This is a genomic window from Bacteroides sp. BFG-606 (assembly GCF_024788145.1).
Lineage (GTDB): Bacteria > Bacteroidota > Bacteroidia > Bacteroidales > Bacteroidaceae > Bacteroides > Bacteroides vicugnae.
In genome coordinates this window covers 1,904,114-2,019,456 of sequence record NZ_JANUIL010000001.1, presented here as the reverse complement: position 1 = coordinate 2,019,456, position 115,343 = coordinate 1,904,114, and the positions used below count along the sequence as shown (strand labels likewise).

Annotated in this window: 74 protein-coding genes, 1 tRNA gene and 6 pseudogenes (2 of these 81 running past the window's edge); 60 read left to right on the top strand and 21 right to left on the bottom strand. The window is 41.8% G+C overall.

Annotation, left to right across the window (positions count from 1 at the left end):
- Both NXV01_RS07145 and NXV01_RS07140 read right to left on the bottom strand, forming a co-directional pair.
- Positions 1-710, bottom strand: the 5' portion of a protein-coding gene (locus tag NXV01_RS07145) for a DUF2264 domain-containing protein (protein WP_259022075.1). Its footprint begins 547 nt before the window's first position; only the first 710 of its 1,257 coding nucleotides appear in the window; it begins with the start codon at positions 708-710; the stop codon falls past the left edge of the window.
- A 296-nt stretch (positions 711-1,006) separates the two neighbouring features.
- Positions 1,007-2,563, bottom strand: a complete 1,557-nt coding sequence (locus NXV01_RS07140; protein WP_148363992.1) for an ATP-binding protein — start codon at positions 2,561-2,563, stop codon at positions 1,007-1,009.
- A 175-nt stretch (positions 2,564-2,738) separates the two neighbouring features.
- Here NXV01_RS07140 and NXV01_RS26005 point away from each other — a divergent pair.
- Positions 2,739-5,331, top strand: a pseudogene (locus NXV01_RS26005) (helix-turn-helix domain-containing protein).
- An 81-nt stretch (positions 5,332-5,412) separates the two neighbouring features.
- Positions 5,413-7,893, top strand: coding sequence for a glycoside hydrolase family 31 protein (locus tag NXV01_RS07125; protein ID WP_409012919.1), 2,481 nt, complete (start codon positions 5,413-5,415; stop codon positions 7,891-7,893).
- 688 nt (positions 7,894-8,581) lie between these two features.
- Here NXV01_RS07125 and NXV01_RS07120 read toward each other — a convergent pair.
- From NXV01_RS07120 to folP, 7 genes and pseudogenes are all read right to left on the bottom strand, one after another.
- Complete coding sequence (locus NXV01_RS07120) at positions 8,582-9,727, bottom strand: ATP-binding protein (protein WP_074556753.1); 1,146 nt, start codon at positions 9,725-9,727, stop codon at positions 8,582-8,584.
- Between the two features lie 96 nt (positions 9,728-9,823).
- Entirely contained in the window at positions 9,824-11,794 is a 1,971-nt protein-coding gene (locus NXV01_RS07115; protein WP_259022071.1) for a glycoside hydrolase family 97 protein, read from the bottom strand.
- A 35-nt stretch (positions 11,795-11,829) separates the two neighbouring features.
- A complete protein-coding gene (locus tag NXV01_RS07110; protein ID WP_259022070.1) occupies positions 11,830-14,304 on the bottom strand; it encodes an alpha-L-arabinofuranosidase C-terminal domain-containing protein in 2,475 nt (824 codons plus the stop codon).
- A 36-nt stretch (positions 14,305-14,340) separates the two neighbouring features.
- Positions 14,341-15,318: a glycoside hydrolase family 43 protein gene (locus NXV01_RS07105; protein ID WP_074556686.1), complete on the bottom strand. Its 978-nt coding sequence runs from the start codon at positions 15,316-15,318 to the stop codon at positions 14,341-14,343.
- Between the two features lie 45 nt (positions 15,319-15,363).
- Positions 15,364-17,699: pseudogene (locus NXV01_RS07100) on the bottom strand (beta-galactosidase).
- Positions 17,700-17,896: 197 nt separating this feature from the next.
- The gene (cdaA, locus tag NXV01_RS07095; protein ID WP_148363998.1) at positions 17,897-18,661 is read right to left on the bottom strand and encodes a diadenylate cyclase CdaA; all 765 of its coding nucleotides are present in this window, start codon (positions 18,659-18,661) and stop codon (positions 17,897-17,899) included.
- A gap of 11 nt (positions 18,662-18,672) precedes the next feature.
- A complete protein-coding gene (folP, locus tag NXV01_RS07090) occupies positions 18,673-19,539 on the bottom strand; it encodes a dihydropteroate synthase (protein WP_195650099.1) in 867 nt (288 codons plus the stop codon).
- Between the two features lie 117 nt (positions 19,540-19,656).
- On the opposite strand from folP, the gene NXV01_RS07085 reads away from it, so the two are divergent.
- Positions 19,657-21,672, top strand: a complete 2,016-nt coding sequence (locus NXV01_RS07085; protein WP_148363999.1) for a HAMP domain-containing sensor histidine kinase — start codon at positions 19,657-19,659, stop codon at positions 21,670-21,672.
- A gap of 77 nt (positions 21,673-21,749) precedes the next feature.
- Positions 21,750-23,045, top strand: a complete 1,296-nt coding sequence (murF, locus tag NXV01_RS07080) for a UDP-N-acetylmuramoyl-tripeptide--D-alanyl-D-alanine ligase (RefSeq protein ID WP_259022069.1) — start codon at positions 21,750-21,752, stop codon at positions 23,043-23,045.
- Between the two features lie 118 nt (positions 23,046-23,163).
- Here the strand turns inward: murF and NXV01_RS07075 are convergent, their stop codons facing one another.
- Positions 23,164-23,556, bottom strand: a complete 393-nt coding sequence (locus tag NXV01_RS07075; protein WP_148364001.1) for a VanZ family protein — start codon at positions 23,554-23,556, stop codon at positions 23,164-23,166.
- Positions 23,557-23,658: 102 nt separating this feature from the next.
- On the opposite strand from NXV01_RS07075, the gene NXV01_RS07070 reads away from it, so the two are divergent.
- Entirely contained in the window at positions 23,659-25,029 is a 1,371-nt protein-coding gene (locus tag NXV01_RS07070; RefSeq protein ID WP_195650101.1) for a sodium-dependent transporter, read from the top strand.
- Positions 25,029-25,940 (top strand): helix-hairpin-helix domain-containing protein, encoded by a 912-nt coding sequence (locus NXV01_RS07065; protein ID WP_259022068.1) that lies wholly within the window; start codon positions 25,029-25,031, stop codon positions 25,938-25,940. Before NXV01_RS07070 ends, NXV01_RS07065 begins: the two co-directional genes overlap by 1 nt.
- A 182-nt stretch (positions 25,941-26,122) precedes the next feature.
- On the opposite strand, the gene NXV01_RS07060 is transcribed toward NXV01_RS07065, so the two are convergent.
- From NXV01_RS07060 to NXV01_RS07050, 3 genes and pseudogenes are all read right to left on the bottom strand, one after another.
- Positions 26,123-26,779, bottom strand: a complete 657-nt coding sequence (locus NXV01_RS07060) for an ABC transporter ATP-binding protein (RefSeq protein ID WP_148364243.1) — start codon at positions 26,777-26,779, stop codon at positions 26,123-26,125.
- A gap of 7 nt (positions 26,780-26,786) precedes the next feature.
- Complete coding sequence (locus tag NXV01_RS07055) at positions 26,787-27,521, bottom strand: ThiF family adenylyltransferase (protein ID WP_234132554.1); 735 nt, start codon at positions 27,519-27,521, stop codon at positions 26,787-26,789.
- A pseudogene (locus NXV01_RS07050) lies at positions 27,503-29,637 on the bottom strand (cation:proton antiporter). Before NXV01_RS07050 ends, NXV01_RS07055 begins: the two are co-directional and overlap by 19 nt.
- A gap of 488 nt (positions 29,638-30,125) precedes the next feature.
- Here NXV01_RS07050 and NXV01_RS07045 point away from each other — a divergent pair.
- From NXV01_RS07045 to NXV01_RS26000, 22 genes and pseudogenes are all read left to right on the top strand, one after another.
- Entirely contained in the window at positions 30,126-31,133 is a 1,008-nt protein-coding gene (locus NXV01_RS07045; protein WP_004299708.1) for an aspartate-semialdehyde dehydrogenase, read from the top strand.
- Positions 31,134-31,373: 240 nt separating this feature from the next.
- The gene (locus NXV01_RS07040; protein WP_259022067.1) at positions 31,374-34,211 is read left to right on the top strand and encodes a TonB-dependent receptor; all 2,838 of its coding nucleotides are present in this window, start codon (positions 31,374-31,376) and stop codon (positions 34,209-34,211) included.
- Between the two features lie 4 nt (positions 34,212-34,215).
- On the top strand, positions 34,216-35,448 hold the full coding sequence (locus NXV01_RS07035; protein ID WP_259022066.1) for a DUF4876 domain-containing protein: 1,233 nt from the start codon (positions 34,216-34,218) through the stop codon (positions 35,446-35,448).
- On the top strand, positions 35,441-36,952 hold the full coding sequence (locus NXV01_RS07030) for a DUF6850 family outer membrane beta-barrel protein (protein ID WP_259022065.1): 1,512 nt from the start codon (positions 35,441-35,443) through the stop codon (positions 36,950-36,952). The genes NXV01_RS07035 and NXV01_RS07030 overlap by 8 nt, the downstream gene beginning before the upstream one ends.
- Before the next feature lie 37 nt (positions 36,953-36,989).
- Positions 36,990-38,606, top strand: coding sequence for a fimbrillin family protein (locus NXV01_RS07025; RefSeq protein WP_259022064.1), 1,617 nt, complete (start codon positions 36,990-36,992; stop codon positions 38,604-38,606).
- A gap of 203 nt (positions 38,607-38,809) precedes the next feature.
- Positions 38,810-39,397, top strand: a complete 588-nt coding sequence (locus NXV01_RS07020) for a hypothetical protein (protein ID WP_004322225.1) — start codon at positions 38,810-38,812, stop codon at positions 39,395-39,397.
- Positions 39,384-39,950, top strand: coding sequence for a PepSY-associated TM helix domain-containing protein (locus NXV01_RS07015; RefSeq protein ID WP_195648819.1), 567 nt, complete (start codon positions 39,384-39,386; stop codon positions 39,948-39,950). The genes NXV01_RS07020 and NXV01_RS07015 overlap by 14 nt, the downstream gene beginning before the upstream one ends.
- Before the next feature lie 22 nt (positions 39,951-39,972).
- Positions 39,973-40,860 (top strand): ABC transporter ATP-binding protein, encoded by an 888-nt coding sequence (locus tag NXV01_RS07010; RefSeq protein ID WP_195648820.1) that lies wholly within the window; start codon positions 39,973-39,975, stop codon positions 40,858-40,860.
- A 24-nt stretch (positions 40,861-40,884) separates the two neighbouring features.
- The gene (locus NXV01_RS07005; RefSeq protein WP_004305102.1) at positions 40,885-41,553 is read left to right on the top strand and encodes a hypothetical protein; all 669 of its coding nucleotides are present in this window, start codon (positions 40,885-40,887) and stop codon (positions 41,551-41,553) included.
- 42 nt (positions 41,554-41,595) lie between these two features.
- Positions 41,596-42,630, top strand: coding sequence for a DUF4857 domain-containing protein (locus tag NXV01_RS07000; RefSeq protein ID WP_217721851.1), 1,035 nt, complete (start codon positions 41,596-41,598; stop codon positions 42,628-42,630).
- Positions 42,631-42,889: 259 nt separating this feature from the next.
- Entirely contained in the window at positions 42,890-44,164 is a 1,275-nt protein-coding gene (locus tag NXV01_RS06995) for a lamin tail domain-containing protein (protein ID WP_148364244.1), read from the top strand.
- A 282-nt stretch (positions 44,165-44,446) separates the two neighbouring features.
- On the top strand, positions 44,447-45,847 hold the full coding sequence (locus NXV01_RS06990; protein WP_148364013.1) for an Mfa1 family fimbria major subunit: 1,401 nt from the start codon (positions 44,447-44,449) through the stop codon (positions 45,845-45,847).
- A gap of 24 nt (positions 45,848-45,871) precedes the next feature.
- Positions 45,872-46,864 carry a FimB/Mfa2 family fimbrial subunit gene (locus NXV01_RS06985; protein WP_409012859.1) on the top strand — a complete coding sequence of 331 codons (993 nt, stop codon included), beginning with the start codon at positions 45,872-45,874 and terminating at the stop codon, positions 46,862-46,864.
- A gap of 23 nt (positions 46,865-46,887) precedes the next feature.
- Positions 46,888-48,693, top strand: coding sequence for a FimB/Mfa2 family fimbrial subunit (locus tag NXV01_RS06980; protein ID WP_234132565.1), 1,806 nt, complete (start codon positions 46,888-46,890; stop codon positions 48,691-48,693).
- Positions 48,694-48,705: 12 nt separating this feature from the next.
- Positions 48,706-49,647, top strand: a complete 942-nt coding sequence (locus tag NXV01_RS06975; RefSeq protein ID WP_148364016.1) for a hypothetical protein — start codon at positions 48,706-48,708, stop codon at positions 49,645-49,647.
- A 215-nt stretch (positions 49,648-49,862) separates the two neighbouring features.
- Complete coding sequence (locus tag NXV01_RS06970) at positions 49,863-51,335, top strand: sodium:solute symporter (RefSeq protein ID WP_258979332.1); 1,473 nt, start codon at positions 49,863-49,865, stop codon at positions 51,333-51,335.
- 13 nt (positions 51,336-51,348) lie between these two features.
- Positions 51,349-53,799, top strand: coding sequence for a DUF4922 domain-containing protein (locus NXV01_RS06965; protein ID WP_259022063.1), 2,451 nt, complete (start codon positions 51,349-51,351; stop codon positions 53,797-53,799).
- 12 nt (positions 53,800-53,811) lie between these two features.
- Positions 53,812-55,143: a SpoIID/LytB domain-containing protein gene (locus NXV01_RS06960; RefSeq protein WP_259022062.1), complete on the top strand. Its 1,332-nt coding sequence runs from the start codon at positions 53,812-53,814 to the stop codon at positions 55,141-55,143.
- 15 nt (positions 55,144-55,158) lie between these two features.
- A pseudogene (locus tag NXV01_RS06955) lies at positions 55,159-56,443 on the top strand (MFS transporter).
- Between the two features lie 46 nt (positions 56,444-56,489).
- Positions 56,490-57,341 (top strand): ATPase, encoded by an 852-nt coding sequence (locus tag NXV01_RS06950; protein ID WP_259022061.1) that lies wholly within the window; start codon positions 56,490-56,492, stop codon positions 57,339-57,341.
- Between the two features lie 31 nt (positions 57,342-57,372).
- A complete protein-coding gene (murQ, locus tag NXV01_RS06945; RefSeq protein WP_234132576.1) occupies positions 57,373-58,182 on the top strand; it encodes an N-acetylmuramic acid 6-phosphate etherase in 810 nt (269 codons plus the stop codon).
- Between the two features lie 90 nt (positions 58,183-58,272).
- A pseudogene (locus NXV01_RS26000) lies at positions 58,273-58,762 on the top strand (ATP-binding protein).
- 65 nt (positions 58,763-58,827) lie between these two features.
- Here NXV01_RS26000 and NXV01_RS06930 read toward each other — a convergent pair.
- The 4 genes from NXV01_RS06930 to NXV01_RS06915 are packed head-to-tail and all read right to left on the bottom strand — an operon-like array spanning position 58,828 to position 63,048.
- Complete coding sequence (locus NXV01_RS06930; RefSeq protein WP_148364039.1) at positions 58,828-59,844, bottom strand: zinc-binding alcohol dehydrogenase family protein; 1,017 nt, start codon at positions 59,842-59,844, stop codon at positions 58,828-58,830.
- A gap of 25 nt (positions 59,845-59,869) precedes the next feature.
- Positions 59,870-61,138, bottom strand: a complete 1,269-nt coding sequence (gene fucP, locus NXV01_RS06925) for an L-fucose:H+ symporter permease (RefSeq protein WP_148364040.1) — start codon at positions 61,136-61,138, stop codon at positions 59,870-59,872.
- Positions 61,139-61,176: 38 nt separating this feature from the next.
- Complete coding sequence (locus tag NXV01_RS06920) at positions 61,177-62,100, bottom strand: amidohydrolase (protein ID WP_217721816.1); 924 nt, start codon at positions 62,098-62,100, stop codon at positions 61,177-61,179.
- Between the two features lie 15 nt (positions 62,101-62,115).
- Positions 62,116-63,048, bottom strand: a complete 933-nt coding sequence (locus NXV01_RS06915) for an aldo/keto reductase (protein WP_259022054.1) — start codon at positions 63,046-63,048, stop codon at positions 62,116-62,118.
- A gap of 180 nt (positions 63,049-63,228) precedes the next feature.
- On the opposite strand from NXV01_RS06915, the gene NXV01_RS06910 reads away from it, so the two are divergent.
- Entirely contained in the window at positions 63,229-64,242 is a 1,014-nt protein-coding gene (locus NXV01_RS06910) for a LacI family DNA-binding transcriptional regulator (protein WP_234132580.1), read from the top strand.
- Between the two features lie 125 nt (positions 64,243-64,367).
- On the opposite strand, the gene NXV01_RS06905 is transcribed toward NXV01_RS06910, so the two are convergent.
- The 3 genes from NXV01_RS06905 to NXV01_RS06895 all read right to left on the bottom strand — a co-directional run bounded on the left by NXV01_RS06905 (position 64,368) and on the right by NXV01_RS06895 (position 67,091).
- Positions 64,368-64,928 (bottom strand): FKBP-type peptidyl-prolyl cis-trans isomerase, encoded by a 561-nt coding sequence (locus tag NXV01_RS06905; protein WP_148364044.1) that lies wholly within the window; start codon positions 64,926-64,928, stop codon positions 64,368-64,370.
- A gap of 11 nt (positions 64,929-64,939) precedes the next feature.
- A complete protein-coding gene (locus tag NXV01_RS06900) occupies positions 64,940-66,481 on the bottom strand; it encodes a glycine--tRNA ligase (RefSeq protein ID WP_087317094.1) in 1,542 nt (513 codons plus the stop codon).
- 103 nt (positions 66,482-66,584) lie between these two features.
- Complete coding sequence (locus NXV01_RS06895) at positions 66,585-67,091, bottom strand: HU family DNA-binding protein (RefSeq protein WP_148364045.1); 507 nt, start codon at positions 67,089-67,091, stop codon at positions 66,585-66,587.
- A 232-nt stretch (positions 67,092-67,323) separates the two neighbouring features.
- Here NXV01_RS06895 and NXV01_RS06890 point away from each other — a divergent pair, with 232 nt between their 5' ends.
- From NXV01_RS06890 to NXV01_RS06810, 17 genes are all read left to right on the top strand, one after another.
- The gene (locus NXV01_RS06890) at positions 67,324-68,469 is read left to right on the top strand and encodes a DNA-binding transcriptional regulator (RefSeq protein ID WP_148364046.1); all 1,146 of its coding nucleotides are present in this window, start codon (positions 67,324-67,326) and stop codon (positions 68,467-68,469) included.
- Positions 68,470-68,635: 166 nt separating this feature from the next.
- Complete coding sequence (locus NXV01_RS06885; RefSeq protein ID WP_259022050.1) at positions 68,636-69,859, top strand: S9 family peptidase; 1,224 nt, start codon at positions 68,636-68,638, stop codon at positions 69,857-69,859.
- 30 nt (positions 69,860-69,889) lie between these two features.
- Positions 69,890-71,536, top strand: coding sequence for a hypothetical protein (locus NXV01_RS06880; RefSeq protein ID WP_259022048.1), 1,647 nt, complete (start codon positions 69,890-69,892; stop codon positions 71,534-71,536).
- Positions 71,537-71,660: 124 nt separating this feature from the next.
- Positions 71,661-74,738, top strand: a complete 3,078-nt coding sequence (locus NXV01_RS06875; RefSeq protein ID WP_259022047.1) for a TonB-dependent receptor — start codon at positions 71,661-71,663, stop codon at positions 74,736-74,738.
- Between the two features lie 13 nt (positions 74,739-74,751).
- Positions 74,752-76,248: a RagB/SusD family nutrient uptake outer membrane protein gene (locus tag NXV01_RS06870; RefSeq protein WP_195470167.1), complete on the top strand. Its 1,497-nt coding sequence runs from the start codon at positions 74,752-74,754 to the stop codon at positions 76,246-76,248.
- Positions 76,249-76,275: 27 nt separating this feature from the next.
- Positions 76,276-78,789 (top strand): hypothetical protein, encoded by a 2,514-nt coding sequence (locus tag NXV01_RS06865; RefSeq protein ID WP_259022046.1) that lies wholly within the window; start codon positions 76,276-76,278, stop codon positions 78,787-78,789.
- A gap of 90 nt (positions 78,790-78,879) precedes the next feature.
- On the top strand, positions 78,880-80,484 hold the full coding sequence (locus NXV01_RS06860) for a beta-N-acetylhexosaminidase (protein ID WP_148364051.1): 1,605 nt from the start codon (positions 78,880-78,882) through the stop codon (positions 80,482-80,484).
- Positions 80,485-80,502: 18 nt separating this feature from the next.
- Positions 80,503-82,152, top strand: coding sequence for a glycoside hydrolase family 32 protein (locus NXV01_RS06855; RefSeq protein WP_148364052.1), 1,650 nt, complete (start codon positions 80,503-80,505; stop codon positions 82,150-82,152).
- A 111-nt stretch (positions 82,153-82,263) separates the two neighbouring features.
- Entirely contained in the window at positions 82,264-83,580 is a 1,317-nt protein-coding gene (locus NXV01_RS06850) for a sugar MFS transporter (protein WP_148364053.1), read from the top strand.
- Between the two features lie 32 nt (positions 83,581-83,612).
- Positions 83,613-84,800 (top strand): N-acetylglucosamine-6-phosphate deacetylase, encoded by a 1,188-nt coding sequence (gene nagA / locus NXV01_RS06845; protein ID WP_148364054.1) that lies wholly within the window; start codon positions 83,613-83,615, stop codon positions 84,798-84,800.
- On the top strand, positions 84,781-85,572 hold the full coding sequence (locus tag NXV01_RS06840; RefSeq protein WP_148364055.1) for a glucosamine-6-phosphate deaminase: 792 nt from the start codon (positions 84,781-84,783) through the stop codon (positions 85,570-85,572). The genes nagA and NXV01_RS06840 overlap by 20 nt, the downstream gene beginning before the upstream one ends.
- Positions 85,573-85,578: 6 nt before the next feature.
- On the top strand, positions 85,579-86,589 hold the full coding sequence (locus tag NXV01_RS06835) for a Gfo/Idh/MocA family protein (protein WP_148364056.1): 1,011 nt from the start codon (positions 85,579-85,581) through the stop codon (positions 86,587-86,589).
- Between the two features lie 4 nt (positions 86,590-86,593).
- Positions 86,594-88,000: a putative oxidoreductase C-terminal domain-containing protein gene (locus NXV01_RS06830; protein ID WP_148364057.1), complete on the top strand. Its 1,407-nt coding sequence runs from the start codon at positions 86,594-86,596 to the stop codon at positions 87,998-88,000.
- A gap of 51 nt (positions 88,001-88,051) precedes the next feature.
- Positions 88,052-88,822, top strand: coding sequence for an FAD:protein FMN transferase (locus NXV01_RS06825; protein WP_148364247.1), 771 nt, complete (start codon positions 88,052-88,054; stop codon positions 88,820-88,822).
- A gap of 1 nt (position 88,823) precedes the next feature.
- A complete protein-coding gene (locus NXV01_RS06820) occupies positions 88,824-90,149 on the top strand; it encodes a Gfo/Idh/MocA family protein (protein ID WP_148364058.1) in 1,326 nt (441 codons plus the stop codon).
- 3 nt (positions 90,150-90,152) lie between these two features.
- Positions 90,153-90,392, top strand: coding sequence for a hypothetical protein (locus tag NXV01_RS06815; protein ID WP_148364059.1), 240 nt, complete (start codon positions 90,153-90,155; stop codon positions 90,390-90,392).
- Positions 90,393-90,479: 87 nt separating this feature from the next.
- The gene (locus NXV01_RS06810; RefSeq protein ID WP_022199333.1) at positions 90,480-91,823 is read left to right on the top strand and encodes a Gfo/Idh/MocA family oxidoreductase; all 1,344 of its coding nucleotides are present in this window, start codon (positions 90,480-90,482) and stop codon (positions 91,821-91,823) included.
- Between the two features lie 109 nt (positions 91,824-91,932).
- Here NXV01_RS06810 and NXV01_RS06805 read toward each other — a convergent pair whose 3' ends face one another.
- Positions 91,933-92,520 carry an RNA polymerase sigma-70 factor gene (locus tag NXV01_RS06805; RefSeq protein WP_148364060.1) on the bottom strand — a complete coding sequence of 196 codons (588 nt, stop codon included), beginning with the start codon at positions 92,518-92,520 and terminating at the stop codon, positions 91,933-91,935.
- Positions 92,521-92,821: 301 nt separating this feature from the next.
- Between NXV01_RS06805 and NXV01_RS06800 the strand changes: the two genes are divergently transcribed.
- The 14 genes and pseudogenes from NXV01_RS06800 to NXV01_RS06735 all read left to right on the top strand — a co-directional run.
- Positions 92,822-96,166: a PL29 family lyase N-terminal domain-containing protein gene (locus NXV01_RS06800; protein ID WP_022198910.1), complete on the top strand. Its 3,345-nt coding sequence runs from the start codon at positions 92,822-92,824 to the stop codon at positions 96,164-96,166.
- A 30-nt stretch (positions 96,167-96,196) separates the two neighbouring features.
- Positions 96,197-98,617 (top strand): PL29 family lyase N-terminal domain-containing protein, encoded by a 2,421-nt coding sequence (locus tag NXV01_RS06795; RefSeq protein ID WP_259022042.1) that lies wholly within the window; start codon positions 96,197-96,199, stop codon positions 98,615-98,617.
- A gap of 12 nt (positions 98,618-98,629) precedes the next feature.
- Positions 98,630-99,511: a PL29 family lyase N-terminal domain-containing protein gene (locus tag NXV01_RS06790; RefSeq protein ID WP_259022041.1), complete on the top strand. Its 882-nt coding sequence runs from the start codon at positions 98,630-98,632 to the stop codon at positions 99,509-99,511.
- A 13-nt stretch (positions 99,512-99,524) separates the two neighbouring features.
- The gene (locus tag NXV01_RS06785; protein ID WP_148364063.1) at positions 99,525-100,463 is read left to right on the top strand and encodes a glycerophosphodiester phosphodiesterase family protein; all 939 of its coding nucleotides are present in this window, start codon (positions 99,525-99,527) and stop codon (positions 100,461-100,463) included.
- A 224-nt stretch (positions 100,464-100,687) separates the two neighbouring features.
- Positions 100,688-101,674, top strand: a complete 987-nt coding sequence (locus NXV01_RS06780; RefSeq protein ID WP_122137926.1) for a FecR family protein — start codon at positions 100,688-100,690, stop codon at positions 101,672-101,674.
- A 23-nt stretch (positions 101,675-101,697) separates the two neighbouring features.
- Positions 101,698-105,240: a TonB-dependent receptor gene (locus NXV01_RS06775; RefSeq protein WP_148364064.1), complete on the top strand. Its 3,543-nt coding sequence runs from the start codon at positions 101,698-101,700 to the stop codon at positions 105,238-105,240.
- Positions 105,241-105,262: 22 nt separating this feature from the next.
- Positions 105,263-107,014: a RagB/SusD family nutrient uptake outer membrane protein gene (locus NXV01_RS06770; RefSeq protein WP_148364065.1), complete on the top strand. Its 1,752-nt coding sequence runs from the start codon at positions 105,263-105,265 to the stop codon at positions 107,012-107,014.
- 101 nt (positions 107,015-107,115) lie between these two features.
- Positions 107,116-108,444 (top strand): MFS transporter, encoded by a 1,329-nt coding sequence (locus NXV01_RS06765; RefSeq protein WP_259022040.1) that lies wholly within the window; start codon positions 107,116-107,118, stop codon positions 108,442-108,444.
- Between the two features lie 135 nt (positions 108,445-108,579).
- Positions 108,580-111,225, top strand: a complete 2,646-nt coding sequence (locus NXV01_RS06760; protein ID WP_195648833.1) for a DNA gyrase/topoisomerase IV subunit A — start codon at positions 108,580-108,582, stop codon at positions 111,223-111,225.
- Positions 111,225-112,086 (top strand): annotated as a pseudogene (locus NXV01_RS06755) (DUF3316 domain-containing protein). The gene NXV01_RS06760 and the pseudogene NXV01_RS06755 overlap by 1 nt, the downstream one beginning before the upstream one ends.
- A gap of 45 nt (positions 112,087-112,131) precedes the next feature.
- On the top strand, positions 112,132-113,166 hold the full coding sequence (locus NXV01_RS06750; RefSeq protein WP_008649432.1) for a S41 family peptidase: 1,035 nt from the start codon (positions 112,132-112,134) through the stop codon (positions 113,164-113,166).
- A 73-nt stretch (positions 113,167-113,239) separates the two neighbouring features.
- Positions 113,240-113,324: transfer RNA gene (locus tag NXV01_RS06745), tRNA-Leu, on the top strand.
- 56 nt (positions 113,325-113,380) lie between these two features.
- The gene (locus NXV01_RS06740; RefSeq protein WP_234132594.1) at positions 113,381-114,271 is read left to right on the top strand and encodes a PfkB family carbohydrate kinase; all 891 of its coding nucleotides are present in this window, start codon (positions 113,381-113,383) and stop codon (positions 114,269-114,271) included.
- Positions 114,272-114,452: 181 nt separating this feature from the next.
- Positions 114,453-115,343, top strand: partial view of a TonB-dependent receptor gene (locus tag NXV01_RS06735; protein ID WP_259022039.1) — the 5' portion only. It continues 2,175 nt past the right edge of the window; 891 of the gene's 3,066 nt are visible here — the first part of the coding sequence; its start codon is at positions 114,453-114,455; its stop codon lies off the right edge, out of view.

Here is a 115,343-nt window from a genome sequence, read left to right as displayed (position 1 = left end):
TAGTCAAAAGCAAAATCCGGACCGTCCGAATACCAGCCATCTCCCACATACCATTCTTCCACTTTACGTAGAGCCGAAGCAATGCGATAAGTATCACTCGGTGCACCAGCCTTACGCAGGAAAGATTCCACTGTGGCAGAGAATAACAACCAGTTAGTATAAGGAGGGTCTACCCGGCGAAGTTGTGTAAATTCGGTAATATAACGTTGTTTTGTCACACTGTCCAGCGGAACCCACAAGGCATCATATCCTCTTATGAAACTTTCTGCAATATAGGCTGCATCCACCAACGTCTGTCCCTCTTTTCTCCACAACAAATAATCGGGACTTTCCGGATCTACAGCCTGCGCATAACTCTTTAACGCCCATTCGCGCAACTGTTTACGCTGAACACCTTCTGCCGTATCATCATCCGGCAATGAAATCCAGGGAGCCAGTCCTGCCATCAAACGCCCGAAGCACTCCATATAAGTGACATTCTTATTTCGTCCATCCCATGTCGGACTCAACTCTACCAACATGTTCTGTTGCAACTTGCCCTCACTCATATTACTAAGCACGGGTTCAGCCATTCGATATAATACTCCCGCCCACAGTTCGCGGTCGTTCGGTTCTTTTACTTGTTTTTTCTTTTTCGCAGACAGATCCTGTGCAGGGATCAACAACATTGCTATCAGCAACAGTAGTAAGTAATGTCTATTCAAATTCATGATATTATTTTAGGTTTTTCGTCTACAAAGGTACTCCATACTTAGATAAATAGAGTCCAATTTTACGTCAAAAAGGGATACAAAAAGACCATTATTCGTATGAAAAGCTTTTATAAGGCCATCTTTTCGCAAATGAGTCTCATTGCCATTATATATAATACGACATTACTCCACTTTCCACCTATCCATTATTCCATATTTCAATGACCAACTATACTGTTTGCATGATATTGATATTGGTTGTTTTTGGGAAGATATATTAATCCCTAAGGCCGCTACATAACTTTCACAATGCACTATGCATCAGCATCAGGGATTATTTTCCACTCCTTAATGCCGCGTGTCTCGGAAGAGAAGTCAACACCTATCTTATATAATTTGCGGGAATCTTTGGCAAAAGGCAAAGCATAGTCCTTCTCCTCTATCTGACGCAAAGCATCGTCGGCAGTACCATCAAGTTTCAGTTCCATCACGTAAATATAGTCTTTGGTTTTCAACACAATGTCTATACGCCCATTACTAGTGGTACGTTCTACGTCGGTATAAAAGCCCAACATTTTGAACACCAGATACATTGCATTTTGAAAATAAAGTTCCATCTTCCCCGTTATCTTGTAGTCAGTATCGGCAAACATGGATTGCATTCGCTGCATAAAACTTTCGGGATCTCCACGTTCAATGTCCATGATAAAGTTAGTAATGAAAAATCCGGTTTTTTCCTCTTCTACCGGTGTATAAAAAGGTATCAAATATTTAATGAAACCATTCTCCACTTCCTTATTCGGAAAACCCAACTGATAGTTGCCGAAACGTTCGTCATATCCCTTTATCGTGAGATATCCGCTCTGATAAATGACAGGAATAGGATTGCGTGACATGGAGTCAATGCTATTCAAAAAGTCACCGGGAACTTGCTCTTCGGTTAGTTTATCTAATTGGTAATTCGAATTCTTCATCAGATAAACAAGGAATGAAGGTGTACCTGTTTCAAACCAATAATCGGCAAACTTCATTTTTGCTAAAGTATTGAGGATACTGAAAGGATTATAGAGTCCTTCGGTTTTGTAGTCAAAATGATAACCATCGTACTGTTCCTTCAGTTTAGTGTAACATTCCTCCTTTGTCAACCCATTTCTTTCACCTAACAGTACCACATCATTATCAAAATATTCGTGAAGTTCTCCGTCTGTGATACCGCAAATATTGATGTAACGGCCGTCCATAGAGATATCATTCAGGTTATTCAAATCACTGAACACGCTCACCTTGCCGAATTTCGTCACACCTGTCAGGAAAGCAAGTTTGATATAGCGGTCCTGCGTTTTGAGTACAGAGTAGAAAGCTTTCAGCGTGCTGCGATATTCAGCCTGCAACACCTCGTTGCCAATAGCTTGCAGCATAGGCTTGTCATATTCATCCACAAGAATAACTACGCGATGACCGGTCTTTTCGTAAGCACGTTCTACAATTCCTTTAAAGCGCAGGGCGAAGGTTACTTCTGTAGGAAAGGTGCCATATATCTCTTCCCATTTTTTGAGACTGTCATCAAGAACATGATTCAAGCTATCCATCGCGTCATATTTGGCGGTGTTCAAGTCAAGATGAAGAATAGGATGTTCCTCCCATTTATGTTCCAGCTTCTCGATGGCAAGCCCTCTGAAAAGTTCCTTTTTCCCACTCAGATAAGCTTCCAGCGTAGAAAGAAGCAAGCTCTTCCCAAAACGTCGGGGACGGCTAAGAAAATAATAACGTCCGGTAGTAGCCATTTGATAGACTAACGCCGTCTTGTCCACATACACATAACCGTCATTTATCAGACTCTCAAAGTTCTGTATTCCTATGGGGTAAATCATAATGGGATGATATTTAAGTATTCACTACGCAAAGATAAACGATTTCCTCGCGTAGACAAAGTGAAGGGTGTTAAAAGATTAGGAATGATATCGCAAGAATGATTATATCATAATTATTCCCCCTATCCTCTTTATTTCCGAAAGAAACAATTACCTTTGTAATATTGAAATAACCATGATTACCAATAGTTTGAGAAATATACGGATTCTACTCTGCTTATTTTTCTGTTTCAGGATGACACCGTTCATATATGCCGGTGAATTCCTGTTCACCACCATCAATGCGTCGCAAGGATTGAGTGATAACCAAATACGTTATATCCTCCAGTTGCCCGACGGAAGAATGGTATTCACCACCAGCGGTAATGTAAATTTATACGACGGTGTACATTTTAGCTATCTTCACCGCACCACGGAATACGTATATCCATTAAACCAATATAACGGGCATTACCGCATTTACCAGAGTGAGGATTCTCTTTTATGGATTAAAGATACTCACAAACTGATGTGCATTGACCTGTACAGAGAGGAATACATTCCTGATTTAGACGCTTACTTTAAGAACAGAAAGATACAAGCCCCCGTAGAAGACCTTTTTGTAGACGATTCTGGCCACATCTGGCTACTCATAGCTAACGAATTACTGGAATTAAACAACAAGACCCGTATAACCTTGCCCGGCAAGTATTCCGGAAAATTGCAGGACCTAAATGCCGACAGTACCTCCCTATATTTATTCTATGACACAGGCGAAGTGTCCTGTTACCACATAGCCGACCAAAAAACTGTATACAATATAGCCGCTTATCCTGCATCCGAACAGGCTGAATATCAAAATACTTCTCTCGTCGTCAAAAGCGCAGACGGCTTCTATCAACTACGCAACGGGCGTAAAGGCGGTTTATTCTATTTCAATAGCCACAAGCGCACATGGAAAAAACTCTTCGAACAGAACTATACTCTCAATACCCTTATCATTACCCCTAATGGTGAGAAAGCCTATATCAGTTGCGTTCACGGGTTTTGGATGATTGACCTCCACACAGGAACACAAAAATACATCCCCCCTATTGGAAACCGGAAACAGACAGATTGTCTCTACCGAAATCAGCACTGTCTTTCAAGACCGGCAAGGAGGGTTATGGCTCGGAACTTTCAATCGGGGATTATTATATCATCACCCGTCCATGCATAAACTGACTCATATAGGTCGCAATGCATTTCCCGTCTCCCCGGAAGAAGAAATCAATATTGAATCTTTCGCCGAAAATAAAGATGGAAATATCTATCTAAAAGCTCATTCCCGAGTTTATCGACTGACAGTCAATGAGCAGAAATCCCATGTATTGAAATCGGCAGCTATCCCTACAATTTCTCCTGAAATCCTGAACCGGTTGAACACCCCAAGGAACTGTTATTTCAGAAACAAAGTATATCATACATTATATACCGACACACGCGGCTGGACATGGGCAGGAACTCCTGACGGACTGGAACTTTTCACCAGCGAAAACGACTCTATCCCACGTATCTTCTATCGTGAAAACGGATTGAGCAATAACTTTATCCAGGGTATCATTGAGGACAAATATCGAGACATCTGGGTAACGACCAGTAACGGTGTCACACGCATCCACATAAATCCGGAGAATAAGAACATCAGTTTCACCCGGTTCAATCAGTTGGACGGTGCTTTGGACGGCGAATACATAAAAGATGCCGTATTCAGTTCTTCCGACGGCACTCTCTATTTGGGTGGTATTGATGGCTTTAACATATTCCATCCCGACAAGGACTCCATTCATCCGATGCTTCCTGATCCGCCGGTTTTCACAGCCTTACGCTTGTATGGAGAAAAGGTGAATACTGGAAAAGAATATGGCAACCGCATCATCCTGTCCAAGGCTGCTCCTTATACAACCGAAATCGAACTGGACTATAACCAAAACTTCCTGACTTTCGAATTTTCGGCATTGAATTATATCAATCATGAACGCACATACTACCGTTATCAACTGGAAGGTATCGACCCGCAATGGATGAGTACATTTGCAGGAAGACAGGGAAATGCGACTGTGGGGAAAGGTCTTCTTCAAGCTGTTTACACCAATTTACCACCGAGAGATTATACATTCAAAGTCATGGCTTCGGACAATCCTCTTCAGTGGAACGGCAAAGTGACAGCAATAAAATTAACCATCCATGCACCGTGGTGGAAAACAACCACGGCTTATATCCTGTATGCAATCATTTTATTACTGATTGCTTTCACCGGTATCCGATTGTATATCTATTGGAGCAGAAAGGAAATGGAACGCAAGCATAAAGAAGAGATTCTATTACTCCGTATACGCAACCTGATCGAACAAAATAATTCTCTAACCTGTAGCATAGAAGAAACGTCTCCCGACCATCAGCAACAGGACACGGAAGAATCTGCATTTCTGGCACAAGCCATCAAACTGGTGGAACAGAATCTGCACGTTAATGGCTATTCGGTGGAGCAACTAAGCCGCGACCTCTGTATGGAGCGAACGGGATTATACCGCAAACTGGTGACTATGCTCGATCAGTCTCCCAGCCTCTTTATCCGCAACATTCGTCTGCAACGGGCAGCACAACTGATAACAGAGGGCAAGCTAAGTATTACAGAAATTGCGGAACACACAGGTTTTAGCAGTTCCAGTTATTTAAGCAAATGTTTTCAGGAAATGTACGGATGCCGCCCGTCAGAATATGCCGAAAAAGCGAAGAAATCAACGTGATTACTGTTTGTTTCAACCTGATTGTTGTCCGTTTTACTTGCCTCTGCCCTACTTTTGCTGCATCATAAAGCACTAAAAACCATGAAAATGAATCTTATTAGAAAAGCCGGTTTCTTGTTGGTATGTGCAACAATGGTTGCAGCAGGCAATGGTACAGCACAAAATGTACAACGTACCTCACAAGGCATCAAGTGTGCCACACAGGGGATGGATGTCAACATAGAGTTTTATTCACCCTCCATTGTCAGGGTTTATAAGACGCCCAGTCAGAAATCTTGCAATAAAGAAAGTCTGGTCATTGTCAAAACGCCTGAGACAACTCCTGTTTCTTTCGGTGAAAAGGGGAAAAATGTGACATTAAGCAGTCGTCTTATCCAAGTGGAAGTGAACCCGAAGACTGGGGGTATCCATTTTTTCGATTCGTCCGGCCAATGTCTGTTGACGGACAAAGATTACGGAACGCAATTCACTCCTTTCAATGATGCAGGTGTTCCGTCTTTCAATGTCCGCCAGGCTTTTTTGCTGGATAAAGACGAAGTAATCTACGGATTGGGACAGCAGCAGACGGGTAAAGTGAACCAACGTAACCAGAAACTACTCCTCCGCAATCAGAATATGAGTATCTGTATTCCGTTTATTCATTCCGTCAAAGGATATGCCCTTTATTGGGATAATTATTCTCCCACTACTTTCCTCGACAATCCGCAAGAGATGTCATTCGACTCGGAAGTAGGCGACTGCGCTGATTATTATTTCATTTATGGCGGTAATGCGGACGGTGTAATAGCCGGAGTGCGCGAACTGACCGGTCAGGCTCCGCTCTATCCGCTCTGGACACTGGGATTCTGGCAATGCCGCGAACGCTATAAAAGTCCGGACGAACTCTGCGAAGTAGTAGACAAGTACCGTGAACTGAAAGTACCTCTGGACGGTATCATCCAGGACTGGCAATACTGGGGATGCAATGAAAACTGGAACTCGATGAAATTCCAAAACCCACGCTATATCAACAAAATGGGTGATCCGGAATACATGAAATTCCTCCCGAACGGAGAAGACAGAAATGCTAATTATGGAACGCCACGCATCAAAAGTCCGAAAGAAATGATCGACTATGTACATAAACAGAATGCACATATCATGATTTCAGTATGGGCCTCGTTCGGTCCGTGGACAGAGATGTACCAGAAAATGGATAGCCTGAAAGCATTGCTTCACTTCGAGACATGGCCTCCCAAAGCTGGAGTAAAACCTTACGATCCGTTCAATCCGACAGCACGCGATATGTATTGGGCAGAAATGAAAAAGAACATCTTCGATCTCGGAATGGATGGCTGGTGGCTCGACTCTACCGAGCCGGATCATCTGGAAATCAAGGATAAAGATTTCGATACCCCCACTTATCTAGGTTCATTCCGCAGAGTGCACAACGCTTTTCCTTTGATGTCCAACAAGGGTGTATACGAACATCAACGTGCCACCACTTCCGACAAGCGGGTATTCCTGCTCACACGTTCGTCTTTCTTGGGACAACAACGTTATGCGTCACATTCATGGAGCGGCGATGTAGTCTCTACCTGGGAAGTGATGAAGAAACAACTGGCGGCAGGACTAAATTACTCACTATGCGGCATACCATACTGGAATACCGACCTAGGCGGCTTCTTCGCATGGAAATATAACAATAATGTACACAATATCGCTTATCATGAATTGCACGTGCGCTGGTATCAGTGGGGAGCATTCCAGCCGATCATGCGTTCACACAATTCCAGTCCGGTAGCTGTGGAAATATACCAGTTCGGCAAGAAAGGAGACTGGGCTTATGACGCACTCGAAAAATATACTCACCTGCGCTATCGCCTTTTGCCCTATCTCTACAGCACTTCATGGGAAGTTACCAACAAAGCGGGCAGCATCATCCGACCACTCATGATGGATTTTCCTAAAGATAAGAAAGTACTTGAGATGGATACAGAGTATATGTTTGGCCGTAATTTCCTTGTCCGCCCCGTAACTGATTCGCTTTATACATGGCAGGACAACAAACAGAACGGCTATCAGAAGAATATGAATAAGATAGGAAAGACAGATGTTTATCTACCCGCAGGTGCCCAATGGGTTGATTTCTGGACCGGAAAAAGCCTGAAAGGCGGACAAACCATCCAGCGTGAAGTGCCTATCGACATCATGCCTGTCTATGTCCGTGCAGGTTCTATCCTACCTTGGGGACCGGCTGTACAATATTCCACCGAAAAGAAATGGGATAATCTGACACTTCGCATTTATCCGGGCGCCGACGCTGAATTTACTCTTTACGAAGATGAGTTCGACAACTACAATTACGAAAAGGGAGCATACACTACCATTGCCATGAAATGGAATGATAAAGACCGCACCCTGACGATTAACGACCGCCAAGGTAATTACAAAGGAATGCTGAAAAATCGTAAATTCAATATTATCATTGTAGAACCGGGAAAAGGTTGTGGTGACGGTGATGCTACGACGTTCGATCAATCAGTTTCTTATAAGGGAAAGAGAGTTGGCTTAAAATTATAAAGTTTCAACTTTATTCCCACCATCTCACACTGGGGAAATAAACAGTAACCAATCGGTAGATTTCCCCCTAACACCTATTTTTTAATTTCACAAATACAGCCTTCACCTTTCACAATGCCCTATTCATCGGCATTTGCGGGTGAAGGTTACTCTTTCATCCGCCTTTCACCCTCCGTTTTCTTAACCCTGCATAATTCTTCTCCACCTGTTACTTCTAAAGACATATCTAACCTGTTTCCTACTCATTACTAACTAACTTCTTTTTCATTAACAACAAACTTTCTTTTGATTACTGGTAAACTTCTTATTACCAGTATGTAAACTTGCTTTTCATTAAATGCAATCTATAATTGCAAGTTGCGTTTATAAAAACAAAAGCTTTGATTATACAAATGAAAGTTTCATTTATATAATCAAAGCTTGCATTTATAGTTTTCTTATAAGGCAAAGAAAGTTTGGTTCCTATACAAAGGAAGTTTATCCTTTATAGAAAAGAAGTTTTCCTATAATAGTCCGGAAGCTATCTGCTAACACTTCTTCTGCCAACTATAGATGAAGGATTTAGCAAACTGGACAATCTGTGAAAGTCAGGGTAGAAAGGTGAAAGGAAAGTGAAAGCCTGCCCTTCACCCGCTAATACCGATGAATAGGGCATTGTGAAAGGTGAAGGGTATTTTCTTGAATATGATTATTTTAGTATACCAGCGTAAGGTAATGTCTGCAACCACAATTCCATAAAACGGTCGTATACACAATATCCCTCTTCCGCCTTAAATACATATTCTTTATTAATCAGGAATTTAAGGGCTGCATTAATACTACTCGAACCTTTCAATCCATATTTCTTAATAAATATAGAACTATTAATAGCCGTTACGAATTGCTCCCGGGCGATAGCGCGCAACAAAGTTGACTGATTTTCGGTCAACATACCATATAAACGCTGGTATTCATCCACCTCGGAACGAACTATATCTGCCAAACATTTCTCAAATATGGTTTCATTCAAGACGGGCTCCTTTTGTTCATAAAGTCGGTTCAGCACATACTGTACATACCATGTATGCCCATTAAAACGTCGATAAATCATCTGAAAGAGTTCATCACTCAATTCCTTTCCTCCGGCCTGCATCCAACGTATGGCAAAAAGAGAATAATGCTCTAAAGGGATGGATGCCAGATTCATCTTTTCCGTACTCCGGTAAAAAGGACGTTTCGCTGAACCAAACATTTCTGCCATCAGATGTTGTTTACTTCCTGAAAAAATAAAATGTACATGAGGTAAAAATTGAATGTAAGAACGCAACAAGCCTTCTACTCCTTTTTCCGGATATTCAGTGATCTGCTGAAATTCATCAATAGCGATATAACATTCTTTTCCCGAATGTTCCAGGTAATCAAAAATCTCTTTTAATGTTGCCTGTGCCTGGGAAGGTTGAAAATCAAGAGTTGCTTGTGGCACTCCCGTTAAGACATCGGGGGAAAACACTAAACGACAACTTCTAAAAAAGCCACTGATTGTCGCCAGCGTCTTCTGCGATAAATTATCTAATTTACCAATCACAGTCTGCCCGAACTGAATGATAAAATCATCCAGACATGTCGTAGAAAAAATATCCATGTAAAAACAAGCTGCCTCCGGATACTCCCGTCGTATCTGATGAAAGACGTTCTGTATTAATCCGGTCTTACCCATACGGCGAGGACTCATTAAGGTCACATTTCTTCCATTCCGTAAAGCGGAAATCAAATGTTCCGTTTCTTCTATCCGATCACAGAAATACTTAGGACCAGCATATGCATAAATCAAAAAAGGATTATTTACGTCATTCATATTCAAGCAATTATTTATAGCGTAATTATTGTAGTACTTTTTATGCTACACAAATTACGCTATAAATAATGATTCTACCAAACTTTTGCCGAACAATCATTTCCCATATGATCCCGCCACGCTTCTATTCACCAATAGAACACCTCCCTGTGGAAGGATTTCCAGTTGCACTTTTCCGTTTTCTTTCACTTTCAACGGCAGAAGCTGCGGTTCTCCTTTTTTATCATCCTTATACAGAGAAACAGTTTTTCCGGCAAACATATCTAAATCCAGTTTCAACTTTACGATTTCTTTCCCGGCATTCACTGCTGCCAGATACCAGGTGTCACCGTGGCGACGCGCCAAAACTACATATTTCCCCGGATATCCGTCAATAAAACGTGTCTCATCCCATGTGGTAGGAACCGTTTTCATATAGTCCATACAAACAGGGGAAACATCTTTCAGGTTGTTGGGAGCAAGCGCAAAATTCTGTATCGGATTCTGGAATAATACGGTAGTGGCTAATTGAAATATATCAGTAGTACGGCGGGTAGTTCCTCCGTCATTGTTGCGATTCAGCCGTTTGTTCAGAAAACAACCACCGAATTCCATGCAACCCACCGCATTGCGGATAAACGGATGCAGACAGGCATTGAAAGCCTCTTCATCACAGAAGTGCTGGCCGAAAACCATATTTTCGGAGGCCAGTACAGCCTCGCTGCCTACATAGTTCGGGTACATACGTTCCCATCCTCGAGGGATGGTGCAACCGTGGAAGATTACCATCAGACCGTGGTCGTCAGCATCACTCAAAATATCTTCATACAGGCGCATCGTTTCCTGCTTGTCGCCACCAAAGAAATCAACTTTGATTCCTTTCACTCCAAGGCTTTGCAACCATTTCATTTCACGTTTGCGGATAATGGCATTGTCCATGTGATTCACCGGCCCCTGCTCAATATCATTCCAATAGCCGGAAGAGCTATACCATAAGAAGAGTTCCACTCCTTTGCTTCGTGCGTATTCTATCAAAGATTTCATACGGTCACGGCCGATGTTCGTATCCCACCAGTTATCGATCAAGGCATACTCATACCCCATTGCAGCTGCAAAATCAATATAGCGCACCTGATCGTCACAGTTGATACTACCATCCTGCCAGAGAATCCAGCTCCATGTGCCGCGTCCGAAACGGTAGTCATGCTTCGTTTCATAAAGAGGACGTACGACATCCCAGATAACGGTTGTTTCCACAATCGGTTTCAAGGTTTCGCCAACAGTTATGGTACGCCAGGGAGTAGCACCGGGAAGGGCAAATGCCGGAGCAGAAGTTCCGTTACCGTTATTTTCTTCAGCCATCGGGAAAGCAACCGTATACAGATTGCCTTCGCTTACATCGCTCAAACGAGAACCGCAATAACGACTGTCTACACCTGTTTCGCTGACTAATACCCAACCATCGTCACCGATACGGAACAGACAAGGGAACGTGTAGCCATGCCCGTACTGCGAACGGTTACTCATGGGAGCATCTGCCTTGTACTCTTCCTCATAACTGGGTTTGGTACGTTTCCAACCTATCATGGCATCGCTTTGCGGACATAAGAAAGTAGTTGTTTGTTGCGGAAAGCGAAAGCCGGTTTCTTCGGCAGTTACCGTTACACTTCCTTTTCCATCCTGACGCGGAAGAGTATAACGGAAAGCTACATCGTGATTGCTGACACGAAAGACTACATCTATTTTCTGCCCTTTCGGATTCTCAAAATTACAAATCAGTTCGTTTGCCTGATAATGCACTTTGGAGGTTTTAATACGATCCTGATGATAGACAGTATCAATCGGAGTAACAGCGTGTCCTGTCAGTTTCATCCCTTTTGCAAAATCACCGATATTCGTATTCATACCCAAAGGAGATTTCTCCAACATTGTCTTTCCATTGTAGGTAATCGAATAACTTGGCTTTTCGGCTGGAGAAGCAGATACAACCAATTGCAGTTTTTCATCCGGCCCTTTCACTACCACTTCCTGTGCTATCAGAGAAGTCAGACAGCAACTAGCCAGCAGGGTACTTATTATCTTCTTCATATTATCTATGTCGTTATTATCTTCACTTTTTTCTGTTATTTCTCATTTGCCTTCTTTATGCGGATCACCGTAAAAGAATAGGCAGGTAATTGATAGTCAAACTTTTCTGCTACTTCCATCGTGTCTTCAATAGGTAGCGGGGTATCGGCCGGTTTGCCGGTCAGTACGGTTCTTTTTGCAGAAGACTGTATAGCACCGATTCCGGAAAGGTCGACATTCGTATTCACTTCTACGGGAAGTAAATTGACCAGCTTCACAATCACATCACCACTTGCCGAGTCACGGACAATAGAAGAAGCAATGCGTTTCCGCACTTGATCGTCTCTATTATCAAGAGTGATCTTTGACGGAAAATATTCGTTCCCGGCATTCTGTCCGTAGAGTTTCTGAACATAGTAGCCGGTGGTAGGTTTCACTTCCCGGTTATTGAAGTAAATCAAATCCGGATTCCACTGGGTATGTCCTTCTTTAGCGAGAAGAGGGGCATAGGAAGTCATGTGTACAACATCGCCATTACGTTCCAAGGCAGCAAGATAAAGAGCTTCTGTCAGTGCTGTTTCGATATTCGCCTTTCGTCCCGGTATGTGAGTTGCATATTCGCCCAAGTATACTTTTGTCTTTTTCGAACGATCGTATTTGTCGTAGAAATCCTGGTTGTTCAGGAACCATCCCGGAGTCTGGTAATAATGTTCGTCGACCATCGGAATACCCAGTTTGTCCGCCAGCTTCCATCCTTCCACGTAGTCTGTACCCTCATTGAATGGTCCCACTGTACCGACAACAATCATTTCAGGATATTTTTCTTTGATGGCATTGAAGATCATCGTGAAACGCTCTTCGAAGATATCAGTGATAAGATCTTCATTTCCGATACCGATGTATTTCAGATGGAATGGTTTTGGATGCCCGGCTTCGGCACGTACCTTTCCCCACTTTGTCTTCTTAGCGTCACCGTTTGCCCATTCTATCAGATCAAGAATATCCTGAATATAAGCTCCCATTTCGTTCATCGGAATACCACCTTGTTGTCCTCCTCTCAAGTCGCCGTGACAGGCAGAGTTCTGGCAAGGAACACCGGCCGCCAGCACTGGAAGCGGTTCCGCACCAATATCTTCGCAAAACTGGAAATATTCAAAATAACCCAATCCCATGCTTTGATGGTATCCCCAAAGGTTACGCTGTGCTTTTCTTGCTTCCAACGGACCGACTGTGTTTTTCCATTGATAGATATTCTTCAGACCATCACCATGAGCCACACAACCACCGGGAAAACGGATGAAACGGGGATGAATGTCGGCAAGTATCTGTGCCAAATCGGCACGCAGACCATTCTTTCTGCCTTTGAATGTATTTTGTGGAAATAGAGAAATCATATCTAAATCAACTTCGCCTGCTGACTGTGGCTGAATTTCCAAATGTACATCAACAGATGCTTTTGCAATCAAAACCGCTTTATAAGTCTTCCATGAACGGGAGGAAACGGTTACTGAAGTTTCTCCCTGCACTGTCCCCCCAGCATCAACCAAACGTATCAGTAATTTATTGGATTTTCCTACCGGGACACGACCAAATAAAGAAAAGTTATACTTATCACCTGCATTAAGCGCAATTCCGTCGAAGCCTGTATTGACCAAAAAAGCTCCAGGCTGCTTGACATCCAATATAGCATAATTCATATTGTTAGAATGAATAGCGTCTGTAGCATCTGTAACGATCAAAAATTCAGCTTCTCCATTCCCTCTCAATGACCAGGAATGAAAGCCATCCCAGTTCTTATCTCCTTCCCTGTCCGAAGGGTCGTACTCGAAGTCGCGGTTTTGGATAAGTTCTGCATAGAGTCCTCCGTCTGCCGAATAATTGATGTCTTCAAAAAAAGCGCCCAGCAATACATCACTAATGGCTTTTGCACCTTCCGGTTGTACAGTGACCGTTGCTTTTACAGGCTTCAAACCGGCAAAACGTTCTCCATCCTGTACCGGACGTTCTCCATGTAATGAGTTCCGATATTGATTCCAGCCATAATTTTTATCCAATCCATCCACCAAGGTCCAAGCTACCCGGTTGATATTCCCTTTCTGCTCTTCTCCGGCAACAATAGCTTTCACTCTCACTCCGTCAAAATCCGGCGTAGTACGAGGATATTTCTGACTGGTCCAGTTGATTAAATCCTTGGAAGTAGCCTGTCCGTATCCATCACGGTCATTCAGTTTCCAGGTACAAATCCATTCGCCATCGAGCGATTGTTTCAAATAAGGATCGAGCATTTTCTTCTGTGATCCCCAGCGGCTATAATCGCACCGGAGATATCCGTAGTTCCGGCCAATTTCAAACCAGTTTTCTTTATCTGTACTCCAGGCGAAACGGAGTCCGCTGCGTCCGTCGTCTCCGGAAGTTGCAAAAGAAAACAGATAAACCGAATCGGGTGTACTCGTCATTTCCTTGATTGCAGCTAAAGTGACCTGCTGAAACGACAAAAACAAGACAACTAGAAAGAGGAATAATTTTCTCATGGTATATATTGCATTAAGATTATCAATCGCAAAGTTTTAGAAACTTTCCGGTTTACCATATGCCTTGAAAAGGCGTCGCAATTCTTTTTGAGTAATCGGAATAACAGTACCGTGACGTGGATGAAAATCCATGCTGACGGCATGGTCAATCACTTTAAAGTATTCCAGATCGGAACTTTCGGTAAACTGGTATTTGCCTTTCATATACACATCGTACATCAAGATATATTTATCCGAACCAATCAATGGAAAAATGCCTGCACCTTCTACCGCATCCTTCGTCTGCTGCTTATAATCATCCGATTCCGCCCACTGTCCGGAGGTCAGAGAGGAAGTAGTCGCTTTTTTAATTCCATTTCCATTCCCTTCCGTTTTGTAGAACAAATGATAGAGTCCATCTTTATAAATAATGTCGCCATCAATACATGATTTTCTGTTTTTCGGAAGAAACAGTGGCTTCGGTTCTCCTTCTATATCTGTAAAATCTTTGTTGGCATAAGCATAATAAATGATATCGGGACCATTGCCATGTTGCATAGACCAGTAAACCATGTACTTCCCAGCTTCCTTATCATAAATAGTTTGTGGTGCCCACACACGTTTCAGATCCTCCTGATCTGGATATTTCTTTTGGATATTCACGACATTGGAAGTCCAGTGTACAAGGTCTTTTGATTTCAAAAGTACCATGGCACGGTTAGAACTCCATCCATTTCCGGATACCATATCCGTAACCACCATATAAAACGTCTTCCCATCTTCACAACGCAGAATATGGGGATCACGCACTCCACCTGTCGAACTAATCACACGGGAATCAAGTACCGGCTGATTTCCATTCAAGGCTTTATAATTATATCCATCAAGACTAACAGCCATCCGGACGGCTTCCTCACTCATGCGATTGCCGGTAAAGTAAACAAACAGGTAAGCAGATTGCTGGCAATACCCAGTCAGCACTCCTATAAACAGGAATGCGAAAAGAATTATATTTTTCTTCATATTCATCATCATTTCAATGCTTTTTCATCCATTGTTTTATTCTTGTTCATTCACTGTTTAGTAGTTGAAATCAGCAGGTTTCACATATACGCGATATTCCTTAATCATACCCGGATACCCTTTTTCGGCGCGGGGCAGATAGCGGAAACCGGTCACATTTTCCACTTTGCTCAAGTCAATTACCAATTGATGAGGATAAGGAACATTGTCCACTGTCATCCAGAAAGTGGATTCCTGCAAGTCGAATATCTTGTCGGCTGTACGGTTGCCACTACGTGTTTCTTCACTATCGGCATAACGAATCTTCCAATGTTCGCGGGATACCGGTTTACCATCAGCTCCCAAGACATCAAACTCCGCTATCGCTGCGATGTTATCATTTGCTTGCGGAGAAAGTGCTTCCAGACAGAAATAACGTCCTTTCACCGGAGTGATAAATCGTACCTCCTGCCAGCCGTTGCCCGGAGTGAAAGCTCCTTCGTGAACCACTTTCTCACCCGTCAGTTTCAGTTTCTCTCCATCCTTGCGGTGTGTTTCGGGAGCTTTTTCACGAAGCACATCGAGAATTGGTTTCTTCAAACCTTTGATGGAAGCCCGGGTAGGACCTTTCAAATCCAGAACAAGAATTTCATTCTCTCCTTCTTTCAACCAGCACCCTGGCATAAAGAGAGTCTGCTGCGGACCGATCTCCCAAAAACGCCCCATTGCATGACCGTTCACCCAGACCATGCCTTTCCCCCATGTGCTCATATCCAGAAAAGTATCTCCTACTTTATCCAGTGTGAAGGTAGTCTTGTAATAGGCAGGCATAGTCGGTAACATCTTTTTATCGCTATATTTCTTATCTTTTATAAAGGAATAATCTACCGGGAAGTTATACACCGTCCAGTTTTTCAATTCCTTAGCCCGGTTACCCGAAATAAGTTCCACCTTTTCGGTGATTCCTTTGCGGTCGTGGATAGATTTGTCAAAGTTAACACGTCCCATTGCTTCCACAAGAATATCCAGTTGTGTGCCTTTTTTCAGTGCGGGCAGGGTCGTTGTAAATTCTCCTTTACGACGGTCTAAACGTGCCAGCAGTTTACCGTCGGCATATATCTGCGCCCAGTCGTGCACTTCCGTAATTTTCAAAGTGGTGCCTGCAAGAATAGTTTCGGACAATGTGGTGCGATACAGAATCGTTCCCCATCCCTGGTTGAATGATTCCATCGGTTGAATATCCACCGTTTGTTTTGCCTCCGGCAGATTCGAGAAAAGCGGAGCCACTTTATGGAAGTGAAACTCGGGGATTTCAATAACAGGCAGAGCTGCGGGTACTGCGGGCAGTGTTTCACCTGCCGGAAGATAGTTTTTCAACAAGTCACGAAGCAAGAAAAACTTGTCGGTCGTCCATCCGGGTTCGCTAATCGGAGCATCATAATCGTATGAGCTGCACATGGCGGAATAAGCCGGGTTGTTCGCACCTCCCCAATGTCCGAAAGTCGTTCCTCCGTGAGTCATATACAGACTGAAAGAGATGTTCCGGTCGAGCATATCCTTGATGCCCTGTACCATATCTTTTGCAGGACGTGTCTCATGTTTGCGTCCCCAGTGGTCGAACCATCCGCTCCAGAACTCGCTACACATCAACGGAGTTTCGGGGCGAAGTTCTTTGAGTTTTTTAAATTGCTGGTCGATATTGGCACCCGTTCCGAAATTCACTGTCCAAATCAGGTCATCGAGCGCATTATTGGTGAAGTTACTGCTCCAGTCACATTGAAACAGAGGTACATCGGTAAAACCGGATTCACGAACCAGGTCGCGCACGGCAGAAACATAAGGTTTGTCGATTCCATAAGAACCGTATTCGTTCTCTACCTGCACCATGATGATATTTCCCCCTTATTCACTTGCAGCGGAGCCAGTTGCTTGCCTACTTCTTTCATAAAGACGCCTACCCGTTCCATATAATAGGGATCGAGCGTACGCAAGGCTATATCTTTTTTCTTCAACAGCCACCAGGGAAGTCCCCCCATCTCCCACTCCGCACATACATACGGACCGGGACGGACAATGACATACATACCGTGTTTCTGTGCCGCACGGCAGAAAGCTGCAATATCATTCTGACCGGAAAAATCGAACTTACCTTCTTCCTGCTCATGGATATTCCAGAAAATATAAATACAAATAGTATTCATGCCTAATGCCTTGCACATCTCAATGCGATGTTCCCAATAAGCTTGCGGGATGCGGGTGTAGTGCAACTCGGCAGCCTTCACCACAAACGGTTTTCCATCCAGCAAGAATGTGTTCTTGCCTGCCTCAAACTTCCGTGCGGTAGTTTGCGCCTGTGCAGTACTAAAGAAAATAACTGTAAAAAGTACCAGTAAAGCAATCAATCTGTTTTTCATGGTTTATTCAAAAATAGAATTTTAATAGTATACGGCAAAGGTAGGCGATTCACCTAAAAAGGAGGGCATAATTATCATTCAAAAAGGGTTGGAAATAAAGCAAAATAGCGCCAAATAGCAGATAAAACAACAATGGTCAAACAATGATGGTCATAAAATGACCATCATTGTTTGACCATTGCCTTACCAATATAAAATCAGTTTTCTTTTGTCAATAGACTTTCCAGTTCTTCCGCATTCAGGCGGAGGTAGAATTGTCCGCGATAGGCCACGGAGATACCACCTGTTTCTTCTGAAACAATAATGGCATGCGCATCCGATTGCTGTGAAATTCCCATCGCTGCGCGATGCCGCAAGCCAAGCTCCTTCGGTATATTCAAATCATGGGACACAGGAAGAATACATCCCGCTGCCTTGATACGTTTTTTGCTGATGACCATCGCTCCGTCGTGCAACGGACTATTCTTAAAAAAGATATTCTCGATTAAACGCTGATTGATTGCCGCATCAATCAATTCGCCCGTACGAACGACTTCATCTAAAGGAGTGTTATGCTCAATGACAATCAATGCGCCGACTTTTTGTTTGCCCATACTTAAACAGGCCATTACCACGGGCATGATATCATCGTGCTTCAACGACTCTTTTTTCGATCCGCTAAAGAGACGTGCCAATGCACTGACATGACGGTGAGATCCCAAAGTCAAAAGGAAACGGCGTATCTCATCTTGAAAAAGAACAATCAACGCTATCACACCCACATTCATCAACGTGTCGAAAATAGAGCCCAACAGCTTCATCTCCAACACTTGAGTCACCACCAGCCAGATCAGGATAAAAACCAGGATACCGGTGAATACCTTAATAGAACCGGAAGCTTTCATCAGTTTGTAGGTATAGTACAAAACAAAAGCCACCAGCAGAATATCGATAAAATCTTTTATGCCAAACTCAAAAAACATGCACCCTCCTCTTATTTGTCATATCCACTCTCTATTTTTAATTTCTCTGTGATCCGGACAGCTTCCACCGCCTCACGCACATCATGTACACGCAGGATGTGTGCTCCTTTCATTAACGCAACAGTGTCCAATACGGTTGTCCCGTTCAATGAATCTTGCGGGGTTCCCCCCAATAATCTATAAATCATTGATTTCCGCGAAACTCCCACTAAAACGGGAAGCTCGAATATATGGAACTCTTCCAGATGTGCCATCAGTTCATAATTATGCTCCAACGTTTTTCCGAATCCGAATCCCGGATCGAGAATGATATCTTTCACTCCCAAGTCGCGAAGTTGCTGCACTTTACGAGCGAAATACAGGAAAATGTCTTTAATCAGGTTATCATAAGACGGCTCTTTCTGCATACTTTGGGGAGTTCCCTGCATATGCATCATAATATAGGGCACTCCCAAGTCGGCGACTGTCTGAAACATCCGATGGTCCATTTCACCGGCAGCTATGTCATTAATAATAGCAACTCCATAATCTTTCACACATTCTTCCGCTACATCAGCCCGGAAAGTATCAACAGAAATGATGGCTTCCGGATGATTACGGTTCAGAATTTCCAGACCGGTACGCAGTCTGCCCATCTCTTCTTCAGCAGAAATATGTTCGGCATTCGGCCGTGAAGAATAAGCTCCTATATCAATAATCGAAGCACCTTCATCAAGTATCTGCCGCGCCCGGGCAGCAATGTCTTCTTCAGTCTGCATCCGGCTGCCGGAATAAAAAGAATCGGGAGTAACATTCAAAATTCCCATCACCTGCGGAGTAGCAAGATCGAGCAACCGCCCTTTTACATTTATATAAGTAGGAGATATAGGTTTCATCATTGACAACATTCCTTTTAGATCGCCTACAAATGTAGATAAAAAAAGCAAGTATTCGTACTAAAAAGAAGAAATAAACGTATATTTGCAAACTATAGAAGAAACCGAAAAATTCATACCATGAGCCGATTAACCCTATTTCACGTAGGATTTCTTTTCCTCATTTTGCCCTTTGCCACTACTGCTAAAGCTCAAAAAGAGGCTGAAACTTTCAATGTTGACTCTACTCTCTATGAATATTATCAACGTTGTCAAGAATACTTGTTAGATCCTATTGTGCTTAACATGTCCGACACATTGTTCAGAATGGCCGGTGAACGACATGATGAACGAATGCAGGCAGTAGCCATAGCCACCCAACTGGATTACTATTATTTCCAGGGGACCCATGAAGATAGCGTAATCTACTATACCAACAAAGTAAAAGAATTCGCCAAAGCCACCCATCAGCCTAAATATTATTATTTTGCATGGGCGAACAGATTAATCACTTACTATCTAAAAACAAGCAGAACAAACATAGCACTTTATGAAGTGCAAAAGATGTTAAAAGAAGCACAGGAAGAGGATGACAAAACCGGTCTGTCCCGTTGCTACAATATCATGTCACAAATCTACACCATCAAAAGATTCGATTCGATGGCGGGTGAATGGCGGTTGAAAGAAATCGAACTGACTGAAAAATACAATATCGAAAACTATAACATTTCCCAGACCTATGCCCAGATAGCCAACTATTACATCAGCCGGGAAAAACAAAAAGAAGCATTGGAAGCTATGGAAAAGGCCGTTGCAACAGCCAATTCTTCTACACAGCAAATATCTGCCAAGTTGGAGTACGTAAACTACTACAGTAAGTTTGGTGACTTTCAGGCAGCCGAAAAAATATTGAAGGAATGCCAGGCCGCATTCGAACAGGATAAAAGACTGGAATCGATCAAAAAAAGGCTATATAATATAGAATGTTTATACTACCAGCAGACCAGGCAATATCAAAAAGCACTGGAAGCTGCAGAAAGGCAAGAAAAGGAAGAGCGCCGTTTAAGTGAAAGCATACTTAGCAGCAACCACTATCGCACACAGGGAGAAATCTACCAAAAGATGGGGAATATGAACATGGCAGTCAAATTTCTGCAAATGTATATCAACGCAGATGACTCTTTAAAAATAGCCAATGAGCAAGTAGCCAGCAGCGAATTCGCCACCTTGCTAAACGTTGAGAAGCTCAATGCCGAAAAGAAAGAACTAACGCTCCAGACACAGGAAAAAGAGTTGCATAATAAAACAACATTGATTATCTCATTGATTATTTTATTAGGCGTTCTTTTCTTATTCCTTTATAGAGAAAACTTCCTGAAACGCAAACTGAAAGTTTCGGAAGCGGAACTTAAAACAAGAAATGAAGAACTTACTGTATCGAGGGAAGAATTACGTAAAGCGAAGGATATAGCGGAAGCAAACAGCCGGATGAAAACCACATTCATCCAAAGCATGACTCATGAAATCCGTACACCGCTCAACTCCATTGTAGGCTTCTCGCAGGTGTTAAGCGATCACTATAGCAACAATCCGGAAACACAGGAATTTGTCAATATTATCAAGAGCAACAGTAACGACTTGCTCCGACTGGTCACTGATGTGCTCGCTCTGTCCGAACTGGATCAATACGAACAACTGCCCACAGATGATGAAACAGACATGAATACGATCTGTCAACTTGCCTCTGAAGTGGCCAAAGACAACAGGCAGAAAGAAGTGGAAGTCCTGTTCGAGCCTGCAAGAGAAAACCTGCTCATACGCAGTAATTCGGAACGTATATCACAAGCGTTGAACAACTTGGCGCATAACGCCGCTAAATTCACGACTCACGGCAGTATTCGCATAGCTTATTCCATACTGGAAGCTGAAAAGAAAATTGAAATCAGTGTCACCGATACAGGAACAGGCATCCCGACAAATCAACAGGAGGCAGTATTTCAACGTTTCTACAAAATGGATTCTTTCACACAGGGAACCGGTCTCGGACTTCCGATATGCCGGAGTATCGCCGAGAAGTTAGGAGGCAGCCTCCGGATCGATTCTTCCTATACGGACGGATGCCGGATGATACTGACTCTTCCTTTGGTATATGCCTAAGTAAAAATCTGTCCGAACTCCCGTCAAATCCGAAAGAATAGCCTATCTTTGCAACGTTTTAAATAAAAGATCAGGTTATGAAACTTTCTGCTCTTTACCAGATTTTTCTGGATTGCCAATCAGTTACTACTGATAGCCGGAACTGCCCAGACGGTTCTTTATTTATCGCCTTGAAAGGTGAGTCGTTCAACGGTAATGCATTTGCTAAGTTAGCGCTGGACTCCGGATGCGCATTTGCCGTTATCGATGAGGCCGAATATGCCATAGAAGGCGATCAACGATATATACTTGTAGACAACTGTCTGCAAACAATGCAGCAGCTTGCCAACTATCATCGCCGCCAACTCGGGACGCGAGTGATCGGCATTACCGGAACTAACGGAAAGACGACCACCAAAGAGTTAATCTCCAGCGTTCTCTGCCAAGCTCATAATGTGCTTTATACCTTAGGTAATCTCAACAATCACATCGGTGTACCGACCACTCTGCTACGATTGAAGCCGGAACATGACCTTGCTGTCATCGAGATGGGTGCCAATCATCCGGGAGAAATCAAGTTTCTTTGCGAAATAGCCGAACCGGATTATGGCATTATCACCAACGTAGGCAAGGCTCACCTGGAAGGATTCGGTTCTTTCGAAGGAGTGATTAAGACTAAAGGAGAATTGTACGATTTCCTCCGTAAGAAAGACGCCATTACCTTTATCCATCACGATAACGCCTATTTGATGAATATCTCACAGGGATTGAACCTGACTCCTTATGGAACAGAAGAGAATCTCTATGTTAACGGGCGAATCACCGGCAATTCACCTTATCTCGCTTTCGAATGGAAAGCCGGTAAGGACGGTGAACGCCATCAGGTTCGCACACAGTTGATCGGAGAATATAATTTCCCGAATGCCCTGGCTGCCATCACCATCGGACGTTTCTTCGGAGTGGAAGCAAAGAAGATCAACGAAGCTTTGGAAGGGTATACACCACAAAACAATCGCTCTCAACTTAAAAAGACAAAAGATAACACGCTGATCATCGACGCATATAATGCAAACCCGACCAGTATGATGGCTGCCTTGCAAAACTTCCGGAACATGACAGTCCCTCACAAGATGCTCATATTAGGAGATATGCGCGAACTGGGTGCTGAAAGCCCGGCCGAACATCAGAAAATCGTTGATTACATCAAAGAAAGTGGTTTTGAGAAAGTATGGCTCGTAGGAGAACTGTTTGCCGCAAGCGAACATTCTTTTAAAACTTACGCCAATGCGCAGGAAGTTATAAAGAATCTGCAAGCAGACAAACCTAAAGGATATACCATTCTAATTAAAGGTTCCAATGGAATCAAACTTAGTTCAACGGTAGAATACTTATAATTATACTATTTTTTCAGGCACGGATTACGCGGATTACACGGTCGCTTTATAAATGCTAATTCTAAAATCCGTGTAATCCGCGTAATCCGTGCCTGAAAATCCTTCTAGCCAGCAAATTTCAATCAGCCTTCATCATCCTCGGTCGTACGACATAATAGGCCACTAAACTAGCCAGAATCGCTCCCGTAGTATTAGCTGCAAAATCCAACCAGTCTCCTCCCCGGTAAGTAGTGCAATACTCCTGCAGTAATTCCACACAACCACTAAAAAGTACAGGACAGAAGAATGCACCTACCCACGCATGCCACATCGGAGCATTGTCCCTGCGATGCGCACGCAGAAATTCCAGCCACAACATGCCCGACATACCCAAATACATACAGACATGAACCAGTTTGTCGAGGTTGGGAATTTCATTTAAATCCGTCTTAGGCGGTTTAAAGAACGACAGATAAATCACTGTCAGAATAATAAAAAGCGAGATCGGATATTTCTTAATATAAGATAGCATATCTAAATAATATTACAATTATCGTGCAAATATAAGTATCATTTTCTATATTTGCATTTTATACGTGCATTTTATAACGATTTGTAAGATAAAACAAGATTTATGGCAAAAAATGATAGAGCAAACTTCGGCAGTAAATTAGGGGTCATACTCGCTTCTGCCGGCTCTGCAGTCGGACTGGGTAATATATGGAGGTTTCCCTATGAAACGGGAAATCATGGAGGTGCGGCATTTATATTGATCTATTTAGGCTGCATCTTTCTTCTGGGACTACCTATTATGATTGCCGAGTTTCTGATAGGACGCCGTTCGAGAGCCAACACAGCAAGAGCGTATCAGAAATTAGCCCCTGGAACACATTGGCGTTGGGTAGGACGCATGGGAGTATTGGCCGGTTTCCTGATACTTAGTTATTATGCCGTAGTAGCAGGCTGGACGCTTGAATATATTCTTGAAGCTGCGACCAACGGCTTTGCCGGAAAAAACTCCGGAGAATTCATCTCTTCTTTCCAGCAATTCTCCAGTAGTCCGTGGAGACCGGTTGTATGGTTGGTAGCCTTCTTGTTAATCACTCATTTCATCATCGTGAAAGGAGTGGAAAAAGGAATCGAAAAGTCCTCCAAAATCATGATGCCTACCTTATTTATCATTATCCTCATACTGGTAGTTTGCTCGGTTACTTTGCCGGGAGCCGGTGCAGGCATTGAATTCCTGCTCAAGCCTGACTTTAGCAAAGTGGACGGGAATGTGTTTTTGAGTGCCATGGGACAGGCTTTCTTCTCTTTGAGCTTGGGAATGGGATGTCTTTGTACATACGCCTCCTATTTCAGTAAAGAAACCAACCTGACTAAAACAGCTTTCAGCGTAGGAATCATTGACACTTTTGTAGCGATACTAGCCGGTTTTATCATCTTCCCGGCTGCTTTTTCAGTAGGCATACAACCTGATTCAGGTCCGAGCCTGATCTTTATCACACTGCCTAATGTATTCCAACAGGCATTCAGCGGAGTCCCCATACTGGCATATATATTCTCTGTCATGTTCTACGCGTTATTGGCAATGGCTGCTTTAACCTCCACCATTTCCTTGCACGAAGTAGTAACCGCTTATTTACATGAGGAGTTCAAGCTTTCCCGTGGAAAAGCAGCAAGGTTAGTCACCGGCGGTTGTATCTTCCTCGGAATATTCTGTTCATTATCACTGGGAGTCATGAAAGGATTTACTATTTTCGGTCTGGGTCTGTTCGATCTCTTCGACTTCTTAACAGCTAAAATCATGTTACCACTTGGCGGATTGTGTATTTCGCTCTTCACCGGATGGTATCTGGACAAGAAGATTGTATGGTCAGAGATTACCAACGACGGTTCATTAAAGATACCGGTATACAAACTCATTATCTTTATATTAAAATATATCGCACCAATCGCCATCTCACTGATATTTATCAATGAACTGGGATTGATCAAGCTATAATGTGGAAAGACTTCCTTTATTATACTAAAACTGAACGACAAGGCATTATCGTCCTTGTCGTTCTTATTTTAGGAGTATATGCCGCTCCTAAACTCTTCTCCTTTTTCAAGCACGCTGAAGATACCGACTGCAAAGAGAATGAGAAGTTCGATAAAGAATACAACGACTTTATTTCTGTCCTCCGGGAAACCAAACCTCACCAAAAGTCCGGTCCTTCTTTTCAATCATCCCCTCAAAGGGAAATCAAGCTTGCGATATTCGACCCGAACACCGCAGACTCCACCACTCTCCTGTCACTCGGACTACCTTCCCGGATGGTAAAGAATATCCTGCATTATCGTAATAAACAAGGCAAATTCCGCCATCCGGAGGATTTCCGGAAGATTTATGGTCTAACCGAAGAACAATACCGGACTCTTTATCCCTATATCCAAATTACAAAAGATTTCAGTTCAAAGGATACGGTACGATTATTAACCGCACAAAGTGTACAACGGGACACACTCATGAAATATCTCCCCGGAACCATCATCAGCCTCAACTCCGCAGATACCACCGAACTGAAAAAGATTCCGGGAATCGGAAGCAGCATTGCCCGGATGATGGTGAATTACCGCGAAAGGCTGGGAGGCTTTTTCCGAATAGAGCAGTTACAGGAGATTCATCTAAAGGCAGAGAAACTCCGTCCGTGGTTTTCCATTGACATCCAGCAGACACGCCGTATCAATTTAAATAAAGCCGGTATGGAACGAATGCTGCATCATCCATACATAAACTACTACCAAGCAAAGGTTATCATAGAATATCGGAAAAAGAAAGGATCCTTAAAAAGTCTGAAGCAATTATCTCTTTACGAAGAGTTCACTCCTATTGATCTTGAACGGTTAGAACCCTACATTTGTTATAATTAATAAAAAAAAGATGCATTCCTATCACACCAGACAAGAATGCATCACACACAAACAAAACAAACACTCTACTATCATCTTCACAGACTTCCGTAGAGAAGCGACTATAAATATATAACTAAAAGATAGAACACTTGCAAGGCTCTACCTTTTTGGTATACATTTTTAGAAATTAGGTTCTCTAATTAATCTTTTTTAATCATACCATCCACCATATGAACGGTCCGGTCCGTAATTTTGGCAAGCCCCTCGTCATGCGTCACAATGACAAAAGTCTGCCCCAGACGGTCCCTCAAATCGAAGAACAGTTGATGTAAATCTTCTTTATTATGTGTATCCAGACTACCGGATGGTTCGTCTGCCAGAATAACTGCCGGATCGTTGATTAAAGCCCTCGCTACCGCTACCCGCTGCTTCTCCCCTCCCGACAATTCGTTCGGTTTATGAGAAGCCCGGTCAACCAGTCCCATAAAATCCAGAATCTTCACTGCGCGTTCGTGCGCCTCTTTGGAAGACACCCCGGCAATTAGGGCGGGAATCATCACATTTTCCAATGCCGTGAACTCCGGCAGTAGTTGGTGAAACTGGAAAACAAAACCAATATTCTTATTACGAAAAGCGGATAGTTCTTTTTCTTTCATCCGGCTCACCACTGTTCCGTCAATCTGTACCACACCTGCGTCCGGTTCATCTAAAGTGCCCATTATCTGCAATAACGTAGTTTTACCCGCACCGCTCGGGCCTACAATACTAACAATTTCTCCTTTGTTGATTTCCAGATCAATGCCTTTCAGCACCTGTAATGAGCCGAAACTCTTCGTAATCCCTTCTAGTTTTATCATCATAGCCTTATAATCGTTTAATGACATATTCAGCCAGATAGCACCCGAACACGGCCGGCATATAACTGACTGTTCCACATGTCGATTTCTTATTCTGCTCATCCTCCGTCAGCAATACGGCCTTCGGATCGGCTTGTTCCGTACTGAACACCACCGGAAGTTTCCGTTTCATTCCCATCTTCTGCAAACGCTTCCGTACCGCCTTGCTCAAACCGCAATGATACGTCTCCCAAAGATCGGCAAAACGAACCTGGGTGATGTCACTCTTCGCCCCTGCTCCCATACTGGAGACAATCTTTATACGACGTTTCATCGCTTCATAAATCAGAAAGCATTTCGGACTGATCGTATCAATAGCATCTACTATAAAATCATATTTATCGGCATCCAGCAGTTCCGGTATATTTTCATCCTTCAGGTAAACAGGCAGGACAGTCAGCTCAATCGCCGGATTTATATCTTTATAACGGGCTGCCAACACCTCCGCTTTCGTCCTCCCCAACGTGGAATGCATGGCCGGCAACTGACGGTTCAGATTGGTAGGCTGCACCGTATCGGCATCTACAATCGTCATCCGCCCGACACCTGCACGGCAGATCATCTCGGCGGCATAAGCACCTACTCCACCCAGTCCCACGACCAATACGTGTGCATTCCGGATGCGCTCCATCTTTTCCTCCCCTAACAGGAGTTCCGTTCTCTGTTGCCAGTCGTATCTTTCCATTAGTTTTTCTTTAGCCATTTATAGAACCATTTGCCGACCTTCTCATAATGTTGAGACTCATTATGTCCACGAGGATCGGAGAATGACACAATTTCCTGCGGTTCGCCAAACTGGTCGGGATACAGGATTATCAAACTATTATTAGAGAAATATTTTCCTAATTGTGCCGGCAGGCGCTCAAAAGAGGGATCATAAGAGATAGATCCGCGACGGGCAGAGATAACTACCAATAAATGGTCATAATTCACCTGCCCTGTCAACAGCAAGAGATCCTCCCACTCCTCCAATATGGAGAATTCTGTCGGGGTACCTGCATGTCTCTTTTTCACAAGTTGCTGAATACGCATCAACGTACGCTCATTGGCAAAGAAATGCACCCGACAGCCCAAGATACTTCCCATACGGCAGAAGTGTTCCACCCATTTAGAGAACCCCGATTCATATTCAGCCTTCGGCGGAACGGCAATATTGATTCGACGCAGGGTATTAACAGGCATCAGGAATTTGGCAATCATCACTTCACGATGCGTACCTTTCAGCAGACTTTCAGCCAGATGTCCGAAGAAAGAGTCGACAATATTTGCCTTCCGGTGCAAACCGATCACAATATCCGTAGCCTCATACTCTTTGATCGTATGGATAATCCCCGAAGCAATATTCAAATCATAACGACTCACCATCGTAACAGGCACATCAGCGGCAGCGGCAATCATGGCAGCCTTCTCCAGATTACGTTTGCCCTGCTGCTCTTTTTCTCCGAGCTATTATTATCGTTGATAACATTCAACGCAACCAATGCATTCTTCTGCTTGGCATCCTTTATCACTAAAGCCAGATTGACCAGATCTTCAATCGTCTCCGGATTAGCGACCGGAATCAAGATTTGTTCCTTATTTATCTGTTTAGCTTCTTCTTCCGCTTGCACATTTTCATCCAAAGCAAAACGACGGGCCGAACGTTCGGTCACCAAAGAACTGATGACACAAGTGAAAAGTATCATCACTACCGTACCGTTCAAGACATCATCATTCAGCAACCGCTCTCCATTCTCCATTATGATTTCATGACCGATCAACACTGCCGCCAGCGTAGCTGCGGCCTGCGCATTGCTTAAACCGAATATCATGCTCCGTTCATTCGACTGCATCCGATAGATCTTTTGTGTGATCCAGGCAGCCAGCCATTTACTAAAGGTTGCCACCACTGTCATCACAACAGCTACCTTCAATGCTTCACCTCCGGTAAACAGGCTTCTTACATCAATAATCATTCCGACACCAATCAGGAAATAGGGAATAAACAACGCATTTCCCACAAATTCCAACCGGTTCATCAAAGGAGATACATGAGGAATCAGGCGATTCAATACCAAACCGGCCAGAAAAGCTCCTAAAATTCCCTCCATCCCTACAAATTCCATCAATCCTCCTCCGAGGAAAACCATCGCCAGCACAAACACAAACTGCATCACGCTGTCATCGTACTTCCGGAAGAACCAGCGTCCGATACGGGGGAAAAAGAATACAATCAGGAATCCGAGGAAAGCCACTTTTGCCACAAGAAATACCCAGAACCAGCCATCGACAGTCCCCTTAAACATGCCTCCTATGACGGCAAGAATAATCAAAGCAAGGGTGACGGTGACAGCAGTACCACCAATGGTTATATTGACACTGCGCAAACGCGACAGTCCATAACGACTAATAATGGGATAGGCAATTAAGGTGTGGGAAGCATACATACTTGCCAACAGCACTGCCGTGAGAAAACCGTACCCCAGCATACTCATACTACTCCATATTCCCAACGCCATAGGAATCAGAAAAGTGAGCCAGCCGAACACGAAACTTTTTGTCCGGTTCTTCTTGAAATCCTCCATATCCATCTCAAGACCGGCAAGGAACATGATATAATAGAGTCCTACTTTGCCGAACAGTTCGAAACTACTGTCACGGTCGAGCACATGAAAGCCATGTTCGCCAATCAGCACACCTGCCAGAATCATGCCTATAATATGAGGTATATGGAGACGCCCTAAAATCATCGGAGCAAAAAGAATGATTATCAGTACCAAAAAGAATACCCAGGTCGGATCAGAAATAGGCAGCGTTAAATTGAGATCAAACAGGTTCATAGACTGTGGTTTTAGGAATTCTCTGCAAAGGAACAAAAAAGTTTGCAGAATCACAATGAATGTTCTGACGGATTATTCAGTAGGCAAGTAGGTAACTACTTACTACTTGACTACTTACTACTTCTTTCCCACCGCTTACCTAACAGGATATATTTCATTAGTCACTTTTATTTCGTTCCACCATAGTGTCTCTTGCGGACAACTATAGTGGAACGAAGTAATATTAGGCAATAAAGAGAATCTTATCAGGCTACGGAATCAATCCGATTCGCATCGCAACAGGAAATGGTTCCCTTTGGGTACGTTTATCCCGTCCAACAACCATACCTGACGATACGTAAGGTTAAAGAAATCCTCCGAAAGGCTGAAATATTTCTCTCAAAAGCGATGTTTATATGCTAAATTGTTATAATTTTGCAGCCAAATCTTTCCGATTCGACAGGATGAAGGAGAGAAATTCAATATTCACAATTTAACAAAAGAAAAAGATGAAAGTAGCTATTGTTGGCGTAAGCGGAGCCGTAGGACAAGAGTTCCTGCGCGTGCTCGATGAGAGAAACTTCCCGATGGACGAGTTAGTTTTGTTCGGTTCTAAACGTAGTGCCGGAACAACATATACTTTCCGCGGTAAACAGATCGAGGTGAAACTCTTACAACACAACGATGACTTTAAAGGGGTAGACATTGCTTTCACTTCTGCCGGTGCAGGAACATCTAAGGAGTTCGAGAAAACAATCACCAAGTATGGTGCTGTGATGATCGACAACTCCAGCGCTTTCCGTATGGATGCCGATGTGCCTTTGGTAGTGCCTGAAGTAAATGCAGAGGATGCATTGGAACGTCCGCGCGGTGTTATTGCCAACCCGAATTGTACGACTATCCAGATGGTAGTTGCACTGAAAGCCATCGAAAAGCTTTCTCATATAAAAACCGTGCACGTGTCTACCTATCAGGCAGCAAGTGGTGCGGGTGCCGCTGCCATGGACGAATTGTACGAACAATATCGTCAGGTATTGGCAAACGAACCTGTGACTGTAGAAAAGTTTGCCTATCAGTTGGCTTTCAACCTGATTCCGCAGATCGACGTGTTTACAGAAAACGGTTATACGAAAGAAGAGATGAAAATGTATAATGAAACGCGTAAGATCATGCATTCTGACGTAAAGGTTAGTGCAACTTGTGTACGTGTTCCTGCATTACGCGCTCACTCTGAAAGTATTTGGGTAGAAACAGAACGTCCGATTTCCGTAGAAGAAGCTCGTGAAGCATTCGCTAACGGTGAAGGTCTGGTTCTGCAGGACAATCCTGCCGAAAAAGAATACCCGATGCCGTTGTTCCTGGCAGGTAAAGACCCGGTATACGTAGGCCGTATCCGCAAAGACCTGACAAACGAAAACGGATTGACTTTCTGGATTGTAGGTGACCAGATCAAGAAGGGGGCTGCCCTGAATGCAGTTCAGATTGCCGAATATCTGATTAAAGTAAAAAATATCTAATATAGCGGACTGGAAATAATATCCGGACAGCTATAGATAAGCCCAATAAATCAACCGGCTTGCAATGTGATAGTGATCGCAGTGCAAGCCGGTTTTTTATTCTCTAAGCTATAGTTAGAGGGGAAATACCTATTCGTAGGTAAGAAGTCACTAGTTATAGGTATCATAATTTGCCAAAATAACTATTTATAGCGATTGATACAAACTCGGTTTTTATCGAATTTTGCGCAAAACTTATCTATGAAATATTGTCTTTTTAATATAGCATTCTGGGGGCTACTATTTTTCAATTTATTTGAAGCCGCAGCTAATTCAAACATCTATACAATCTCGGGACGTGTGACCGAGGCAAAAACGAATTCCCCTTTACCCGGTGCTTCTATTCTCATTAAAGGTACCTATTTATGGGCTGTATCCAATCAGAAAGGAGAATTTACGATACATGGAGTACAGGAGGGAAAATACAATCTGGAGGTTTCTTTTCTTGGATATGTACCGGCAACCATTCCCGTAAATGTACGCAGCAATATCAATAACGTTCCTATCATACTCAAAGAAAATACACTTGCACTGGATGATGTGGTCGTTACTGCACAAGCACCCAAGAATGAATTAAACACCACGCTCACTATCGGAAATAATGCATTGGAACATCTACAGGTGTCGAATGTGAGCGATATCTCCGCTCTTCTTCCGGGAGGAAAGACCAAAGTACCGGATCTCACCGCCAACCATATCTTCTCATTACGTGACGGAGGGTCAACAGCCGGTAATGCCGCATTCGGAACTGCTGTGGAAGTGGATGGGGTGCGTATTGGAAACAATGGTTCGTTTGGCAATATGAGCGGAGCGGATACCCGGAATATTACTGTTGCGGATATTGAATCGGTGGAAGTCATTACGGGAGTGCCCTCGGCAGAATATGGAGACTTGAATAGTGGTATGATCAAAATTCACACCCGAAAAGGGAAAACACCTTGGAACATATTGCTGTCTATCAATCCTCGCACCGAACAGGTGTCATTCTCTAAAGGATTGGATTTAGGAAACGATAAAGGAGTCATCAACATAAACGGTGAATGGACCAAAGCTACTCAAAAGTTGGTATCTCCCTATTCTTCTTATACAAGAAGGGGATTCTCTGCCGGATATAGCAACACATTCCACAACGTATTGAGATTCGACATCGGTGTTACAGGCAATATCGGAGGAATGAATACCAAAGATGATCCCGATGCCTATTCGGGAGAATACAACAAAGTGAGAGACAACGTATTCCGGGCAAACACGTCACTCGCTTGGCTGCTCAATAAATCGTGGATAACCAACCTCAAGTTCGACGCATCGATATATTATAATGATAACAACTCCCACGCGCATACGTTCTACTCGTATGCATCGGAGCAACCGGCTGTTCATGCCACGGAGGAAGGATATTTTATGGCAAACAAACTGCCATATACTTACTTTGCCGATCAAATCATCGACTCCAAAGAACTGGATTATGCCGCATCGTTAAAATATGAATGGAACAGACGCTTTAAGACTGTAAACAGTAACCTGAAAGCGGGTATTCAATGGAAAGCAACAGGCAATGTGGGTGAAGGAGAATATTACAAAGACCCAGCATTGGCTCCGAACGGTTATCGTCCCCGTCCTTACACTACTTACCCATATATGCATAATGTTTCGCTTTATGCAGAAGAAAGTCTCTCATTTCCTGTGGGAAATACCATGCTTAGACTGATGGCAGGGGTACGTTGGGAACACTTGTTTATCAAGGGAACGAACTATAAAAATCTGAATACTCTATCTCCGCGTTTCAATGCCAGATGGCAGTTGAACGAATATATCGCTATCCGTGGCGGTTGGGGAATTACCGAAAAGCTTCCCTCTTTTTATACCTTGTATCCCAAACAGGAATATCGGGACATACAGACCTTCGGCTTTTCCTATAATAAGATTGAATCATCTTATATATATTATAGTCAGCCCTACGCGTTATTGCACAATGAGAACCTCCGGTGGCAACGGAATCAGAACGCTGAAATCGGTCTGGACGTCAACATCGCCCGTACCAGAATTTCATTAGTCGGTTATTTCAACCGTACCAAGTTGCCGTATAAATACACAAATACCTATACTCCGTTCTCCTACGATGTTCTCCAATTGCCGGAAGGATTCACTATGCCTACTAATCCGCAAATCAATGTGGACAACCAGACAGGTATGGTTTACATACGCGACAATGCATCCAGTTACTGGACTCCTATGGATGTCAAAGTGACCGACCAGACTTTTGTAAAGTCAACTTCTCCCGACAATGGAATGGACGTGATTCGTCGCGGAGCGGAAATGATCGTTGATTTCCCGGAAATTACTCCGATTCGCACGCAATTCCGGATAGATGCCGCTTATACTTATACGAAATACATCGACAACTCTTTATCGTATTATTATCAGAATGGATGGTCGCACACCAGTCTTGCCAATCGTTCTTACCAATATGTAGGTATCTACGCCAACGGCGACAACTTATCGAGTACTGCCAACGGCAAGCGTACCCACTCGCTGGATGCCAATATCACAGCCATCACCCGTATTCCGAAAGCCAGACTGATTATCTCGTGCCGACTGGAAGCTTCGCTTGTGAAGCGTTCGCAGAATATCTCCGAATACCAAGGAAAAGAATATGCTTTCAATGTGAGCGAAAGCAGCAATACCCAAACCGGAGGAAGTATCTATGACGGAGACTCTTATACTGCAATCTGGCCGGTGGCATACCTCGACCTGAATAATGAGATGCATCCTTTCACGTCAGCGGAAGCCGCAAATCCGGAATTCTCCTACCTGATACGTAAATCGGGCAATGCTTATACATTTGCTGCAGACGGATATGATCCTTATTTTTCTGCCAATATCAATATCACCAAAGAGATTGGAGACTATGTATCTCTTTCTCTCAATGCGATTAATTTCACCAACTCACGGCCTTATGTAAAATCTCATGCAACGGGTGTAAGCGCTCTTTTCACCCCGGATTTCTATTATGGACTTACTTGCCGTATCAAATTCTAACTATATGAAGCAATCCATCTACATATTATTACTGACAGTGACCGGCATCTTTGCAGGATGCACGGATATCGATAAAGAGAATCCGTATGACAACCAATTGCACAACCTGCAGGTTACCGCCGTATATCCGGACGGATACACGGAGCATCTCAGGGAAGGAGTGACCGTAAAGATTGAAGATGTCGACCGTGGAAATTCTTATAAGGCTAAAACCAACAAGAATGGAGTGGCACAATTCTCTCTGACCAAAGGTATATACCGTGTGCAAATCAGTGACAAAGACGGGCAGGATATTTTCAACGGGTTAGCTGATAATGTAAAACTGACCAGTAGTGATATATCATTTAATCTCCCGCTGATTCACTCCAGAGCCGGAACGATCATTATTAAAGAGATTTACTGCGGAGGATGTACCAAGTTACCGCTGGAAGGAAATTATCAGTCCGACAAGTACATTATCCTGCATAATAACGACTCGGAAGTGCAATATCTGGATAGCTTGTGTTTCGGAGCTCTCGACCCTTACAATTCACAAGCCACCAATGTATGGGTGACACAGGACGAAGCAACCGGAGCAACCATCTTCCCCGACTTCGCTCCTATCGCACAGTGTATCTGGCAGTTTGGCGGTACCGGCAAAACTTTTCCGCTTCAACCGGGAGAAGATGCGGTGATTGCCATCAACGGAGCAGTTGACCATGCGGCACAATATCCGCAATCTGTTAATCTGAACAAACCCGGATATTTTGTATGTTACAACAATGTTTATTTCCCGAACACGCAATATCATCCGGCTCCCGGCGATCAGATTACACCGGACCATTACCTAAACGTAGTGTTGAAAACAGGACAGGCGAACGCTTATACATTCTCCATCTTTTCTCCGGCCACGATTATTTTTAAAGCCAAAGATACCACGATACAGGACTTCGTTCTTAAAGAAGGCAGCGTCATACAGAAGCCGGGAAGCACCACCGAACGGGTGATAGCGGTACCGCTCGACTGGGTGATTGATGGGACGGAAGTGTATTATGGCGGTTCCTCCAACAATAAAAAGCGCATTTCCCCATCCATTGATGCGGGATATGTCATTCAAAGTGCCACGTACAACGGACGCAGTTTATACCGTCATGTGGATGAAGAAGCGACACAGGAAGCGGGTTATGAAGTACTGGTAGATACGAACAATTCTTCTACCGATTTTTATGAACGGGAAAAACAATCTTTGCATGAGTGAGATGAAGAAAATATATATAACAGGCCTTTGGGTCCTATGTCTGGCATCCGGAGTTTCGGCACAGACTTATGACATCATCGAACGGCGTAACTCCTGGAATGCCGGGGCAAATGTCACAGGTATCATGACGGACAGTATTTCTGCTTCCTATGCCGAACTGTACGGAAAGAATAATCACGGTGATTTCCGCAACTATTACGAAGCAAAAGAAGCATGGAGTACCGGAGCGGTAGCAAAGTCCATCACTCATCTGAAAGGTTATTCGTTGACGGGTTCGTTCTCCTTCGACCATACTTCCGGCAAGGATATGAGCGGTTCGATGTTCATCCACCCGGGATTTTATCCCGTAGATCTCCTGGAGTTCACGCCCGGACGCAAAGACTTGCAAACTTACGCTTTCATGGGTGGTATTGCAACTGATATTGCACCCAACTGGCGATTAGGAGGAAAGATTGACTTTGCCGCTTCCAACTATTCCAAACGAAAGGACTTGCGGCATACCAATTACCGACTGGATTTGAAAGTAGCCCCCAGCGTCATGTATCATTCGGGAGATATGGCAATCGGTTTTTCCTATATTCTCGGTAAAAACAGCGAATCAGTGAAAGCAGAAGTCATCGGTACAGCCGAAAACTCTTACAATGCTTTTCTGGATAAAGGACTTATGTATGGAGCTTACGAGGCATGGGACGGTAGCGGAATCCATCTTAGTGAATCGGGTGTCAACGGTTTTCCCATCAAAGAATTGTCGAACGGGGGAGCCTTGCAACTTCAATGGAAAGGAATTTACGGAGATATTGAATACACGTATTCTTCAGGTTCTGCCGGTGAAAAAGATGCTATCTGGTTTAAATTTCCCACCCACCGGATTACCTCCCATTTGAGTTATCATTTCAAACAGGGAAAGAAAGAGCATTTTCTGCGACTGAACCTGCAATGGTCACATCTGGCCAACAACGAGAATGTGATAACTAAAGAAACTGTGAACGGGATAACGACCACTTACGTACATGGTTCCAATCGTATTTTTGAGCAGGATATTTTCTCCGTCCATCCTGAATATGAATTCATAAGTCCCCGCACGGAACTTCGTTTGGGAACGAATATATCAACATTCAGACGACTGACCACACAGATGTATCCTTATGTGACTTCGGAAAAGATGCTTTGCAGCCGGACTTATATCTCCAGTGTATTTCATCTGGGGAAACTCGACCTGAAAGCGGCTGCATCCTTTGCCATAGGAAACTTTACCGGGAAAAACAGGACTACGGCAACAGATACGGAACCGGGTGATCCGCCTTATCGGCTGACTAATTATTACCATCTGAAAAATGAATATGCAACCGCCCCGCAGGCGACATTTCATCTCGGATTGCGCTACCATTTCAACTATGGAATTTATGCGGAAGTACAGGGTAGTTATACGCACGGTTTCAACCTGCAATATATAGATGGTTCGAACCGTTGGAACGAGGCTGTCAAATTAGGATATACTTTTTGAAAACAATGAATATATATATAAACTAAATTATTAAGCAATGAAAAAGAGTTTGACATTTATCTTCGCAGCAGCACTTTTGGTATCTTGCCAACAAGAGGAGAACGAAGCTACGACTCCTGCAAACAGTCGTATTACTATCTCTCCTATTATTACACGTGCTACGGAAGTTAACTTTGAGACCGGAGATAAAATCGGTGTTACAATCACCCAAAACGGTGACTTCGTATATGCGGAAAATAAACTGATGACATACAATGACGGAGTATTTGCAGGTGATTTACTTTGGTATCCGGAAGGAAATGACAAATCGCAAATACTAGCCTATTATCCTTACAAAGAGGGTAACACTCCGGTTTCATTTACTGTAGAAACCGATCAGACTAGTGGATATGGAGCGTCAGATTTTATGGCAGCAAAGAAATCGGATGTACTTCCGACTACCAACGTTATAAGCATGAACTTCAAACACATGTTTACTAAATTGGTGATTAATGTAACGAAGGAAGTAGAAGCTAACATCTCGTCCATCGCATTGAAAGGTTCTATCCCGACCGCGACTCTTGATTTGGCTGCTCTCACAGTGACTGCTGATGCAAACGCCTCTGCTACAAGCATTGTTGCACAAGCCGTTAAAGCGAATGAGACATACCGTGCTATTATCGTTCCCCAAACAGTAGCCTTGACGCTTGAAGTAGCAACATCCGACGGCAAGACCTTATCACAGAAGCTCACATCTACCACTTTGGCACAAGGAGGACAATACAGTGTGAACATTCGCGTGTTACCTGACGATATAGAAGTCAAACTTAGTGGTGACATTGAAAATTGGACAGATGAGGGCGAAATCGGAGCTGATAATGAGATTTCTTTCGAGGAGCATCTCGATCAGAACTATTTCCTGTATGACAATGTGAAATATAAGACTGTAACTCTCTCAAACGGTACGACATGGATGGCTGAACCACTTTGCTATTTACCTAAAGGATATACACCCTCTACTGATCCGACAGCTGATTCACATATTTGGTATCCATATGAGATTGTTAACAATGTAGCCGTAGCCACAACAGACGAAAGTGCTATAAAAGAATTAGGCTATCTTTATGATTTGCAAGCTGCGCTAGGTGGTAAGGAAATTACTGAAAATAATCTGAAAGACTTTGAAGGCGCACAAGGTATCTGTCCGAAAGGGTGGCACATACCGACGCAAATGGAATATTTTAATCTTGTTGGCAAAAGCAACAATGATGAAGATGGAAATACTCCAGCAGATGGTGATAAAGCTCTCTTTTATGATGCAATCTATGATGGAGCTAAAGTACTGTCACTTCATAATGCAGGATTCAATTACCAATTTTCAGGAGTGCGTATGGTGGCAAATTTCGCATCTACTCCAAGTTACCAGAAAACTGTAATATCCAGCACTACTAGTACAATAACCGAGTGGATTGGAAAACCAGCATTGAATTATTATATGACTTCAACTCCATATAAAGCAATACTTAATGCTAACAACGAACTTACCAACATACAATTTTTTGCATTAATGAGTACGTTTACTTCCAAATATTTGGAAGGCAGATTAACGTTAGGTTATATCAGCACCAAGTCCGGTATGCAACTCCGTTGTGTAAGGGATCAAGCCGGCAACTAAAGGGCTAACATTTGTTTCACACCGGGAAACCTTTAGTTCCCCTAGGGGGAAACAATAGTTTCTCGGTGAGGAAACAACAGTTTCCCGGCATGAAACTCAAAGTCCCAAGTAAGGTTAAGACTCCTCGCCCGTAAGGCGAACTATGATAAGCTATAAACAAACGATAAACAGATTACAAACTATATAAAAACGAAGCAAGAACAATGAAAACAAAAAAGCTAACAATCGCAATTGCCATCGTGGCAATGACTTTTATCGGAACTTCATGTGGTAACAAACAACAAAAAAGCGCATCAGAAGCGACTACAGAACAGTCTGCTTCTTCCGCTTTGGAAATCGACTCTCTCCTTGCCAATGCCGAAAGCCTTGCAGGACAAGAAGTGACCATTGAAGGCGTCTGCACACACACCTGCAAACATGGAGCAAAGAAAATCTTCCTGATGGGTAGCGACGACACCCAAGTGATCCGTGTAGAAGCAGGAACCTTGGGAGCATTCGACCCTAAATGTGTAAACTCCATCGTTCGTGTTACCGGAACACTGAAAGAACAACGCATTGACGAAGCCTACCTCCAGAACTGGGAAGCACAACTCAAAGCACAGGCTGCCGAGAAACACGGAACCGGTGAAGCCGGATGCGACTCTGAAAAGAAAGCACGTGGCGAAACAGCCAACAGCCCCGAAGCCCGCATTGCAGATTTCCGTGCAAAAATAGCCGACCGCAAAGCAGAGACGGGAAAAGAGTATTTATCTTTCTATTTCATGGAAGCTAACTCGTATGAAGTGGAGTAGTAACATCCGTAAGTGGAGTCGACTCATACACCGTGACTTATCATTTTTCTTTTCCGGAATGGTATTGATATATGCCATTTCCGGAATTGTAATGAATCACCGTGACACGATTAACCCGAACTTCTCCATCACACGGAAAGAGTATAAGATAGCAGAAAAGCTACCGGATAAAGCAGGAATGAACAAGGAAGAAGTACTCACCCTCTTGGAACCGTTGGGAGAAAGCGGCAACTATACCAAGCATTACTTCCCGAAAACGGACGTAATGAAAGTATTCCTGAAAGGCGGATCCAACCTCCTCGTAAATGTGAAAACAGGGGAAGCGGTATATGAATCCGTCACCCGTCGTCCGCTTATCGGAGCAATGTCCCGCTTACATTACAACCCGGGACAATGGTGGACTTACTTTGCTGATATTTTCGCTATCGCTCTTATTATCATTACTCTTTCCGGCATCATCATGCTGAAAGGAAATAAGGGCATTATCGGCAGAGGAGGAATCGAACTAATTGTCGGAATCTTGATTCCCATTCTTTTCCTTTTCTTCTTTTGAATAGAATAACAGATAAAATCAAATGGAACATATTATCGAATGTAACAACCTGACGCACTATTATGGCAAACGGCTGATTTACGAAAATCTTAGTTTCACAGTACCCAAAGGGCGCATCCTGGGACTGTTGGGAAAGAACGGTACGGGCAAGACCACCACTATCAATATCTTGAGCGGTTACCTGAAGCCTCGTTCGGGAGAATGTCGCATCTTCGGACAGGAGATACAGACAATGGCACCGGCTCTGCGTCGCAATATCGGACTGCTCATCGAAGGTCATGTGCAATACCAATTCATGACCATCACCGAGATAGAGAAATTCTATGCAGCTTTCTACCCCGGTCAATGGAAAAAGGAAGCCTACTACGAACTGATGAATAAATTGAAAGTAGCCACCGGACAACGTATCTCGCGTATGTCCTGCGGACAACGTTCACAAGTAGCCCTCGGACTGATTCTCGCACAGAACCCGGAACTTCTCGTACTGGATGATTTCTCTCTCGGACTCGATCCCGGCTATCGTCGCCTGTTTGTCGATTATCTCCGCGACTATGCCCGTTCAGAAGGAAAAACAGTCTTCCTGACCTCGCATATCATTCAGGACATGGAACGGCTTGTTGACGACTGCATCATCATGGACTACGGAAAGATACTGATTCAGAAACCAATCGCCGAACTACTGGAAAAAGGACGTCGCTACACCTTCACTATTCCCGAGGGCTACGAACTTCCTGCATCCGATGATTTCTATCATCCTTCTGTCATGCGGAACCAGTTGGAGACTTTCTCCTTCCTTCAACCGGCAGAAACAGAAGCCAAACTGAAATCCATGTCAGTGCCCTACACTAATTTTCATAGTGAACAGGTGAATCTGGAAGATGCATTTATCGGCCTGACAGGCAAATACTAGAATCGTTGATAATTGATAAAAACAATGTACGCTATATTTTATAAAGAATGGATAAAGACACGGTGGTATTTTCTACTTGCCGTGCTCGCCACACTTGGTTTTACAGGCTACTGTATGCTCCGCATCAACCGGGTGGTAGAAATGAAAGGGGCTGCTCATGTGTGGGAAGTGATGCTGCAACGAGATGTCATCTTCATTGATATGTTACAATATATCCCTCTGATTGCGGGAATTTTGATGGCTATTGTTCAGTTTGTTCCCGAAATGCAGCGCAAATGCCTGAAACTGACTCTCCATCTGCCTTATCCGGAGTTGAAGATGACAGGTAATATGCTACTTTCGGGATTAGTGTTGCTACTTGTCTGCTTCGCTTCCAATTTTCTGTTGATGGAAGTATACCTGAATGGAATACTTGCCCATGAACTGAAGAACCACATATTGCTCACCGCTTTAACGTGGTATCTTGCCGGGATTTCCGGTTATCTGCTTGTGGCATGGATCTGCCTCGAACCGGCATGGAAACGTCGTATTCTGAATCTCATTATCGCAGTATTATTACTCCGAATCTTCTTTCTGTCGCCCACACCGGAAGCATATAACAAGTTCCTCCCTTATTTAGTGGTTTATACTTTGTTGACAGCTTCTTTCTCGTGGCTTTCTATCGTACGATTCAAGGCCGGAAAGCAGGACTAGGAACAATTAAAAATTAAAGACTAAAAATTAAAAGATTGAGTAATGAGACGTTTCAGTACTATATTATTATATGTAACCATCGCTTTTCTGCTTCTTTGGCAGTTGCCCTGGTGTTACAATTTCTTTGTCGTAAAGCCGGAGAAGACTCCCTTTACCCTGTACAGTTTCGTAATTGGCGATTTCGCACAGATGGGACAGGAAGAGGGAAAAGGAAGTGTACGTCGCGACCTGGCTGGTAATATTTATTCGGAAGCAGCTTTCGACAGTATCCTGCCTATGTTTTATTTTCGTCAGTTGATGTCTGATGAGCGTTTCCCGGATACCATTAAAGGGATAGCAGTAACTCCTAAAATGGTACAGACGGAGAACTTCAACTTCCGTAGTGTTCCTTCGGATATCAATGCGCCTTCTATCGGACTTTATCCTCTGATGGAATCCATGTCGGGACGTGTAGACCTGAAAATGCCGGATGACGTATTCCGCATCACCTCCAAAGGAATCGAATTTATCGACATGGCCTCCAACAGCGTGAAGGAAGACAAGAGTCTTCAGTTTACCGAAGCTATGACTAAAAAGGATTTCCACTTTCCGGCAACGGAAATCGTAGGAAATCCAACAGTGAAAAAGGAGTATGACGAAGGTTATCTTCTATTGGATGCCGACCGCCGTTTGTTTCATCTGAAACAGGTGAAAGGACGTCCGTATGTTCGTGCCATCACCTTGCCCGAAGGACTGACACTGGAACATCTGTATCTGACAGAGTTCAGAAACAAGAAGACACTTGCTTTCATGACCGATGTCAACAATGCTTTCTATGTACTGCAAAACCGGACATACGAAGTGGTAAAAACAGGAATTCCTGTATTCAATCCCGAAACGGATGCACTAACCATCATCGGTAATATGTTCGATTGGACGGTACGTGTGACTACCCCGACCTCTGATAATTATTACGCATTGAATGCCGACGATTATTCATTGATAAAAAAATTAGAGAACGAATCGTCCACTCATTCCATGCCCGGTATTACTTTCACATCTTATACAGATAAATATGTAATGCCACGTTTCGAATAATATTCCAATATTAAATGTAACAGTTGTAAAGGACTATCAAAAGCCAATCTATTAAATAGGACTTCAGATAGTCCTTCGCTGTTTTCTGTCCATGTATTTATAGAAAACAAAAAGAATTACAATCTTTTCTTCTGTAAGTATGGTCTTTTTCCGGCAAGAAGGTTTATCTTTGCTCACTCATTCAAATATTCAAGCCGCAATTGCTTCTGCATTATACACAAACAAATACGGTAAAATAAAAGCTCAAAATCAAAACCGTATGAAAGTTTATAAAGTATTTGTTTTCCTAAGCCTCTTCATGATGTTATTCTATCATTGTTCACTTCCTGCTGATGACGAAGAAAAAGGAGATGTAGAAGGAGAAGATACGGCTACTTCCGAACTTCCCTGGGAAGGAGAAACAGATAAGTTCACCATCAATTCTAAAGAAGGAATTCATCTGAATGATCCACAAGAAGATGCCGGAGCGGCTTATGTCACCATACCGTCCACTTCGGTGAAGAATACCCGTTGGGAATTTGGAGTTCACCTCACATTCAATCCTTCCGCCAACAATTATGCACGGTTTTATCTAACCTCATCCTCCAATGTACTTTCCGGTAAACTAAACGGCTATTATATTCAGATAGGAGGCTCCAAAGATAATGTAGCTCTTTACCGTCAAAATGAAGACGGTTCCAAACTACTGGCTTCAGGCAGAGAACTAATGAAAGGCAATAACTCACCGAAGTTATCTATCAAAGTAGAATGTGACAATAACGGTTACTGGACCTTTTGGACACGTCTCGAATCAGAGAATGAATATGTAAAAGAGAAGCAAGTGAAAAATATAGATATACCGACTTCGCTCTGCTGCGGTATATACTGCATCTACACCAAAACCCGTTGTAAAGGATTTACATTTCATCACATACAGCTATCTAATGACGTAGAAACGACCACCACGCCCGACGGAACGACTGAAGAACCGGGAACAGACATACCGGATAATCCGGACACACCCGAATTACCGGAAAATGTGAGAGGCATGCTTCTTTTCAATGAAATAATGTATGACAATGCTGCTGATGGCGCAGAATATATAGAAATCTATAATCCGACCGAAACAACAATCAGCGTACCATTCCTCTATCTATATAAAATGTATAAAGATGGTACAATATACAGTACTACTACCCTTCAAAATGAGAATACTTCCAGCCCTCTTAGCATTCCATCCAAAGGATATCTTTGTTTCACAAAATACTTCAACAAGGTAGTTCAAAAACATAAAGTCGGAGGAGAAACTCTGATTATAATACCGAACTTCCCTGCTTTAAGCAATGATGGAGGTTATCTGGCACTTTCAAGTAGTAAAGAGACAGCAGCAGGACATACTTTTGACACTTGTTGTTTTAGAGATGAGATGCATACATCAGAAAAGCCAACCGGAGTTTCACTCGAAAAGAAATCCCCGGAGTTGACCTCCCTCAATAAGAATTGGCATTCATCGAAACACGTCACAGGAGGTACACCCGGAATAAGAAATTTATAAGAGTAAGTTTTATCAAATTTAGAATTTAAAGTCACTGTTTCGTGATTTTTCTACTGATAAATCTGACGTTGGGGGATTTGTTTCCACCTTAAATGAAGATTTAGCTTCAGATATATATATGAAAATGGAAAACTTTCTTTTAATCAAAACTGTTATTGATGATAATCACTATTACTACATGTAGCCAATAATTTATGAGAGAAACAAAACACAGGCATTTTATTACTAAATTCTTAATTAAGTAAAGGGTGCTTTATTATTTTATTTTAAAAATTAGGTATTATGAATATCAAAATATTTTTATCAACCCTTGTAATGGGACTCTGTTCCATTGCTTGCAGCGATGACAACGTCTCAGAAACAGAAAAACAACAAGAAGGAAAACCTACATACGTAAACTTGTCGGTCAGTCTTCCCGGAAGAACAACGAGCAGGGCACTTCCCGGTGATTATAATAATGACGGGACTTATGAAGGGCTAGACAGCTTGCAAACACTCGATGTATATATGCAATCGGCAGACGGGACTGTCGAGGCCAAACGTTTCACCGGATTGGATATTTCACATACAGGAACGGTAGTGTCTCCGAGCCAACCGTTCAGAACCACTTCCGGATACAAGACTATCTATATAGTCATAAATAATCCGAACCCGCTGGGAACTGTCATAACGACCGAGCATGATCTTATAGCAACGGATAATCTGGCTCAGGTAGTAACTGCCAATGGAAAAGAGTATGACCTGATTACGATGACGGGGAAATCAGCAAATGTGTACATACAACCTGATGTCCCCATACAGGATGTAGCAAAGGGCAGCAATAAGATAGCAGTAAGTGTAGACCGTATGGCATCGAGAGTCATTGTGACTACTACAGCCTCAGCAGATCTTATCGATGAAAATGGAGAAAAAATAGGTTCAGTCTCCGATGTAAACTTCTCTGTAGCCCAAGGTACCAACAAGATTTACTGGCTCAGTCAACCTAACTATGTATCCTATGGAAGCGAATACGTACCAGCATTGGGTGAATATGCAGGTCAAGCTGACACTTATTATGACTATTCCAACCTGTCCGTAAAGAATGCTATTCCTCAGAAACCGGTTGACGCAGACGGTTACAAAGCCCTGAAAGGTCAGTTTCTGTTTGAAAACACCCATACAGAAGGGAATTTGGAAAGCACACAGTATAGAAAAGGGAATACTGCCTACATCTTGGTCAGAGCCAAGTTTACTCCAGAAGCAAACGCTATAGCTGATGGCGGAAGCTTGACAGGAGGGACCTTCTATGTAGGTCAGACTGACGGAAAAATCTATTCTTCCAAACAAGCTGCACTCGCAGCTTTCCCTAACCAGAAAGTAGCCACTTATGTCGGTGGCAATATGATTAACTATGCCTGGCTGAATCCTGATGACTTGGTGAAACCGTTGAATTCTCCCGTCCTGAGAAATAACATTTATCATGTCAATATCACAGGCTTCAAAAGACTTAGTTACAACTGGAACCCATTATTTCCGGAAGACCCCAATACTGCAAATCCGCAGAATCCTGATCCGAAACCGGGTCCTGAGGAACCGGAAATACCCATTGATCCTGTTGACCCTCTGACTCCCGAACAAACCAATATGTCTGTTGAGGTCAATGTTCTGCAGTGGACTACACATTCTTATGACATTGAATTTTAATATATTATACTATTCCGGACACAGATGGATAACCCGATCCGGAATAGTACAAGCATATTAATCGTTACTAAAATTAATTTTATGAAATTATGTTTTCAATCAGTTTTGTCGATAAGCATAATCTTCTATTCACTTTTTCTTTCCGGATGTATTAGGGATGATACCGATTGCTATTATTCTCCGACGCTCATAGTATCTCTATATTCCATGTCTCCTTGTGAGACTGATACGGTTTATCCGACAGGAATCAAAGATATAACATTATGTGTATTTGACAAGAACGATATACTGGTAGCATATGTCCATAAGGATAATGTGACACTAGGAAAAGGATATACAGAGGAAATAACCGTTACCGAAAAAGGTATTTACACTGTCATGGCATGGTCAGGGATTTATACAGGATATTTTGACCTCAACCAGCCACAATTAGGGCAAACCACGAAAAAAGACTGGTTATTCCACCTGAAACGTTTGCAGAATATAGCCGTATCAATAGAAGGAATACAGGTTTATGCCGGTGAAAGCCGTGCTGTCTATATGGATGGCGCAATCTCCCGCTCGGAAAGAGCCTCAGTCAACCTTCAGGAGATTACAAACCGGCTTACTGTTACTATAGAAGGACTTAACAGGAATGAAGAGGAATATGAAGTTTATATTGAATCGGACAATGGTTCCATGCAACTGGACGGAAGTATCGCCGAAGATGAAATCGTAAGATTCAACCCTATGATCTCAATTAATAACGGGCGGCTGAACGAGAGGTTTTCTCTTCTGAAGCTTGAAACAGGGCATAATAATACGATAGTAATCAGGCATAAAATCAGCGGAAAAGAACTTTATAGAGGTAGCTTGTTGGGAACTCTCTTGTTGAAAAATCCTGAAGTGAATTTAGACTGTGACCATGATTTTATCATTAGGTTCACGACACAAGACCAATGTGAGTGTGGGACTTATACCATTCAGGAGATATGGGTGAATAATTGGCTGGTGCACAGTTATGATACAGAGATATGATTTCCGGCTATTAATACATGAGAATGATGAAGTTGATAAGAAATAACATACTATATATATATTGTCCGGCTGTTTTGTTTTTCATCCTGATGGCAATGAATGGTTGCTCGGATGAAAAACGTATTGAGGGTGGAACGGATGAGTATGCTCATATAGCATTGTCAGTCCGTACTTCAGCATCCAGCATTAATGATGACACATATTTCTGGGAGGATCGTGTCGATGAGCTCCGGATGATTGTCTTCGAATCCGGCAGCGGCTCTGTCGTTTTCAACCAGCAACTCTACTTCCCTGATGGCTTTAAGGCAAAGAGTCGTCCGGTCACTATCAAACCGGGGACGTACGATTTCTATTTCATAGCCAATGAATCAGTATATTCGGGAGATTTTGTTCCGGCTTTACTTGATATAACCAACAAATCGGATTTAGCTACTGATGCAAGATTTAACGGTATGATCTATAATGCCGGATTCCAACCTGACGGAAGTACTCCGGAAGGACGTTTTCTGATGTCGGCCATTTATGAAAATATAACTGTAGTCAAGGGCGGTACGGAGCAAGCTCCCATATCATTGCCCCTACCCACAAGCAAGGTGGAACTAATAAGGGCGATGGCGAAAGTGGAAGTCATTTTCCGCAAGAAAGTGCCGGGCAGTACCCTTCCGGATCGTGCCGTGACTTCTGTTCAACTGAAGAATGTTGCTTCCAATTTGTCCGTACCTCCTTATGACAATTATTATGCAGGAGGCAAAAGTTCTTCACCGGAAGCATCTCTTTCGGAACTTGATTTCCTGAATGACAGCATAGGAGCCGTCGTATTCTATATTCCCGAATTGCTCCTGCCCGAAAGCGGGACAGAGTATACAGAATTATATATCAACAATAAAGGATTCGCAATGCAAAGTGATAGCGAAAAAACGGGTATTACAGCCCAAAGACGTTCTGTTCCGGCTTTGTCGGACAACAGCGTGATTCGTAATTATCATTATATCATAAATGCATATATCAATTCTGAAGGAGGGGTAGAAACACTGATTGAGGTGGAACCTTGGAAAAAAGACACATATACGTATATATTTCAGGGAAATGAGCAGATTGTGATTCCTCCGGTATTCCCCACAGATTCAAGTATCGTTATGCCTACCGATTGCGGTAAAATTGAGTTGATGGCAAGAGATGAAGTTTTGCCGCAAGGGTTGCAAGGAGCTTATGGGGATGAAATTATTTATTATGATCCTGCAACCGGCCTACCGGGCATCAAGGAAGGGAATCCACCTTACTATTGTGAGAAAAAATATGGCAAAGGGTGGCGCATGATTAATTCCTGTGAGTTAATGTCTTATATGGCACTGCTTGACCAGACGTATACCATATGGATGTCAAATACTTGGGATGCTCATACTTATAATATGGATCACCCGCAGGCACCTGTCCCTTATTATTCCCTGCATTTCAGGCGAGCCGCCCAATCCCTGCTGGAAAAACTGACAGGAGTGGACTTGTCGGCAACCGTATTGAAAAATGAGAATAACTGGGAAGACAATATCAGTGACAAGAAATTGGGAGTGGTAGACACCTATTACACCCCCGGAGATATCAAAGAAAGAGTAGATGATTATCTTGAAGGATGGCCGTTTCCAGCTCCTCCCGGCACGTCTGCCGGTGATTCCTGGATTTACAACGAAGCGGCTATTCAAGTAAAGGCATTCTGGTATTCCAGCGGATACGTCGATTTGTCCAAGCGTGCTAATTGGTATAAAGTATTATACGGAAACTTCCAACGGTATGATTTCCATGCTACGACCCGTTGTGTAAGAACTGTTGAATAGGAGAAAAGAAGTATGTATAGACTGATTTTTATAATCTCGATGATATGGCTGTGTAATGTGAGTTGCAGTGACGATCATATGCCCGAACCGGATATAAATAAAACTGCGTACATTAAGATCCGGCAGAACCTTTTTAGAAGTGCAACCATGGTAGACGAAGACAATCTTGAGAGCGAACAGACAATTAAAACAATTGCCTTATTTCTCACCGAGCCTTCCTCTACCAAGATTGTTTACAAATATATCAATATTGGTTCAATGGATATGGATAAATATAAACTGGTTACTCTCCCCCTTCAGGAATCCGAACTCGGGAAGAAGGATATTTATCTGATAACTAATTATGGGAGTACAAATTTATCTGCGGTCGAGACAATGGACGACATTAAGAAACTAAATACTCCTGCTGTGGATAAAAACCATGTGCTAGACCCGAATGAGGGCTTTTGTATGTATGGAAAATTACTGAACTTTGACTTTACCAATACAAACTCTTCGGCGATTGTGAATGCGGAACGTACTTGCGCCAAGTACAAGATCACACTTACATTTCCGGAAAATCCGGTTTTGAGCACAGATAATACATTTGTCATTGCCAATGAGGCAAGTTACACCCATATCGTTGACGGTTTAAGAGGCGGTATTCAGGACTCTGACTATTTTAACATTGCCAGTCCCCTGGCCCTCGAACCGGATGGAAGCGGAAAGTATATGAATACTGTTTATATGTATGAAGCGGAAAAGGCTCCGCAGATTTATGTATATACCCGGATAAACAACTCTTCCGTGAAGCAAGAGTTTTCGGTCGACCTGCCGGTACCGTATCGGAATTATATGTATGATATAGATATACAAATCTATGAGAACTACAATTCACGTACAACAAGAGCAGATATTAAAGAACCTCAATACAGCATAAAAACGACAGTAAAAACCTATCTTTCAAACCACTAAGAATCCAGTCTGTGGCTATCTCCACCGACGAATCTTGATTTACGGATGTTATAGAACTTCCGGCAGGATGAAATATACCTTCATTTATCACATCTGTTTATTAGATTGTATCATTGAAAACAACTATCTTTACCACGTTTTATTTAGGACATACAATAACAAGTACTATGAACAGATTGGGATATTTCATCCTCAAATGAATTTAAACAGCAGATATGAGTCCAGCCGTTATATCTATTACTATTGTGGCATACTTTATCATCCTGTTCACTATCTCTTATATAGCAGGACACAAAGCCGACAATGAAGGATTCTTTGTAGGAAACCGTAAATCAGCCTGGTATATCGTTGCCTTTGCCATGATCGGTTCCACCATTTCCGGAGTCACTTTCGTTTCCGTTCCGGGCATGGTACAGGCAAGCAGCTTTTCTTATCTGCAGATGGTGCTGGGATTCATAGTAGGACAAATTATCATTGCGTTTGTACTCGTTCCTCTCTTTTATCGTATGAACCTGGTTTCCATTTATGAATATCTGGAGAACAGGTTCGGAAGCTCCTCCTACCAGACGGGGGCATGGTTCTTTTTTATTTCAAAGATGTTAGGGGCAGCTGTCCGGCTCTTTCTCGTATGTCTGACATTGCAGTTTCTTATCTTTGCTCCTTTTCATCTTCCATTCCTGTTGAACGTGATCCTTACGGTATTTATCGTATGGCTTTACACTTTCCGCGGTGGAGTGAAATCATTGATATGGACGGATGTTCTAAAAACATTCTGCCTGGTAGTGTCGGTTGTACTTTGCATCTATTATATTGCTTCCAGTCTGCATCTGAATTTCAGTGGTTTGATTAGTACGATTTCAGACAGTGACTTTTCCAAGACATTCTTTTTTGACGATGTCAATGACAAACGATACTTCTTCAAGCAATTCCTGGCAGGTGTATTCACCGTTATTGCCATGAACGGACTCGACCAGGATATGATGCAGCGCAATCTTAGCTGCAAGAACTTCCGGGACTCACAGAAGAATATGATTACCAGTGGAATCTCACAGTTCTTTGTCATTCTGCTTTTTCTGATGCTGGGAGTACTCCTATATACGTTTACAGCACAGCAAGGCATTGAGAATCCGGGAAAAAGCGATGAGTTGTTTCCGATGATCGCTACCGGAAATTATTTTCCCGGCATAGTCGGAATATTATTCATTATCGGACTGATAGCCTCCGCCTATTCTGCAGCGGGTTCTGCCTTGACGGCACTGACCACTTCTTTTACTGTAGATATTTTACATGCACAGAAAAAAGGAGATGCGACACTTAGCAAGATACGCAAACATGTACATATCGGTATGGCAATTGTGATGGGGGCAGTCATTTTCGTATTCAATTTGCTGAACAACACCAGTGTGATTGATGCGATTTACACATTGGCCAGTTATACGTATGGTCCTATCTTAGGGTTGTTCGCTTTCGGCATCTTCACCAAGAAACAAGTTTATGATAAATATATTCCGTTGGTAGCTATCGCTTCTCCTATTCTTTGCTATATCCTGCAAAGAAATTCGGAAGCATGGTTCAACGGTTACCAAATTAGTTACGAGCTGCTATTATTTAACGCTGCATTTACTTTCATCGGACTTTGCTTCCTCATTCGAAAGAAATCAACTATGGACAATACGACAGTTCTTTAATATTAAAATCAAGATGAAGAAGAAAATTAATTGCTTCATACCTTTCGGCACCCCGGAAGATATCATGCAGACAGTGAAAGAACTACAAGCGTCAGAGCTAGTAAATAAAATCTATTTATTAGGTTCGGCGCCCGGCAAGAAAGCTCTTCCGGGGTGTGAATATCTCTCTGTTAAAGGGTTCTATTCCACAGACACAATGAAAACAATTGCAGCCAATGCCAATTCGGAATATACTCTGTTCTACTTGAAACAAACTCCATTAAAACTGGGACTGTATGCCTTGGAACGCATGGTGCAAATCATGGAGAACGATAAAAAGAATGGAATAGTTTATGCCGACCACTATCAGCTGATTAACGGAGAACTTAAACAAGCACCTGTCATTGACTACCAATTAGGAAGCGTCCGGGATGATTTCGACTTCGGCTCTATGCTTCTATTCAGTTCTTCTGCCTTCACTAAAATAGCAAATGCTTTGCGTGAAGAGTACGAATACGCAGGACTATATGCTATGCGTCTATTCATTTCTTACAAATATTCAATTGTGCACATCAATGAATATCTATACACCGAAATTGAAACAGATACCAGGAAAAGCGGAGAGAAACAATTCGACTATGTAAACCCCAAAAATCGGGAAGTACAAATTGAAATGGAAGCTGCCTGCACCGAATACCTGAAATGTATTGATGCTTATTTCATGCCTACTTCTTCACGGCCTGTAAATCTTCACAGCGAAAACTTTGAATTCGAGGCATCTGTCATCATCCCTGTGCGCAATCGTGCTCATACCATCCGTGATGCTGTCAACTCGGCTTTAAACCAGCGGACCACTTTTCCTTTTAACATTATTGTTATCGACAATCATTCCACCGATGGAACGACGGAAATACTCCAGGAACTAAGTACCGATAAGAAATTGATCCATATCATTCCCCAAGAGAATGATTTAGGCATAGGAGGTTGTTGGAACAAAGGTATACATCACGAAAAATGTGGAAAGTTCGCCATACAGTTAGACAGTGACGATTTATACAAAGACGAATCCACTTTACAGAAAGTCGTAGATACTTTTTATAAGGAAAGTTGCGCAATGGTAATAGGCACTTATCTAATGACCGACTTCCAGCTAAACGAAATAGCCCCCGGTATTATTGATCACAAAGAGTGGACACCGGAAAATGGAAAGAACAACGCTCTACGTATCAATGGTTTGGGTGCTCCACGAGCTTTCTACACTCCTATTCTTCGTGATATCAAATTGCCGAATACCAGCTATGGAGAAGATTATGCCATAGGATTACGAATCTCACGGGAATATAAGATCGGACGTATCTATGATGTAATATACCTCTGTCGCCGTTGGGAAGGTAACTCCGACGCCGCATTAAGCACAGAAAAGATCAATCGGAACAACTTCTACAAAGACCGAATCCGCACATGGGAAATTAAGAGCAGAATCCAGATGCATACTATCGATCAAGAGTTTCAGGAACTTGTAGAAGAAATGATAGAAAACCAAAAAGAAAACTGGGAACTTGCGAAAAGGAACTATGAAGCGTTGGAAGAAAATCTGGAAAAGAAAAAAGTATTGAAGCTGAAGAAAGAAGACAGAGAGATGAAAGTTATAATTTTCCCAAATCCTCAACGCATCCTCTCGACCATGGCAAAAACAGATAGTCATTCTATCCAAGAAAGACCTTGTTTCTTATGCGGGAAAAACCGCCCCGCAGAGCAAACATATCTACCATTCGGACATTATGAGGTATGCCTCAATCCTTACCCCATTTTTCAGCGTCACTTGACAATCATCGACAAGGAACATACTCCACAAAGCATGAAAGGACGTTTTGAAGATATGCTTCACTTAGCTGAAAATCTGGACGAGTTCTATATACTCTATAACGGACCGGAGTGCGGTGCTTCCGCCCCTGACCACATGCATTTCCAGGCAGCAGGAAAAGAAGAAGAACTGACTAATCCTTTTGAGCTGAATTTCTTGACGGATATATTAGAAAATGGAAACTGCGTAACAACTTATGTAGACGATTTATTTACAACTTGCATAGGTATTACATCAAGCCTGAAAGTTGAATTAATGCAACAATTTGAAAAGGTCTACAAAAATCTTTCCGCCATTTATTCGGATAAAGAACCTTTAATCAACATGATAACCTGGTATGGCCTTGATAAAATCAGCCATTTCGGAGGTGACGAAGTAGAAGTATGGAATTGCATCATTTTCCTACGCTCAAAACATCGTCCCGTTTGCTATTATACCCCAAATGAAAAAGGGCTATTAATAAGTCCGGCTGTTGCAGAAATGGGTGGCATATTCCCGATTGTCAGAGAAGAAGACATGGATAAATTAAACGCCCAACAACTCACAGAGATTTACAAGGAGATAAGTTTATCTCCCCAACAGTTAAATACTCTATGCGATCAATTATTCAAAAAGGAATAGCAATAAAATAGTATGCAAATCCCTCTAATAAGTGTTGGTATCCTTTCCGGGAAAGAGGTTGAATTCTCTTTCCCGGTGAAATTTAATTCTTCTGTCGGAACGGAAATTTCCGGAACACAGAAAGTTATTTATCAGAATGGAAAGATTCATTGGCAAGGGAAAGAATATAATGAATTATCTTTCACTTCCCAACAAAATGCACATGCTTTCTTTGAACTGAAAGATGTGACCATCGGAATCAACTTCCATTGGGAACGCAAAGAAGTCCAAAAATTCAAAGGGGAATTAAAAATTATCATCGAAGGAGAACAACTAACCGCTATCAATGTGATTTCCATTGAAGAATATCTCACCAGTGTCATTTCATCAGAGATGAGCGCAACAGCTTCTTTAGAACTACTAAAGGCTCACGCTGTCATCTCCCGAAGCTGGTTACTTAATAAATTGAGAATTGAGAATGATAAATTAAAAAATACGATGCCGTCAAACAGCGCAGCCAATCCTCAATTTTCAATTCTCAATTCTCAATTTATAAAATGGTATGACCATGAAGCACATAAGAATTTCGATGTATGTGCAGACGATCATTGCCAGCGTTATCAGGGAATTACACGAGCCTCAACACCACAAGCCATCGAAGCAGTCTCCGCCACGCGGGGGGAAGTACTGATGTATAAAGGAGCAATTTGTGATGCCCGTTTCTCTAAATGTTGTGGCGGAGCTTTTGAAGAGTTCCAAAATTGTTGGGAAAACGTAAAGCATCCTTATCTAATCAGACAACGGGATAGCAAGACTGAAAAACGACTTCCCGATTTGACCATAGAGACGGAAGCTGATAAATGGATACGTACCTCGCCTGTTGCTTTCTGTAACACGCAGGATAAGAAAATCCTAAGTCAAGTATTAAACAACTACGATCAGGAAACTGCAGACTTCTATCGTTGGAAAGTCAGTTATTCGCAACAGGAGCTTTCAAAGCTGATTCATCAACGTTCAGGGATTGATTTCGGACAAATCATTGATTTAATTCCTGTAGAACGGGGAACATCCGGACGTCTTGTCCGGCTAAAGATTGTAGGAACCTTACGGACACTCATCATTGGAAAAGAGTTGGAGATACGCCGCACTCTATCGACTTCCCATCTTTACAGTTCCGCCTTTGTAGTAGACAAGGAGTACGGAGATGAATTTCCTTCCCGATTTATCCTCACCGGAGCCGGCTGGGGACACGGAGTGGGACTTTGCCAAATCGGTGCCGCCGTGATGGGAGAACAAGGTTATAAGTATGAAGAAATACTATCCCACTATTACCCCGGTAGTACACTTGAAAAACAATATAAATAAAATCGAACGAATGCCATGACAACACCCACTATAAAAAGAAATCCCTGGAGTTGGATTCCAACCCTCTATTTTGCAGAAGGATTGCCTTATGTAGCGGTAATGACTATTGCCGTCATCATGTACAAACGTCTGGGATTATCCAATACCGAAATAGCCTTATACACTTCCTGGCTTTATCTTCCCTGGACTATCAAGCCGTTATGGAGTCCATTCGTCGATCTGGTAAAAACGAAACGTTCCTGGATTATCACCATGCAAGGGTTCATCGCCGCCGGATTTGCAGGCATCGCCTTTTTTATTCCAACGACACATTACGTACAATTCACTCTTGCTTTCTTTTGGTTATTGGCATTCAGTTCGGCTACGCATGACATCGCAGCAGACGGTTTTTATATGCTCGGACTCAACAACAAGGAACAATCTTTCTTTGTAGGCATCCGAAACACATTCTACCGACTCGCCAATATTTTCGGGCAAGGTATTCTCGTCATGCTGGCAGGATGGTTGGAAACCTCTCAAGGCAATATCCCTCTGGCATGGAGCATCACTTTTTACCTCCTGGCCGGATTATTCCTGGCTCTTACTTTGTACCATCGCTTTATCCTCCCCCCATCCCGATTCCGATGTCAAACGTCCCGGACTCACAGCAGGTAAGCTATTAGAAGACTTTCTTCTGACTTTTGTCACTTTCTTCAAAAAGAAACACCTGGGTCTCATGTTCTTTTTCCTGCTCACCTACCGATTGGGAGAATCGCAGCTAGCCAAAATAGCTTCCCCCTTTCTATTGGATACCGCTGAAAAAGGAGGTCTGTCCCTATCTACGACAACAGTCGGAATGATCTACGGGACCATAGGTGTCGTAGCTTTGCTACTGGGAGGAATTATCAGCGGTTTTCTCGTTTCCCGTGACGGTTTCAAGAAGTGGATATTGCCCATGGCATTAGCCATCAATATTCCCGACCTATTATATGTGTGGATGGCAGCCACTACTCCGGACAATACAATACTGATTGCCAGTTGCGTAGCCATCGAACAACTAGGGTATGGCTTCGGCTTTACCGCTTACATGCTTTACCTGATTTATATTGCGGAGGGTGAACACAAAACTGCCCACTATGCCATCGGAACCGGATTCATGGCACTTGGAATGATGCTTCCGGGCATGCCGGCAGGATGGATACAGGAACATATCGGATATACTCATTTCTTTATATGGGTTTGTATCTGTACTCTGCCTGGTATTATTGCCGCACTAATGATTCGTAACCGGCTGGAAGATTCTTTTGGAAAGAAACAATGAACTTACTTACTGAATAACTTAATACATTAAAAAGATACATCAAGATATGATACTTATTGCAGATAGTGGTTCTACCAAGACCGACTGGTGTGTCATCCTCAACGGCACACCTATCAAACGGATTGGAACGAAAGGGCTTAACCCTTTCTTCCAGTCAGAAGAAGAAATTCAGCAAGAGCTGACACATTCCCTCCTGCCACAATTGCCGGAAGGGACCATCAATTCCGTTTACTTTTACGGTGCAGGTTGTACACCCGAAAAAGCTCCCGTTCTCCGCCGGGCGATAGCCGACAGTTTACCTGTTGTCGGAAATATCAAAGCCTACTCGGATATGTTGGCTGCTGCCCGTGGATTATGCGGCCATGAAGCAGGCATTGCCTGCGTTCTGGGAACAGGCTCCAACTCCTGTTTCTATGATGGAAAAGAGATTGTCAACAACATCTCTCCTTTAGGCTTTATCCTGGGAGACGAGGGAAGTGGAGCCGTCCTTGGCAAATTACTGGTGGGAGACATTCTGAAGAATCAACTTTCGCCTGCCATCAAAGAAGCATTTCTAAAACAATTCGACCTGACAGCTCCCGAAATCATCGACCGGGTTTACCGTCAGCCCTTCCCGAATCGTTTTCTGGCAAGTCTGTCACCTTTTATAACGCAACATCTGGAAGAGCCGGGGATAAGACAATTAGTGCTTGGCAGTTTTATTGCTTTCTTCCGAAGAAACGTAATGCAATATGATTACACGCAGTATCCTATACACTTTATCGGATCAGTGGCTCACTGCTACAGGGAGATATTACAAGAAGCTGCACAAGAGACAGGAATCAGAATTGGAAAGATTCTGCAAAGTCCGATGGAGGGATTAATTTTATATCATACCGCTTCATCTCAATCCTTGTAATTTGTATTTTTAGTCAATCGCCATTACCAATATGCAGATAACCGAACAATCGTCGCTCTACGACAATTTAGAAAAGAAGTCCGTACGGGAAATATTAGAAGACATTAACCGGGAAGACCAAAAGGTAGCGTTAGCCGTTCAAAAAGCCATTCCACAGATCGAACTGCTCGTCAACCAGATTGTGCCCCGCATGAAACAGGGTGGACGTATCTTTTACATGGGCGCAGGTACCAGCGGCCGCTTGGGAGTGCTGGACGCTTCGGAGATACCACCGACATTCGGAATGCCTCCTACCTGGATTATCGGATTGATAGCCGGTGGAGATACCGCCCTGCGCAATCCGGTAGAAGGTGCCGAGGACGATATGAACCGGGGATGGGAAGAACTTACGGAATATCATATCAACCCCAAAGACACCGTGATTGGCATTGCTGCTTCGGGCACTACTCCTTATGTAATCGGTGCCTTGCGGGAAGCTCGCAAGTATGGCATCCTGACAGGTTGCATCACCAGCAATCCGGATTCTCCGATGGCGGCAGAAGCAGATGTCGCCATCGAAATGATTGTCGGTCCGGAATATGTCACGGGAAGTTCGAGAATGAAATCAGGCACCGGACAGAAAATGATTCTGAACATGATTAGTACGTCGGTGATGATTCAACTCGGACGGGTGAAAGGAAATAAGATGGTAAATATGCAGCTTAGTAACCATAAACTAGTGGAAAGAGGAACCAGAATGATTATGGAGGAATTGGGATTAGAGCATGACCATGCACAAAAATTGTTGCTGTTATACGGTTCGGTTAAAAAAGCGATTGACGCCTATCATCAGCGGTTATAAACGATAGCATTCATCCCCTAAAAGTTTTAATTATACTTCAAACTTACACGAAACTCACGGAAAGTTTAAAGTATAATTAAAGTTCTTAGAATGATAAAGTTTTCCAGAATACTCAAAAAAAGAAAAGGGTATGTTGAACAAATAGAACCCTTCATGCAGAAATCTGTAGCTAAAGTATTAACGTGGCAACGACGTGTGGGTAAAAGCTTCCTGCTATATCAGCTGATTGAAGAAATTCTAAATAAAGAGCCAAATGCCAATACTATCTATATTAATCTGGAAGATTTCGCTTTCAGTTCACTGCAAACAGCACAAGGCCTACATTCTTACATTACTTCTCAAAATAAAGAAAAAGAGAGGAACTATATTTTTATTGATGAAATACAAGGCATTCCCGAATTCAAAAAGGTAATACATTCTCTATTACTCAACGAAGACAATAATATATATTACAGGAAGTAGTGCAAAGATGCTTTCTGGAGAACTTGCAACCTATTTAAGTGGTATATATATTGAATTCAATATATATAGTCTTTCATATCCAGAGTTTCTAGAGTTTCATGAATTAATTGAGGGATAGCAGACGATAAAAAGATGAAAAGCATGAAACCTTTCATCTTTTTTACAATCAATATGGACAAGAGTTTAGAATTCCACCAGAATACGGAATACCTTCCCCGGATTAGCCGCCCATTCCTGCATAGCTTCTAAAGCTCCTTCAGGTTTGGCAACTTTCGAAATCAACTCTTCTACCGGACAATTTCCTTCTTTCATATAATTGATGACTGCACGGAAGTCTGCCGGCAAGGCATTTCTGGAACCACGAATATCCAGTTCTTTCTGAACAAAGAGTTTCGTTTGAAAAGCAACTTCACTCTTAGCATAGCCGATACAAACCACCCGTCCTGTGAAACCGACTTCATCTACTGCCATTACATAAGTCACCGGACTACCAACAGCTTCAATCACGACATCAGCGCCCAATCCCTCTGTAATCTCCTGCATCCGTTCGTGCACATTTTCTGTCTTGGAGTTAATCACATAAGAGGCGCCTACCTTTTTCGCCAGTTCCAGCTTTTCATCATCCAGGTCAACAGCGATTACCGTTGCACCTCTCAAAGCAGCACGTACAATGGCACCAATACCAATCATACCACAACCAATCACCATCACAAATTCATTATCGATTACTTGTGCACGAGATACGGCATGAAAACCGACACTCATCGGTTCGATCAAGGCACAGTCACGAGAAGAGATATTACCTGCCGGAATAATCTTTGTCCAAGGCAATACAGCATATTCGCACATCACTCCATTGCGTTGCACGCCTAATGTTTCATTATGTTCGCAGGCATTAACACGGCCATTACGACAAGAAGCACATTTTCCACAGTTGGTATACGGATTCAAGGTCACATTCATACCTTTTTCAAAACCCGCCGGAACATCCGGGCCGATTTCCTCAATGACTGCTCCTACTTCATGTCCCGGTATCACAGGCAATTTCACCATCGGATTTTTACCCAGGAATGTGTTCAAGTCGGAACCACAAAAACCAACATACTTGATTCTTACTAATACTTCACCGGCTCCAACGGTCGGTTTTTCCAGTTCAACCACCTTCATTTCGGAGGGATTGATAATTTGAACTGCTTTCATTTGATATGTATTTGATAAAATTTTATTAATCGATTACTTTATAACCTTTCCAGCCATAGTAGGCACAGAAGACAAAGCAAATCATCGGCACGCAATAAGCCACATAATAAATATGCTCATTGGCATGCATGAAATAAGCTGTCAACTGCGGGAGACAGGCATTACCAACGATCGCCATTACAAGAAAGGCCGAACCGCTCTTCGTCTGATTTCCAAGTCCTTTTAAAGCCAATGAGAATTGAGTGGGATACATAATGGACATAAAAAACGAAATAGCCAGCATCGCATATAGTCCGATCATTCCTCCCCATATCATCACCACTCCGCACAGGAGGATATTCATCAGGGCATAGAGCAACAGCATATCTTGAGGACGGAATTTCACCATCAAGCCTGTACCAATCCAACGCCCCAAAAGAAAAGCCAGCATATAGAGTCCGAAGAAAGTGGTAGCCGTATCTTCCGGCAATCCTGCATAGGTGCAGCAATAGACCAGGAAAAGACTATTGATGGCTGTCTGCCCGCCATTATAAAAGAATTGGGCAATCACTCCCCAACGAAGATGCGAGTGTTTTAATACTCCGAAGTCTATCAGTTTTTCTTTCTTAGCATCAGTCACCATTGCATCTGAAGAGGTTGTTTCATCTCCAATCTTCGGCAACTTTGAAAAGACAAATACAACGGCTATGGCAATGAGCAGTAAGGCCAATATCAGATAAGGAAGTTTCATGGCATCTGTTTCCAGTTGGATATAGGCTTGCCAACCACCCGGATAATCTACAGGAAGCGTTTCCCGTGTGTAATGATTCCCACTAAGGATGAGTTTACTTAGGAACATGGCAGCGATAAAGGCTCCGAGTCCATTGAAAGACTGTGCCAGATTCAATCGGCGGGGAGCCGTTTCAGAGGCACCCAGCACTGTTACATACGGATTGGCAGCCGTCTCCAGAAAGCACATTCCGGTGGCAATGATAAAGAAGATGCAAAGGTAAGCCCAATATTCTTTTAGCATGGCAGCAGGGAAAAAGAGCAAACCTCCGATAGCAGCCAGGATAAGTCCGAATATAATTCCCGCTTTATAACTATATCGTTTCATGAACATAGCTATCGGAATAGGAAAAATAAAGTAGGCAAGCCAATAGGCTGTCTCTGTAAAAGAAGCCTCAAAGGTATTCAGTTCACAGGTCTTCATTAATTGCCGGATCATCGTAGGAAGCAGATTACTGCTTATCGCCCACAGGAAGAAAAGGCAGAAAACCAAAGCTAAGGGTATTGTATATGTATTCTTTTTCATGGTATAAATATAGTTTCACGATAAGATTGTTTTCTCAATCATTCGGACATGTTCTTGATGTAAGGAAGCACGGGGAGATCTGTAAATCCATAGAAATTCCGGGCATTCTCTCCTAAAAAGAGTCTTTTGTCCTCTTCCGTCAATTCAGAAGACTTCACCACAAAATCATAAGACATTTTGTAGGTGATCGCTGTGATGGTACGCGGATAATCCGAGCCCCACATCAGTTTTTCCATTCCTACCAGATCTGCCGCTTCACGGATGGCTTTTATGGCTCCTTTAAAAGGATAGAACTCGTCATTGAAAAGCCAGGTGATTCCACCGGATTCAATCATCACATTGGAATGACGTGCCAGACGGATTTGCTCTTTCCAGTCGGGCCGTGTCACCATTCCGAAGTGTCCGATAGCTATCCGCAAATCCGGACATTCCTGAATAATCTCCTCCATTTCAGGAACCTGTGTGGCTCCGTCGGCTAAATCAATAGAAAGCAGAACGTCCTTATCTTCCATATAATGGAACATATCCATCATCTCTTCACTGTTCAGCATCACTCTTCCTTCTTTCAGTAATAGCCGTTGTGCCGGAATCTTGATTGCCTTAAAGCCATTATCAATAAGTTCCTTGGCATGATTCAGAAATCCCGGTTTACGGAATTCACACATGCCGCAAACAATAAAACGATTGGGAAAACGTTCCTCTACTGTTGCCAGATAATCATTCTGAATTCCATCAATAAATTCTTGCGTGATGACTGCGGCAGCTACCTGCGCATAATCCATATTCGAAAGAAACGTCTCCGCATCATTCACCCCATTCACCATGAAAGGAGGAAGCATCTGGCGAATCTCTCCCATAAATTCCGAACGTCCATTCTGTAAAGAACGAATGGGTAAACCATCTACTACCGTGTTCTGCTCTATCCACAGATGAGCGTGCGCATCAATAATTGTATAGTCCATACAAATGATTCTGTTTTATGAATTTGCCCAGCTTACCCGTTTCTGTTCTCCGATAATCTCCTGCACTTCCCGAACGAGTTCCCAATCAATAGGTTCTTCGATGAAAGCGATGTTCTTTTTCACATTCTCCGGATTAGTCGTACTAAACAAAGTCGTTGCTATACGGGGATTGCTGACGGAAAATTGCATAGCCAGTTTCTCTATCGGATAGTTTTTTGCCTTGCAATGTTCCATGGCTTTACGGCAAGCTTCTACCAATGGTTGGGGAGCCGGATGCCAGACAGGAACACCACGTTCACTCAACAATCCCATTGAAAGCGGAGAAGCATTAATCACACCGATTTCTTTGGATTCAAAATAGTCCAGAAAGTCTGCTAATTTATCATCACACAGGCAGTAATGGCAGAAGCTAAGTACAGATTCAATCGTACCGCTGGGTGAATGATCGATGACCCATTTCAAGTTTTCCAGTTGCAGGTCAGTAATTCCTACGTGACCTACCACACCTTTTTCACGCAACTCGACCAAAGCCGGCAGTGTTTCATTGACCACTTGATTCAAATCGGCAAATTCCACATCGTGCACATTAATCAGGTCGATAAAATCTATATTCAAGCGTTCCATGCTCTCGTACACACTTTCCGTCGCACGTTTTGCAGAGTAATCCCACAGGTTCACTCCGTCCTTTCCATAGCGTCCCACTTTGGTAGAGAGATAATAGCGATTGCGGGGAAGATCTTTCAGTGCTTTTCCTAAAACTGTCTCTGCTTTGTAATGTCCGTAATAAGGAGAGACATCTATAAAGTTCATTCCCGATTCAACAGCTGTGAACACGGCCTGAATGCCTTCTTTTTCTTTCAAATCATGGAAAACTCCTCCTAAGGAAGAAGCTCCGAAACTAAGAGATGACACTTTCATCCCTGTTTTTCCGATTTCATGGTATTGCATAACTTTTAGGTTTTAAATCATTTTGTATGTGACAAAAGTAGGTAAGGAATGGTTTCAGTGCAGCAGAGAACAGTCGAAAAACCAACGTAACGGTTTACGTAAAAAAGATTGCTTCAGATGTTTTTAATTTTCCGGGAATGTGCTTTCTTTGTAAAAAGAATCTAAGTTACAGACTTTCAAATGGAAAACCGGAAACATACTTCACTCAAAGATCTCGCCCAAGCACTGGGGGTATCGATTCCCACTGTATCCAGAGCACTGAAAGACAGTCCGGAGATCAGTCGTGAACTTTGTGCCAAAGCAAAAGAACTGGCCAAAGAGATGAACTACCGTCCCAATCCTTTTGCCATGAGCTTACGGAAGAATGCACCGCGCATCATCGGAGTAGTAGTTCCGGATATTGTGACTCATTTCTTTGCATCTATTCTGAACGGAATAGAAAATATGGCCATTGCCAACGGATATTTCGTGATTATCACCACGTCGCATGAGTCGTACGAACATGAAAAAAGGAATATTGAGAATCTGGTGAATATGCGGGTAGAGGGTATTATCGCCTGCCTGTCTCAAGAAACAACCGATTTTTCCCACTTATCCGCCTTGAAAAACATCAATATGCCACTTATCCTATTCGACCGCGTTTGTTTGACCGACCAATTTTCTTCAGTGGTAGCGGACGGAGTGCAATCTGCACAAATGGCAACGCAACATCTCCTCGATAATGGAAGCAAACGGGTAGCCTTTATCGGAGGAGCGAATCACTTGGATATTGTAAAGAGAAGAAAGCACGGTTATCTGGAAGCTCTACGCGAAAATCGGATTCCTATCGAAAAAGAGTTAGTCGTTTGCCGGAAGATTGATTATGAAGAGGGGAAGATTGCCACAGAGACACTGTTATCTCTCCCCCAACCTCCTGATGCTATCCTTGCCATGAATGATACGCTGGCTTTTGCAGCTATGGAAGTTATCAAAAGCCGTGGACTTCGTATACCGAATGACATTGCTATTATCGGATATACCGACGAGCAGCATGCCAATTACGTAGAACCTAAATTATCTGCCGTTTCGCATCAAACCTATAAAATGGGAGAAACTGCCTGCCAACTATTAATAGATCAGATTAAAGGAAATAAGACAATCAAACAGGTTACAATTCCGACACATCTGCAGATTAGGGAGAGTAGTATAAAATAAATTCAGGAAAGAAATATATAGTAGAAAAATGAAAAAGTAAATTCTGCTATTGAGATAAATAAAAAATAAGGTGTTGCATCTAAACGATACAACACCTTATTTATATTTATTATATTGTTATAAGATTATCTCTCTACAATCTTCTCTAATCTAACATTATATACTAATGCCGAATAAGCTTGCAGATTACCATCATTAGTGCTTGAGCCATATCCACTTTGATAAGGAATATACAAAGTCCAAAAATCACCAACTACCATATGTATCAGCGTATAAGACCAGCCGGAAATAACACCATTCAAAGTAAAATTTGCCGGAGAATCAAAGTCTGTAGGTTCTGTTCCTGTGTAAGTCTGTTGAACTACATCTCCATTGAAATAAGACATACGATAATGTGCACTTACTGTAGAAGTATATTGAGGCACCTCTTTGCCCGTCCCTTTTTTCACCTTCTTAACATATATCCATTGACCAGTTACCTCATCTTGATAACGATAAAGTTTCTCCGGATCATTCTTAGCTAAAGCCTGATTTTCAGGACTATCATACACACTAGCGATCGAGTCTATAAAAGCCACACTACGTGCCTGCCAATTATCATAACGACTCGTCTCTTCCGTTTCACTGCAAGCAGTGAACGCAAGAGCCAGCAATACTAAGGAGAATAAATAGATCTTTTTACTCATTCGTCAAAGGTTTATTGTAAAGTTTTCAATAGAGAAGTGATGCTTACTCTGTCTGCGATGATATTATTCAGTTCAGAGATAGCGACACGCTCTTGCTGCATGGTATCGCGGTTACGCAATGTCACACAATTATCTTCTAATGTCTGATGATCGACTGTTACACAGTACGGAGTACCAATAGCATCCTGACGGCGATAACGCTTACCGATACTATCTTTTTCGTCATATTGACAATGGAAGTGGAACTTCAGGCTGTCAATAACTTCACGGGCTTTTTCAGGCAGACCGTCTTTCTTTACCAACGGCATAACTGCCAGTTTCACCGGAGCCAGAGCAGCAGGCAATTTCAAAACAACACGGCTTTCACCATTTTCCAGCTGTTCTTCGCAATAAGATGCGCTCATGATACTAAGGAACATACGGTCAACACCGATAGAAGTTTCGATTACGTACGGAGTATAAGACTCGTTCAGTTCCGGATCAAAGTATTTAATACTCTTGCCGGAGAACTTCTCATGTTGAGACAAGTCGAAGTTAGTACGAGAGTGGATACCTTCTACTTCTTTGAATCCGAACGGCATCAGGAACTCGATGTCAGTAGCGGCATTTGCGTAATGAGCCAGTTTATCGTGATCGTGATAACGATAGCTTGCATCTCCGAAGCCAAGTGCCTTATGCCATTTCAAACGGATTTCTTTCCATTTCTTGAACCAGTCGAGTTCTGTTCCCGGTTTTACGAAGAACTGCATTTCCATCTGTTCGAACTCACGCATACGGAAGATGAACTGCCGGGCAACGATCTCGTTACGGAAAGCCTTACCAATCTGTGCAATACCGAAAGGAACTTTCATGCGGCCTGTTTTCTGTACATTCAGGTAGTTTACGAAAATACCCTGTGCAGTTTCCGGACGAAGGTAAATCTTCATTGCTCCTTCGGAAGTAGAACCCATTTCAGTAGAGAACATCAGATTGAACTGACGAACTTCTGTCCAGTTCTTAGTACCGGAGATCGGGCATACGATTTCTTCATCAATAATGATCTGGCGTAATTCTTCCAAATCACCATCGTTCAGAGCTTTAGCAAAGCGAGTGTGAAGTGCGTCGCGTTTTTCCTGATGTTCCAATACCCGTCCGTTAGTTGAACGGAATTGAGCCTCATCAAAAGATTCACCGAATCTCTTGGCAGCTTTCGCTACTTCTTTATTGATTTTATCGTCATACTTTGCCAACTGATCTTCAATCAGTACGTCAGCGCGATAACGTTTTTTAGAATCCTTATTGTCAATCAAAGGGTCATTGAATGCGTCTACGTGTCCGGAAGCCTTCCAGATAGTAGGGTGCATAAAGATGGCAGAGTCGATACCGACAATGTTCTCGTGCAACAGCACCATGCTGTCCCACCAGTATTTCTTGATGTTATTCTTCAATTCAACGCCCATCTGACCGTAGTCATACACAGCGCCTAGTCCGTCGTAGATATCGCTCGAAGGGAATACGAAACCATACTCTTTGCAATGCGATACAAGCTTCTTAAAAACGTCTTCTTGTGCCATTTTCTTTTCTATATCTATTAATTTGAATTTGCTTTTTTCGTAAAAAGTGCCACAAAGATAGGGATTTATCTCATAAATAAGACAGGGAGGGTATTAATTTATCTTATTCCTGAACTTCTTCACCGATTTCCGGTGCCACCATACGGTCATATTCTTCTCGCTCCTGCTCCCAGTCCGCTTTCTTCATTTCTTTGGTCAGCATCTCTTCGGGTATATACAGATTAAAAGGAATACGCATGCATTTCATTTTTTTCACTTCCCGGCTAAATTCAGGACAAGCCACGAAATAGACACGTGATACGGACACCTTTCCCGGAGTTACCTGTTCGGGGCGTTCAAATCCCGGACTGGTCAGTGACGTATGGAATGTGCCAAGTCCTTCGATAGTAACCGGCTGTCCGATAGACAACAGACTACGGATAGCATCAACCATTTCCGTCAATATACCATCTATCTGCCCGCGATGAAATCCACTCCGTTTTTCCATGTACTCAGCAAATTCTCTATTCCGAATCGGATCTATCAGTTTTTTGGGTACACCATACCATAATTCTTTTCTTTCTCCCGATGTTAAATCGGCTTTTTTTCTCACTACATAAGGTACTGCCATCGTCTATACTCCTTTCTTTTTTCGTTTATACTCGTGTTCTATCTGACACCCGGGTGCCAACACCATTGAGACCCGGGTGTCAAACATACCAACACCCGGGTGTCAGTGCTCATGAGACCCGGGTGTCAGATAAGTGTTGGCTGCAACAAAATTAAGTCTTTATTGCGAGAGAACAAAAGAATTCTTCTATATTTGTGCATCCCTACATTATACTAAAGAAAAACATAGAACTATGATTAAGATTCTTCTATTGATAGACTATTCAAGCGAATTTGACAGGAAACTGCTACGGGGACTTGTCCAATACTCCAAAGAAAACGGCCCCTGGCTCTTTTATCGGCTACCTTCTTATTATAGCGCGATGTATGGGGAACAAGGTATTCTGAAATGGGCGAAAGAATGGAAAGCGGATGCCATTATTGGTCAATGGAATAACGACACGATCGATTTGCAGAAAGAGTTGAATATTCCGGTAGTGCTACAAAACTATCATCACCGAAGTGTTACTTACTCCAACCTGACAGGTGATTATAAAGGTACGGGAAGAATGGCAGCCCAGTTTTTTGCCAAAAGAATGTTTCGCAATTTTGCTTATTTCGGTGTTAAAGGAGTCGTATGGTCTGACGAACGCTGCGAAGGTTATCGGCAGGAGGTAAAACGTATCGGAGGCGAATTTTTCAGTTTCGAATCGGATAAGCAGGAAGACGAGATAAGAATGGAAGTAAGCCAGTGGTTACAGGAACTTCCCAAGCCTGTCGCCTTATTCTGTTGTGATGATGCACATGCCCTGTTCATTTCTGAAACTTGCCGGATGAACAACATTCATATCCCGGAAGAAATCGCTCTATTGGGTGTAGATAACGACGAACTAATGTGTAATATTTCCGACCCGCCTATTTCATCCATAGAGCTTGAAGTAGAAAGAGGAGGCTATTCTATCGGCAGACTCATCCACCAACAAATAAAGAAGGAACATGAAGGCACTTTCAATATTGTTATCAACCCCATCCGCATCGAATTACGCCAATCAACAGAGAAACACAATATTAAAGACCCTTATATTCTCGAAGTGGTGAAATATATAGATTCACATTACAGTTCCGACCTAACGATAGAATCTTTGCTTGCCAACATTCCGTTATCCCGCAGAAACTTTGAGGTGAAATTCAAACATGCAATGAATACTTCTATATATCAGTATATCCTGAATTGTCGTTGTAACCATCTGGCAGATTTATTACTCACGACAGATCGGTCTTTAGCCGATTTGGCAATAGAGGTGGGGTTCAAAGATTATAATAATATCTCGCGTGTCTTTAAAAAATATAAAGGTTGTTCACCTCTGGAATATCGCCAAAAGAAGACTAGTCATATTTAATTTTCGTTTTTTGAATAGTACTTTTCGTTTTTACTATAAAAACTATTATAGAAACAACCTACTTTTGCCATAAAAGTTAATACTCTCTCAAAGTAACGAAGAATGTATTAGCTATATCCAATCTTTGTTATATCCTTAAATAAATATACTATATATAATTTCTAAAATGTCAAGTACCATTCAAAAACAATGCAAAAGGAAAATGCAGCTAACAATAAAGTTCGGATTTTCCAAACAGTTTTTTATATACTATATAATTATCTGCATAGGGTTCTGCACTGCTAGTTGTATAGAGAATAAACAAACTAATTCACCGCAATATAATACAAAAGCATGGAATAAAATAAAAGATTATTTCAATCCGCCAGTGATATATAAAGATAATTATGGAAATTATCGTTCCCCTCTGTTACTGAATAATGGAGACACTATCAAGAATGTAAATGATTGGAATAAAAAACGAAAAGAAATAAAGGACACATGGATGAATTTAATGGGGAAATGGCCTCCTATAATTAAAAATCAAAAATTTGAAATATTAGATACGCTTAAACGTGAGAACTTCTATCAATATCGTGTCCGCTTCTATTGGGTTCCTAATGAACAAACAGAGGGGTATTTACTAATCCCTGATAAGAGAGGGAAGAAGCCTGCTATTATTTCTGTTTTTTATGAACCTGAAACTGCCATTGGAATCGATGGAAAGCCTAATCGTGACTTCGCTTATCAACTTACTAAAAGAGGATTTATCACCCTGTCATTAGGAACAACCCAAACAACGAAAGAAAAAACATACTCCATATATTATCCGACGATCAATAATGCTTCTCTACAACCTCTATCAGCATTAGCCTATGCAGCTGCCAATGCATGGGAAGCATTAGCCAAAGTCCCTGATGTAGACTCTACTAAAATTGGCATTGTCGGACATTCATATGGAGGAAAATGGGCAATGTTTGCATCTTGCCTCTATGACAAATTTGCATGCGCTGCATGGAGTGATCCGGGTATTGTTTTTGATGAAACAAAAGGGGGATACATCAACTATTGGGAACCTTGGTATCTTGGCTATTACCCTCCGCCCTGGAAAGATACCTGGAACAAAAACGGATATACTAAAGCAAAAGGAATTTATTCGCAGTTACGTAAAAATGGGCATGATTTACATGAAATTCATGCACTTATGGCTCCCCGCCCTTTTCTTGTTTCCGGAGGCTTCTCTGACGGACCTGAAAGATGGATACCTCTAAATCATACAATACTCATTAATCGAATTCTAGGGTATGAAAACAGGGTAGCGATGACCAATAGAGCGAAACATGATCCTGATCCCGAATCAAATGAAATCCTTTACAATTTCTTCGAGTGGTATTTATGTCCCACTAGTTGACAAAAAACATTACATAATAAAAAATATCTTATGAAAAACTCAAAAATTAATTGCAGAGCCACTATCAATCGATTCATTTTGCTCTCTCTCACTTTATGCTATATTTTCACAGCATATTGTAGTAATAAGGAACAGGAAATAAAACAATTTCTCATTTATGATGCTATGTCATACATCGGCAAACCAGACTTAAGTCACTATGGTCTTCAGCCTGTTTATCTAATGTATGAAGTAACCTTGACAAAAAAACACTCCGATCATTCTTCAAAAGTCATACTTGACTTCAACAAAATCGAGAAACAAGCCAAACTTGCATCCTTATTTCCGAGAACTATGATTTCAACGGATATAGAACAATGGTATTACGAGCCTTCACTTACAGACCAGGAAATAGAACAAAGATTCGACACATTATTTAGTTACTTTAGACAAAAAATTTCACCAAACATAACAATCGGCAACTATGGAGCCGCTCCTACAGCCTTATGTGTACACCGATACTACCATTCCAAAATGTCAGAAGATAGTATATTGATGACTTGGCGAAAAAGCAATAAAAAACGTTGGGCTGCACTCAAATACGCAGATGTAGCTCAACCCTCTCTTTACATTGCCGAGCCTAATATCGAATCTTGGATAAAAGATCTGCAAATAACAGTAAAAGAAATAAAAAAACACTACCCTAATAAAAAAATTATAGCATATATTTGGCCCCAATACTATGATAAAAAAGATAGTCCATATTATAAACAATTCATTTCCCCCCACATTTGGAAACAAATACTAGAGGCTACTTATACATATTGTGATGGAAGTATCATATGGTCAAGTAGAACTGATGAAAATGACCAATCAGTATTCTGGGAAGATCTTCGGGTGCAACAAATCTGGGAAGTAACAAAACATTTTATCCATTCCCACAAAAGACAGATTGTGTTTCCTGAAAAAGAAAACTTGTCCATATTAACTTCTACTCCACAAGAATTCAATATATATTTAAACACAAATCATCCCCAATTAGCCCAATATGGAGTTCAGACGATACAAATGATTAATGAAAAAGATTTGGGAAACTGTAGCAATGAAACTTTTGTTCTTGATGTAGACAAAGTGAAACAACTTGCCATACAAACTCCAAAATCCTCCAATACGCCTATATGTATTGCACCGATTAATAAAAAGAGTGATACATCAGATTATCAAGAAATTTACAAACTATTAAAAAAAGACAATGGTAATCAAATATGGCAAATACCCTCCACAAGTTTAGGTAAACTAAGGCTTCATAATTCAAATATGCATGTCAACATGGGAAGTTGGGCAATAAATACAATGAATTCTCCGCAAGAGCTGGAAAAATTCACAGATGCCATTATCATAAATGCCCCTATCGTTGATAATGACACAATCACTTGGAAGAAAGAATTATACATTACGATAAAAGAAGCACAATTCAAATCTGAAGGAAAACCAATATATGTATATTTGCCAACCGCCTCGCTTAATAACAATTATACAATAAAAGCAACGGAATGGAAAACTGCATTGAAAACCGCCCACCAATGGTGTAACGGTATAATAATACATGATATAAACAACAATCTACCTGACACGAATACAGCAATATGGCAAGAAACTTTAAAATTCATAAGAGAAATGAAGAATACAGTAGATTAAACTTACGTTTTTTGAGGACTAGTCTGCGTAAAATCAAATCGACACCTTGACATATCAAGCTATATTTGCACTATTAGGATATCCAATCAATAAACTGCAATGCCAAATTTAAATTTAATACAAGATGAAAATAAAACTATTGAAAAGCAAAATTCTGCGAGATGCATCACGAATAAATTTTTTACCGATATGCATCTTTATGTTCTTTTTCCTTTTTACTCCCTTTGTTTATTCCCAGAGTAGAAAGCAAATAACAGGAAGCGTACAAGATGTTCAAGGAAACCCTCTTATTGGAGTTAGTATCTTGGAAACCGGAACATCAAATGGGACCATCACAGATATGAATGGTACCTACTCTCTCAATATAAGTTCCACAAATGCAACACTAAGATTTTCATATATTGGCTATGAAGAACAACTAATTAAAATACAAGGTCGAAATGTCATCAATGTAAAGATGAATGAAGAAACTAGCAATTTAGATGAAGTCGTAGTGGTTGGCTATGGAGTACAACGAAAGTCCGACTTAACCGGAGCTATATCTTCCATTAATGCAGCTGAGACTCTAAAAAAAATGCCTGCGGCCCAAGTAGCCGATTTACTCCAAGGACGCATTGCCGGGCTTAGTATTGTAAACTCATCCGGAGCTGCAGGGGCTACCCCTACGCTACGTGTCCGCGGTGTAAACTCCATAAAAGCAGACGGTGGCCCATTAGTCGTTATCGATGGTTTTCCTGGTGGTAACCTCAGTGCTATAAATCCCGCAGATATAAAATCTATTGAAGTACTAAAAGATGCCTCATCAACAGCAATATATGGTTCAAGAGGAGCCAACGGTGTCATCTTGATTACAACAAAATCTCCTAAAGAGGGCAAATTATCAGTAGACTACAATGGTTATGTTGTTGCCGGAACACCAGCCGACAAACCTTCCATCATGCCCGTAAATGAGTTCGCCCGTATGGCCAATGATTGGAATCAGGCATATTATGGTAAAGACCTATATACAGAAAGACAAATCACTAATTTCACCAATGGATATGATACTTATGATTATATGGGAAATATCATCAATGATTATGCCATCAGCCATTCTCATGACATCAGCATCAAAGGAGGAAATGATAAAATGAGCTTCTTATTTTCCACTCAATATATTCATAATAAAGGAATTGCCGGCCATTCCACAAATGACAGATGGAACTATCGTTTAAAAGTGGATGCTAATATCACTAAAAAACTAAAATTTGGAGCTAATTTTTATGGAATGATTAATAGTGCTGCAGGAAATAACTTCTCCGGACAATACAGTCTACTCACTTTGGCACAACAATTTCCGCAAACTGTACTTCCGTATGATAAAGAAGGAAACCTCACCCAAGGAACTATCGACAATACCGGTATTTACAATCCAATAGGTTTCATTGATGAACAAAAAAAGAATAACAACGAGGATATGACTTTTAATAACTGGTTACAGGCATATATCAGTTATGAAATTATTCCCGGATTAACATTCAGAAATGAACAGCAAATAAATATAGGAAACCGTTTTTATGGAACCACAAGCAGCAAACAAAGTATGAATGGGTTCCTAAAAGGAAAATCATTAGCTACATATTATGATGCAAATTCATGGGGGTGGCGCATGACAAATACACTTAACTATACAAAGGAACTAAACAAAAATAATCGCATCAACGCTACTATTGGTGTAGAAGAAAGCCTATCACGTTCATACATCATGAGGCAGACTGCAGAAGGATTAACTTCCGAAAGCATCGGCTGGAAAAATATGATGTTGGCAGAAACCAGCAAACTAGAAGACAATGAGGTTAGCAAGACAACAGCCATATCGTATTTCGGACGAATCAACTATGTCTTAATGAACCGCTATATGGCCACAGTAACATTCAGAAGAGACGGTTCTTCCTTGTTGTCTTACGACCATAGATGGGATAACTTTCCTTCTTTCAGTCTGGCTTGGAATCTAAAAGAAGAATCATTCCTTAAAAATATTAATTCTTTAGACCAATTGAAACTAAGATATGGATATGGAGTTTCCGGAAACCAGGCAGTAGCAGTTTATTCGGCATATACACAATATAATGCAACAATAGGAAACGGCCAAATAGCTTATACGCTTGTCCCGGGTAATCCTATATTAAAATGGGAAAAAACACATCAACATAACTATGGGGTCGATGCTGCTTTTCTAAATGGCAGAATTTCATTCACATTCGATTATTACGACAAAAAAACAAAAGATGCCATTAATACTGTAGTTCTCCCGGCAGATACAGGTTTATCATCCGGACTAAGAAACGCTGCTGAAATCAGCAACAAGGGGTTTGAAATTACTTTGGGAATCACTCCGCTTACGACAAAAGACTTCTATTGGAAAGCCGACATTTCATTGGCTCACAATAAAGCTAAAATTGAAAAATTAGGAGATATAGATTCGGATTTCATGGAAATAGGCACAGGATGGGGAAATTCATTCTATCGTTACTTTGTAGGAGAACCGATCGGTGCAATCTACGGTCTTCAATCCACGGGAGTATGGAGTACCGAAGAGTATAATAACCCTGATATTAAAAAACCAACTTCTCCTACAGTAAGACCCGGCTCTTACAAATACGTTGATCAAGACGATAGTGGAACTATAGATGCAGATGATTATGTCATTATTGGTAACGGGCAACCCAAATTCAATTGGGGAATGAATAATTCATTTACCTATAAAAACTTTGACTTGAATATTTTCTTAATCGGTTTTCATGGATTTGATATTTACAATTACCCAAGAGCCAGACTTACAAGTTCCTTATCTCCATTCCCCGAATTAGCCGAACGCTGGATTGCAGGCAAAAATGAGAATGCAATTATTGCCGGATTCGGTAAGGACCGGGACGCTATAACAAGCCCTGAAACGGTAGCATCATCTACATTTATAGAAAAAGGAGATTTCGTAAAATTGAAAAGTATTACTTTAGGTTATAATTTCTCCAAAGGTTTATTGTCAAAAATAAATCTAAGTGCAGCGAGAGTATATTTTTCGATAAAGAATGTTTGTACAATCACCAAATATTCCGGAAACGATCCTGAATTGTCAATAAGTAACCCTCTACGCCCCGGACTTGATATGGGAACTTATCCCAGTCAAAGAGAATATCTACTTGGCTTAAATGTTTCATTCTAAATACAAGAATACAATGAAAAAATATATATTCATACTTCTGACAAGTTTTTCTTTAACTTCTTGCGTAGACTTATTGCAAGAACCGCAAAGCAAATTAACGCCTGCCACCATCGAGTTGACAGAACAAACTCTTGAAAGCATGACCAATGGGCTTTACAAAGATTTATGGGGAGAAAATTTCGGCTTTAACTGCCGGTTGGCATCACTCGCATTGGCTGGTGACGATATGACTTCAGGTGCTTTGGACAAAGTAAGGAATGTTTTGGACGATCAACTAAAAGTTCCAATAGATAATGCAGATGTGCTAAATTTATGGAAATATTTTTATCAAACAATATACTCTGCAAATAATATAATATATCTAATCAATGAAAACGAAAATCTCGACACCCAAATAAGTAATAAGTATTTAGGAGAAGCCTATTTCTTCAGAGCCTTATCCTATTTCTATATCGTAAGATATTGGGGAGATGCTCCTGCTATTACAGACCCTAACTCAAGTACAGACATAGATGGGAGTAGTAATATGCCACGTAAACCGGTGAAAGACATCTATGAAAGAATAATTCTTCCTGATTTAAGTAATGCAATCAACCTGCTACCATTACAAAGCCGTGACAATAACAATCAGGCTCCAACCACCTGGGCCGCCAAGACTTTGCTTAGTGACGTATATATAACCATGGCTGGATGGCCATTAAAAGAAGAAAATTATTATGCAGAAGCTGCTAAAACTGCAAAAGATATCATCGAAAACGGACCTTACGATCTGGTCGGTGAATATAAAGATCTTTGGATGAACGCTAAAAAGACGGATAAAACTGAACATATATTCGCACTACAGCATTCACTGTCTTATTTACCAAGCCAATACGGCATATCCTATCTTGGAAAAGAAGAAAATGGCTGGTATGACTATGTAGGTGATCCTGTATTCTTCAAAAACTTCCCTAATGACAAAAGAAAAGAATTCTGCTATATTACATCAACCGTGGATACTAAAGGAAATCGGATTGACTGGGAAGACTTTGATATAGGCGCACCTTTTATCCGGAAATACAGGAACTATGGAGGCTGTGGAACATACGGTATTGATGGAAACACCTCTACACGTAGTTCACTTTCAGAAGGTCTCACTCCTATTTACAGATTTGCAGACGTATTGCTAATTTATGCCGAAGCCAGCAATAAAGCAGAGGGTTCCCCCAACACTCTTGCGTATAAATGTTTAAATAGAGTCAGAGACAGAGCATTTGGAGATCAAAGTCATCAATATGCAGGTTTAACACCAGAAAAATTTGCAGATGCGGTATTCGATGAATTTGGCTGGGAAAATGTATTTGAATTCAAAAGATGGTTCCAATTGGTAAGAACAGAAAAAGTAGACGAGGCTATAGGCAAGAATGCAGCAATTGGAGCGAGATTAAACGCTAATAAAGAGAATTATCTTTTCCCGATACCTGTAAGACAATGCGAACTCAGAGGTTGGAAAAACAACCCTGGCTATTAAGTAATTTATCACAAAATCAAGAACTATATGAAAACATCAGAGATTAAATGGTTGACCATGTTACTATTCACTGCCATGCTGTTCATTACTGCATGTAGTGACGACACCATTCGTCCTCCTTATTTAGAAGAGGAAATTGAACCTACTCCGGAAACAAAAGAATTTGTTGTTTACGATGCGATGAGTTATAAAAATAAACCGGATCTTACATCGGATATGATCTCTAACATACGCTTAATTTATGAAGCTTTCTTGTTAACTAATGAAGAGATTGATATGGATAAAGTTGCTACTCAAATCAGTATCACAAAAACATCCAACTATCAAGCCGTCAGCACTGACATTGAAGCTTGGTATTCAAACAAGACCGATGAAGAAATTAAAACCGGATTGAAAACCGTATTTGACGCTTTTAAAAAAGAAATTCCCAGTTGTACTGTCGGTAATTATGGTATACCTGTGAGCGATTTAAATGTTTTCAGATATAATAGAACTGAACCAGAAGAAGAGATTATTAAATTATGGAAGAAAAACAGCGAAAGAAGGCTCTCTGCCGGTGAAGTTTCAGATGTTCTTTATCCCTCATTATATATCATGACTCCGGACGTAGATCAATGGCTGAAAGATTTGAAAACGACAGTAGAATATATCAAAGAGAAATTTCCTGATAAAAAGATTATCGGATATATCTGGCCGCAATATTATAATCTCAAAAACAATCCTGACTATATGAAATTCATTCCTGCTGAAAAATGGGATAAGATACTGGAAGGATGTTATACATATTTAGATGGAGCAGTGATATGGTCGAATGGAAAAGGTGAAGATGGTGAAACTGACGTTGCGTGGAATGACACAAAAGTCCAGGCAATGTATAGTGCTACAAAAACATTTATCGAACGGCACAAAGCTAACATTAAATTAGACAAGCCGATAGGCGGTGGCGATGATGGCGGATCAGAGCCTACAGAATTCTATGTATATGGTTCATTAAATTTCCAGAATACTCCTTCAAATCTATTAAGCTATGGTATACAACCCATATCAGTAATCAGTGAAGCTAATGTTTCCGAAACAGAAAAGCAAGGTAGTGTATATCCTCCTGTCATCGACAAGATCAAGAATTTAGCAACTGATGCCACACATCCAGTTTGTATATCTATCAGTACATGGCATGCGGACCGTTCTACAGATAATAGTGCAATGATGTCACGTTTCCAAACTGTATATAGCACATTCAAAGATAATAACTCAAAAGTTACAATCGGGTATCGTGGTGTTGGTCCCACAAGTCTCACCTCTCTCAGAGTCACCAACTATACTCAATCTGATTTTCAAAGAAATGACTCATGGCAGAGATACGCGGTAGAACCCATGAGAGGAATCAGGGAATATGCGGATGTATTATATCCTGAAGTTACAATCATCAATGACGATTTGGATACCTGGAAACAAGATTGCTCCGCAATTCTGGAAGAAGCTAAGTGGAACAATCCAAACAAGAAAATATTCGCCTGTATCATGACTAATTATTTCAACAAGACAGGAACTATACCAGAAGACTATGAAGCTTTTGCCGATGCATACAAGCCAATCAAGGAAGCTACCTGGTTGAATGCTCTTGAATATTTGTACCGAAGATGTGATGGTATTGTCATTATCGGTAATTGCCAAAAAAATGACCCTATCGAATATAGTGAAAACTTAGGTATCATGAAGGCTACAAAAACTTTCTACGAAAATCATAAAAATATTATCGACAAGACATTACCCGAAGAAGAAAAGCCTGCTACTGATAACCTAATTACAAATGGCGGATTTGAGGATAAGATAGAGCCATCTTCCATAGCCCCCGTTGTACATACAAACGAACTTGTCCGCCCTCTAAGGCTTAGCGGTTTCTTTGATACTACAGCACAAAAAACATTTCCTACAGCAGATGGTGCCATTACTGTTCCTGATAATGTCTGGTTCCATAGATGTAACAATAACTCATGGTTCTGGTTTACCTATATTGATGATACATCTATTACCTATGCAGGTGGCGGGACACCAATCTCACATTCTGGGAACAAATCTGTAGTTATTTATACTGCAGCTAATGCTGATGCAGCTAAATATAGCAGTCATGCCAATAATTTAGAACACCTTCAGGGAGTTGCACAACGTTTATCCCTGGATGACAGCAAAAAATACAAACTACAATTTTTCTATTATCGTCCAAATCTTGTTTGGGGTACAACGAATGTTGCTGCAAATATAAACCATGCAGAAAAAATAGTCGTGGGAATTGTGTCCTCAACAGGAGCAAACGCAAATACAGACTATACGTATGAAAAAGTTATCACGTTAGAGAAAACAGAAGGTTGGAAAGAATATAATATCACTTTTGATCTTCCCGATATTATCCAGAAAAATCCAGGTAAAAGTTTTGAAAAATGTGCCATATTTTTCAACATTGTACCGGAGATAGACAGTGCACAAAAGACACTGAAAACATTAGTCAATCTAGATGACATCAGTTTAACAGAAACGAAATAACAGAACATTCTTTAATTACAGTTTAATATAAATGGAATCTTAACTCATTTATATTAAACTGTAATATTCTTCATTTTATCCGATAAAAACATGAATAAAATTCTTCTAATATTATTTCTCATTGGAAACATATTAAATACTACCATCATACGTGGACAGAATACTTGTCCTCTAATTCCATGTCCACAAAACAGTAGTAGGATAAATGAAACATTCCAACTATCAAACAGATGTGTTATTGTATATAACGAAGAGTTTGAACCTCAAGCTTACCTTTTACAGAAAGAGCTTCTCCGATATACTTCAATCGCCGTAAGCACACTTCCTGATAAAGAAACTCAGAATTCAAACATAGTATACAATATTATAAAACTCAAGAAAGGCTATAAATTCAAAACAGAAGGATATTCTTTAAAAATGCATACCAAAGACATAACTATTACAGCCGAACAACCAAGCGGAATGATAAATGGTATCATGTCTCTAATTCAATTAACTAGATTATCCACGCAACAAGCCCCCCTTGTACCTATCGAGTGCTGGGAAATAGAGGACAACCCTTTATATGCCTGGAGAGGTTTTATGTTAGATGAGGCCCGTCATTTCTGGGGTATAAAAAAAGTAAAACAGATTTTAAACTGGATGGCCCTTTATAAACTAAATAGGTTCCATTGGCATCTAACCGATTCCCAAGGTTGGAGAATAGAAATAAAAAAATATCCCAAACTAGCCCTCATAGGAGGAATCGGCAATTATGGAGAAGAATACACTCCTGCTCAATTCTACACACAAGAAGAAATAAAAGAAATCGTAACTTATGCTCTAGAACGAAACATCCACATTATACCTGAAATCGATATGCCGGGACATGCATCTGCAGCTTCTAAAGCATATCCGGAATTTAGCGGTGGCGGTTCTCCTAAATATCCTGGATATACCTTTAATCCCGGGAAAGATTCCGTATACACTTATTTAACGGACATCCTAAAAGAAGTAGATGCGCTGTTCCCCTCGCAAGTAATCCACCTTGGAGGAGATGAAGTACATTATGGCAATCAGGATTGGAATACTAACAAGGATATCCAAGACTTGATGAAACATGAAAAAATGAAGAATTTAAAAGACGTAGAAAATTACTTTTTTCAAAGGATGGCTGATTCTCTTCTGCTTATTCATAACAAAGTTGCAGCTTGGGACGAAGTTGCTGATTCCCAATTATCTCCTGAACATACCATCGTATTTTTCTGGAGACAGAATAGACCTGAACAACTCCAGAAATCATTAGCTAGAAAATTTAATATTGTATTATGTCCACGATTACCAATGTATCTTGATTATGCACAAGACACTTTACAAGTACATGGGGTTGACTGGAGAAAATTTTCATGCAACTCTTATCAGAAAGTATATTCTTTCAGTCCACAAGATATACCAGTCAAATATCCTAAAAATTGTAACATACTAGGAATACAAGCTAATCTATGGACAGAGCGTATTGAAACAGAGGACAGACTCGATTATATGCTATTTCCTCGGATAGCAGCGCTAGCTGAAAATGCATGGACAAAAGAAATGAATAAGAATATCAATTCTTTCAATATACGTCTAAAAAAACAATTTGATTTATATAAGAAAGATCATATCTACTATTCAGATCCTTTTACCCCTAAAGAGACTGGAGAACCAGTTAGATAAAATCAACAATCAAAAAAAATGATCAGAGTTAATATTTACACGTTTCTATTTTGTACGATATTCCTTGCAATAGGATGTTATGCTCAACAGGCATCTTATCCCAAATCAAAGATATTACAAAAAAACTTTTCCAACAATCTTAAAGATCAATTAAGAGAACTAGAAAAAGATTCTTTCGTACAATATTTAAACGAATGCCGGGAAGAATGGAAGAACAACCCCTACAGACCAATCTATCACTTTTCTAGTCCGGAAAGTATTTTGCACGATCCTAACGGTTTATGCTATTGGCAGGGGAATTGGCATTTATTTTATCAATATTTGCCCTCTAAAGATTTTAGACAACACTGGGGACATGCAGTCAGTCATGATTTAATTCACTGGAAAGATCTGCCCATAGCTTTATATCCCAGCCCGGAAAACATGTGTTATTCCGGTGCCACCCTAGCCGAAAAAGACAAAGTCATAGCTATGTATTATGGAGTTGACTTAGGAGATATTGTGGCTACATCCAACGATCCGTTATTACTAAACTGGGAAAAGGTAGCAACACCGGCCATTCCAAGAGTAAAATCAGGAGAGACTCTGCCATACTATGTGTTTGACCCTGCCATTTGGAAAGAAGACAGCATATACTATGCCGTGACGGGAGGACGGACAAATACAGGTCCTGGTAACAAAGCGATGCGATCAACTTCTCTTTTCTCTTCAAAAGACTTAAAAAACTGGAAATACGAACATAACTTCATGAAAAATGAATGTTTCTTACCACCAGGAGAGGATGCTTCATGTCCATACTTTTGGCCAATAGGAAACAGATACATCTTTTTATTTTTTAGCCATACAACCGGTAGCCAGTATTTATTAGGAGACTACGATAAAGAAGAACATTGTTTTTATCCAACATTTCACGGACGTTTCAACTTCATGTCTTTTCTCCCCGGAGGGGTACATGCTCCAAGCGCAACAAGTGATGGCAAAGGAGGAGTTATAGTTATACATAACATGCATACAGGCAAAAAATCTCCCGGCTGGAGAGGTATTACAACACTTCCGAGAAAACTCACATTAGACAAATGTGACACAATCAACATACAACCTTATGGAGATTATAAATCACTCCGTACCCACCATCAACATATAGATAAGACCCATCTACCGGCAAACAAAGAAATCATAATCGATAACATACAGGGAAATGCACTTGAAATCAAAGCTGAGATCAATATAAAATCTTCACCAATGATAGAAATGAATGTTCTACGTTCACCTGATAAAGAGGAATTTACTTCTATCAAATTTTTCAAAGATAGAGGAGTTGACTTAGTCAGAACAAATCCTGCACTGAAAAATCAAAGATGGAGTTTGATTTCACTTGAAACCGCCCACTCTTCCATACTCCCGGATGTAATATCCAGAGCACCAGAACTTGCTCCTGTATATCTTAAGCCGAACGAAACGCTTAAGTTACATATATTTATAGACAAAAGTATTATTGAAATCTTTGTTAATGACAAACAAGTAGTAACAACCCGAGTTTATCCAGGCAAAAAAGAAAGTGTAGGGATTTCTCTAAAATCACAAGGAAGAGATGCTACTCTTATTAGTATGGATGTCTGGCAAATGAAAAGCATATACAAAGAGCTACAGAATGATTTTATAAAATAATACTTGATAAGAATACGTTTTTTGAATATGATTTTTCGCTTTTTCATCAATCCATAAACCAAAGAAAGCATACTTTTGCTTTAAATAATTACTCAATAGAACACAGTTACTATGAAAAATAAGAACCTATCAAACGAAAAAAAAACCTACTACATCTCAATAGCCATTCTAGCCGGAATGTTCTTTATTTTTGGATTTGTATCCTGGGTCAACTCCATACTCATTCCTTATTTCCGTATATCCTGCGAACTTACACATTTCGAATCCTACTTTGTAGCATTTGCTTTCTACATTGCCTATTTTGTGATGGCTGTTCCATCAGGGATACTATTAAAGAAAGTAGGCTTCAAACGAGGAATCATGTATGGCTTTATGTTAACCGCATTAGGAGCCTTCATATTTGTTCCAGCCGCTTTAGCTCGACAATTCGAAATTTTCCTGATCGGTTTGTTCTCCATAGGAACAGGTCTGGCAATCCTGCAAACGGCAGCTAATCCGTACGTAACCATTATTGGTCCGATTGACAGCGCTGCCCGCCGTATCAGTATCATGGGTATATGTAACAAGTTTGCCGGAATTATTTCTCCTCTCATTTTCGCCGCATTGATTCTAAAAGCTGATGACAGCGAACTTTTTGCCCTGATAGAATCGGGTACACTGGACACTATAACCCAAAGTGTTATGCTTGACGAACTGATACAACGTGTCATCGTTCCGTACACTATACTAGGAATACTACTTTTATTAGCGGGTATCGTCATTCGATATTCTGTCTTACCCGAAATTAATACGGATGAACAGAACGCGACAGACGAAAAAGAAAGCGGTCATAGTAATCAGAAAAACATTTTTGGTTTTCCATACCTTATTTTAGGCGCATTGGCTATCTTCTTTCACGTAGGAACACAAGTAATAGCCATTGATACCATCATCAATTATGCCAATTCCATGGGCATGGATCTATTGGAGGCAAAAGCATTTCCCTCATATACTCTGGCATGTACGATGATCGGCTATATATTAGGGATCATCGTAATTCCTAAATATATCTCACAGAAAAACGCACTGATTATATGTACAGTACTAGGATTATTCCTTTCATTCGGAGTTGTATTTGCCGACTTTAATGTAACCCTTTTCGGCCATCAAGCCAATGCCTCCATCTTTTTTCTCAATGCATTAGGCTTCCCAAATGCACTGATTTATGCAGGTATCTGGCCGTTATCCATTCATGGCTTGGGAAAGTTTACCAAAACAGGTTCCTCACTGTTAATCATGGGACTCTGCGGAAATGCAATCCTTCCGTTAGTTTATGGTCATTTTGCTGAAATATACGATTTATGTATCGGCTATTGGGTATTAATCCCCTGCTTCCTTTATCTTGTATTCTTTGCTGTCAAAGGACACAAAATCACTTCATGGAGATAAAAAACAAATGAATAAACCTCAAACAATATAAAATGAAGAGACTAATCATTCTAAACGGACAACTCATCTTTCCTGATCGCATAGATACGGGCAAGGCATTGATTTGCAAAAACGGAAAGATCGAACAAATCCTTGCCGACAAAATGCTTGAGATAAACCCAGACGACCAAATAATAGATGCCAAACAACAATATGTATCTCCTGGTTTTATCGATATGCATGTTCATGGAGGTGGCGGACATGATTTCATGGACGGAACAGTAGAGGCATTTCTAAGAATAGCGGAAGTTCATGCGAAGTATGGAACAACAGCTATGGTGCCTACAACTCTGACCTGCACCGATGAAGAGTTAATGAATACTTTTACTATTTATAAAAAAGCGAAAGTTCTGAATAATAAAGGTGCTAAATTTATAGGTATACATCTTGAAGGTCCTTATTTTTCACCTTCCCAGTGTGGAGCACAAGACCCTAATTATCTTAAAAAACCATGTCCGAAAGAATATAACCATTTTATAAATATCTCACAGGATATTGTACGCTGGAGCGTTGCGCCAGAATTGGAAGGAGCTATCGAAATGGGGGAAGAGTTGCAAAGACAGCATATCCTCCCTTCCATTGCACATACTGACGCAACCTATGAAGAGGTGGAAAAAGCAAACAAAGCCGGATATACTCATATAACTCACTTATATTCGGCCATGTCATCCGTAACACGCAGAAATGCTTTTCGACATGCAGGAGTAGTGGAAGCTGCCTATTTGATTGATGATATAACAGTCGAAATCATCGCTGACGGTATACATCTCCCCAAGCCGCTCCTTCAATTTGTTTATAAATTCAAAGGACCTGACAAAACCGCACTCTGTACCGATGCTATGCGAGGCGCTGGAATGCCAGATGGAGAGTCCATTCTAGGAAGCCTGACTAACGGACAAAAAGTTATTATTGAAGATGGCGTTGCAAAAATGCCGGATCGTTCTGCTTTTGCAGGTAGTGTAGCCACCACTGACCGTTTAGTTAGAACCATGGTACAATTAGCTGGCATCCCCCTCACCGATGCTATCCGCATGATGACACTCACCCCTGCCCGCATTTTACACATTGACGCATCAAAAGGTTCTCTTGAAGCAGGTAAAGATGCTGACATTATCATTTTCGACAATCAAATCAATGTTATTAACACAATATCAGAAGGCCATGTTATCTATAGTAAATGAATCTGAAACCAAAGTATTTCAACAAGAGCTATTAACCATTAAAATTTACCCCACTCTCCAACAAATGGGCAATGAAGCCGCAAAGGAAGTAGCTGACAGAATCTGCAAGCTCTTGGAAGAAAAGGCTGAAATCAATATGATCTTTGCCGCCGCTCCTTCACAAGACGAATTTTTAAATCATCTAATCCATGATAAGCGAATAGATTGGACCAGAATCAACGCCTTCCATATGGATGAATACATAGGTATTCATCCGGACGCGCCACAAAGTTTCGGGCATTTCCTCCGTATTCGTATCTTTGACAAAGTTCCTTTCAAAAAGGTGAACTACCTGAATGGACTCGCAGAGAGTCTTGAAGAGGAATGCAAACGATATGCCGATCTGCTTACTAAATATCCAGTAGACATTGTTTGCCTGGGTATCGGAGAAAACGGACATATTGCTTTCAATGATCCGGATGTAGCCGATTTCAATGATCCCAAACTGGTGAAAATCGTAAAACTTGATCCGGTATGCCGCCAACAGCAAGTTAACGAAAAATGCTTCGAAAGACTAGATTTAGTACCTAAAGAAGCTTTGACACTAACAATACCTGCTTTACTAAAGGCCGAATGGATGTTTTGTATTGTTCCTTTCAAGAATAAAGCTCATGCGGTATATCGAGCCATTTACGGTGAAATTTCAGAAAAATGTCCAGCAAGTATATTGCGAAGAAAAGAAAAATCTTCGCTATATTTGGACACCGAAAGTGCAGAACAGATAAATCTATAACCAATCATGAAAAACAGAATCACTCTTTTCTTTGTATTGCTGATGATCAGTACCAGTATATACGCACAAAAAGTAATGAGAATAGGAATTATCGGTTTGGACACCTCCCATTCTACCGCTTTTACTGAATTGATCAATAGCAGCTCGGACGAAACATTTTCTAAAGATTTCCGGGTAGTAGCCGCCTATCCATATGGTTCTAAAACAATTCAATCCAGTTATGAACGTATTCCCGGATATATTGAAAAAGTAAAGGCACAAGGAGTAGAAATCACCTCTTCCATAGCAGACTTATTGGAAAAAGTGGATTGCGTACTTCTAGAAACGAATGACGGACGGCTTCACTTGGAGCAAGCAATGGAGGTCTTCAAAGCCGGTAAAATCTGCTATATAGACAAGCCTATCGGAGCTACATTAGGAGATGCCATTGCTATCTATGAGATGGCGGAAAAATACAATATACCAATCTTCTCATCCTCTGCCTTGCGGTTTACTCCTCAAAATCAAAAACTACGAAACAGTGAACTAGGGCAAATCTTAGGAGCTGACTGCTATTCTCCACATAAAGTGGAACCCACTCATCCAGATTTCGGTTTTTATGGAATCCATGGAATTGAGGCTCTGTATACAGTCATGGGTACGGGATGCGAATCCGTCAATCGCATGTCTTCCGACAAAGGGGATATTGTAGTGGGACGTTGGAAGGATGGAAGAATCGGCACATTCCGAGGAATCACCAAAGGACCGCAAATTTACGGAGGGACAGCTTTTACCTCGAAAGGCGCAATAGCCGTTGGAGGATATCAGGGATATAAAGTGCTCCTTGAACAAATATTAATATTCTTCCGAACCGGAGTTCCACCTATTTCAAAAGAAGAAACGATTGAAATCTTCACTTTTATGAAAGCCTCTAATATGAGTAAAGAGCAAAATAGCAAGATTATTACACTGAAAGAAGCGTATCAGAAAGGCTGGAAAGATGCACAGAAATTAGTCAAGGTTTATAATAAGAAATAAAAGGATGAAACTCGCATACAACATTAGATTTTTAGTGTTTTTATTGGTGGTTGCCTCATGCTCTTTATCTAAAAGACAGACTACCGATGAAGCAGATATAAGCGGATATCATAAAATAGATCTGATTGTACTCGATCCCGGACATTTCCATGCCAGCCTGCTTCAAAAAGAGACGTTGACAGATGTCAGTGACACCATCCGGATATATGCCCCCGAAGGAACAGGCGTCAATCAATATCTGGAAAGCATTGATTCTTATAACCAGCGGGCAGAATCTCCTACGACATGGAAAAAACAAGTATATACCGGAGATGACTATCTCCAGAAAATGCTTGCCGATCATAAAGGTAATGTAGTAGTATTGGCTGGAAACAATCAGAAAAAGACGCGCTATATCATGGAGTCTATCAAAGCCGGATATCATGTCCTTGCCGATAAGCCACTGGCTATCAATCTACAGGATTTCAAGTTATTGACAGAAGCCTATCAACTCGCCCAAAAAAAGAATCTTCTTTTATACGATCTGATGACGGAACGATATGATATCCTCAATATCATAGAAAAAGAGCTTTTGCATCAGACGGAATTATTCGGAAATTTACAAAAAGGTTCACCGGACAATCCATCTGTCATAATGGAAAGCGTACATCATTTTTTCAAGACTGTTTCCGGCAAACCATTAATTCGCCCGGCATGGTATTATGATGTAGAGCAACAAGGAGAAGGCATTGCAGATGTTACAACACATCTGATCGACCTCATCAACTGGCAATGTTTTCCTGATGAAACGATTCATTATCTATCGGATGTCACTGTGAATGCCGCCAAACACTGGCCAACTCCAATTACATTAGCAGAGTTCAGTCAATCGACACAAATCGATTCTTTTCCCGCTTATCTTAACCGATACATAAAAAACGATGTATTGGAGGTGATGGCAAACGGAAGTCTCAACTATACCGTTAAAGGGATTTGTATAGGAATGAAAGTCACATGGAATTATACTCCACCCACCAACGGAGGAGATACATTTACTTCCATAAAGAAAGGAAGTAAAGCCACTTTAAAAATCGTTCAGGATAAAAAAAATGGATTTGTAAAAGAGCTATATATACAGAAAGAATCGGACATTGACAATCGGACATTTGAAGCTCAATTGCAAAAAACAGTGGAACAGCTTCAAATAACTTATCCGTTCTTATCTGTCAAAAACAAAAAGAATGGAACTTATCTGATTGACATACCACAGGAAAAACGATTAGGACACGAAGAACATTTCAGCAAAGTGGCAAAGGCTTTCCTGCATTATGTACACAATCAGGATACGCCGAAATGGGAAAATGAAAATACACTAGCTAAATATTACATTACTACTACTGCTGTAGAAATGGCAAAGAAAGGAAACAAATAAACAAAACAATAGGTGTTAGAAACAAGATGCAAATATTATGAAAATGAAGCCATGTTTCATGGCTTCATTCCTCATATCATGGGGACCCGATTCGATATCCTGCTCATTCATTCCGATATCGACCGATTGAATACACTTTGGGCAGATATCACCTATGAGCTGGAGCGATTGAATAAAATATTAAATCGTTTTGATCCTCATAGTGAAGTTTCCAAGATTAATAATCATGCTTCTCAAAGCAAGATTCAAATCAGCAAAGAGATGGAATCAATCTTACAGCTTTGCTCATACTATTATGAGACCACTTCACACTTATTCGACATTACATTAAAAAACTTCTCCAGAATACAACTTCATGAATATTCATGCATCTCCTTTATATCTCCTGATATTTCACTTGATTTTGGAGGTTTTGCCAAAGGATATGCTTTGAAAAAAATAAGAGAATTCATTGAACAGGAGAATATTAGTGATGCATTTGCTAATTTTGGAAACAGTTCGATCCTGGGTATGGGACATCATCCTTATGGAGATTGTTGGAAAGTCAGTTTTCTGAACCCGTACAATCAGTCTCTTCTAAAAGAATTCGATCTGCAGGATACAACATTATCCACTTCCGGTAATACGTTACAATATACCGGACACATTATGAATCCGCTTACAGGCATATTTAATGAACAACGAAAAGCAAGTTCTATCCTGTCCCCCGACCCGTTGGAAGCCGAAGTTCTTAGTACGGTCTGGATGATTGCCAATGAACAGGAACAAAAAAAGATTTCAGAAAAGTTCAATAATATACAAGCAACCCTATACAATTTATGATATGAAAGAACATAAAGAAAAAGGAGTAGACTTAGGACTCAGACAATTCATCAAAAGCCTGGGATACGTTGCCGGAGGAACCGCATTATTGGCGACCACCCCTTGGCTGACTTCCTGTACTCCGGAGAAACTACAAGAGATCAAGCATGAGAAAGCACGAATCGCTTTGATTGGTACCGGGTCCAGAGGACAATACCACATCCATAACCTCAAAGAAATACCTCATGCACAAATTGTTGCCGTATGTGATAATTATGCACCCAATCTTCAACAAGCATTGGAACTTTGTCCGGATGCAAAGTCATATACGGATTACCGCAAACTACTGGAATCGAAAGACATCGATGGAGTCATCATATCCACACCACTAAACTGGCATGCACCTATTGTATTGGACGCATTAGCTGTCGGCAAACATGTCTTTTGCGAGAAAGCAATGGCACGTACTCTTGACGAGTGCAAAGCTATCTATGACACTTACAACCAGTCAGACAAGGTTCTCTACTTTTGTATGCAGCGAATGTATGACGAGAAGTACATCAAGGGAATGCAGATGATCCATTCCGGTCTCATCGGAGATGTGGTAGGTCTTCGCTGTCACTGGTTCCGTAATGCAGACTGGCGTCGTCCGGTTCCTTCACCAGAGCTGGAACGCAAGATTAACTGGAGATTATACAAAGAGAGCTCCGGAGGATTAATGACGGAATTAGCATGCCATCAGTTGGAAGTTTGTAACTGGGCAGCCAAGAAAATGCCGGAATCCATTATGGGAATGGGTGACATTGTATACTGGAAAGATGGACGAGAGGTTTATGATAGCGTCAATGTCACTTACAGATACTCGGATGGAGTTAAGATTGCATACGAATCATTGATTTCCAATAAGTTCAACGGAATGGAAGACCAAATTCTGGGAAGTAAAGGAACCGTGGAAATGGCAAAAGGTATTTATTATCTGGAAGAAGATCATTTAACTTCGGGTATCCGGCAACTGATTGACCAGGTAAAAGACAAGGTCTTTGCCGCTATCCCGACAGCAGGTCCTAGTTGGAGACCAGAAACAAAAATGGAGTATACACCACACTTTATCATTGATGGAGATATCCACGTAAACAGTGGATTGAGTATGATCGGAGCAGACAAAGACGGTTCGGACATTATCCTGTCCTCTTTCTGCCAGTCATGTATCACCGGAGAGAAAGCACAGAATATAGTTGAAGAAGCATATTGTTCAACGGTTCTTTGTTTACTTGGAAATCAGGCCATGGAAGAACAACGCCACATATTCTTTCCTGACGAATATAAAATACCTTATATGAAATTCTAAACCATGAAAGATATTATCATCACATCCCAAAAGCTGAAACGAGAAAGAAATATCTATCTTCTAAGTTTCATACTTGCGTTTATCGTCAATGTTATTGCAATCATTGTCTATTCCCGACCATGGATCGAAGTAATTTCTCAAATCGGATATGTGATTGTCATCAGCATTTTCATTTATTTCATCCTATGGATTCCCCGGGGAATTCTTAGCATCCTGATCCGTCTTTTCCGAAGAAAAAAATAAGAAATTTACGTTTTTTGAGGGAGAATTGACGGAAATACTCATTCACATATCCTAATAACAACCTAATTTTGGAGAAAAATAGATACTATGACAACAAGAAGAGATTTCATCAAAAAAACAGTAGCAGGTACAGCTGCACTTTCTTTAGGAAGCATACTTCCAGGGTTTGGTTCCAGCCGATATCAAGATATTCTGGGAGCTAATGAGAAAATACGTATCGGAGTTATTGGCGTAAATTCCAGAGGCAGTGCTCTCGCGCAAGGATTTGCCAAACAACCCGATTGTGAAGTAACTTACATTTGCGATGTAGACTCAAGAGCACTTGAAAAATGCCAAGCTGCGATTCACAAACTGACCGGACGGACTCCAAAAGGAGAAAAAGACATACGCAAAATGTTAGAATCCAATGAGTTTGAGGCAGTAGTAATCGCCACTCCGGACCATTGGCATGCTAAGGCAGCCATTATGGCTATGCAAGCCGGCAAACACGTTTATCTGGAAAAACCAACCAGCCACAATCCGGCAGAAAATGAAATGTTGGTTAGAGCCACTTTAAAATACAATCGAATCGTTCAGGTTGGCAATCAACGCAGATCATTCCCGAATGTAATCAAAGCGATGGAGGAAATCAAGTCCGGCACCATCGGAAAAGTGAGATATGCCAAATCATGGTATGTCAACAACCGTCCTTCTATCGGAACAGGTAAAGTCATTCCCGTACCGGATTATCTGGACTGGGATTTGTGGCAAGGCCCTGCCCCTCGTGTACCCGATTTCAAGGATAACTTCATTCATTACAACTGGCACTGGTTCTGGAACTGGGGAACTGGAGAAGCTTTAAATAACGGTACTCACTTTGTCGACATGCTTCGCTGGGGACTAGGTGTGGATTATCCAACCAAAGTAGATTCAATCGGAGGACGTTATCGTTTTCAGGATGATTGGCAGACGCCGGATACACAGCTTATCACTTTCCAGTTTGGCGACGAAGCATCTTTCTCCTGGGAGGGACGTAGTTGCAATACGATGCCGGTAGACGGATATGGAGTCGGTACTGCATTCTATGGAGATACGGGCACTCTTTTTATTGGTGGTGGTAACGAATATAAGATAGCAGATATCAAAGGCAAAACGATCAAGGAGGTAAAGAGTGATTTGAAGTTTGAAACCGGAAATCTCCTGAATCCTTCAGAAAAGCTGGACTCTTTCCACTTCCGGAACTGGTTTGATGCTATCCGCAAAGGTACTAAGTTAAACTCCGGAATTGTAGATGCCTGTATCAGTACCCAGCTAGTACAATTGGGTAATATCGCTCAGCGCGTCGGTCATTCATTACAAATCGATCCGGGAAGCGGCCGTATTCTCAACGATTTGGAGGCTAATAAGCTCTGGGGAAGAGAGTATGAAAAAGGATGGGAAATACGAGTTTAATTCAGCTTATTCCTCTCACTTTTAATAAGTTATTTAGAGATATGGTGTTCAAATACCATATCTCTTTCTGTTATACAAGTAGCCCCCCCTGCAGTCGCTACAGCCTCATTCAAAGGAACCACCCCACAAAAAGAGCAAAGAAACTCCCCAACTGTTCTTTAAAAGTGCGAAGAGCCAATTCTATATGCTTCTCAACGGTACGAATAGAAATACCGAGTTTATCAGCAATCTCTTGGTTAGTCAGGGATTTGAAACGGCTAAGACAAAACACACTCCTACGTTTAGGCGGCATCGTATCAATCACACTTTGTACTGCTTCACGCAATTCACGATAGTCTGTAGTTGGCTCATCCGTACTTGAAGATTGCTCCAATGTCATCATGTCTTCCGTTAACACAACATGGGTATTGTATTTGGCCCGAAGATAATTGAAAACCTCCCGTTTGGAAAGTACATAAATATAGTTCTTGATTGACATCGTTTCATCCAAAGCTTCACGATGTATCCAGATCTTCATAAATACATTCTGGATAATATCTTCTGCTGCCCCTGCATCCTTCAGCATACCTCTGGCAAAAGCAAAAAAGGTGGGATAATAACGATGAAACAGGGTCTCATAGCTCCCTATATCCCCTTCTCTCAACTGCCGTAACAACAGTTGTTCTTCAGTAACAGAAGATAAATCAGTTTTATTCATCGTTTATTCCGAAAAAGATTTCTAGGCAACAAAGCTATAAATAATATAGAAGATATACCAAACCCTATTTAAAATCACATCATATTGTAATATGTAAGGGAGGAGTAAACAGGAAATAGTATGCTTCTGATGACAAAACTATGAAATTAATATGAAAAATTCAAGTCTTATTGAAAATAGTGATGATTAAAAAAAAAGTTCAAATCCGATTACGTACCCCCTCCAAGTGATGTGTTCTTCATTATAGAAACGAGTTATAAATAGCGCGCTATTAACCATTGAATCAAATTATTTAAAAAACATGAGAAATTTTCTACTTTTATTCTTGCTACTCATGCCTGTGATTGGCAGTTGCACCGATGACTATGATGACTCGGCTGCCTGGAAGGACATTGATGGAATCTACAAAGATCTCGATCAACTGAAAGAGAAGCTAAACAGTTTGCAACTACAAGCGAATGCGTTGAGCCAAATTGTGAAAGGAGGAGCAATCACCTCTGTCACAGAAGCTGCTAATGGCGGTTATGTCATTTCTTATAAAGGAAGTGACAATGTAGAGCATAGCTTCACCATCGCTACCACCGATCAAATGGTTTCCAGTCCGATTATCGGAATACAAGAAGAAGCCGGAACTTATTACTGGACTACTACCACCAAAGGACAAACAACTTTCCTGTTGGATACCAACAAACAAAAAATCCCAGTATCGGGTAGCGCTCCTCAAATACGAGTGGATGAGAATGGATATTGGGTTATCAATGGCCAGCAGATTCTCGACAGTAACCAAAAGCCGATTAAGGCCGAAGGTAAAACGGCTTCACTGATTACTAAAGTGGAAATGAACGATAACGGAACTGCCTCAATAACACTAGGCAACGGAGAAATTCTATCGGTCAGTACCTTTACGCTATTTAATGTAGAATTTAAAAATGCAGGTCAACCTGCCATTTCTCCTATTATTATAGAGGAAGGAACGAAAAGCCTTACCTTAAATTATAATATTATCGGGAAAAAGGCAGCACAAACACTGGTGCTCATCACACGTAGCGACGATGGAGTAGAAGTCAAGTTGAATAGCAGCAATAAAACACTGGCTGTTACCTTTACCGATGATTTTGAAGAGGGAGTAACCATGATTATGCTCTATGATACTGAAGATAATGTATTAATCAAGCCGGTACGCTTTACTCTACCAATCGTCGAAAACGGAGGCATTGCTACTGCAACAGACTTTAAAGCATTTATAGATGCGGTCACGAATGGAGGTAGTTTACGTAAATTCAAAGACACAGAAGGAAACGTAATCCTACTGAATGATATCGATATGAAAGATATTACACTGACGAGCGGTGTAGGAAGTAAAGTTACAAGTAATACTACCAGTGCTAATACAAAAGTAGTTTATACAATCGGCGAGCAAACCTTCAACGGGGTATTTGACGGTAAAGGACATTCAATTAACAACCTAACTTGTACGTATAATCTTGAAGACGGCAATATCGCCCACGGATTATTTAATTCACTCGGCAGTTCGGGAATTATCAGAAATTTAGTGGTTTCCGGTAATGCCACCATTACAGGTAAAGCTCCGCAAGGGGCAGCTATTGGCGGATTGGTAGGCTATTGTGAAGGAAGCATACTGGCATGCACCAATAAAATAAACTTATCCTTTGAAGGAACAAACGCCGCTAATATCGGTGTTCGAATGGGAGGTTTGGCTGGTGTACTGTATGGAAATAAAATAGGCGACACAACACAAACAAATGGCTGTATAAATGAAGGCAACCTGACTTGCGGCAATATTGTCAACACGGGCTCCGGGGCCTATTCCGCTTTCAACCAGGGAGGAATTGCGGGATATATAGAAATTGATGAAGCCTATATCGGATATGCAATCAACAAAGGAAATATCAGTGCACCTTCCGGACGTGGCGGAGGAATCGTAGGAACTTTACAGGAAGGAACGATTGAAAACAGCACTAACGAAGGACTTATTCAGGATGACGTGAACGATGTATTTGCCTCAAACTCCAAACGATATAATGTGAAACGTATCGGAGGACTTGCAGGGGGAATCAACACAGATAAATACCTCAAGAATTGTATTAACAACGGAAACGTCTACTCTCAAAATGGAAGTCGTGCAGGCGGATTCGTCGGACACAACGCCGGATTTGTTCAATCATGTACAAACAACGGAATCATTCTGTCGGATGCAACCGCAGACGGAGCCAACAAACATGGAGCCGGATGGGCTTGTGGCTATAGCGGTACAAAAACTGGCACAGACTATATCACAGACTGCCACATCGGAGGCAAAATCGGAGATTACAGTGTTTACAAGAACAATCCGGAAGATGCTCCGGTTGCCACTTACAGCAATGCCGTCCGCCACGGAGCTTTCTCCAAAGAAGCTAATAACTTCTCTAATCAGGATGAAGCATACTATGACTGGCAGGTGACCGAAGACCGCGAATTGGCATCGGGTATCGTATACAAACACTATTCTTTCACCAATTTCAATCAGAATATCTATGCTATCGAGATTGATATGAACAATCCGAAAGTGACGTTCGAAACAGTCATGGCAGATGAGATCTGCCCGAATCCTAATGGTAACAACAACTCTAATAATGGTAAAATTCTTCGCGAAACATTGTCAGAGACTTGTGTCAGACGAAGAGGAGAAGGAAGAAATATCGTCGTAGGTATCAATACCGGCTTTTTCAATTCTCACGACGGCTTCCCCAGAGGAATGCATATTGAAGAAGGAGAACCTGTATTCGTCAATAATCCGTATGTGCGTTCCACTTTGACCAATCATGTCTGGGGATTCACCTTCTTTGATAACCGTTCCATCAGTTTCGAAAAGAGAGACTTTACTGGTAAATTGAAAGTCGGAACCAAAGAATATGAATATTATTCAGTCAATGACACCATTGTCCGCTTGAATGGCAAGCCATCATACGATGCAAATTTATATACTTTCAGATATGTGAAAGAGCCTCATCCGGGGTTGACCAACCCAATAGGAACCAAAGCTTTGTTTATCATAGGCAAAAATAACCAACCATTGAAGGTTAATTCCGGTGATTTTGAAGCTACAATTACCCAAATCATTGACGGGCGAAGCACTACTGTAGAAGCTCCATACGTAATAGATAAAAATGAATGGGTATTGCAAGTGACAGGTGACAAAGCCAATGAACTGGCTCAAAGTCTGAAAACAGGAGATAAAGTACAAATTAGTGCCGAACTTAAAATAGGTAGTTCTACCGATCCGATTAAAGTACATAATTCCAGCATGTATCGCTACGTATACAATGGTATATACTCCGCTCCTCCCAAGAAAGAAGATGCAGAGACAATCAACCCGACTACTAATCTTGGAATGACACAAGATAAATCGAAGGTAATTATATTCTGTGTAGACGGAAGAACAGATAACGACAGAGGACTTGATTTTTATGAAGCTTATCGTGTCTGCAAAAAGTTGGGGTTATATGATGTAATCCGTTTCGATGGAGGAGGTTCTACGGTAATGTGGACTTATGAAAATGGTATCGGAAATGTAATCAATCATGTGTCGGATGCGAATGGTGAAAGAAGCTGCATGAATTATCTGCATGTCAGAGTACTTGAATAATGAATCAAACGAATGTTAATCACTGAATATATGAAAAAGTTTATAAGTATATCATTATTTATATCTGCCTGCTTTCTAGGAAGTTGTAGTTCTTACGACGACGAACGAATTTGGCAGGACCTCAACGAAATAGAAAAAACGATTGGAGATTATGAAGCTCAAACCGAAACATTGACTGCACAAATGGCCTCACTGTCCAAAGTGCTCGGAAGTTCGTTTATCACTTTAATCAGTCAGGATGCTGATGGTAACTACATAATATCTTACAGCGACGGTGGTGGGGAAACCCACACCGTTACCATCGCCACCCAAGGAGATGTTATCAAATTCCCAATCATCACAGCAAAGCAAGATAGTGACGGTAAATTCTACTGGGCACAGACTACTGATAAGGGGAAGACTTACACATTCATCCTTGACGGTGACGGAAAGAAATTCCCGATTGGCGGAACGATGCCTGACGTTAAAATAAACGAGAATGGTTACTGGAGTGTGAACGGTAGTAGTACCGGTGTATTGGCTAATGATTTAAGTAATATGTTATTCAAATCAGCCTATATCGATGATAAAACAGGAGAAGCCGTATTTATTCTGGCAGACGGCCAGGAATTGCGGATGAGTTTGCAGGAAGCACTCGGCATCCGCTTCAACAGTCCGGTATACAACGCAGTAACAGACTATACCACTCCCGTAAGTATCCCATACGAAATATATGGTACACAGTCGGAAAATGCATATGTAGACTTGTTTACTGCCTACAATATGGAAGTCAAAATAGACAAGATCTCTTCCACCCTTATCGCCACCATGAAAGAAGGGGCAACTGAAGGGAATATCCTGTTACTGGCAAGTGCTGGTAATAATACCGTATTGAAACCGATATACTTCACATATGGTACTGCTATTCTGGACGAACCAATATATCAAGGTCATGTAGGACCTATCCAACTTAAAGGTACACAAATGAATATTGAGATGCAAATATCTGCGAACATATCCTATCAAGTCAATACAGAAAATGAGTGGATCACCTACAACGGGACCCGCGCACTGGTTACAACCACACACGCTTTCACCATTCTGGCCAATGAAACAGGCGACGAACGTACCGGAAAAATAACATTCTCCAACTCGCTGTATAATATTTCTTCAAGCATTGATGTGATACAGGAAGCAAAAGAAGTGGAAGCTAAGGGAGGAATCAGTACGGCCACTGATTTGGTTAACTTTGCGAAAGCCGTTAATAATGGAACAAATACTTCCCGTTGGCAGAATGATGCCGGAGAAGTAGTTTTGCTGAATGACATTGATATGTCATCCGTGACCAGCTGGACACCGATAGGCGACATAGATGCTTCCAACTATACAACTGCCGAACCTTACGTTTCCGTACATCCGTTTACCGGAACCTTCAACGGACAAGGTTACGCCATCAAGAATCTGAATTGCAGTGCAGATATAACGAACGGAGGGCTGGCATACGGCCTGTTCGGTTCAATAGAAAACGCAACGGTCAAGAATTTGGCTTTAGGAGATGCTGGTACCGCTACTATTTGGATCATGAGTGGAACAGCACCTAAATATACTGTTATCGCTCCTCTTGTTTGCTTCGCCAAAAATTCAGTAATAGAGGGCTGTACTAACTATTATAATATCGACTTCACAGCCGATAATAAATCTGGAGAATTTAACGCACTTTCCGGTCTGGTAGGTGCTATTATAAATACGACGATCGGAGGAGAATCCAAAGCACAAGGTTGTGCCAACAGAGGATTTGTCCGCACAGGACACATCAGTAATACAGGCAATGGAGGTACGGGCATGCAGACTGCCGGAATCTGCGCCTTCATGGCTAAAGCAGAAGGTGGCAAACTGAATTACTGTACTAACTATGGTGATATTAGTTGTCCGAGTGGAAGAACAGGCGGAATTGTAGCAACACTGATGTATGGCAACATTTACAACTGCGACAATAGAGGAACCATCGAAGATGATAAGGTAGGACAATTCGAAGGTAAAGAAGCGAGCATAACCTACAATTACAAACGTATGGGTGGAATTGTGGGAGGTACGGATGACCTGAAAACGAAACCAGAATGTACAGTAGAGTCCTGCACAAATTATGGAAATGTCATGACTCACCTAAGTGTCCGCACCGGAGGTATCATCGGTCACTCCAACATACAGATTATCGGCTGTGTAAACAAAGGGGCTGTTCTGGGAGATGTATTTACCGAAGGAAATGGAACCAACAGACATGGTCCGGGGTGGTTATGTGGTTATTCGGGTGCTTCTACCGCAACCTGGACTAATTGCAAAGCTTGTGTATGCGGAGGTTATGTCGGTGATTACAGCAAGTATAAGGACGATCCCACTTCTGCACCGGATGCCACCAACGAGAATGCATTCTGCCATGCAAACCAGAATTTCGATCCCAGTATTAATTTCTAAAAGACACAAGATATGAAAAGAATATATTTTTTCTGTTCGTTGCTTCTTTCCCTCCTGCTAACCAGTTGTGGGGATTATGACGACTCCGCGATTCAGAATAAGCTCAATGATTTCAAAGAACGAATAACTGCTCTTCAAACAAAAGCGAATAAACTCAACGAAGATATTTCAAAGCTGAGCTATCTGACGGAAGGAAATGTTATCACCTCCGTTACCCGGAACTCGGATGGACAATATGTCATTACCTACAAAGATAGCAATAATGAAGAAAAAGCAGTCGTCGTAGCAACCCAGGAAGATGTAATAGAAGCTCCGATACTAGGTGTACGCCTCAGCGATGATGACCAATTGTATTATTGGACTACAACCATTGACAATGAAACAAACTGGCTCACTGATGATGCCGGGAAAAAAGTCCCAGTCTGCGGCTATACCCCCGAAATGGGGGTAAACGCCGACGGTTACTGGACAGTCAACGGTGAAGTCCTTAAAGATAGCAAAGGCACTCCTATTACAGCTACCACCGACGCGACTGCCATTTTTAAGAGTATATCCAAAACTGACGATGGATATCTCAATATCACATTGGGCAACGGAGAAACCCTTACATTGGAAGTATTCAACTCACTGAATCTCAAGTTGAAAGCTGAAGCGGTTACCAAGGTGACTGACCTTTCCAGTCCTCTGAAAATTGAATATGAAGTGACGGGAACATCAGCAGGAGACGCGATAATTACTATTGCTCAGGCAGTAAACGTTAAAGCAACACTCGACAAAGAGACTCATACTCTTACAGTGACATTCGAGAATGATTTTGACGAAGGCCATGTCATCATCACAGCCTACGATCTTCAACATCTTGTGCTTCGCCCTCTTTTATTCAAAAAGAATTAATCCTTAAAATGATATGAATATGAAAAAAAGAATTTTATTCGCCGGACTTCTGCTCTTGCTGACTCTAAGCACTTTTGCAGCTACTCCTGTCACTTCGGGCAAGACACATGCGCAAAAGATAGTAGAAGCCATCCACAACCCGAAAACAGACTATGTAGTAGTAGTGTCTCACCGGGGAGACTGGAGGGATTACCCGGAAAACTCGATCCCCGCCATTGAATCAATTATCCGAATGGGAGTTGATGTTATGGAACTGGATCTGAAGCTAACAGCCGACAGTGTACTTGTCCTCTGCCACGACGGTACCATTGACCGGACTACTACAGGAAAAGGCAGAGTCAGCGACGTACCTTACGATTATATCAAAAACTGTTTCCTGAAAACTGGACATAACTGCCCTACCAAATACAAGATGCCGACTTTAAAAGAAGCATTGGCTGTTTGCAAAGACCGTATAGTGGTTAATATAGACCAAGGGTATCAATATTATGATTTAGTGATGGCTATTACAGAAGAACTGGGAGTCACAGAACAAATCCTGATTAAAGGCAAAAAACCGGTAGATTTTGTAGATGCACAGACAAAGAAGTATAAGCATGCTATGATGTACATGCCCATTATTGATATTAACAAACCAAGCGGACAGGAATTATTCCGCCAATATATGGACAAGAAAATCGTCCCTTTGGCTTATGAAGTATGCTGGCAACAAGAAACTCCAGAAGTAAGAAAATGTATGAAGGATATCCTTGCCCAAGGTTCCAAAATCTGGGTAAACACCCTTTGGCCCTCGCTCTGCGGAGGTGAAGAAGCTGGTATATACGATGACTACGCTTTTGAACACGGGGCAGAAGTTTACCAAAAGGTGCTAGATTTCGGTACATCCATCATACAAACCGACCGACCAGAGTTATTAATCAGCTACCTGAAGAAAATCGGACGCCACGATTAGCCTCTCGAAGTTATTACTCTATTTATCAGATAAAGAAACATGAGAAATTTTATATTGCTCCTTCTGACTTCACTATATTAAATAAAAACAAGTGCTTATGAATATGAGATCAGATTAAGAATACGAATCTATCCCCAATAGAATATCTTATTCGGAAATAATCAACATAATATACTCACAGATAAAGAAAAAAAATGCATTTTTGTACTTTAAACAAATACGCTATGAAGATAACTAACGACATATTAAAAGATTATTTCTACGATAAGTGTTCTCACGAGGAAGAAATAGAAATCCAAAAGTGGTTGACAGAAAATGACAATAACCTGATGGACCAGAGTTTCCGTGAGATTATCTCTGAAATTCAAATAGAGGACCGTGAGTTATCTCAAAAAGCCTTTCAGAAATTTCAAAAAGCTATTCAACCCAAACAGGTTCGCATACTACGCCCAAGGCTTCAGCACTCAATCCGCTGGATGCAGCGTGTAGCAGCCGTCCTTTTTATACCACTTTTGTTTTTAGCCGGATATTTACTTCTTGACAAGAAGGCAAATACACACTGGAATGATATCACCGTACCACACGGTATGCATCAAACACTCACTCTTTCGGATGGAACGAAGCTCCACGTCAATTCAGGCACGCGGGTTATTTATCCTTCCGACTTCACAGAAGATAAAAGAGAAATCTTTGTCAGTGGAGAACTCTTTGCCGATGTGGCAAAGGACCCGGACAAGCCTTTTATCATTTCTGCCGGTGACGTCCATGTGCAGGTACTGGGTACAAAGTTCAATCTCCGTGCCTACGAGAATATTGAGACGGTAGAAGTCGCACTCGTAGAAGGTTCGGTACTGTTCAAAACTCCGACTCATCCTAATGAGATTCTGAAAAAAGGAGAAATGATCCAGTACAACCGTGCCTCACAGAAAATTGTTCGTGAAACATTCCTTGCCAATCTGTACAAGTGTCCGTCAAAAAGCGAAGGATTCTATTTCAGTAATCTTCCCCTTAGTGATATTGTGAAGGAACTGGAATATTATTTCGATACCAGAATCATCATATTAGATCAAAAGTTAAGCGACAACACGTACATTGCTTATTTCACTAACGGGGAAACTCTTGACGAGATTTTATCCAATCTCAATACAGACGGACAAATGTCCATAACCCGGAGTCAGGAAGTAATCATGATTACTTCTGCAACTCCATAAATTTAGCAGTAGTATAACCTGATATGAAGCAAACTAATATTTATAAAAAATATATATCGACAATCTGGTTTGCTTGTGTGATGATATTTTTCTCTCAACCTATTCTAGCACAAGACATAACCTTACAATTAAAGAATGTTACTGTAAAAGAAGCGATAGAAGCTTTACATAAGACCAAGAATTATTCAGTTGTAATCAATTCTTCCGAGATCAACATGAGTAAGAAGGTGTCAATCAATGCCAATAATGCGCCTATCAAGGTCGTTTTGGATCTGATATTCGTGGGACAGAATGTTAGCTATACCATCAACGGACATAGCATCATCATCAGTAAAAAGTCCGATACCAGCCAGCAAAAGTCCGATGAGAAAAAGAAGCAGACAATCACTGGGGTTGTCTATGACGAAGAAGGAAATCCCGTTATCGGTGCTTCGGTGATGAACAAAGAAACCGCACAGGGAGCAATTACCGACTTGGATGGAAAGTTTTCCCTGGAGACTTCCATTCCTTCGACTATTGATATTTCGTATGTAGGCTATGAGGTAGCGACAGTTCATGTAAAAGACGGTCAGACTAAGACAATCCGTCTGGTACCTTCCAGTCTGATGATTGACGAAGTAGTTGTAGTGGGCTATGGTAGCCAACGCAAAAGTAATCTGACAGGTGCTGTATCCACCATTTCAAGCAAAGAACTGAACAACCGCCCGGTAGTATCTGCCGCCAATGCATTACAAGGAGCCGATCCGTCTGTAAATCTGACTTTCGGCACCGGTTCTCCCGAGTCCGGCTATTCATTAAACATTCGCGGAGGGATCTCTGTCAATGGCGGTACGCCATTAGTACTTTGCGACGGTGTAGAAGTTCCGCTGAACCAAGTCAATGCAAATGACATCGAGTCGATTTCCGTATTGAAAGATGCATCTTCATGTGCCATTTATGGAGCAAAGGCCTCTGCAGGTGTGGTACTTATCACCACCAAATCGGGAAGTGCTGCAACAAAAGGAAAAGCCAAAATCAGCTACAACGGTCGATTTGGATGGACACAGAACACGACTTCCACTGATTTTATCCGTACCGGATACGATTATGTCACTTTCGCCAACAAGTTCTACCATGCATACAATGGCGTGAATATGTACTTGTACGAAGATGAAGAGCTCCAGAAACTCTATGACCGCCGGAATGATATGACTGAGAATCCGGAACGTCCATGGGTGGAAATCGGAGAAGACGGGAAATATTATTATTATGGAAATACGGACTGGTATGGATACTTCTACAATCGTACCCGCCCACAGATGGAACACAATGTCTCTATCACCGGAGGTGGCGAAAAGGTGAATTACTATATCAGTGGACGTTACTACCAGCAATATGGTATGTTCAACATCGACAAAGACCTTTATAAGGATTATTCATTCCGTGCCAAAATGGATGCTCAACTAAACAAATGGATCAAATGGTCGACAAATATCGGACTGGATAATAACAATTACAATTATAACGGTACTTCCAACTACGCAATGACTATTGCCCGCCTGGAATCAAATATCAGTCCCTCATTCGTCCCCTTCAATCCGGATGGAACGATTGTGCAATATACTAACCAACTTTATGCCAACTCTCCCTTGGGAGCCGGTGACGGCGGATACCTAACGTCACGAAGAGGTCATAACAGCAAATCCAGAACACTCTTGTCCGTTGTCAATCAGATTGACATTACGTTACTACAGGGACTGACTCTGACCGCCAACTACAGTTACCAACAAAGAAAGCAATTGTACCGTTATCGCAACAATTCATTTGAGTATTCACGCAGTCAGGGAGTGACGCAAACTTTCACTTCCGGAAGTATCTTTAATAATTATGAGGAAGACGAATCTTTCCCTGTTACTCACATGTTGAACTATTATGCAACATTTGAACATTCATGGGCAAAGAAACACAATCTTAAAATAGTGGCAGGTAGCCAGTATGAGACTTACCGCAATGTCAACAAAAACACTTCTATGACTAACCTGTCCAATGATAACCTCGACTCCTTCTCGGCAGTAACTCCTGAAAGTGTACTCACCGTATCACAAGATATCAGCGCCTATAAAACGCTTGGTTTCTTCGGCCGTATCAATTATGATTACATGGGTAAATACCTGCTCGAAGTATCCTGTCGTGCCGATGGTTCTTCCCGGTTCGCAGAAGGAGACAGATGGGGAGTTTTCCCTTCAGTATCTGCCGGATGGAGAATCTCCGAAGAGAACTTTTTCAAACCGGTAAGCGACTGGTGGAGCAGCCTGAAGTTACGCGCATCTGTCGGTAGCCTGGGGAACCAGCAGGTAGATTATTACGCTTATCTGCAGACAATCACTTCGGACAATCAGTTCAGCTATACTTTCGACGGAGAAGGCAAAGCATATTACGCAAAGATTTCCAACCCGATTTCTTCCGGACTGACTTGGGAAACCGTTACAACCTACAATGTCGGATTGGATATGTCATTCCTTAGAAACCGTTTAAGTATGAGTGCCGACTATTACGTTCGTAAAACAACAGATATGCTAACTACTTCATTGACGTTACCGGATGTATACGGTGCTTCCACCCCAAAAGCCAACTGTGCCGACTTACGGACAAACGGATGGGAATTATCCGTTTCATGGAACGACTCGTTCAAAGTGGCCAACAAACCTTTCAGGTATGGAATACAAGCTACATTGGGAGATTACCAACGGACAATCACCAAATACAATAATCCGGACAAACTGATCTCCGACCATTATGTAGGCAAGAAGATGGGAGAAATCTGGGGATACCATGTAGACGGATTGTTCAAAACAGATAAGGAAGCAGCAGAATATCAGGCAAAGATCAATGACAAAGCCGTGAACGGACGTGTTTATAGCAGTAAGGTCGACGGTTATCTGCGTGCCGGTGACGTACGCTTTGCCGACTTAAACGGTGACAATGTGATTGGGGCCGGAGCTGGAACAGTAGACGATCCAGGTGATAAACGAATCATTGGAAACACAACTCCCAGATACAGTTATTCTTTCCGTCTGGATGCGAGCTGGAACGGTTTCGACGTATCCGCTTTCTTCCAGGGAATTGGTAAAAGAGACTGGTACCCATCTTATAGTACCACCTCACAGGGAGCAAATTCATTCTGGGGACCATATTCTTTCCCTTCTACCTCATTTGTAGAAAAATCACTTCCGGAAGACTGCTGGACAGAAGACAACAGAAATGCTTTCTTCCCACGTATCAGAGGTTATCAATCCTATTCAGGCGGTTCACTCGGCACCGTAAACGACCGATATATACAGAATATCGCTTATCTGCGTTTCAAGAATCTCTCTATTGGATATACACTGCCTATCAGTAAACGTATTTTTGAAAAGGTTCGTGTTTACGTATCGGGAGAAAATCTATACTATTGGTCGCCTCTGAAGAAGCATAACAAAACTATCGACCCGGAATTGGCAATCTCCAGTAGCACTTACTCATCCAACACGGGTTCGGGATATGCTTACCCGCGTGTTTACACTGTTGGAGTAGATATAACTTTTTAATTAATGACTAATCAGATATAGTATGAAAGCTATCAACAAAATAATAATTCTGGGAATGGTCGTAGCCCTATTCAATAGCTGTGACCTGACACTCCTACCGGAAAATGCAGTGACACCAGAGAATTACTTTCAAAACAAATCCGATCTGGAATTATGGACCAATCAATTTTATACCTTGCTGGACGAGCCAGATGCTTCAGCCGGTACAAATGCAGATGATATGATCGACAAAGGCATGGGACAGGTAATTGAAGGAACCCGTTCGGCTGCCAGCGAAACCGGATGGTCATGGACCAAACTCCGCCACATTAATTACTTCCTGCAACATTCTTCCAACTGTGATGATGAAACCGCCCGCAATCAATATAATGGAGTGGCCCAATTCTTCAGAGCTTATTTCTATTTCGTAAAGGTACGCCGTTATGGAGATGTACCCTGGTACGATCAAGTGCTGGGTTCGGAAGATCAGGAATTATTAGTCAAAGCCAGGGATTCCCGCGAGTTTGTGATGGATCAAGTACTCAAAGATTTCCAAGATGCCGCTACCAGTTTGCCGACCAAAAGCACAGAAACTCGGAACACAAGAGTCACTAAATGGGCGGCATTAGCATTTGCCAGTCAAGCTGCACTTTATGAAGGGACTTATCGGAAATACCATGGACTGGATAATTATGAGAAATACCTGGAAATTGCAGCAAGCACTGCCCGGCAGTTTATTGACGAAAGCGGCTTCAGCCTGTATAAAGAAGGAACGGAACCTTACAGAGATATGTTCTGTGCCGACAACGCCAAAACCACAGAAGTCGTACTGGCAAGAGCTTATAACTTCGAAGGTTTGCAATTATCACACTCCGTACAATTCAGCATCGCTAACCTGCAAATGGGATTTACCCGCCGGTTTATGAATCACTACCTGATGGCGAACGGAACACGTTTCACTGATAAACAAGGATATGAAACAATGTTTTACACAGACGAGGTGAAAAACCGCGATCCACGCCTGCAACAAACCGTACTTTGTCCGAACTATATCCAAAAAGGAGAAACAACCGTGACCGCCAATGACTTAACTGCTTATTGCGGCTACAGACCTATCAAATTTGTAGGTACCAAAGATCATGACGGAGCCGCTAAAAGTACCTCCGATTGGCCTTTGATGCGAGCAGCGGAAGTCTACCTGAATTATGCCGAAGCCAAAGCCGAACTGGGAACACTCAAACAAGAAGACCTGGATATCTCTATCAATAAAATTCGAGAACGGGCTAAAATGCCGGATCTGAATCTTACGGATGCCAACAGTAACCCTGATCCTTATCTGGCAGCTTGCTATCCGAATGTTGAGCAGGGAGCGAATAAGGGCGTCATTCTCGAAATCCGTCGCGAACGTACAATTGAACTAGTAATGGAAGGGTTGAGACAATGGGATTTATTCCGTTGGAAAGAAGGTAAACAAATGTTCAATCATTACGTACCTTACTACGGTATTTATGTTCCCGGAGTAGGAACATACGATATGGATGGTGACGGGAAGCCTGATCTGGAAATCTACGAAACCACAGCGACCTCCCAATGTGATAATAAAAAGAAACTGGATAAGGATATCTATCTCTCCAACGGAACATCCGGTTATATTATCGGATTCCCCAAAGTTACTTATGGCAAAGACTGGAAAGAGGAAAGAGACTACTTATGGCCTATCCCTGCTGACCAGCGCGTACTTACACAAGGCATTCTAACCCAAAATCCGGGTTGGGAAGATGGATTAAGCTACTAACTAACTCTTTATTTATTTCTTCATCAGAAGGTGTATCGGAAGATAATCGATACACCTTCCCATTACTATCGCCTTTCACTAGGCTATCAAATCCTACCACCATGTTAAAACAACTTATCAAATTTTATCACATCAGCACTCCTGCGACTCCTCTTAAAAAAGACAAGAAAAAACTTAAAAGATTACAGTGGGCTACCTTTCTTTCCGCCACAGCCGGATATGGTATTTATTATGTCTGTCGGCTAAGCCTGAATGTAGTAAAGAAACCGATTGTTGAAGAAGGAATCTTTTCAGAAACAGAGCTCGGTATTATCGGAGCAGTGTTATTTTTCACCTATGCTATCGGAAAATTCACTAACGGATTTCTGGCAGACCGCAGCAATATCAGGCGTTTCATGTCCACCGGACTGCTAATTACAGCCCTGGCAAACTTATGCCTAGGATTCACCCACTCTTTCATTCTATTCGCCATATTATGGGGAATCAGCGGATGGTTTCAGTCAATGGGGGCTGCTTCTTGCGTAGTCGGATTATCCCGTTGGTTTGAAAATAAGAAACGGGGATCGTTCTATGGCTTCTGGTCGGCAAGCCACAACATCGGGGAAGCAATGACTTTCATTATTGTCGCCTCCATTGTCAGTGCTTTAGGATGGAGATACGGTTTCATTGGAGCCGGCAGTATCGGAATAATCGGGGCATTAATCGTCTGGAGATTCTTTCATGATTCTCCGGAAAGTGAAGGGCTGCCTGCCGTCAATCATCCACAAATGCAAAGTGAAACAGGTGATGCTGCCGATTTCAACAAGGCACAACGGCAAGCTCTAATGATGCCCGCAATTTGGATACTTGCCATTTCGAGTGCATTGATGTACGTCAGCCGCTATGCCGTAAACAGCTGGGGAGTCTTCTATCTGGAAGCCCAGAAAGGATATTCTACACTGGACGCCAGTTTTATCATTTCTATCGGTTCGGTTTGTGGAATTATCGGTACAATGTTTTCCGGTGTCATCTCCGACAAGTTTTTCAGTGGGCGCAGAAATGCTCCTGCACTCATCTTCGGTCTGATGAATGTAATGGCACTTTGTCTGTTTCTATTAGTTCCGGGTGTCCACTTTTGGGTAGACGCGTTATCCATGGTACTGTTCGGTACTGCGATCGGAGTACTCCTCTGTTTCTTGGGCGGATTGATGGCAGTTGACATTGCTCCCCGGAACGCTTCAGGTGCAGCATTAGGAATCGTAGGTATTGCCAGTTACATCGGGGCAGGTATACAGGATATTATGAGCGGTATTCTCATAGGAGGGCATAAAAGCATTGTCGATGGCAAAGAAATCTACAACTTTTCTTATATCAATATTTTTTGGATCGGAGCCGCATTACTCTCCGTCTTTTTTGCTTTATTGGTATGGAATGTGAAATCAAAGGATTAACAGAACTGTCAGTATCATAAAAAACGTGAGTTCTTTTCGTCCTCATATGAATTTATTTCGTATTTTTGCGTGGACATCCCCTTTTTTGATGTTCAGGAAGATAATTTGTTGTTAAAGCAAAGCGAAGATTGATATATGAGTGACGAAATCAATGAGATAACGGAAGGACATTCAGACTACAAACCGGCGGACACGCGGGACGAAAACGTAAAGCATCAGTTAACAGGCATGTACCAGAATTGGTTTCTGGACTATGCTTCATACGTTATACTGGAACGTGCCGTGCCTCATATCAATGACGGTTTGAAGCCTGTGCAACGACGTATTTTACATTCAATGAAGCGTCTGGACGACGGACGGTATAACAAAGTGGCTAACATTGTGGGGCACACCATGCAGTTCCACCCTCACGGTGATGCTTCTATCGGGGATGCCCTGGTACAGTTGGGACAGAAAGACCTGTTGATCGATTGTCAGGGTAACTGGGGTAATATCCTCACCGGAGACGGCGCAGCTGCTCCCCGTTATATCGAAGCACGCTTGTCCAAGTTTGCGCTGGATGTTGTCTTCAATCCCAAAACCACCGAATGGAAACTTTCTTATGACGGACGAAACAAGGAACCGGTCACTCTTCCTGTGAAATTCCCGTTATTATTAGCACAGGGAGTGGAAGGTATCGCCGTGGGACTCTCTTCCAAAATCTTGCCGCACAATTTCAACGAACTTTGTGATGCCTCTATCAGCTATCTACGCGGAGAGGAATTCCAACTATATCCTGATTTCCAGACGGGAGGTTCTATCGATGTAGCCAAATACAACGACGGAGAGCGTGGCGGAGCCGTGAAAGTACGTGCCAAGATCAACAAGATTGATAATAAAACGCTTGCTATCACAGAAATTCCATACGGAAAGACGACTTCGACAGTGATCGACTCTATCCTGAAAGCTGTTGATAAAGGAAAGATCAAAATTCGTAAGGTAGACGACAACACGGCTGCCAACGTAGAAATATTGGTGCACCTCGCACCCGGCACCTCATCGGATAAAACGATTGATGCTCTCTACGCTTTCACAGACTGTGAAGTAAGTATCTCGCCCAACTGTTGTATTATCGATGACAGTAAGCCACATTTCCTTACTGTGAGCAAAGTCCTGAAAAAGTCGGCAGACAATACGATGGATTTGCTGAAGCAGGAGCTGGAAATCAAGAAAGGAGAAATACTGGAATCCCTGCATTTCTCTTCTCTCGAAAAGATATTTATCGAAGAACGCATCTATAAGGATAAAGAGTTTGAGCAATCCAAAGACATGGATGCAGCCTGTGCACATATCGATGAACGCTTGACACCCTACTATCCGACATTTATCCGTGAAGTTACAAAAGAAGATATTCTCAAGTTGATGGAAATCAAAATGGGACGTATCCTGAAATTCAACTCGGACAAGGCGGATGAACTGATCGCCAAGATGAAAGAGGAAATTGCCGAGATTGATAACCATCTGGCCCATATCGTGGATTATACCGTCAACTGGTATCAGATGTTGAAAAACAAATACGGCAAGAATTTCCCGCGCCGCACGGAATTACGGAACTTCGACACCATCGAAGCAGCCAAAGTAGTAGAAGCTAACGAAAAACTCTATATCAACCGTGAAGAAGGATTTATCGGAACGGCATTAAAGAAAGATGAATTCGTGGCCTGTTGTTCGGATATTGACGATGTGATTGTCTTCTTCCGTGATGGCAAGTACATTGTTACTCCTGTTGCAGATAAAAAATTTGTCGGTAAGAACGTTCTTTATGTCAATGTATTCAAGAAGAACGATAAACGCACGATCTACAACGTAGCCTACCGTGACGGAAAAGAAGGAACGACCTACGTAAAACGCTTCGCCGTAACTTCCGTGGTCCGCGACCGTGAATATGATGTAACACAGGGAACTCCTGATTCACGGATCACCTATTTCAGCGCCAACCCGAACGGAGAAGCCGAAATCATCAAGGTGACATTGAAGCCGAACCCACGTGTACGCCGTATTATCTTCGAACATGACTTCAGCGAAGTCAGTATCAAGGGACGCCAGGCACGGGGTGTAATTCTCACCCGCTTGCCGGTACACAAAATATCCCTGAAACAAAAAGGCGGCTCTACTCTCGGTGGACGTAAAGTCTGGTTTGACCGTGACATACTCCGTCTCAACTATGACGGACGAGGCGAATATCTGGGAGAATTCCAAAGTGACGACTCCATTCTGGTTGTACTGAACAATGGTGATTTCTACACCACCAACTTCGATTTGAGCAATCACTACGAAGACAATGTGAGCATCGTTGAGAAATTCGATCCCCATAAGGTATGGACCGCTGCACTTTATGATGCCGATCAACAGAATTACCCGTACCTGAAACGCTTCTGCTTCGAGGCCTCCAACCGCAAACAGAACTATCTGGGAGAGAATAAGAATAACCGTCTCATCTTGCTGACCGATGAGTACTATCCGCGTCTGGAAGTTATATTTGGCGGACACGACAGCTTCCGTGATCCGTTGGATATCGATGCAGATGAATTCATAGCTGTCAAAGGGTTCAAAGCCAAAGGAAAACGCATCACGACCTATACCGTGGATACGATCAACGAACTTGAACCGACCCGCTTCCCCGAACCTGAACAAGAGCAACAGGAAAGCCCGGAAGAGGAACCGGAAAATCTGGACCCGGACAGTGATAAGAGCGAAGGCGATATTATTGATGAGATCACCGGGCAGATGAAATTATTCTGATGAAGAAAAAACTAATATACCTGGGGCTGACAGGATGCATCCTGTTCGCCCTTTGCACCAGATTACAAGCGCAGATTGACAGTCTGCAAACCCATCGGTATGTAACACGTGCCACCATGTACGGTGTAGGATTTACCAACGTATTCGACACCTATCTTTCACCGCAGGAATACAAAGGAATTGACTTCCGTATTTCCCGCGAGACGATTCGGATGACTAAGTTATTCGATGGAAATGTGTCTGTGCAGAATTTCTTTCAGGCAGACATCGGTTATACCCATAACCGTGCCGATAACAATAACACCTTCTCCGGATTAGTCAACTGGAATTACGGATTACACTACCAGTTTCGACTAACGGAGAATTTCAAATTATTAGCCGGAGGATTGATAGATGCCAACGGAGGCTTTGTCTATAATCTCCGGAACACCAATAATCCGGCATCCGCACGGGCATACGTCAATTTGGATGCCTCAGGAATGGCTTATCTGGCATTTGAAAATCAAACGGTACCCGATGGTATTACGCTATCAAGTCAATCTACCGGTGATGGGAGTAATGTTCTCACCGCACTACGGACAATCTTACTACGAGATATTCTCTCTGGGAAATTCGAGTGGAGTGATAAAGTTCACCTCCCTGCACAACCAGCCTTCACTGCGGCAGATGCTCTCGGTCGACTTACCGATAGGATATACAAAAATGCGATTCAGCTATCTGGCTGATTTGCAACAATCCAATGTAAACAATATCAAGACACATACCTACTCGCACGTATTCATGGTAGGATTTGTGAAAGACCTATACCGTATCCGAAACAAAAAAGGAACAGCTTTGCCTTCATCGGTCAGAGCCTACTAAGAGAACAAAATTTAATGTTGAAACTTCAAGTGAGATCAATTAAGAATGAGAAATAAGATTAGACAAATGCTTTGGCTGCTCTGCTGTCTTCCGGTATTGACCGGTTGCATCGGAGAAGAAGACTACGCCAATGATCCTGTAGGAAACTTCGAACAACTATGGAAGATCATCGACGAACAGTATTGTTTTCTGGAAGCAAAAGGTATTGACTGGGATGCCGTTCACGACAAATATAGCCCACTGATTATTCCGACAATGTCTAATGACGACCTGTTCGACATCCTAAGCCAGATGCTATACATTTTAAAAGACGGACATGTCAATCTATCCTCTGCCAAACGTACTTCTTTCTACGATGAATGGTATCAGGGTTATGACTGGAACTACCGGGAAGATATTCTCTATCAAACTTATCTGGGCAGTGCCAGCACAGGATACTATACATCCGCCGGTTTAAAGTATAAAATATTCGATAATAATATAGGATATATTCGTTATGAAAGTTTCAGTTCCGGAGTGGGCGATGGCAACTTGGATGAAGTTCTCCTCTACCTGGCCACCTGCAACGGATTAATCATCGATGTACGTGATAACGGAGGCGGAAACCTGACCAACTCCACCCGCATTGCCGCCCGGTTTACCAACGAGAAAACACTTACCGGATATATACAGCACAAAACCGGACCGGGACATAATGATTTCTCCAAGATGGAGCCGATCTATCTGGAACCATCCAACAGCATCCGGTGGCAGAAGAAAGTAATCATTCTGACCAATCGTCGTTGTTATAGTGCCACCAATGATTTTGTGAATGCGATGCGTAGCTTAAACAAGGACAACGAAGAGAAAAGAATCATCCAGTTAGGTGACTGGACCGGAGGTGGTTCGGGACTTCCCTTCTCATCGGAATTACCTAATGGATGGAGCGTCCGTTTCTCCGCCAGTCCGCATTTCGACAAAAACAAGCAACCCTTGGAAGAAGGTATTGAGCCGGACATTGCCATCAATATGTCTGAATCAGATCAACTTAAGCACAAAGACACTCTGATTGAAAAAGCATTCGAAATCTTAAGTGAATAACTTTATTGTCGAATTATTTGCCAAATCAGAAAATCTTCCTATCTTTGCACCGCTAAACAAAAAAGCTACACATGCGGATGTGGCGTAATTGGTAGCCGCGCCAGACTTAGGATCTGGTGCCGTGAGGCGTGTAGGTTCGAGTCCTATCATCCGCACCAAAAATAAACTATAAGCCTTCAAGATACTATCTTGGAGGCTTTTTAATTGGTTAAACATGAATAAACATCAACTTTGCTGCATCGGTCACATCACATTAGACAAAGTAGTCACTCCTCAAAACACTGTCTACATGCCGGGAGGAACAGCTTTTTATTGCTCACATGCCATCCGCCATTTTAATGATATCGATTATGCGCTGGTAACGGCAGTAGGTGCCACTGAAATGAAAGTTGTAGAGCAGCTGCGCAAAGTGGGTATTAACGTAACTGCCTTACCGAGCAAACACTCCGTATACTTCGAGAACATCTATGGAGCCAATCCGGACGACCGTACCCAACGGGTATTAGCGAAAGCCGATCCGTTCACAGCCAGTCAGTTGAAAGAGATAGATGCGCAAATCTACCATCTCGGCTCTCTGCTGGCTGACGACTTCTCATTGGAAGTAATCAAAGAACTATCTCAAAAAGGGTTGATTGCAGTAGACTCACAAGGCTATTTACGTGAAGTGCGTGACACCCACGTCTATCCGGTGGACTGGACAGATAAGAGAGAAGCCTTGCAATATATTCATTTCCTCAAAGTCAACGAGCATGAAATGGAAGTACTGACCGGTCTTTCCGACCCGCATGAAGCTGCCCGCCAATTATATGAATGGGGAGTGAAAGAAGTATTAGTCACATTAGGCGGCATGGGCTCACTTATCTTCAACGGAAAAGACTTCTATCGTATTCCGGCTTATAAGCCCAGAGAAGTGGTAGACGCAACGGGATGTGGAGACACGTATACCATCGGCTATTTATATCAACGGGTATCAGGTGCCGGCATCGAAGAAGCCGGTCGTTTTGCAGCCGCCATGTCTACATTAAAAATAGAGAAATCAGGTCCTTTCAATGGTAGCAAAGAAGACGTCATTCAATGTATGACCACTGCGGAACAAATGTTTTAAAACAGGAAAGGCATGAACCACACCGGTTCATGTCTGAACTTTTTCAACAGTCTCCTCACCCTTTTGTGTTAAAAACAAGCATCCTCTCTTTTTTCCCAAATCTTTTTTGAATTTCGTTTGTTTCCTTTGTTACTCTCGCCAAAAGACGGCAGAAAAAAGACTTCAACCTAAATAATAACAAATGGAAAAATTTAATGCAATGAGGACTAGACTTTTACAACATCTTCAGAAAAAAGCCATCAGGTCAAGGAGCATCATGACGCTTTTTTGCCTGCTATTGACCTCCACATCGGTCTTTGCACAGACAAAGACGGTGACAGGAACAGTGACGGATGCTGCCAATGAACCATTGATCGGTGCATCGGTACTCGTACAAGGAACTTCCACCGGAACCATCACGGATATGGACGGTAAATATTCAATCTCTGTCACACCGGAGGACGTGCTGGCATTTTCATACGTGGGAATGACTTCACAGACTGTTAAAGTGGGGGCACAGAATGTAATCAATGTCACTTTGAAAGAAGACTCACAAGTGCTAGCCGAAACAGTCGTTATCGGATACGGTAGTGCAAAGAAAAGAGACTTGACAGGTTCCATCACCAACGTCAAAGGAGAAGAAATAGCCAACAAACCGGCTATGAATCCGCTGTCTTCCCTGCAGGGAAAGGTAGCAGGTGTGCAGATTGTCAACTCCGGCCGGGCCGGATCTGATCCGGAAATACGTATTCGCGGAACAAACTCCATCAACGGATATAAACCGCTGTACATTGTCGACGGGCTATTCAACGACAACATTAATTTTCTGAATCCGGAGGATATTGAATCTATGGAGATTCTGAAAGACCCGTCATCTCTGGCTATCTTCGGTGTTCGCGGTGCGAACGGTGTGATCATCATCACCACAAAGAAAGCCAAAGAAGGACAGACACTGGTGAATATCAACACTTCTTTCGGTTTCAAGAAAGTGGTGGACAAAGTGAAACTGGTGAACGGCCCACAATTCAAGGAGCTATATAGCGACCAGCTTGCCAATCAAGGAGATAATCCATTCGATTATAGCGGTTGGGAT

Excerpts from the sequence above, each read along its gene's own strand:
- NXV01_RS07105 (WP_074556686.1), bottom strand. The coding sequence starts at position 15,318 with ATGATGATGAATATGAAGAAAAATATAATTCTTTTCGCATTCCTGTTT.
- cdaA (WP_148363998.1), bottom strand. The coding sequence starts at position 18,661 with ATGTTTTTTGAGTTTGGCATAAAAGATTTTATCGATATTCTGCTGGTG.
- NXV01_RS06875 (WP_259022047.1), top strand. The coding sequence starts at position 71,661 with ATGAAAATAAAACTATTGAAAAGCAAAATTCTGCGAGATGCATCACGA.
- NXV01_RS06795 (WP_259022042.1), top strand. The coding sequence starts at position 96,197 with ATGAAAAAGTTTATAAGTATATCATTATTTATATCTGCCTGCTTTCTA.
- NXV01_RS06975 (WP_148364016.1), top strand. The coding sequence starts at position 48,706 with ATGTATAGACTGATTTTTATAATCTCGATGATATGGCTGTGTAATGTG.
- NXV01_RS06770 (WP_148364065.1), top strand. The coding sequence starts at position 105,263 with ATGAAAGCTATCAACAAAATAATAATTCTGGGAATGGTCGTAGCCCTA.
- NXV01_RS06825 (WP_148364247.1), top strand. The coding sequence starts at position 88,052 with ATGTTTCATGGCTTCATTCCTCATATCATGGGGACCCGATTCGATATC.
- NXV01_RS06970 (WP_258979332.1), top strand. The coding sequence starts at position 49,863 with ATGAGTCCAGCCGTTATATCTATTACTATTGTGGCATACTTTATCATC.
- nagA (WP_148364054.1), top strand. The coding sequence starts at position 83,613 with ATGAAGAGACTAATCATTCTAAACGGACAACTCATCTTTCCTGATCGC.
- NXV01_RS07030 (WP_259022065.1), top strand. The coding sequence starts at position 35,441 with ATGAGTGAGATGAAGAAAATATATATAACAGGCCTTTGGGTCCTATGT.
- NXV01_RS06905 (WP_148364044.1), bottom strand. The coding sequence starts at position 64,928 with ATGAGTAAAAAGATCTATTTATTCTCCTTAGTATTGCTGGCTCTTGCG.
- NXV01_RS07115 (WP_259022071.1), bottom strand. The coding sequence starts at position 11,794 with ATGAAGAAGATAATAAGTACCCTGCTGGCTAGTTGCTGTCTGACTTCT.
- NXV01_RS07035 (WP_259022066.1), top strand. The coding sequence starts at position 34,216 with ATGAAGCAATCCATCTACATATTATTACTGACAGTGACCGGCATCTTT.
- NXV01_RS06815 (WP_148364059.1), top strand. The coding sequence starts at position 90,153 with ATGAAAGATATTATCATCACATCCCAAAAGCTGAAACGAGAAAGAAAT.
- NXV01_RS07065 (WP_259022068.1), top strand. The coding sequence starts at position 25,029 with ATGTGGAAAGACTTCCTTTATTATACTAAAACTGAACGACAAGGCATT.
- NXV01_RS07015 (WP_195648819.1), top strand. The coding sequence starts at position 39,384 with ATGAAGTGGAGTAGTAACATCCGTAAGTGGAGTCGACTCATACACCGT.
- NXV01_RS06885 (WP_259022050.1), top strand. The coding sequence starts at position 68,636 with ATGTCAAGTACCATTCAAAAACAATGCAAAAGGAAAATGCAGCTAACA.
- NXV01_RS06980 (WP_234132565.1), top strand. The coding sequence starts at position 46,888 with ATGATGAAGTTGATAAGAAATAACATACTATATATATATTGTCCGGCT.
- NXV01_RS07120 (WP_074556753.1), bottom strand. The coding sequence starts at position 9,727 with ATGAATGACGTAAATAATCCTTTTTTGATTTATGCATATGCTGGTCCT.
- NXV01_RS06820 (WP_148364058.1), top strand. The coding sequence starts at position 88,824 with ATGAAAGAACATAAAGAAAAAGGAGTAGACTTAGGACTCAGACAATTC.
- NXV01_RS07010 (WP_195648820.1), top strand. The coding sequence starts at position 39,973 with ATGGAACATATTATCGAATGTAACAACCTGACGCACTATTATGGCAAA.
- folP (WP_195650099.1), bottom strand. The coding sequence starts at position 19,539 with ATGATGAAACCTATATCTCCTACTTATATAAATGTAAAAGGGCGGTTG.
- NXV01_RS06900 (WP_087317094.1), bottom strand. The coding sequence starts at position 66,481 with ATGGCACAAGAAGACGTTTTTAAGAAGCTTGTATCGCATTGCAAAGAG.
- NXV01_RS06895 (WP_148364045.1), bottom strand. The coding sequence starts at position 67,091 with ATGGCAGTACCTTATGTAGTGAGAAAAAAAGCCGATTTAACATCGGGA.
- NXV01_RS06790 (WP_259022041.1), top strand. The coding sequence starts at position 98,630 with ATGAAAAGAATATATTTTTTCTGTTCGTTGCTTCTTTCCCTCCTGCTA.
- NXV01_RS06840 (WP_148364055.1), top strand. The coding sequence starts at position 84,781 with ATGTTATCTATAGTAAATGAATCTGAAACCAAAGTATTTCAACAAGAG.
- NXV01_RS06750 (WP_008649432.1), top strand. The coding sequence starts at position 112,132 with ATGAGAAATAAGATTAGACAAATGCTTTGGCTGCTCTGCTGTCTTCCG.
- NXV01_RS06740 (WP_234132594.1), top strand. The coding sequence starts at position 113,381 with ATGAATAAACATCAACTTTGCTGCATCGGTCACATCACATTAGACAAA.
- murF (WP_259022069.1), top strand. The coding sequence starts at position 21,750 with ATGAAACTTTCTGCTCTTTACCAGATTTTTCTGGATTGCCAATCAGTT.
- NXV01_RS06915 (WP_259022054.1), bottom strand. The coding sequence starts at position 63,048 with ATGCAATACCATGAAATCGGAAAAACAGGGATGAAAGTGTCATCTCTT.
- NXV01_RS07045 (WP_004299708.1), top strand. The coding sequence starts at position 30,126 with ATGAAAGTAGCTATTGTTGGCGTAAGCGGAGCCGTAGGACAAGAGTTC.
- NXV01_RS06990 (WP_148364013.1), top strand. The coding sequence starts at position 44,447 with ATGAATATCAAAATATTTTTATCAACCCTTGTAATGGGACTCTGTTCC.
- NXV01_RS06800 (WP_022198910.1), top strand. The coding sequence starts at position 92,822 with ATGAGAAATTTTCTACTTTTATTCTTGCTACTCATGCCTGTGATTGGC.
- NXV01_RS06950 (WP_259022061.1), top strand. The coding sequence starts at position 56,490 with ATGATACTTATTGCAGATAGTGGTTCTACCAAGACCGACTGGTGTGTC.
- NXV01_RS06890 (WP_148364046.1), top strand. The coding sequence starts at position 67,324 with ATGATTAAGATTCTTCTATTGATAGACTATTCAAGCGAATTTGACAGG.
- NXV01_RS07110 (WP_259022070.1), bottom strand. The coding sequence starts at position 14,304 with ATGAGAAAATTATTCCTCTTTCTAGTTGTCTTGTTTTTGTCGTTTCAG.
- NXV01_RS06865 (WP_259022046.1), top strand. The coding sequence starts at position 76,276 with ATGAAAACATCAGAGATTAAATGGTTGACCATGTTACTATTCACTGCC.
- NXV01_RS06930 (WP_148364039.1), bottom strand. The coding sequence starts at position 59,844 with ATGAAAGCAGTTCAAATTATCAATCCCTCCGAAATGAAGGTGGTTGAA.
- NXV01_RS06880 (WP_259022048.1), top strand. The coding sequence starts at position 69,890 with ATGAAAAACTCAAAAATTAATTGCAGAGCCACTATCAATCGATTCATT.
- NXV01_RS06835 (WP_148364056.1), top strand. The coding sequence starts at position 85,579 with ATGAAAAACAGAATCACTCTTTTCTTTGTATTGCTGATGATCAGTACC.
- NXV01_RS07000 (WP_217721851.1), top strand. The coding sequence starts at position 41,596 with ATGAGACGTTTCAGTACTATATTATTATATGTAACCATCGCTTTTCTG.
- NXV01_RS06855 (WP_148364052.1), top strand. The coding sequence starts at position 80,503 with ATGATCAGAGTTAATATTTACACGTTTCTATTTTGTACGATATTCCTT.
- NXV01_RS07125 (WP_409012919.1), top strand. The coding sequence starts at position 5,413 with ATGAAAATGAATCTTATTAGAAAAGCCGGTTTCTTGTTGGTATGTGCA.
- NXV01_RS07005 (WP_004305102.1), top strand. The coding sequence starts at position 40,885 with ATGTACGCTATATTTTATAAAGAATGGATAAAGACACGGTGGTATTTT.
- NXV01_RS07085 (WP_148363999.1), top strand. The coding sequence starts at position 19,657 with ATGAGCCGATTAACCCTATTTCACGTAGGATTTCTTTTCCTCATTTTG.
- NXV01_RS06860 (WP_148364051.1), top strand. The coding sequence starts at position 78,880 with ATGAATAAAATTCTTCTAATATTATTTCTCATTGGAAACATATTAAAT.
- NXV01_RS07025 (WP_259022064.1), top strand. The coding sequence starts at position 36,990 with ATGAAAAAGAGTTTGACATTTATCTTCGCAGCAGCACTTTTGGTATCT.
- NXV01_RS07055 (WP_234132554.1), bottom strand. The coding sequence starts at position 27,521 with ATGGCTAAAGAAAAACTAATGGAAAGATACGACTGGCAACAGAGAACG.
- NXV01_RS07060 (WP_148364243.1), bottom strand. The coding sequence starts at position 26,779 with ATGATAAAACTAGAAGGGATTACGAAGAGTTTCGGCTCATTACAGGTG.
- NXV01_RS06965 (WP_259022063.1), top strand. The coding sequence starts at position 51,349 with ATGAAGAAGAAAATTAATTGCTTCATACCTTTCGGCACCCCGGAAGAT.
- NXV01_RS07140 (WP_148363992.1), bottom strand. The coding sequence starts at position 2,563 with ATGATTTACCCCATAGGAATACAGAACTTTGAGAGTCTGATAAATGAC.
- NXV01_RS07070 (WP_195650101.1), top strand. The coding sequence starts at position 23,659 with ATGGCAAAAAATGATAGAGCAAACTTCGGCAGTAAATTAGGGGTCATA.
- NXV01_RS06780 (WP_122137926.1), top strand. The coding sequence starts at position 100,688 with ATGAAGATAACTAACGACATATTAAAAGATTATTTCTACGATAAGTGT.
- NXV01_RS06810 (WP_022199333.1), top strand. The coding sequence starts at position 90,480 with ATGACAACAAGAAGAGATTTCATCAAAAAAACAGTAGCAGGTACAGCT.
- NXV01_RS06765 (WP_259022040.1), top strand. The coding sequence starts at position 107,116 with ATGTTAAAACAACTTATCAAATTTTATCACATCAGCACTCCTGCGACT.
- NXV01_RS07040 (WP_259022067.1), top strand. The coding sequence starts at position 31,374 with ATGAAATATTGTCTTTTTAATATAGCATTCTGGGGGCTACTATTTTTC.
- NXV01_RS06760 (WP_195648833.1), top strand. The coding sequence starts at position 108,580 with ATGAGTGACGAAATCAATGAGATAACGGAAGGACATTCAGACTACAAA.
- NXV01_RS07020 (WP_004322225.1), top strand. The coding sequence starts at position 38,810 with ATGAAAACAAAAAAGCTAACAATCGCAATTGCCATCGTGGCAATGACT.
- NXV01_RS06830 (WP_148364057.1), top strand. The coding sequence starts at position 86,594 with ATGAAACTCGCATACAACATTAGATTTTTAGTGTTTTTATTGGTGGTT.
- murQ (WP_234132576.1), top strand. The coding sequence starts at position 57,373 with ATGCAGATAACCGAACAATCGTCGCTCTACGACAATTTAGAAAAGAAG.
- NXV01_RS06910 (WP_234132580.1), top strand. The coding sequence starts at position 63,229 with ATGGAAAACCGGAAACATACTTCACTCAAAGATCTCGCCCAAGCACTG.
- NXV01_RS06870 (WP_195470167.1), top strand. The coding sequence starts at position 74,752 with ATGAAAAAATATATATTCATACTTCTGACAAGTTTTTCTTTAACTTCT.
- NXV01_RS06995 (WP_148364244.1), top strand. The coding sequence starts at position 42,890 with ATGAAAGTTTATAAAGTATTTGTTTTCCTAAGCCTCTTCATGATGTTA.
- NXV01_RS07075 (WP_148364001.1), bottom strand. The coding sequence starts at position 23,556 with ATGCTATCTTATATTAAGAAATATCCGATCTCGCTTTTTATTATTCTG.
- NXV01_RS06960 (WP_259022062.1), top strand. The coding sequence starts at position 53,812 with ATGCAAATCCCTCTAATAAGTGTTGGTATCCTTTCCGGGAAAGAGGTT.
- NXV01_RS06805 (WP_148364060.1), bottom strand. The coding sequence starts at position 92,520 with ATGAATAAAACTGATTTATCTTCTGTTACTGAAGAACAACTGTTGTTA.
- NXV01_RS06985 (WP_409012859.1), top strand. The coding sequence starts at position 45,872 with ATGGATAACCCGATCCGGAATAGTACAAGCATATTAATCGTTACTAAA.
- NXV01_RS06850 (WP_148364053.1), top strand. The coding sequence starts at position 82,264 with ATGAAAAATAAGAACCTATCAAACGAAAAAAAAACCTACTACATCTCA.
- NXV01_RS06920 (WP_217721816.1), bottom strand. The coding sequence starts at position 62,100 with ATGGACTATACAATTATTGATGCGCACGCTCATCTGTGGATAGAGCAG.
- NXV01_RS06785 (WP_148364063.1), top strand. The coding sequence starts at position 99,525 with ATGAATATGAAAAAAAGAATTTTATTCGCCGGACTTCTGCTCTTGCTG.
- fucP (WP_148364040.1), bottom strand. The coding sequence starts at position 61,138 with ATGAAAAAGAATACATATACAATACCCTTAGCTTTGGTTTTCTGCCTT.
- NXV01_RS06775 (WP_148364064.1), top strand. The coding sequence starts at position 101,698 with ATGAAGCAAACTAATATTTATAAAAAATATATATCGACAATCTGGTTT.